The following is a 101,947-nucleotide window of genomic DNA, read 5'->3' as shown; positions in this document are numbered from 1 at the left end:
CTTCGCCCCGGACCCCTGGGGTGGTGCGTCGGCTGCGGGCCGGTGGGGGCTGGTCGCGCAGTTCCCCGCGCCCCTGACGGGGCGCCCCGCACTTCGCCGGGCCCGCCACGGCATATCCCTGGGACGTGCACGTACCATGCCCGCTGTGGATCTCAACGCCGTGCGCACCGTCGTCGCCGTAGCGGACGCAGGACAGTTCCGGGAGGCGGCCGCCGACCTGTCGATCACTCAGCAGGCCGTCTCCAAGCGCATCGCCGCGCTGGAGAAGGAACTCGGTGTGCAGCTGTTCACCCGCTCCGCGCGCGGAGCCCGGCTCACCATCGACGGGCAGGCGTTCCTGCCGCACGCCCGCGAGCTCCTGAAGGCCGAGGAACGGGCCACCGCCTCGGTGCGGCCCGGGCGCCGCGCGTTGCGTGTCGACGTCATCGGGCGGCGGCTCGCGCCGGCGGGACTGCTGCGTGCCTTCCACCGTGCGCATCCCAGGACCGAACTCGACGTGGTGACCCTGTTCGACGCCGATGCGGCCGTCGCCGCCGTCCTGTCCGGCACGATCGACGCGTCCTTCCGCGCGGTCACCATGCCCGGGCGGCAGCTTCCCGACGGCATCGTGGCCGCCCGGGTCTTCGACGAGCCCCTCCAGCTTCTCACCGGCCCGGCCCACGAGTTCGCCGCCGCCCGAGCGGTCACCCCCGAGCAGCTCGCCGGGCTCAGGATCTGGATGCCCGGCATCATCGCCGGTACCGAGTGGGCCGCCTACTACGCCGAACTCGCCGATGCATTCGGGCTCACCATCGACACGATCGGCCCCAACTTCGGCACCGAGCCGCTCCTCGACGCGGTCGCCGACTCCGCGACGCTGGCGACCATCGTCGGCGAGGACACCCGCCTCGCCTGGCCCGTCGGCCACGACCTGCGGCGCATCGCCCTGCACCACCCGACACCGGTCTACCCGCACTCGCTGATCTGGCGGGAGGACAACCCGCACCCCGCCCTCACCGAACTCCGCACCCATCTCGCCTCCGTACGGCCCGACCACCACGGCGTCGAGACCTGGGTGCCGAAGTGGGCGCAGTGATCACTACGACCCGATGGGAGCCTTGTGACCGACGACCTCTTCCTCGACCGCGTCGCCGACACACTCGCCGCCCTCCCCGCCGTGCACGCCGTCACCCTCGGCGGCTCGCGTGCCCAGTGGACCGAAACCCCTGACAGCGACTGGGACATGGCCGTGTACTACCGAGGCGGCTTCGACCCGGCCGACCTGCGCGCCGTCGGCTGGGACGGCGAGGTGTCCGAGATCGGCGGCTGGGGCGGAGGCGTCTTCAACGGGGGAGCCTGGCTCACGATCGACGGCCGGCAGGTCGACGTCCACTACCGCGACCTCGACGTCGTCGAACACGAACTCGGCGAGGCCCGGCAGGGCCGCTTCCACTGGGAGCCGCTGATGTTCCACCTCGCGGGCATCCCCAGCTACTTGGTGGTCGCCGAACTCGCCGTCAACCGGGTGCTGCGCGGCACGCTGCCCCGCCCCGGCTATCCGGATGCGCTGCGCGCAGCGGCCCCGCCGGTGTGGCGGGGCCGGGCGGCCGTGACGCTCCAGTACGCCGAGGCCGCATACGTCCGGCGCAGTCAGGTCACGGAGGTGGCGGGCGCGCTGGCCACTGCCGCCCTGCAGACGGCGCATGCGGTGCTGGCGGCGCGCGGCGAGTGGGTCACCAACGAGAAGCGGCTGCTGGACAGGGCGGATCTGCGCGGTGTCGACGCGATCGTGGCCGGCCTGCGGCCGGAGCCGGAGACTCTCGGGCAAGCTCTCGCCGCGGCACAGGAGTTGTTCCGATCCGCCGTCTGAGCCGGGCTCCGGCGCCGGTCAACGGGAGTCCGGCACCAGGCCGTCCGCCGCCAGCCCGGCGAACACCGCTTCGCCCAGCGCGTGGACGGCAGACTGCGGCCGGACCATCACCGTGAACTCCTTGATCCGGCCGTCGTCGGCGAAGTGCAGCAGGTCGACGCCGTGGATCTGCTTGCCGCCCACGGTGGCGCGGAAGAGCAGGACCGCCGACGGGGACGCCGTGCCGTCGGCGCAGGTCTCCGCAGTGCCGGCGTACTGCCCTGCGTAGCGGAAGTCCTCGAAGGTGCGCAGGAGGACCCGGAAGAGCCCCAGCACCATCGGCCTGCCCTCGAACGGCGTGAACTTCACGGGGCTGTAGAAGCGGATGTCCTCGGTGAACAGGCCCTCCAGGGCCGCGAGGTCGCGATGCTCGACGGCGGCGCGGAAGCGGTCTGCGGTGGTCATGGCGCACCCCTCTGCATAGTCATGGATGTGACTAGTCATGTTTATGAGTAGCATGAAGAGGGTGTCCGGCAACAGGGGACAACAGGGGAGCGGACCCGGAAGGGGAGGAGGCGATCCGATGGCACTGCGGCACGCCGTTCTGGCGGCGCTGCTCGACGGGGAGCTGAGCGGCTACGAGTTGGCCAAGGCGTTCGACCTCGGCGTGGCGAACTTCTGGTACGCCCAGCCGCAACAGCTCTATGCCGAGCTCACCCGGCTGGAGAAGGACGGGCTCGTCGCGGGCCGCGAGGTGGTCCAGGAGACCCGGCCCACCAAGCGCCTGTTCCACGTCACCGACGCCGGTCTGGCGGAACTGGAAGGCTTCGCGGCCGCGTCCGCCAAGCCGTCGTTCATCCGTGACGACCTGCTCGTCAAGGTCCGCGCCGTCGACCACGTCGACGCGGCCGCCCTGATCGCGCAGCTCGCCGAGCGGGCCGCCTTCGCCCAGGCCAGGATCGACCTGTTCGGAAAGCTGCTGCGCAGCATGCGGGGCGACTGCACCGAGGAGGCGTTCCTGCGCCACGGCGACCGCATCGGCCCGTACCTGACCTGCCTGCGCGGCCTCGCCTTCGAGCAGGGCAACCGCGACTGGTGCGAGCGCACGATCACGGTCCTGAGGGAGAGGCAGGCAGCACATGTCCGGCACTGAGCACCTCCGGTACGCGCGGTACGTCGCCCTGGGCGACAGTCAGACCGAAGGGCTGGGCGACGGCGACGACACCACGGGCCTGCGCGGCTTCGCCGACCGCCTCGCCGAGCACCTTGCGCGCCACAACCCCGGCCTCCGCTACGCCAACCTGGCCGTACGAGGCCGCATCGCCGAAGAGGTCCACGCCCAGCAGCTCGCCCCGGCCCTGGCCCTGCGCCCCGATCTGGCCACCGTCGTCGCCGGGTTCAACGACCTGCTCAGACCCCGGTTCGACGCCGACGAGCCGGCCGGTCACCTGGAGGCGATGTTCGCGGCACTCACCGCCCAGGGGGCCCGCGTCGCCACCCTCACCTTCCCCGACCCGGCACGCATCGCCCCGCTGGCCCGTCCCCTCGGCCCTCGCGTCACGGCCCTCAACCACCGCATCCGCGAGGCGGCGCGCCGTCACGGCGTCACCGTCGCGGAGGCCGCCCGCCACCCCGTCGTCACCGACGCCCGCCTGTGGAGCCCCGACCGGCTGCACGCCAGTCCGCTCGGCCACCAGCGGATCGCCGCCGCCCTCGCCCATGCCCTCGGGCTCCCCGGCACCGACGACTCGTGGACGCACCCGCTGCCCCCTCCGGCGCACCCCGTCCCCACCAGGTGGCACGCCGCCACGGCCGAACTGCGCTGGGCCGCCTCGTTCCTCGCCCCCTGGCTCGTCCGCCGGCTCCGCGGCCACTCGTCCGGTGACGGCCGTATCGCCAAACGACCGCAACTGCTCCCGGTTCTTGACGCGACGTGACAGACAAGCGGAAGCTGGAAGAAGGGAGAAACCTGGACAAGCAATTCACTTCGCCTCTATGGGGCATGTGCACCAGGACACGCGTATGACGGGTAAGCACGAAGTAGCGCAAGCGGTTCACGAGATCCTGACCGGCCCTTTGGAGATCACCCCTGAATCCGTCCGGCCCGGGACGCGGCTGCCGGACCTGGGGCTGGATTCGCTGGCCTATGTCGAACTCGCGGTACTGCTCTCGTCCGCCTTCGGCGTCGAGATCGCCGACGAGGAGCTGCGGGACGTCACCGTGGAGGAGCTGACCGAACTCGTCGAGCAGCGAAGAGCAACGGCATGACGCCGCTGCAGGACCAGCGGTCCGTGGCCCGCATCGAGGCACTCGGGTGCCACGTGCCGTCCACGGTCGTCACCACCCGGGACCTGCTGGCCGAACGCCCGCTGCTGGGCGCCCTGGTGGAGGGGGCGACCGGAGTGCGTGCCCGCCGGACGGGCGGGGACTCCTATGACATGGCGGTGCGTGCTGTCGCCGACTGCTTTTCCCGTTCCCGGTACACCGCAGCCGATCTGGACCTGGTCGTCTGCTGTTCCATCACCCGCACCAAGGAGAAGCGGCTGTATTTCGAGCCGAGCTTCGCGTCGATGATCGCCCACGAGTTCGGCGCCGGTGAGGCGTTGTGTTTCGACGTCTCCAATGCCTGTGCGGGGGTGATGACCGGGATCCTCCTCGTGGACCGGATGATCCGGCGGGGGCTTGCGCGCTGTGGCCTGGTCCTCGGTGCCGAACAGGCCACGCTGGTCAGCACCACGGCAGTGCGCGAGATCGTGAATGCCCGGGACCCGCAGACGGCTTCGCTGACGCTCGGGGATTCGGCCGTCGCGGTGCTCGTCGACCGGGCCGTCGACGAAAGGGACCGGATCCACGACGTCCGGCTGCTGACCGCTGCCCGCTTCGCCCTCGCGTGTCTGGTCATGCCCAGCGACAAGAGCCAGGGCCTGGCGATGTACACCGACACCCGGAGCCAGCAGAGCGAGCCGGCCATGGAGGTCTGGCCGACATTTCTTGCCGAGCACGTCCCGTCGTTCCAGGCGGAGCAATTCGACGTGATCATTCATCACCAGGTGTCGGCCCGCGTGGTCGAGCAGCTGAATGCGGTCGGTGCCCGCATACTCAGGACGCCGATGCCCCGCTCTCCCACCGTCCTGGAAACGTACGGCAACACCGCGACGACGTCGCATTTCCTCGTGCTGCACGAGCAGTTGGCCCGTCACCGCATCGCACCCGGCAGCAAGCTGCTGCTCGTGCCCAACGCCTCCGGGCTCGTCACGGGCTTCATGTCCGTCACCGTGACGTCCCCGAGCACGGCTCCGGTCCGGTGAGATGGGGGTCGTCATCGCGGCAACCGGCATCAGCCAGGACCGGCCCGGCGGAATCCTCGACCATGAGGTCCGGGCCGCACGCAATTGCCTCCGGACGGCAGGCCTCGCGGGAGATTCCGTCGACGTCATCGTCCATCTCGGGATCTACCGGGACCACAACCTCGTCGAACCGGCCGTCGCGGTGCTCGTCCAGAACCGGCTGGGCATTCATCTGGACCACCGGGCCGGTTCCCGGCCGGTGTTCGCCTTCGATCTCCTCAACGGCGCCTGCGGCTTTCTCACGGCCGTCCATCTCGCCCGAGGACTTCTCACCGGAGCCGAGGACCGCCTGCTCGTCGTGGCCGGTGACGGCCACCCCGCGCAGCGGCCGCACCGCGCATTTCCCTATCGCGCCGTCGGTACGGCAGCACTTCTCGGGCACGACGACGCCCCGGGGACCGGTTTCGGCCCGGTACGGTTCCGCGCCGAACACGGCCCGGCAGCCGTCGGTTTCCTCGACCTCACCACGATGGGAACCGGCGGCCGTTCGGACATCACCGTGCGGCGCACCGCCCCCGACATCCGGCTCGTCGATCGCGCCGCGGATTTCGTACGCGCCCACCTGGCCGCCGACGGACTCGCCCCTTCGGCAGCCGTGCTGGTGAGCAACGAGCCTTTCGACGGATTCGCCGGGCTCCTGGCCACGCGCGTCGGAATTCCGCACGGCGGACGTGCCGGCACCGGGGGAGAGGGAATGCTGCACAGCGGCGCTCTGCTGCGCGGCCATCACCGCATGGTGCACGACCGGCCGCCCGCCGTCCTGTTCGTGGCCGTCGATCCGGGCGCCTCTCTGGGATGCGCCACGTACCGGCAGGGAATCACGGCACGCGGATGATCTGTCCCGCGTAACTCATGCCCGCCCCGAATCCGATCAGCATGACCAGGTCGCCGGAGCGCGCCCGGCCCTGGGCCAGCAGCCGGTGCAGTGCCAGGGGCACCGAAGCCGACGACGCGTTTCCCGTGGTGCGCACGTCGTCGGCCACCGCGACATGGCCGGGAACCGCCAGCAGTTGGCCGACCGTCCGGATCAGCCGGAGATTCGCCTGATGCGGCACCAGGGCAGCAATGTCCGTCCACGTGAGGCCGCAGCGGGCCAGCAGCTGTTGCGCGGTCCCGGCGAGGGCCTCGATCGCCCACCGGGCGACCGCCGGACCGTCCATGGACACGACCGGTCTCGACCGTGCCGAAAAGGACGTCGGCCGCGTGCCGAGGATGCCGGCGCACGAGCCGTCCGAACCGAGTACGGCGGGCGAGACACCGGCCTCGCCGGAGACGGCCAGCACGGCGGCCCCGGCCCCGTCCGCGAAGAGCGGAGCGGTGGTCCGGTCCATGGCGTCGACGATGTCGTGGATCCGGTCGGATCCCACGACCAGGGCCGTGCGCACCGCCGCGGACGCGATCATCGCCCGGGCCGTCTCCACGCCGTAACACCATCCCGCACAGGCGGCGTTGACGTCGAATGCGGCGATCCGCCGCATGCCCAGATCGTGGGACACCGAAGGGGCGAGCGGCGGAACGAGATAAGGATTGGTGGACGTCGCCAGAATCAGCAGCTCCACGTCGTCCGGCGCAATCCGCGCCGCCGCCATGGCCGCGCGAGCAGCGTGCACCGCCATCATCCGTACGGTTTCGCCGTCGTCCGCCCAGCCGCGCTCGGTCACTCCCGTCCGTCCGACGATCCAGTCGGTGTCCACGCCCAGCCAGGCGGCCATGGCGGCCGAAGTGACCACCCCGCGCGGGCGGTAGACCCCCAGGCCGGTGACGCCGACCGGATGGCCGGGCCCGCACGGCAGACGGGTCACCCCTGCTCCATCGCGGCACGGCATTCCTCCAGCAGCCTGTGCAGTGTGGACAGCCGCTCCGCCGGGGAACCCTGCTGCCCGGCAGCGGACCATTCGGCGGTCAGGGCCTGCAGTTCCGCCAGGCACAGATGGACGTCGTGCCGGGAGAGAACGAGGGAGTCCTGCCGTGGCACCTCCGCAAGCTGCTGGAGCAGGACCGCCGCATTCCAGTAGTCGCGTTCCCGGCACACCCGGCCGTCGTCGGCGAATACGAAGACGGCGCTTCCCCGGACCGAGAACTGCCCTCCCACGGCGCCCGTCGGCAGCCCGGGCAGCGGATGCTCGACCGTGCCGCTCATCGTCCACTCCGCAGTGCCGAGCTGCTCGACCGCGTGGGCACTGTGCAGTTCGACGCAGAAGTCGGGGACGCTCTCCAGCCAGGCCTGTCCCCAGCGCAGAAACTCGGATTTGCCGTGGCAGACCGTCCCCGATCCGAAATCGGTGTACTCCAGGTCCTCGGTGTAACAGGACACAAGGCGTTCGAGGTCGTGGTCGTTGAGAGCCGCGCTGATGGTCTCGTGGACACGGAGACGGCCGGCATGTCCGAAGGTTGTGGTCACCGACATGGCTGCGGGTCCTTTCCCGAGGCGTGCCGAACGGGATCAAGAGGCGAAGTGCAGGTGCAGCGATTCGGGCCCGCAGATTCCCAGCCCTCTGCGCCACGGCGGCTCACCGGACACCGACGGCGGGCCGAGCCGGCTCGTCAACGCGACCAGGGCCTCCCTCAGTTCGGTGCGTGCGGTGGCGGCGCCGAGGCAGAAATGCGGTCCTGTGCCGAACACCAGGGGTGCCGCCCGGCGCGGGACCGTGATGTCGAATACCTCCGGGGCGTGGAAGGTGCGGCGGTCGCGGTGTGCCGACTTCACGCACATGGCGACGAAGGATCCGGCGGGAATGTGCATGCCCTTGTAGTCCACGTCCTGCCGTGCAGAGCGGTAGGCGGCCGTCACCGCGGGACACCACCGCAGGATCTCTTCGACGGCCTGCGGCGCCAGTTCGGGGTGTTCCCGGAGCACGCGCCACTGTCCGGGGTGCGCGGCGAAGGCGACCATGGACTGTCCGAGCTGGTGGCTGGTGGTGTCGTGCGCGGCGAAGATGATCGAGACGATGAGGTTGCGCAGTTCCTCCGGACCGATCGGCGTCTCGTGGTCCTGCGCACGGATCAGATGGGAGACGAGATCGTCGCCCGGATCCCGTTCCCGGGTGCGGACCAGTCCGTCGACGTACGCGAACAGGCCGCGGACGGCGGCCTCCAGTCGCGGCAGGTATTCCGGATACTGGACCAGCGCGTACACCAGACCGATGTCGGTGCTCCAGCGGTGGAACGCACCGTAGTCCTCGGCGGGAATGCCGAGAAGCCGGCTCATGACCCGGACCGGCAGCGGATCGGCGAACACCTCGATGAAATCCGGGAGTTCTGCCGATGCGAGTTCGCTGGTCAACGACGCAGTGGTCTCGCGGATGAAGGGCAGGAGACCATTGACGACGGCCGGTGTGAACGCCCGGTTCACCAGCCGCCGGAGCCGTGCGTGGTCCTGCCCGTGCTGGTGGAGGATGAGGGGCACGAACCAGTCGTGGACCGGGCCCGAGGTGATTCCCACCAGTTCCAGGTACGCCCTGCCGTCCTGGACCAGCCGCGGATCGCGCATCAGGTCCTGCATCTCGGCGTACCCGAGAACGGCGAGCCCCAACGGGGTCCGCATGCACCAGTTCCCGTCCATGACGGCGGTCACTTCGCCGGAGGCGAGGTCGAATCCGGGAACGGTGATGTCCACAAAGGGGAGATCGGCCATGCCTGACATGTTCCGGCCTTCCGCTGCGTACGGACGTCAGTCGGGAGCGGGAAGGAATTACTTCGAAACGCTAACGGGTCGGGCGGAGCGCCAGCAAGGGCGGGGGAAGGAAATTCTGTCCGACGGGATTTGGTGTTTTCGTATGCCCATCATTGTGCTCATCGTTGTGCCCGTCATTGTGCCCGTGCGGGCCGGTCGCCCCGGCCCGACCGGCCGAACAGATCGTGCCGGTCGGGCGTTGCATCATGCGGGACGGGGCTGCGCAGGATCCGCCGTCACACCGAGCGCTGGTACGCGCGGAAGGTCCGGGTGGACAGCCACACCGCGATCGTCGCGGCCAGCAGCAGCGCCCCGCCGCGGCCGAGCACCAGGCCCCAGTCCGGGTCGGCGGACATCGCCGAACGGCCCGCCACCAGGGTCCAGTCGAGCGGATTGAAGTCCGCTATGTGCCGCATCCAGGACGGCATCAGCGCGGGCTTCATGAACGCCGAGGAGAGGAAGGTCATCGGGAGCAGCAGGAAGGTGTTGATCCCGATGATCGACTCCCGCTGGCGCACCAGCATGCCCAGGGCGTTGGAGGCTGCGCCCACACAGGTGCCCAGCAGCACCGAGGCCACCACCAGGACCGCGAGACCGCCCACGCCACCGGGATACGTCGCCCCGCCCGCCTTGCCGAGCAGCACGATGAGCACCGACTGGACGGTGGTGCTCACCCCCTGCTGGACCACGTTGGCGTTCATCAGCGCACTGCGGCTGACCGGAGTGGTCAGAAAGCGGTTGAGCGTGCCGCGCTCGATCTCCTCCAGCGTGCCCATGCCCGCCCACATGGCGCCGGACAGGGCGCTCATCGCGACCACTCCGGGCACCAGGTAGTCGAGGTAGTTGCCGCCGCCGAAGCCGGGCAGCTCCACCACCTTGCGGAACAGCGCCCCGAAGAGGAACAGCCAGATCACCGGCTGGACGAGGGTGATGAGCAGGAAGGCGGGCTGCCGGAGCATCGGGGTCAGCTGGCGCCCGGTCATGTACCAGGTCTGGCGCAGGGTCTCGGTCACCGGGCACCTCCGGCGAGCGCCGGGGCGGCGTCCGCATCGGCGAACCGGCGGCCCGCGTGACGCAGGTAGACGTCGTCCAGGGACGGGCGGGCCACGGTGACCGTGGCGACGCGGGCGCCCTCGCGCTGGAGCACGGCCAGCACGGCGGGCACCGCGGCGCCCCCGTCGTCGGCCCGGGCGCTCAGCAGCCGGCCCTCCAGCGTCACCTCGCGCACTCCTGCGAACTCGCCGACGGCCGTGGCCAGCAGGCGTGCGTCCACCTCGCCCGGTGTCTCGCGCAGCTCCACCTGCACGGCGTCGCCGCGCAGTTCGGCCTTGAGCCGGTCCGGGTCTCCGGTGGCGACGACCCGGCCGCGGTCGACGATGGCAATGTGGTCGGCGAGGTGGTCGGCCTCCTCCAGGTAGTGCGTGGTGAGCACGACCGTCAGGCCTTCGTCACCGGCCAGCCGGCCGATCTCCTGCCACATGGCGGTGCGGGCCTCGGGGTCGAGGCCGGTGGTCGGCTCGTCGAGGAACAGCACCTCGGGGCGGTGCACCAGGCCGAGCGCCACGTCCAGGCGGCGCTGCATGCCGCCCGAGTAGCTCTTCGCCGGGCGGCCGGCGGCGTCGGCCAGCGCGAAGCGGGCCAGCAGGTCGTCCACGCGGGAGGCCAGTCCGGCCCCGCGCAGACCGTACAGCCGTCCCTGCAGCAGCAGGTTCTCCCGGCCGGTGGCCACCGGGTCGGCCCCGGAGCGCTGGGCCACCACCCCGATCGCGCGCCGCACCCGGTCCGGGTGGCGCAGCACGTCGTGACCGGCCACGGTGGCGGTGCCGGAGTCGGGCCGGGCCAGGGTGGTGAGGATCTTGACGGTGGTGGACTTGCCGGCGCCGTTGGGGCCCAGCAGCCCGAAGACGGTGCCGGGCCGCACCGTGAGGCCGAGCCCGGCGAGGGCGGTGACGCCGCCGGGGTAGGTCTTGGTCAGTTCGCGCGCCTCGACGGCGTGCGGGGATGTGCTCATGACTGAGCGTCCTCCGTGTGTCGGTGTTCGATGCGTACCGAACCGATCTACGGAAGGGGACCGGGCTATTCTGGGTGTGCCGCACCTCGGGCGCCCGGCCTGCCTCGCGCAGGTCCGTTCGGGGCTGAGGACCCCGGCGGGGCTGTTGGCGCAGCGCCGCCGGGGTTCGTTCGCCGGTTTGTCAGGTCCGGTCCTGGTCCAGGTGCTCCTCCAGTCGCTGCAACTCCTCGGGCACGCCGCCCGTCCTGCCCATCTCGCGCCACTGGGCGACGCCCTCGAACGAGCCCTGCTCCAGCTCCGCGTGGAACTCCCGCACCCAGGCCGTCTCGGCCCGGATCCTGTGGAGCTGGTACTCGGCCTCGATCAGCACCAGCCGGGGCAGCAGCCCCGACCACTTCTCCAACTCGCCCTGGATACCGGCCGCCTGCTCCTCCAGCGCGGCCAGCCGCTGCCCGAGCAGCGCGATCGCCTCGTCGGCGGGAAGCGCGGGGAGCAGGGAGAGCGCGGACTCGAAGAGCGGGAACTCCTTGGCCGGGACCGCCACCAGCTCGGCCAGCCAGTCGTGCAGCTCCTCCCGTCCGGCGGGGGTGAGCCGGTAGAGCGTGCGCTCGGGCCGGTTCCCCTGCCGCTCGACGTCCGAGGTCTCGACGAAGCCGTGCTTCTCCAGGTTCCGGACGACGGTGTACAGCGAGCCGTAGTTGATCTTGATGCTGTGGTGCTTGCCGCGGTGCCGGAGCACACGTCCGACGTCATACGGATGCCGGGGCCGCTCCTGCAGCGTGACCAGGACGGCCAGCGCCAGAGGATTGCTGAGCTTGCGCCGCTTCGGCATGGTCCCTGCCCCCGCTTCGATCCCCCGCTTCCGTATATCCGCGGCCGACTATATCGCGACTATCGCGACTGCGCCAGACCGCGATGTATCGCGTTCCGTGGGCTGTTGTGTGCGGCCCCTGTCCTCGGGACCCGTGACGGCGGCCGGTCCACGCTCCCGCTCGAGTGCCGCGGCCGTGTGCGCGGCGTCGATCCTCTGCGCATCGCTGTGCATCCAGCTCTCGGCCGCCCTCGCCAAAGGGCTGTTCGGCGCCGTCGGTACCATCGGGACGAGCGGACTGCGCATGGCGGTCGCCGCGCTGGTCCTGCTGGTGCTCACACGGCCGGCACTGCGCGGCCGGACGCGGCGGCAGTGGGCCGGGATCGTCCTGTACGGCGTGGCGATGGCGGCGATGAACGTGCTGTTCTACAACGCTGTCGCCCGTCTCCCGCTCGGGGTCGCGGTGACGCTGGAGTTCCTCGGGCCGTTCTCCGTGGCCCTCTTCGGTACGCGCACCCGGTGGGAGGCCGTCTTCCCGCTGGCGGCGCTGGCCGGGGTGGCGCTGATCGGCGCCCCGGCTGGCGGTGCGACCGGCGCGGGCCTGGTCTGGGGGCTCGGCGCGGCCGTCGCCTTCGGCAGCTACACGCTGCTCGTCGGACACGTGGGGCGCGCCTCGTCCGGCTTCTCCGGTCTGGCGCTGTCGGTCGCCGTCGGGGCGCTGCTGCTGGCGCCGTTCTCGGTGGCGGCCGCGCCACGGGTGCCGGGTCCCGGCGGCTGGCTCGCGGTCGCCGCGTCCGGGACCGTGGGCGTGGCAGTCGCGTTCGGCCTCACCTGTATCGCAACGCGGTTGGCCCCTCCCCGTGTGACGGGGACGCTGCTGGCCGCGGATCCGGCGATGGGCGCGCTGGTCGGTGCGCTGGTTCTGGGGGAGCGCCCAACAGCCCCGGCCGGGCTGGGAATTGCGCTGGTCATGGTGTCGGGAGCCGCGGTCGCATGGCGTGCGGGGGCGGCACGGTAGGCCGTCGGCCGACAGGCGTCACCGCTCATGCCGTTCACGGTGTTGGATCCCGCACCACGCCCGCGACGACCGTGGCCACGACCTTGCGGACGGCTTCGGCCTCCGGCGGGCCGCTCTTGCGGTCGGCGAACAGCAGGTGCCCGGCGCCGATCAGGGTGGGGGAGAGGGCGTCCACGTCGGCGTCGGCCGCGATACGGCCCAGTCGGCGCTCGGCGGTCAGGTACGCGGCGATCATGGCTGTGGCCTCGGTGAGGACCGGAATGCCCGCGGGTCTGCTCCGGCGCAGCCGGGCGCGCAGGTCGTCGCGGAAGGTGATCAGCGCGACGATCGCCACGGCGACCGACGAGCCGAACAGATCCGTCAGCGCGCCGGTGAGGTTGCCGGTGACGGTGCCGGTTCCGGCGGATGCGCACAGGACGGTGGCCCGGTCCTCGATCCGGGTGATGCGGTCCAGGACGAACTCGGTGAGAAAGGCGTCGAAGTCGGCGAAGTGCCGGTGCAGGACGCCCTTGGCGCAGCCCGCCTCCGTCGTGACCGCCCGGCTGGTCAGCGCGTTCGGACCGTCCCGGAACAGGATGCGCTCGGCGGCGGCGAACAACTGCTCCCGCGCGTCGCGCAGGGCCACTCCTGTCGGCATGTCGCCTGTCCCTCCCGCCCGTTGGGCTCCACCCGTTGACGAGTGGGCGCGCGCCCACCATAGTGGGCGCATGCCCACTGTACGGCCTCCAGGGAATGAACCCCATCAACACCGGGAGATGGCCGAGTCGTTCGGCACGGACGCCGAACGCTACGACCGCGCCCGGCCCCGCTACCCCGAAGCCCTGATCGAGCGGATCGCCTCTGCCGGCCCCGGCCCCGGCCCCGGCCCCGGGCCCGACGTCCTCGACGTCGGCTCCGGTACGGGCATCGTCACCCGGCAGTTCCAGGCGGCCGGGTGCAGGGTGCTCGGCATCGACCCCGACGCACGCATGGCCGGCCTGGCGCGGCAGTTCGGCGGAGAGGTCGAGGTGGCGAGGTTCGAGGAGTGGGACCCGGCCGGCCGGGACTTCGACGCGGTCGTCGCAGGCCAGGCCTGGCACTGGGTCGACCCGGTCGCAGGAGCGGCCAAGGCCGCCCGGGTGCTGCGCCCCGGCGGCCTGCTGGCCCCCTTCTGGAACGTGTTCCGATTCCCGCCCGACGTCGCGGAAGCCGTCGCCGAGGTCTGTCAACGGGCGCTCCCCGACGCGCCGTTCGACTTCCGGGCCATGATGAACGGATCCGCGGACGTGTACCGGACGGCCTTCGCCAAGGTGGCCGACGGGATGCGGGAGTCAGGAGAATTCCGTGAACCGGAACACTGGGAATTCGACTGGGAGTTCTTCTACACCCGGGACGCATGGCTGGACCTGATGCCCACCACGGGTGCCTTCACCCGGCTCCCGCCGGACCGCATGGGGAAAATGCTGGAGGGCGTCGGGACCGTCATCGACGCGATGGGCGGCGGCTTCACGATGCGCTACACGACGATGGCCGTCACCGCGGTACGGGCGGGTGCTGCGTGATCCGGTGCAGCGCGCGGCGATAGCGGACTTCGGGCACGGACACGCCGTCGTAGTCGTCGGATTGCACGGCACCGTCCGAGGCGTAACCGGCCCGCTCGTAGAAGGGACGTGCCATGACGTTGTCCCGGAGAACCCACAACAGCATGCTGTCCAGGCCCTGGTCGCCGGCGCGGGCGTGCACGGCGCCGAGCAGCGTACGGCCGATCCCGGATCCCGTGAGGGAGGGGCGAACGTACAGCGCGTAGAGCTCGCCCGCGGCCGGCCCCCGGCCCTCGGTGTCGCGGCCGGGACCGAGGCAGGCCCACCCCACGACGTCGCCGTGGCCGTCGACCGCCACGAGGTCGGTCATCCGCCCCCGGGAACCGGGGAATTGCCGTCGGCGCAGTGCGGCGTCTGCCTCGACGGTCATACCGTCCAGATAGGACTGCGGAATCATGCTGGCGTAGGCGGCTTTCCAGCCGGATACGCGTACGGCCGAGACGGCTGGAATGTCGGTCTCCGTCATCGTGCGCACGGACCACATTTGCCCACCTCCTAGGGTGTATCCGGCGGATCCTTGCGCCCCGTCAGGGGCGCGGGGAACTGCGCGACAAGCCACGACGCGCCCGCAGATGACGTGCCGTGCTTCCGCCCGGGCCCCGGGGCGGTGTGTCGACTGCGGGCCGTCGGTGGCTGATCGCGCAGTTCCCCGCGCCCCTGACGGGGCGCTGCATGATCCGCCGGACAGGCCCTAGCCTTCCGGATAGAAGACGAACAGCGTGCAGCCCGTCGTCGTCTGCGGGACGTGCGAGGAACCCGCGGGGGCGTGGATGAAGGAGCCGGCGGGGTAGTCCCGTACGCCGTCGTTGAAGACGCCCGAGACCACGAAGACCTCCTCGGGGCCCGGCTCGTGGACGTCGATTCCCTGCCAGCACGTCTGCGGGTCCATTTCCAGCACTTGGGCCTTCGCACCGTTGTCCCCGCTCCACAACGGGCGTACGCGGATGCCCGGGAAGATCTCGCGCACCGGAGCGTCCTGTGCGGCGAACCACACATAGCCGGGCATGTTCTGTTCTGCCGTCACGTCTGTCGTCATGGGGCCAGCCTGGCGGGTGATCGCCGGCCCGCCCAGTGTCAGGAATGACATCATGCGGTACTTTCCCGCCATGCATCGCGTCGTGGCCCTCGTCCGTTCTCCGCAGTCGACCTTCGAGCTCGCCTGCGCGGCCCAGGTGTTCGGGATCGAACGGCACGGACTGCCCGCGCGGTACACGTTCGGCGTGTGCACCGAGCACCCCGGCCCCGTCACGACGCTCGCCGGGTACGACATGCTCGTGACCGACGGCCTGGACGCGCTCGGCCGGGCCGACACGGTGGTCGTCCCGGGCTGGCTGCCCGTCCGGGAACCGCCCTCGCCCGCGGTCGTCCGGGCGTTGCGCCGCGCACACTCCCGTGGAGCGCGGGTGGTCAGCATCTGCTCCGGTGCCTTCGCGCTGGCACACGCCGGTCTGCTGGACGGGCGGCGGGCGACCGCCCACTGGGCGCAAGTCGGCGAACTGGCCGAGCGGTTCCCCGCCGTCCGGGTCGACCCGGACGTGCTGTACGTGGACCACGGCGACGTGGCCACCAGTGCGGGCGCCGGCGCCGGCATCGACCTGTGCCTGCACCTGGTCCGCTCCGACCAGGGCGCCGGGTACGCCGCGCACGTCGCACGGACCATGGTCATGCCGCCCCACCGCGAAGGCGGACAGCTGCAGTACGCGGCGCCGGCGCATCCCGTGCAGATCGACGGATCGCTCGCCCCGCTGCTGCAATGGGTCACCGGCAGACTCGACGAGCCGGTGACCGTCGAGGACCTGGCCGCGCGCACGGGCGTCTCGGCACGCACACTGACCCGGCGCTTCATCGACCAGCTCGGCACCAGCCCCGGACAGTGGCTGCTCGCGCAACGGGTCGTGGCGGCACGCGAGTTGCTGGAGTCGACCGACCTCCCCCTGGAGACCGTCGCCCGCCGCGTCGGCCTCTCCTCGGCCACCAACCTCCGCAGACGCTTCCTGGGTGCCCTGGGGACGACGCCGGGCGCGTACCGCCGGGCGTTCCGGGCCGGGCCGGGGCGAGGCGGGCGTTGAAGCGGTTCTCGTACGCTGTACGATAACAGCTCGTGCTTGGATGGAAGCAGAGGAAGGGAGGGGTCGCCGTGGCACGTGCAGGCTCACCCGGGCGCAAGGCCGGAGTGGACCCGGAGCTGCTCTGGGCGCAGGCCGAACGGCCGCGCCGGGGAAGGCCGCCGGCCCACAGCCGCGCGACGATCACCGCCGAAGCGGTCGCCATCGCCGACGCGGAAGGGCTCGCCGCGGTCACCATGCGCGCGGTCGCGGCCCGGCTCGGGGCCGGGACGATGTCCCTCTACAGCTACGTCCCCAACAAGGAGACGCTGCTGGAGCTCATGATCGACCAAGTGAGCGGCGAGCACCGGCTGCCGGCCGAGCCCTCCGGGGACTGGCGTGCCGACCTGCGGCAGGTCGCCCAGGAGCAGCGCGCCATGATGCGGCGCCACCCCTGGCTGCCCGCCGCGCTGACCGCTCGGCAGACCCTCGGCCCGAACACCCTCGCCGTCGTGGAGTACACGCTCGCGGCGCTCGCCCCGACCGGTGCGGACGCCAAGGCCCGGCTGGAGACCTTCAGTCTGGTCACCGGATTCGTCGTCAGCTGTGTGTCGTACGAGCTCGGCCAGGAGCAGGCGAGCGAAACCGCGGGCCGTACGTCCGGCGAACTGCGCGACGCGCAGGCCCGCTGGCTCCGGACCGTCACGGCCGACGGGAGCTATCCCCAGTTCGCCCAGGTGCTTGCCGCGCCCAGTGACCCGTCCCCGCAGGCGGTCTTCGACCGGCTCCTCGACCGGTTGATCAACGGGCTCACGGCGGAAGGGTGAGCGCCTGTCACGGCGCCCTGTAAGGGGCGCGGGGAACTGCGCGATCAGCCACCGACGGCTTGCAGCCGACGCACCATCCTGGGGGTCCGGGGCGCAGCCCCGGGACGTCGGCTGCGGGCCGTCTTGGGTTGCTCGCGCAGTTCCCCGCGCCCCTTACGGGGCGCACCCATACCCGGGGATCAGGCCAGCGGGGCCGGGTAGGTCGGGTACTCCACCCCGGAGATGTGCTGGACGACGCGGACGACCTGGCAGGAGTAGCCGAACTCGTTGTCGTACCAGAGATAGAGGATCGCGTTGTCGCCCTCGACCTTGGTGGCGCCGGCGTCGACGATCGAGGCGTGGCGCGAGCCGATGAAGTCGTTCGACACCGCGTCGGGGGCGGTGATGAAGTCGATCTGGCGCTTGAGCGGCGAGGTCAGCGACACGTTGCGGAGGTAGTCGAGGACCTCCTCGCGGGTGGTCTCGCGCGCCAGCTGCAGGTTGAGGATGGCGATCGAGACGTCCGGCACCGGGACGCGGATCGAGCTGCCGGTGATCTTCGCCTGGAGGTCGGGCAGCGCCTTGGCGACGGCGGAGGCGGCACCGGTCTCGGTGATGACCATGTTGAGCGGCGCCGAACGGCCGCGGCGGTCGGACTTGTGGTAGTTGTCCAGCAGGTTCTGGTCGTTGGTGAACGAGTGGACGGTCTCCACGTGACCGCGCAGGACACCGTACTCGTCGGCCATCGCCTTCAGCGGCGGGACGATCGCGTTGGTGGTGCAGGACGCGCAGGACAGGATCTGCTCGTCCGGCTTGATCATGTCGTGGTTGACGCCGTGGACGATGTTGGGGACGTCGCCCTTGCCCGGCGCGGTGAGGACCACCTTGTCGATGCCGGGGCGCAGGTGGTTCGACAGGCCCTCGCGGTCGCGCCACTTGCCGGTGTTGTCGATGAGGATGGCGTTCTTGATTCCGTACGCCGTGTAGTCGACCGACGACGGATCGTCGGCGTAGATCACCTTGATCTCGTTGCCGTTGGCGACGATCGTGCTGTTCGCCTCGTCGACGGTGATCGTGCCCTGGAACTGGCCGTGGATGGAGTCGCGCCGCAGCAGCGAGGCGCGCTTGACCAGATCCTCGGCGGCCCGGCCGCCGCCCCCGCGGACGACGATGGCGCGCAGCCGCAGGCCGTTGCCGGAGCCGGACTTCTCGATGAGCAGGCGGGCGACGAGGCGGCCGATGCGGCCGAACCCGTAGAGGACGACGTCGCGTCCCTCACGGCACTCGATCTTGTTGTCGCCCGTGGCCCCGGCGACGGCCCCGGCGGTGAACTCCTCTACCGACAGGCCGCGGTCGTCGGCCCGGTACGTCGCGGCGAGCATGCCGATGTCGATCTGCGAAGGACCGAGGTCGAGCGTGGTGAGAGCCTGCAGGAACGGCAGCGTCTCGGTGACCGAGAGTTCCTCGCCGGCGATCTGCCGGGCGAATCGGTGGGTCTTGAGGAGGCTGACCACCGACTTGTTCACCAGGGAGCGGCTGTGGAGGAGGACGGTGACGTCCCGCTCCCGGTGCAGCTTCCCGATGATCGGGATCATCGACTCCGCGATCTCCTCGCGGATCTTCCAGTTCGTGAACGAGTCGTCGTTGACAGTCACAGGCTTCTCTTTCGAGCTAGGTAGCGCTCACATGCTAACTCGCTCCTCTGTTCGTTCAAGGGGTGCACCCCTGGTCGGCGTTAGTTGTTGGTGTTTGTCCGTAAATGACCGGTTAGTCGCTATGGGCCCCGGACGCGGTGAGGAAGCGGCCCATCTCGCGTGCCACGGCCTCGGGCTCGTCCAGCATGGACAGCACGTAGGCACCCGGCACTTCGGCATAGCGCCCGGCAGGCAGCAACTCGGCCAGCCGGCGGCCGTGTTCGGCCGGCATCACGCGGTTGTCGGGCGACCACAGCACGAGCGCCTCTCCGGTGAACCGGCGCAGCGCCTCGGTGTTGCGGACGAGCTCCGGCTTGTCGAACGGATCGCGGCAGTAGGCGATCAGATCGCGCTGGATGCGGGGGTCGGCGATGATCGGCTCGGTCCAGCGGCGGACGAGATCGTCGGGCAGCGGGCGCCGCGCCATCAGGCCCAGCATGACCGGCAGCCGGCGCAGCCAGGCGATGCGCAATTGCCGGGCGGCGATCCGGAAGCCGCCCGGTATGCGCATGGCCAGACCCAGGGTCTTGCCGGGCAGGCCGGGCGGGAAATTGTCGAACGCCTCGCACGGCAGGATGATCGTGCGGGTGACACGCCGGTCCAGTCCGTGCGCGGTGAGGAACAGCGATCCGCCCCAGTCCGCGTGGACCAGGGTGACATCCGCCAGGTCGAGGGCGTCGAGGAAGTCGGAGACCAGACGGACCTGTCCGGGCAGGGTGAGGTCGACGCCGTCCTTCATCGGCCGGCGATGGGATCCCAGTGGCAGGACGGGACGCACATAGGTGAACTCCTTCGGCAGGAGCGGCAGTACGCGGTCCCACACCGTGTGGTCCATCAGCAGCCCGTGCAGCAGCACGACCGCGGGCCCCGATCCGGTCATGTCGTACTCGATGACTCCGGCGGGCAGTTCGACGTTCTGCACGACAGCCTCCCCTGGGAAAAGCCCTGGGGAAGGATTCTAGGGCCGAACATGCCGGGTGCGACTGTCCGTCAAGTCTCTTCCGACGCGGAGTTGCATCGTCCGATTGATGCACGGGGCTGTTGACGGGACCCCACCCGTGCTCCGAGGCTGTCCGCCGTCCCATCACAGGACTCGGAGAACCCCGAACTCGGGAGGACGCAATGCGAGCACGCATCACGGCAACAGTCATGGCTCTCGCGACCGGCGCCGCGCTCCTCGTCACGACACAGGCCAGCGCCCAGTCCGACAAGCCGGCCACGCCTGCGGGCTGGTGCCAGCGGCAGGGCGGCACACCCGGCGACTACCGCGCGTACTACGACAACCAGGCCCGGCTCACGGCACTGGGCACCGTCCGCGGACTGTGCCACTTCCGGGCGGAGGACGGCAGCCAGATCGTCATCCCGGCCGACACCCTGGACGCCGACAAGCCGACGCTCGCCGGCCTGGCCTACATCCGCAAACCCGCACTGCCCCACGTCACCGGAGGCGCCAACCCGGCCGCCGTGTACTGCGCCCACCTGGGCGGCACCTCGCAGTTCGGCATCGGCAAGCTCGAAGTGGGCGGCTGGATCAGGGAGGGCGACGCCGTCAGCCGCGACAACCTGCACAACATGTGCATGTTCGCGGACGGTTCGGCCATCGACGAATGGGGCCTCGCTTACCACACGATGGGGGTGGTCCGGGGCGCGGACCTGGAGCACAAGTTCCGGGCGCACATCCCGTCGGCCGAGGCCCAGGGGGCGTACAACCGGCTTTAGAAACAAGGCAGTCACCCACACCGGCGACATTCGCATTGGCCCGCCCACGCGCAGGGCAGGGAGAGAGGACGGTGACAACCGATCCGATCCGACACGACAGGCTTGCTGAGGTGGAGCAATGAAGACTGCCCGGTTGACGGTGGCGGCCCTGGCCGCGGTGCTGGCCCTGACCGCGACGCCCCTGGCGTCCGCGATGCCAGGGGGTGGGCACGCGAAGCCGAAGCACCTGGACCTCGGGAACAAGGACAACAGACAGTCCTTCACCGTGCACAAGGGCGAGGAGATCGACGTCCACCTCTCGGGGCAGCAGAACGAGAGCTCGACGTGGGCATGGAGCGCACCCACCGCCGCCGACGACAAGCTGCTCCACCGGGACGCAGCCAGGATGTTGCCGAACGGCGATGCCACCGCGGTCTTCCATGCCCGCGCCGACGGGACGACCACGCTCGACTCCCAGTTCCGCTGCAGGTCCCGCAATTCGGGTGAGGTCTGTTCCCATGCGGTCGTCCAGTGGCAGGTCACGGTGAAGGTCCGGAAGTAGCCGAAGGAGGGTCGAGTGTGCTCGCCGGCCGAACGGGGGGAAACCGGAAGCCGAGGCCGGGGGGCGGCCGGATGGCCGCCCCGGCCCGTGTCTTCGTACCGTCGACTCATGCCGATCACGCACCGCCGAGCCGTCCGCCGGGCCACAACCGCCTGCGCTGCCGCAGTTCTTGCCGTACTCGTCTCCGTTCCCGCAGAAGTCGGAGCGGCTGCCGGCGGACGGCCCGACGTACTGCAGCGGGACGCCGACGCCTTGCGCGCCACCGGCGTCACCGGAGTGTCCGCCAGACTCGCCACACCTCGCGGGGTCCGCACCGCCCGCAGCGGGGTCGCCGACCTCCGCACACGGCAGCCCGTACCGCAGAACGAGTACCTGAGGATCGGCAGCACCACCAAGACCTTCGTCGCGACCGTGATGCTCCAACTCGCCGGTGAGGGAAGGCTGTCCCTCGACGACTCCGTGGAGCGGTGGCTGCCGGGAGCGGTCCGCGGGCAGGGCAACGACGGCCGCCGCATCACCCTGCGCCAGCTCCTCCAGCACACCAGCGGGCTGCCCGACTACACCGGTGACGTCGTCCCCGACCTCAGCCCCGACGGCTACCGCAGGAACCGCGCGGCCACCTACACGCCCGAGCAGCGCGTCGCCTTCGCCATGAGGCACCGGCCCCTCTTCGCACCCGGGAAGGAGTGGAAGTACTCCAACACCAACTACATCCTCGCGGGCATGGTCATCAAGGCCGTCACCGGCCGTTCCTGGGAGGAGGAGGTACGGAGCCGGATCCTGCAGCCGCTGCGCCTCGACCGCACCGTCCTCCCGGGCAACGACCCGCTGCTGCGGGGCCCTCACGCCCGCAACTACCAGCAGTTCGCGCCGGCCGGGCCGATGACCGACACCACGATCGCGTACCGGCCCTTCGACGGGGACGCCGACGGCGCCGTGATCAGCACGGCGGCGGACGTCAACACCTTCTTCACCGCGCTCCTGCGCGGCAGGCTGCTCGCCCCCGCACAACTCGCCGACATGCAGCGGACCGTCGCCGTGCCCGACGGCCGTGACAACCCCCCGGGCAGCCGCTACGGCCTCGGACTCGAATGGACGCCCCTGTCCTGCGGCGGAGGCTACTGGGGACACAGCGGCAGCGGTTTCGGGTATCTCGTGTGGCCCGCGGCCACCGCGGGCGGACGGGCCGCGGTCACCGTCGCCGCACACAGCCGCCCCGCGGACGAGCGAACTGCCGAACGCCAACTCCGGGCCATGACCGGCATGGTCGACCACGCCCTGTGCACCGGCCGGCCGTGACGGGTACGCGTGCGGCCCTGCTCAGGCTGTCCCGAGCAGGGCCGCACGCGTACCCGTCGACCACGACTGCCTATGAGATCGCTACGACATCACCAGGTGTCGATGCCCATCGTCTTGGCCGCGCTGTGGATCGCGTCGTAGTGCGCAATCGACATGTCGGCCTTCTTGTCCTTCGCCGGGAGGTTCTTGTCGCCCGCGCGGAACTCGTCGCGCGCGGCGGCCAGCAGGCTCGTGCCGTAGCCCACCGGAACGTCGTCCTTGCCGTGGATGACGTGCGACTTGGCCGCCGTGTTGCTGCCCGCCTTGGTCAGAATGCTCCGGGCCTGGTTGTACGCGGCCGGCTTGATCGTCTTCGGGTTGGCCGCCACCGCGTGCGCACCGGCCACCGCGTGGGAGGTGCCGGCCGTGACCGCGGCGGAAGCGGGGGCGACGGCCGCGGCGACCGCTCCGGCCGCGAGCACTGCGACGAGACCGGTCCGGATGCTGGAATTCATGTGGTGCCCCTCAAGCTCGACTGCATTCCCTCGCCGCGAACGGGAGCGTGCCCGTTCGCGATCACCACCATGATGGGTGAGGACCAACTGCATCGGCCATAAGGTCCGTTGAATACCAGTTGTTCCCCTAGTCCTCGCGTTCTCGGAGGAACAGCCGGTCCAGGTGGTGATCGACGGCGGCGAGTGCCTCTCGGGGTTCGATCACGTTCAGTTCGAGCAGGGCGGTGAATCCCGTGAGGGCGAGGAGGAGGTGGGCCTCGGTCGCCGGGTCGCGGTCGGAGCCGATGCGCCCGTCGGCGATCGCCTGCCGGATCAACTGCTCGACGAGGAGCCGACCTTGGGCCATCCCGTCGCGCGCCCGCGCGTGGAAGTTCTCGTTGTGCAGCGCCTCCAGCACGAACGCGGCGCTCATCCGGCTGGTCGCGCGAGCGTCGGCATGCAGGGGGAGCATCTCCGTGAGCATCAGCCGGAGCACGTCGCGGGGGTGGGGCTCGTCGCCGAGTTCCCGGAGGCCCCGGCCGACGCGCAGCGAGGTCTGTTCGGACGCGAAGTCCATAGCGAAGGAGAGCATCGCCTCCCGCGAGGCGAAGTAGTGCTGCAACTGGCCGTGGGACATGCCCGCTTCCCGTGCAACCTCACGCACTGTCAGATGTGCGACGCCGCGCTGCTCCACGACCCGCCACAGCGCTCGGGCGATCGCTTCGCGGCGTTCGCGGTGGTCCACCTGTTTCGGCATCGTCGTCTCTCCGCCGTTTCTCCGTACCTCACGTTTTCATACGGTTGACATAATACATCTGGCCGATAACCCTGGAGGTCCTTGGGAGGTCCCTGCGGAGGAAGGAAGCCGACATGCCCGAACAGCCGACGGTGCGCACTGCCGAGGGAACGGTCGAAGGCCGATGGCGGCAGGGCCACGCCGTGTTCCGCGGCATTCCGTACGCCCAACCGCCGGTGGGAACACTCCGGTTCGCCGCCCCCGCCCCGCCCCGGCCCTGGGAAGGGACGCGGCAGGCGGTGGAGTTCGGACCCGCGGTCCCGCAGTCCGTGCCGCACTCCGGGCGGGCCCCCGCTACGTCGTCGCCCGGCACGGACTGGCTGACGCTCGACGTCTGCACCCCGGATCCGGGCGCGGCGGGGCTGCCGGTGCTGGTCTGGATCCACGGCGGCGCCTACGTCGCGGGCGGCTCCGCCGACCCGATGTACGATCCGGCCGCGCTTGCCGCGGCGGGGCTCGTCGTGGTGAGCATCAACTACCGCGTGGGCGCCGAGGGTTTCGCCCTCCTCGAAGGAGCCCCGGCCAACCGCGGATTCCTCGACCAGATCGCGGCGCTGCAGTGGGTGCAGCGGAACATAGCGGCCTTCGGGGGAGACCCCGGCCGGGTCACCGTGGCCGGACAGTCCGCCGGGGCGGGATCGATCGCCGCACTGCTGACAATGAAGGAGCAGCGCGGGCTGTTCCGACGGGCCATCACCCACTCGGTACCGGGCTGGCACTGCTCCCGCGCACTGGCCGGACAGGCCGCCGCCGCGCTGGCGGACCGGCTCGGCACCGTGCCCACCGCCGCAGCCCTCACCGACGTCGACCCCTGGCGCCTGGCCGAAGCGCTCACCTCGCTCAGCGCCGAACTCCCCGCCCACCGCGAGCGCTGGGGGCGGTTCTCCCAGGCCGGTATCGCCGTGTGCCCCGTCGTCGACGGCGACGTGCTCTCCGAGACACCGTGGTCCGCGCTGGACGGCGGCCGGGCGAGCGGAACCGAACTCCTCGTCGGCCACACCCGCGACGAGTTCCGGCTGTTCACCGTCATGACCGGGCGGCTGGGCCGGATCACCGACGAGGACGCCCGTACCGCCCTGGACCTGTTCGCCCCGTCCCCGTACGGCGCGCAGGCCTACCGCGCCGCCCACCCGCAGGCCACCCCGGAGGAGCTGTTCGAGTCGGTGTACGCCGATGCGTGCTTCCGGATGCCGTCACTGTTGCTGGCCGAGGCCAACGCCGCAGCCGGAGGCTCCTCGTTCCTGTTCGAGCTGCAACTGGCCTCCCCGGCCCTGGGAGGCATCCTGGGCGCCTGCCACAGCCTCGACGTCCCCCTGGTGTTCGGCACGCTGGACAGCCCCACCGGCAGGCAGCTGTGGGGTGACCGCCCCGCCCCCGAGGCGGTCGCGGTGTCGGACGAACTCCGGCAGGCGTGGGTGCGGTTCGCCACCATGGGCGACCCCGGCTGGGCCGTCTACGAGCCCGGCGGGCAGCTCACCCGCGTCCTGGACGCCGTGTCGCGGACCGCGCCTTACCCGGAACAGGCCTCCCGTCGGATCTGGGAGGGGCGTGCACCGGCGCCTTTCGATCTCGCCTAGCGCCCCGAAGGGGCGCGGGGAACTGCGCGATCAGCCACGACACGCCCGCAGATAGCGTGCTGTGCTCCGGGTGGCGCGTCGGCTGCAGGCCGTTGGTGGCTGGTCGCGCATTTCCCCGCGCCCCTTACGGGGCGCCCCGCCGCGCGGTGTCCAGTACGTGCGGCAGGCCGCGCCGCCACCGCTCGCGGTCCTCCGCCTTGGCCGCGGCGAACTCCGGGGCCTCGTACCCCTTGAACGTCCGTACCGCGGGCGCCTCCGAGGCTCCCGCCGCCACCAGCACCGCCGCGGCCGCCCGGCGCCCGGCCTCGTTCGCCGTCTCCATCGACGCGAAGTCGACGTTGCTGTACGTGCGGACGTAGTCCGCGGCGAGGAAGAGGTTCGGGACGGCCGTCGACGCGTCGGGGCGCAGCTCCCAGGAACCGGTGGTGTTGATCAGGTAGAGGTCGTCGTTGCGGGCCCCGCCCCCGGGGGCGTCGGTGATCGCCTCGTCCACGTACCAGGAGTGCAGCAGCGCGTCGTCCAGGCCACGTTGGCCTGTGCGTCCGAGATGCTCCTGCATCTGCGCCCACACCTCGCGGGCGATCTCGGCCCGGGAGCACTGCCGGGCGGGTCTGCCGTAGAGGATGCCCGGCGTCTCCCAGTCCGAGACGTCCACGGACAGCGACTCCCGCACCCGGCCGTCGCCCCAGGTGCGGGCGAACGGCGCGCGCCAGAGCTTGGACTGGCTGATCGACACCAGTTTCCACGGCGAGTCGACATGGACGATATGGCCCGCGATGACCGGTGCCGGGCGGCGGAGGAAGAACTGGACGCCGTTGCACCAGATCTGCTGGAGCCCGTCCATGGCCGCGAGCCGCGGATCCGCTGAGCGGAGCGCGCCGTTCCAGAGCCTGGTCGCGCGCTCGGAGGGGACCGCGGCGACGAACCAGTCCGCGTCGATGCGGTCCAACCCGCCCTGTGCGGTGCGGACATGGGCCGTTGCGATGCGGCCGTCGTGCAGTTCGAGGTGCTCGACGTGCTGCCCGAAGGCGAGGCGGACGCCGAGGCTGCGCAGATGGGCGACCCAGGGGTCGATCCAGGCCTCGCTGGTGGGGCCGTTGAAGATGCGGTCGGCCGGGCCGTCGCTGCCGCGCCCGGCGAGGTCGTCGACGATGGCCTCCAGGCCCTGGCCGGAGGTGCGGGCGCTGGCGGTCGGGGGTCTGAGGGCCTGCAGGAGCTGTACGCCGCCGCCGAGGAGGCGCTGGTAGTCCTGCGACATGCGGGCGGCCTCGATGTAGTCCCACCAGCCCACGTGTTCCCACTGGCCGAACCGGCGCTCGGTGCAGCTGGTGAACAGCATCACCGCCTGCTTGGCGAAGAAGGCCGCTTCCCACGGCGGCAGCCGCAGGCTCTCCGACAGGAGACCGGCGACCGAGGCGACCAGCAGGCCGGCGTTGGCGAGAGGAAGCCGGCCCGATCGGACGGGGACGGGGACGGCCGGGCGGTTTCCGCTGCGGGCGAGCTCGATCCAGGACACGGGCGTGAGGTTGTCGAAGACACTGCCGCCACCGGGCAGCGGGATGCGCCGCAGGGTGTCCGGAAGGTTGTGGTAGAAGCCGAAAACCCCCCGGTGGCCGTGCTCGCCGGGCAGGTCGCGCCGGCCGTCGGTGCCGCTGCGCGGGACGTACAGCGAACGCGCCTTGCCGCCGGCGACGGAACGGCGCTCGTGCACCGTCACCTCGAAGCCGCGCTCGGCGAGTTCGTGCGCGGCGGTCAGCCCGCCGACGCCGGCACCGAGCACGGCGACCCGGCGGCCGGGCCGGCTCCCGCCGGGGGCCCGCGCGGGCCCGGCGAGTCCCGTTGCGCCTGCTGCTGCCGCTCCGTACCGCAACACCGTGCGCCGCGGAAGACCTTCCGGATGCCTGGATTCGCTCATCTCCCCGCCCACCTCACCCTTCGCCTTGCGGCGGTCCGCGCAGAGCTGTCATGCGGAATGCATGCGCTCGCGCGGGGTGTCCGATGCGGGACGGCCGCCGAACTCCGTCGATCGGGTCGAGTGGACCGGAGGAGGGTTTGGAACCGGCGCCGTCGGCAGGCCGGGGCAATCGGCCTGCCGACGGCCTGGATCAGTGGTGCGTGCCGGAGGCCCAGACGGCCTGACTGCCGTCATAGATCACGACGTTGCCGTCGTCCTGGACGGCGAGCCGGGAGCCGGGGTGCCCGGCGGTGCCGGAGGCCCAGACCGCGTGGCCGGAGCGGGTGTAGACGACGAAGTTGCCGTCTGTCTGGAAGGCGGCGCGCCAGCCGCTGCCGACGGTGTTGGACGCCCAGCGGGCGTGGCCGAACTCGTCGTAGATGACCAGGTTTCCATCGGTCTGCATGACCAGCTGGGCGGTGTCGGACGTCCAGGACTGTCCCCGCTCCAGCGTGGCCGGCGCGGACAGGACCTGGTCGGCCTGGGTTCTTGCCGCGCTCGCCGTGCCTCTTGCCCCGGCTGGGGCGTGTGCGGGCGAGACGGCGCCGGCCTGGCCGGCGAGTGCCAGAGTGGCGAGCGCGGCGGTGGTGACAAGCGTGCTGATCCTGCTGATCCTCTTCCTCACGGAAGGGTCTCCTTTCGCCGGGTCGATCGTCCACCGGTCCCCGGCGGGGACGGCGGACAGAGTCTGGCATCGCACACCTGAACGGGGTTCCAACTTCCGACACTATGACGCGTTTTCGTCACTCTCTGGCCAAGTCTTCAACGGTGCCCAGGAGCCGCGCAGTGTCACCGCACCACGCCCCTGACGGGGCGCCTCCGCACCCCCTGGTGGGCGCCGTCGGGAGGTCTTGAGTAAGGTCCCTGGGCACGCACAACAGAACGGGGGTTTTCGGCCATGCGCGTCGCCACCGAGTGGCCGCATCACCGAAGGCGGCGCACCGCCGTGCGCCTCTGGCCGGCGCTGCTCTGCACGCTGTTCGCGGTGCTCGCCGCCCATCCTGCCGTCGCCGCGGACGGGACGGATGCGCCGGCCTCGCAGGCCGCCCTGCTCGCCGACCGGTTGCGGGCCGATCCCGTGTACGTGACGGACCAGATGCCCCGCACGGTCCCGCGCTCCACGGCACCGGCCTTCACAGCGCTCGCCGCACGCACCGGAGTCCCGACGTACGTCCTCGTCCTGCCCGGAAACGGTGCCAGGACGCTGCTCGGCGCCGTGCACGACCGGCTCGGGCGGGACGGCCTGTACGTCCTGGTCGACGCGATGGGGGTCGCCGACGCGCGGGCCTTCGGGGTGCGCGCCCCGGCCGCGGACGCCCAGACCGTCGCGCTCTACTCCCTTCCTTACGACGCGGGCCCGTTGCGCGCCTTCCGGACGTTCGTCGACGTCGTCGGCCAGGGCAGCGACCGGGCCGCCCACCTCGCCGACGACATGCGCCGACGCCACGGCGGGGGAGGCAAGGAGGTCAAGGCGCTCTACATCTCCAAGGAGGACCGCGCGGGGCAGTCGTTCCTGACGGGCGTCGTGCTGCTCGGGGCGCCACTGCTGGTGCTGTTGACCGGGCCGTACGTGCGGCGCCGGCGACGCGGACAGCAGTTGGACGGTCGCAGGGTGCGGCTGGTCGAACCGGCCGTCGCAGCCGCCCTCGCCGCGGTCGTCGCCGTCGGTGCCCCGCAGCTGTTCCACCAGACCACCGACAGTGCGGCACCCGCCCCCACGCACGCCGACCTGACCGCCCGCCTGGACCGCGTCGTCACCGGCCTGCAGCACGACCCGCTCTACACCGACCCGGAGAGCCCCCAGCTGCTGGACGGCCCGCGCCGACAGGAACTCCACCGGCGCATCGAGACGTTCACCCCCGGCCCCGTCTACATGGCCGTCGTACCGCTCCGCTCCGAGGACGAATCGGCAGGCGACGTCACCGCCTTCACCACCGCACTGCACCAGCACCTCCGCAAGGACGGCGTCTACGTCGTCGCCGACCCGCTGTCGGGCCGCATCGACCTCGCCAACTACGGCCTGCCGCTGGACGACCGCCGGCTCGTCTTCGAACTCCCCGGAACCCTGAGCCACGAGGACTACGACCACGCCTCCGAGGACCACGGGCTCGGGCAGCGGCTCGACGGTCTGATGACCTTCCTCGACGGCACCCCGCGCGCGGCCGCACAGCACAGCAGCAGGCCCGACGCAGCCCCGGCACCGCTGGAGGACCACGCGCTGCCGCCCCTGTACTCCGGCGACTTCTGGCCGGGGCTGCTGGTGGGCGCGCTCGCGGCCGGACTGCTCCTCGGGCTGACGGCCGGCGGCCTGGGCGTCGCACGCTTCGTCCTGCGCATCCGCCGCACCGCCGCGGCGCAGAGCCCCGCGGTACCGTCCGCCACCTGGCTCCGGCGCACGGCGGCGGCAGAACTGGACGTGCTCGCCACCGAGTTCGGCGCGGGAGAGCCGGACGACGGGGTGCGGAAGCAGGTCTGGGACTGCCTGGACGCCGCCATGCTGCTGACCGAACGCGACCCGGACGGCCGGATCGGCGCCGCGGTCACCCCCGCCGACCTGGCCGCCGCCGTCGTGCTCGCACGAGCGGGCCGCGCGGCCCTCCGGGGAGAGCGCATCGGCCACTGCTGCACCGTGAACCCGCTGCACGGACCCGGCGTCACCGAAGAGAAGGACGGCACGCGCCGCGCATGGGTGTGCGGAACCTGCCGCACACTCCTCCGGCGCGAGCCGCACCGCATCGGCCCCTTGCGCCTGCGCCTGCCGGGCAAGGGCAAGGGCGTGCCGTACGAAGAGGCTCCCGGGCCGCTTCCGGCCGTACGCCGGGGCCTGCCCCAACTCATCGGCAAGACAAGGGAATACGTCAGTGTCCAGTCGTCGTAGGCGCCCGCTCGCCGCGCTCGTGGCCGCCCTCGCGTCGGTCCTCCTCACGGTGCCGCCCGCAGCGGCGGCCCCGGCCGCCCCCGCCCCCGGCCCCGGTCCCGGGGAGAAGATCGCGGACGCGCTGCGCAACTCGCCCGTGTACGTGGACGCCGCGTACACCGGTGCCGTCCCGGCCGCGCGGCAGAAGGACCTTGTCGAGCACATCCGCCGGACACGACTGCCCATCGACGTGGCACTGGTGCCCCTGGTCAAGGGCGACGCCTTCGACGGCGACCCCCAGGTGCTCGCCGACGTCCTCCACGACCGGCTCGGCTCGCAGGAGATCGTCCTCATCACCCTGGACCGCTGGGCCGACGCGCTCTCCGGCCACGAGTGGCCGGACGACCGGCACCAGGCGCGGGACGCCGTGACCGCAGTGGGCTTCCTGGCCCCGATGAAGGACGCAGGCCTCGCCGACCGCCTCGACAAGGCCGTCGACCTCATCGCCCAGGGCGACGGCACCAAGGTCTACCACGACGCGACAGCCGGCCTGGACAAGGGCACGGGCGGTTCGTCGGGTGCGTCGGGGAAGCCGGCCGCCAAGGACAGGACCGCATCCGGCGGCGGAGCATGGCTGCCGATCACCGCGGCGATCGCCGTACCGGCGCTCTGCGCCCTGTGGCTGGTGCGCCGCCGGACACGCCGCCGCCGCCCCTCGCCCTTCACCTTCCCGCAAGAGGTCTTCGCCGCCCATCGGACGGCGGACGAGGACGAGCTGCGACACCGCGCGGAGCAGGAAGTCCTCGCACTGGGTGAGGCCGTGCAGGCACGGGACGCCGACACGGCCCCGGGACTCCCGCAGGCACTGGACGCCTACGCGGCAGCAGGCACCGTACTCGACGGCGCCCGCGGACTGCCGGACCTGGCAGGCGTACTCGCCCTGACAGCCCTGGGCCGCGACGCACTGCAGGGCAATCCCGGTGCCCTGCCCCTGTGCTTCTTCCACCCCGTGCACGGACGCGCCGAACGCCGCATCACCTGGCGCCCGTTGGGACAGCGTGACCAGCTGGACGTGGCCGCCTGCCGGAACTGCGCCCAGGCGGTACGCGCCCGGCGCGCCCCGGAAGTCCTCACCGACCGCACACCCGACGGCCGCCGGGTCCCGTACTTCGAGCTCCCCCCGGACGCGAGCGTGTGGGCCGCGACCGGGTACGGCTCACTCGTCGAACCGGGCGGCGCGCACGGCATGACGCAGCGGATCCTGAACGGCGACTTCACCCGCAGCCGGAACCGCCGTCACTGAGGCGCGCCTCGGACGGGGACCGTGACCACGCGTAGGCCTCGGGCGTGAAGGCGCGCAGGCGCTGGAGGAGCCGGCGGGTGGACCAGGGCCAGCAGAAGGTGTTCACGCCCGGGAGCCCGAAGTAGTAACTGGACCCACCGGTGGTGTTGTAGACGGTCGTGCGCAGAGCCCGGTGCAGGGCCTGATGGTGCGCTGCCTCGACCTCCGGTTTGACGTCCAGCGCGGTGTATCCGCTCGTGCGCAGGTGGGTGAGCGCGGCGGTGACGTAGCGGAGTTGGGCCTCCAGGACGGTGGGGACGGCAGTGGTGCCGGTGAGCAGGTTCGGGCCGACGAGAAGGAAGAGGTTGGGGTATCCGCTGACGCTGGTGCCCAGGTAGGCGCGGCGGCTGCCGGCCCAGGCGTCGGCCAGGGGAGTGCCGTGGGTACCGTGCAGGCCGTGGGCGAGGGCGAGTTCGCCGATGTGGTAGCCGGTGGCGAGGACGATGACGTCGGCCGGGGTGCGGCTGCCGTCGGCGCCGATGACGTGGAAGCCCTCCACGGCGGTCACCCGGGTGGGGTGGAGGCGGACGTTGGGCCGGGTGAGGGCGGGGTAGTAGGCGTCGGAGGCGATCAGACGGCGCCCGCCGAGCCGGTAGCGGGGGGTGAGGGCCCGGCGCAGGGCGCGGTCCGGCACCGAGGTGCGCAGGTGGAGACGGGCCGCGGTCTCGAGTGGACGGAGGAGGTGGGGGTGGCGCAGAGGGACGCCGATGGCTTCCTGGGTCCAGTGGTGGAGTCCGCGGAGCGCGCGCCGGGCCGCCGGGTGCCGTCCGAGGAAGCGGTGCAGGCCCGGGGGGAGCGGGTAGTCCGGGCGCGGGAGCACCCACTGCGGTGTGCTCTGGAAGACGTCGATGCGGGAGGCCAGCGGCTGGATCTCGGGCAGGAACTGGACGGTGGAGGCCCCGGTGCCCACCACGGCGATGCGGCGCCCGGTCAGGTCCGCGTCGTGGTCCCAGCGGGCGGAGTGGAAGACGGTGCCGGGGAAGCCGTCGAGGCCGGGGATGTCGGGGTAACGGGGCCGGTGCCAGGGGCCGGTGGCGACGACGACCACGCGGGCGGCGCAGGTGCCCGTGGTGGTCCGCAGGTTCCAGCGGTGGGTGCCCGGGTCCCAGCGGGCGGCCAGGACTTCGGTGTCGTAGCGGATCGCCTTGTCCACGCTGTGCGTTGCCGCGGTGGTCTCCAGGTACCGGAGGATCTCCGGCCGGCCGGCGTAGCACCGGGTCCAGGGATGGGGCGCGAAGGAGTACTCGTACAGCACGGACGGCACGTCGCACCCGCACCCGGGGTAGGCGTTGTCGCGCCATGTCCCGCCGAGGCGGCCGGACTTCTCCAGCACCACGACGTCGTCGAACCCGGCCCGGCGCAGCGCGATCACGGCGGCCACCCCGGACAGGCCGGCCCCGATGACGACGACGTCCGCCTCGTGGTGATTGCTGTCGGTGCTCTCCCCGTCCACCGGCGCCCCCATCCCTCAGGACGATGGAGCGTAGCGGCAGGGGTGTGTGCAGTGAGGGGATACGACGAGAACATGCCTCATACGAGTGACTTTTCCTGATAAGGGATAGTCGATGTTCTTTCGTGTGGTTGGCTCCTCGTCATGACGAACCGGGCCTCCGGCGAACGCGGGCCGGAACTCCCCTACCCGAGCGGCTGGTTCGGTCTGGCGCTCTCCCGCGAGCTCGCCCCCGGCGCCGTCCTGACCAGGCGGTTCGCGGGCGAGGACGTCGTGCTCTACCGCACCCGCGACGGGCAGCCGCACGCGGTACGGCCCTACTGTCCGCATCTCGGCGCCCACTTCGGCGCCGGCGGCACCGTCGAGGGCCGGAACCTGGTGTGCCCCTTCCACCGCTTCGCCTTCGCGCCCGACGGCGCCTGCGTCGCCACGCCGGACGGCCCGCCGCCGCGCGCCCGGCTCGAACACCACACCGTCCGTGAGCAGAACGGCTTCCTCTTCGTCTGGCGCGGACACGACGGATCACTGCCCGACTGGGACGTGCCCGACACCTCGCCGCCCGGTGTCGTCCCCACGGCGAGCTGGGCCACCGACGTTCACGCGCACGTACAGGAGCTCACCGAGAACACGACCGACCTCCGGCACGTGCCGGTCGTGCACCACGTGACCGTGTGGAAGGCCGACCCGCCGAAGGCCGAAGGCCCCTACCTGCGTACGTACTTGCGCCTCGGCCCGGACGGCCCTGCCCTGCTGCGGAAGATCCAGTGGGACCACACGTTCCTGCAGGCAGGAATGGGCTGTCTGCGCGTCGAGCTCCCCATGCCCGCGCTCGGATGCGTCATCTACATGTGGGTCATGCACGTCCCGGTCGGGCCCCGGCGCACCCGCCTCCTGCTCGCGTGCGCCTGCACGGACGGCCGGCAGGCACGGCCCACCGGAACGGCGCTCCTGAAGCGCCCCGTCCACCGTGCCATCGCCCGCAGTATGCAGTGGACCGCGGCCCGCAAGGTGCAGGACGACGTGCGGATCTGGAACGCCAAGCGCTACGAACCGCGTCCACGGCTCGCCACGGGCGACGAGGGCATCGGCCTGTACCGCCACTGGGTCCGGCAGTTCTACCCGCCCGGCTGAGGAATCGCGATGGTGCTGACGGTCCCCCTGATGCTGGCCCTGTTCATCGCGAACCTGGACCAGACGATCGTGGCCACCGCCCTGCCGGACATCGGCCGGGATCTGCACGCCGGCGCGGGCACCTCCTGGATCGCGACCTCCTATCTGCTCACCAGCGCCGTCGCCACCCTGGTCCTCGGCAAACTCGGCGACCTCCACGGCCGCAAGAAGGTGCTCCAGTTCTCCGTGGTGGTCTTCCTGGCGGGCTCGCTGCTCAGCGGCATCGCCGGGACGCTGCCCCTGCTGGCCTCCTCCCGGGCCCTGCAGGGCATCGGCGGCGGAGGCATCACCTCGCTGGTCATGGCCATCACCGGCGACCTGGCATCGCCGCGGCAACGCGCCAGACTCCAGGCCGCGTTGGGCATGGTCGCCGCGCTCGCCCTCATCGCCGGGCCGCTGCTCGGCGGCGCCTTCGCCGACGGCCTGTCCTGGCGGTGGATCTTCTACGTCAACCTGCCCGTCGGCGTGCTCGCCCTCGTCGCGATCGCCGCGAAGCTCCACCTGCCCCGGCCGGCGGCCCGCGGCCGGGTCGACGTGCTCGGAGCCCTGACCGCCACCGTGTTCACCACGTCGGTGGTCCTCGTCACCACCTGGGGCGGACACGAGTACCCCTGGGCCTCACCCGTCATCATCGGCCTGGCCGCCGTCGGCGTCGCTGCGCTGGCCCTCTACCTCGTCGTCGAGCACAGGGCGGCCGAGCCGATGACGCCGCTGCACCTGTTCCGCTCCGCCACCTTCAGCCTGGCCGCAGCACAGTTCCTGCTCGCGTCACTGGTCCTGTTCGCGGGCATGCTGTACGTGCCGATGTTCCTGCAGACCGTCCAGCACAAGTCGGCCTTCGCCGCAGGCCTGTTCATCGTGCCCCTGCTGCTCGGCCTGGTGGCGGCCGCCGTGCTGTCCGGTCTCCTCATCACCAGGACCGGCCGCTACAAGCTCTATCCCGTCATCGGCGCCGTCCTCGTCGGGAGCTCGATGGCGTTCCTCGGCCGGGCCGGCCAGAGCACGGGCGCACCAGCCCTGATCGTCCCGCTGGCCGTTGCGGGCGTCGGCATCGGATTCTTCGTCCAGGTCTGCCTGCTCGCCGGCCAGAACGCGCTGGACCACGAGCACATCGGCGTCGCCACCGGCGTGCTGAACTTCTTCAGAACACTGGGCGGAGCCTTCGGCGCCGCCCTCTTCGGCGCGGTCCTCGCCGCGGGCCTGCACTCCCGCCGGCCGTCCCCCGCCGAGAGCACCCAGGCGTTCCGGGCCGTCTTCCTGTGGGCCGTGCCCTTCATGACGCTGGCACTCGTCCTGGCCCTCGCGATGCGGGAGGAGCCGCTGCGGGACGGAACGGCGGACGGGCGGTAACCGACAGGGGCCCGGTGAAGAAACAGGTGACGGTGCAGCTGTTGCCCCGTCCGGATCGGCCCCGACCGATCCGGACGGGCGTCGGTCAGCGGACGAACTTCCAGGTGATTCCGTTGACCACGCCCCGGTCGAGCTGCGCCAGCTTCTGGAATGTCGGCTGGCTGAGGTCTATGTGGGTCGGGTCGCACGAGGGACACTTGTCCCTGACCGGCACCCTGATGGTCTTGCCGTTGTAGCTGACTTCCACCGAAACGCCCTTGCAGAGCGGGTCGTTGTTCGGGTTCGCGGACGTCCACCACGAGGCCGGAATCGCGACCAGGTCCTGCGAGGTCGCATCGATGGGCGTTCCGCAGGCGCCGTAGCCCTTGTCGGTGTAGTAGGTCATCTTGCCGTTCATCTGCCGGCCGATCGGGACGTCGGCGGATGCCGTTCCCGCGCCGAGGGCTATGCCGGTGACGGCGGCGACCAGGACAGTGGTTGCGTATCTCACGCGTCTCAATTCACGCACGATGTCTCCTTGTTCAGGGGGGAGCCTTACTCGCACATGAGTGCCATGTGTCGCATTGGCCCCGCAACCCCCTGAGGTGACAGTTGTCCTGAATCCGTTGATGCGTGAACCGAGTTAGGCCGGACATGATCCACGCCGTTGACAGCAATCACTCGGCGCTATTCACTGCGCGATGGCAACAGGCACTCAACCCCCCCTTGGAGTCGCCGTGAAAAGAATCCGCATAGCCACTCTGCTGTCGGCCGTACTGGCCCTGATCGGGACGGTTTTCATCGGCCCTTCCGCCACGGCGAGCGCCGCCGGGCCCTGTGACAGTGCGCCCAACTGGGCCGCGGGAACCTGGTATCCAACCGGAACCGTCGTCCGGTACAGCGACGGCCGGTACTACGTGGCCGAGCACGACAATCCCGGCTACGACCCGGTCATCAGCACCTGGTACTGGGACCCCTACACCTGTCAGGGAGGCGGAACACCGCAGCCGGGCGGTTTCCCGGTGAGCGAGGACCAGTTCCGGCAGATGTTCCCGAGCCGGAACTCCTTCTACAGCTACAGCGGTCTGGTCGCCGCTCTGGGTGCCTACCCGGGCTTCGCCAACACCGGCAGCGCGGAGACCAAGCGGCAGGAGGCCGCCGCCTTCCTCGCCAATGTCGGTCACGAGACCGGCGGGCTGGTCTACATCGTGGAGCAGAACACCGCCAACTACCCCCACTACTGCGACCGGAACCAGCCCTATGGCTGCCCGGCCGGCCAGGCCGCGTACTACGGCCGCGGGCCGATGCAGCTCAGCTGGAACTTCAACTACAAGGCGGCGGGCGACGCCCTCGGCATCGACCTGCTCAACAACCCGTCTCTTGTGCAGACCGACGCCGCAGTCTCCTGGAAGACCGCGCTGTGGTACTGGAACACCCAGCGGGGCCCCGGCAGTATGACGCCGCACGAGGCCATGGTGAACGGCCGTGGATTCGGGGAGACGATCCGCAGCATCAACGGAGCCGTGGAGTGCAACGGCGGCAATCCCGGCCAGGTCCAGAACCGGGTGGCGAACTACCAGCGCTTCACCCAGCTTCTCGGTGTGGCGCCGGGCGGCAACCTCTACTGCTGAATGGCCTGCTGACCGGTCGCTCGGCCGACGGCCTTCCACGGGCTGACGGCGAGTTTTCCGGTGGTGCCGAGGTCGAGTTCCGGAGTCACGGTCACGGGCCGTGCATCGGGCCCGGCCTTGATCCTGACGTACGGAACGTTCACGGCCGTACCCGCGCCGGTGGTGTTGCGCCACACCAGACCGGCGGACGCGGATTCACCCGGGGCCAGGTCCACCGGCCCGGGCGGATTGTCGAAGCCGGTCCCCGAGGCGATGTCCCCGGCATCGTGCAGGATGTCGATGCCGGAGACCGGCTTCCGCTCCTCGTCCAGGAGTTCGATGGGCGGGGGGCCGTCGAGGTGATAGGTGCCGGTCCCGCAGTTCGTCAGGTGAAGCCCTACGACACGGAGCCCCATGGCGGCATCACCGTCGTCGGCGGTGATGCGGACCCCGGAAGGAGGGCAGGGGCCCGTGGCGGACGGTGCCTCGTCCGCAGGGACGCGCCTGACCTTGCTGATCCGCACCTGCTTCCCGTCGTGCGTACCGCCATGTACGACGTCCACGCGGACGGTGCGCTGCACGGTCCGGCCGGCAGGCACCGACGGCACCGTCTGCTGCGAGGTCTCCAGCGCGGCTCCGGAGGCGGACGTGACCGTGAACGTGACGGTGTATGTGAACGGTACGGTCTCGCGATTGGTGACCGTGAACTCGGCCGAGGCGACGGACGGTTCACCGGGGGAGCGCTTGCCGGCGGCGGTGATTCTCACGCCGTCCTGCTCCACGCCGTCCTGCTCCAGGCCGGCGGGGTCGCCGGGAGCGTCCGCGGCGCGGGGCGCCTCGGGGCGCTCCGCGCCGCGGCCCGCCGGGCCGGTGCTCTGCGATCCGCACGCGGTCAGGAGCACGGCGGACGCGGCTATGGCGATGACGGGGAGAGCGCGGGTGGCGGTATGCATCCGAACATCCCATCATGCCCGGATCATGCCCGGATCACGGCAGGGGCATGAGCCGGCGGAAGACGGTGGCGACCAGGTCGCGGGCGTAGCCCGCGTCGAGCGGCCCCGGGCGGAAGAGGACCCGGTACATCATCGGGGCCACGACGTGGTCCATCACGGTCTCGGTCCCCGGCGCGTGCTCGCCGCGTTCCGCGGCCCGGGCGAGGATCGCCTCGACCTGCTCGTGCGCGTACGCGGAGCACTGCCCGGCGTTGGACCCGTCCGGGTCGCCCGCGAGGGCGTCCCGGACGTAGGAGCGGCCCGCCGGGGAGGACATCTCCTCCAGGAAGGCGGCCGCCCAGTGCTCCAGGTCGGCGCGCAGGCTCCCGCGGTCCGCCGGGGGCCCCTCGGGGCGCATCTGCTCGACGGCGACGTCCGAGAGCAGTTCCTGCAGATCGCCCCAGCGCCGGTAGACGGTCGACGGGGTCACCCCTGCCCGGGTGGCGATCAATGGCACGGTGAGAGCGGCCTGTTCGGCCTGCAGCTCGCGCACGGCGCGGTGCACCGACTCCTGGACCCGGGCACTGCGTCCCCCGGGACGGACTGCTGGTCTGGGGTTCATGCCCTTCACTCTAACGCAAAGTCATTGCGTTAGTGGCGGAAACGGGTTACGGTCTTCTAACGCAAAGAGTTTGCTTTTGGCTTCGTTGGAAGGAACCTCGATGGACCGGCCCGCCTCGCTCCAGCAGTCCACCGGCCGCACCTGGACCGTGGGCGGTCTCGTCGTGCACCGCGTCGACGAGATCGCCCTCCCGCCGCAGACCGGGGCCTGGCTGCTGCCCGCCGCCACCCCGGAGGCCGTGGCCGAACGGCCCTGGCTCCGGCCCGACTTCGCCGCGCCCGACGGCACCCTCCAACTGGCCAGCCACACCTTCGCCTTCGAGGTGGACGGCCTCCGCGTCCTCGTCGACACCGGCATCGGCAACGGCAAGACCCGCGCCAATCCCGCCTGGCACCACCTCGACACCGACTACCTCCGCCGGCTCACCGACGCGGGCTTCCCGCCCGAGAGCGTCGACCTGGTCGTCCTGACCCACCTGCACACCGACCACGTCGGCTGGAACACCGTCGCCACGGACGACGGCACGTGGACCCCCACCTTCCCCAACGCCCGCTACCTCGCCTCCCGCACCGAATGGGACCACTGGGCCGCCCGGGCCGGGGAGATGGAGGAGAGCCGCCTGCAGATGTTCCGCGACTCCGTCCACCCGGTCCGCGATGCCGGGCTCCTCGACCTGGCCGACGTGCACGACGGTCCCGTCGAGGTCGCGCCCGGCGTCCGGCTGCTCCCCGCGCCCGGACACACGCCCGGCCAGGTGGCCGTGGAACTCCGCAGCGCCGGGCAGGCTGCCGTGATCACCGGTGACTGCATCCACCACCCCGTGCAGCTGGCCGACCCGGACGTCACCAGTTGCGTGGACGACGACCCCGAACTCGCCGTCCGCACCCGCCGCGACCTCCTCGCCGCACTCGCCGGGACCGGCACGCTGCTGCTGGGCACCCACTTCCCGCCCCCGACCGGCGGGCTCGTCGTCACCGACGGCAGCGGCTACCGGCTCGTGCCCGCGCTCTGAGGGTGCTGCCCGCTGCCGGGCTCAACCGCCCTGTTCCTCGCTCATTTCCAGGGCCGGGCGCTGCTGGGCGGGGATGGGGCCGGCGGGGCCCGGTCGGCCGGGCTCCCCGGTCAGGTGCCGTACCAGGGGGTTCACCAGAACCGTGGCCGTCAGCGCGGTCAGCAGCAGTGCGGTGAAGAGCCGGTCGTCGATGAAGCCCGCGTCACGGCCGAGGGTGAGCATGATGATCTCGCTCAGGCCCTTGGTGTTGACCAGGACGCCCAGGGTCGCCGCGTCCCGCCAGGAGTGGCGGAGGGCAAGGGAGGTGAGGGCGGCTCCGGCGAACTTGCCGCCCCAGGCCACGACCAGGAACGCGGCGAGGGCGAGTACGCCGTGCCGGCCGAGCCGGGTGACGTCGACGGTCAGTCCGGTGAGGGCGAAGAAGACGGGAACGAGCAGGGCGCCGGTGTGGTGCAGCGGGTTCTCGACGGCGTGGCGCAGGTCGGAGTCGAGGTCGCGGGGCATGACCAGCCCGAAGACGAAGGCGCCGATGACGGCGTGGATGCCCGCCCAGGCGGTGCACCACGAGGAGAGGAAGACGCCGCTGCTGACGACCAGGATCAGCATCAGGGGCCGTCCGCCGTGCAGTCGTTCGTGCAGTCGTTGGCGGGTCAGGAAGGCGTGGAGGGCCGGGCGTACGGCGAGCAGCATGACCAGTGCGTAGGTGGTGAGCCGGGCCAGGGTCAGGGCCAGGCGGTCGGTGCCCAGCCCCTGCGCGACGGTGATCAGGGCGATCATGGCGCACCAGGCGAGGACTTCGGTGATCGCTCCGCTTGCGATGGCGACGGCTCCGATGGGAGAGGCATGGAGGCGGTTCTCGCCCACGATGCGGATCAGTACGGACAGGGCGCTCATCGACAGCACGATCCCCAGGAACAGTGCGAAGAGCAGCGGGGAGCCGGACGAGCCGGTGAGTTCCGGTCGCACTGCCAGGAGGACGTAGGCCAGCGCCGTCGCGAGGGCGAACGGCACGGCCAGGGACGCGCCGGTGACGGCGAGGACGGAGCGGCCCCGTCCGCGCAGGGCCTGGAAGTCGAGTTCCCAGCCGGCGGCGAACATGAACAGGGCGATGCCCACCTGCGCGATCACCGACAGGTGCGAGCGGACCTCCTCCGGGAAGAGCGCGTCGGGCAGGTCGCCCGGCAGGAGACCGAGCACGCTCGGGCCGAGCAGGACCCCGGCTGCGATCTCGGCGACGACGGCCGGTTGCCGCAGCCGGGCCCGTACGGGAGTGAGCGCGACCCCGATGAGCAGGACGAGGGCGATGTCGGCCAGGACCACCGCGTCCAGTGAGGAACCCTTCACGGCCCTGTGCCTTCCTGGGAGTCGGGGGAGGAGCGCGAGCCAGGAAGACTGTAGGGGGCATTTACTCCGTTGTGTTCGGTATGTCCGGTGTTCCACCTGATCGAGGGATAAAGGGGGATGTCTTCACTTCGGTTCGAGTCCGCGCAGCGCGGCGTGCGGGGTGAGCCATCCGACGAGGCGGTCGCAGCCGGGGTCCAGCACGGGCACGGGGTCGCCCCGCGAGGACACCAGGGTGGCCACGGCGGCGTGCAGTGGCATGTCCGGGCCGACGTGCGCGGTGAGCGCGGCGATCTGGCCGGTGGTGGGCGGGGGTTCGAGGTCGTTGACGGGTTCCTCGGCCAGGGCCCGGGCGATCCGGCCGGCGTCGACGGTGCCCAGGAAGCGGCCGGAGGAGCCGACGACGGGCAGCACGCCGCACCCGGGCATGCCCAGCCGCCGTGCCGCCTCGGAGAGTTCGGTGGCCGCGGGAAGCGGGTCGGGCGGCCGCTCCATGACGGTGGCGACGCTCCTGCCGTCGAAGCGCGGCCGTGGCGCGGAACCGGTGATGTCGATGCCGCGGCGGCGGAGCCCGAGCGTGTAGACGGTGTCGCGGCCCAGTAACCGGCTGGTGAGGGTCGCGACCACGACCGCGAGCATCAACGGCAGGACCACGGTGTACTCGGCGGTCAGCTCGAAGAGGACGACGGCTGCGGTGATGGGCGCGCGGGAGGCCCCGGCGAAGACCGCGCCCATGCCGACCAGTGCGTAGGCACCGGCGGTTCCTCCGGCGCCGGGGAGGAGCCGGTGGACGGCCGCACCGTAGCCGGCGCCGAGCATGGCACCGATGAACAGGCTGGGCGCGAAGACGCCGCCCGATCCGCCGATGCCGATGGTGAGGCTCGCGGCGAGCATCTTGCCGACGAGCAACAGCAGCAGGAACGCCGAGAGATAGCCGCCGTGAAGGGCCTTCTCCACCACGGGGCCGCCCATGCCGTACATCTCCGGCAGCGCCAGCAGCAGCGCTCCCAGCAGCAGTCCGCCGACGGCCGGGCGCAGCCACTGCGGCCCGCGCCAGAGGCGGTCGCAGGCGCCCTCCACCAGGCACAGCACGCGGGTGAAGCCCGCCCCGGCCGCTCCGGCCGCCACACCGAGGAGGGCGAAGAGCGGGAACTGCACGAGGTGGTCGACGTGGAAGAGCGGGAGGGCGAGGAAGGCGGTGGTGCCGAAGGCCGCGCGGCCGATCACGTCGGCGGTGACGCTCGCGAGGGTCACGGCGGCGAACGCTTCGAGGGTGAAGTCCCGCAGGACCAGTTCCATCGCGAAGAACACCCCGGCCAGGGGCGTGTTGAAGGTGGCGGCGATGCCGCCGGCCGCGCCGCAGGCCGTGAGCAGCCGCATCCGGTGCCCGTCCGCCCGGGTCACCCGCCCGACGGCGGAGCCGAGAGCGGAGGCGAGTTGGACAACGGGCCCTTCCCGGCCGAGGGAGCCGCCGGAGCCGATGCACAGCGCGGAGGCGAGAGCCCCGACCGCGCCGGCCCGGGGGTCGATCCGCCCGCCGCGCCGGGCGACGGCGAGCATGACCTCGGCGACGCCGTGGCCGCGGGCCTCCTTGGCACAGCGGCCGGCCAGGGGCCCGTAGAGCAGGCCGCCGACGACGGGTGCCAGGAGCGCGAAGTACGGGCCCAGCCACGGCACATGGCCGTTGGCGGTACCGCCTGCGGCGGTGTAATCGGCGTGGCCGGAGAACAGCCGGGTGAAGGCCGTGATCAGCAGGCGGAGGGCGATTGCGCCGAGCCCTGCTCCCGCGCCGACCGACAGGGCCAGGACGCCCAGCGTCCAGGGTGTCCCGCGGGATATGCCGCCGGGGTCGGTTGTCGGTGTGCCGTTCATGGGCAAGTCCCCTTTCCGCCGAGCATTTTGCGGCAGCCGAAGGGGGCAGGAGAGGGGTGGTGAAGAGGCGGGCAGAGGGGGCGTGGCCGGGTTCGTACGCCCCGCAGGGGAGACGGGAGCCCCCCGGCCGTGGCCGGCCGAGGGGCTCGCGCGCCGGCCGGGTCAGACCCGGTCGGCGGCGATGAGCAGGTACTGGAAGCTGCCGTCCTTGTACGCGCTGAGGAAGGCCTTCTCGATGCCTGTGGCCAGCGGCGACTGGGCGCGCAGCTCCCAGTACGGGATGGTGGCCTCGGTGAGGTCCACCACGGCGGCCGGGACGAGGCGGTTGCGCGCCATCTCCTTGAAGTAGCTGCTGCGCGGGTGGATGTCACAGATGTAGTGGGCGTTGATCTCGCTCACGGCCCGGGACGGCAGCCCGTAGGTGTCGTTGTAGCAACCGGTGATGGTCACGTACCGCCCGCCGTGCCGCAGCATGCGGGCGTACTCCGGGAACAGCTGGGAGAGGTCCACGTACATGGTGCTCTCGTTGTTCCAGATCGCCCGGAAGCGCCCCGACTCGAAGCCGGTGTCCAGCATGTTCTTCAGGTGGAAGCGCACTTTGTCCGCCACACCGCGCTTCTCCGCCTGCTCGTTGGCGAAGGCCACCTGGGTCTCGGAGATGGACACGCCGTCGACGTGGCAGCCGAACCGCTTGTTGGCGACGAGGCTGCCGCCGCCGCGGCCCGAGCCGGAGTCGAGCAGCCGGTCGTCGGAGGTGACGTTCCCCAGGTGGTTCAGCAACAGGTCCGCCTGGGCGCACTCCAGGCGGTGCAGCTCGGCGGTGACCCGCTCGTCCCGCGTCTCCTCCGGCCCCTCCAGCACGGACCAGTCGGCGTCGCCGATCCCGTAGTGGTGGTGGTAGATGCCGTCCACCTCGCCGAGGCGGAGGTTGACGGGGTTCTTCTCGCGGTTCCAGTACTCGGCGACGGACCGCTGATAGGCACTGGCGAGAACCGGGGCGTAGGTGTCCTGGACGGTCAACGTGTGTCCTCTTTCTGATCAGGATCGGGGATTCACTGGGTCGGTGTGCCGTGGTACCGGGAGCTGGTGGCGTGCCACTCCTTCGCTACGCCTGCGGTCGTCGCGAACGCTCAGGCCGGGCAGCAGCCTGGCGGACCCGGGGGCGTCGGCACAGCAAGAACGGCGCACGTTCATCCGTACGTAGGTGTGTGTGTTTATCGCTGCGTTCCGCGGTGCAGGTACGCCGGAAGCGCCGGAAGGCGCTCGCCCTGTGTGCGTGAGCCGCGTCTCACCGTGGCGGCACCCTCTTGCCTATGAAACGAGTTGCATAGAGGATCCGCGGTATGGCGCTCGAGCACGCGATCCTCGTCTCCCTGCTGGAAAAACCGGGTTCCGGCTATGAGCTGGCCCGGCGGTTCGACCGGTCGATCGGCTACTTCTGGACCGCCACCCACCAGCAGATCTACCGCGTCCTGAAGCGGATGGAGAGCGACGGCTGGGTCGAGGCCCGCGAGGTGGCGCAACAGGGCAGACCGGATAAAAAGCACTATGCGGTGGCCGCCGCCGGGCGGGCTGCCCTCTCCGCGTGGCTGCACGAGCCCATCGAGCCCGAGAGCGTCCGCCACGACCTCGCCGTGAAGATCCGCGGGGCGGCCTTCGGAGACCTGTCGGCCCTCCTGTACGAGGTCGAGCGGTACCGGCAGGTGCACTCCGAGCGGCTGGCGCACTACCTCGCCGGAGAAGTGCGCGACTTCACCGGACCCGACGCCCCCGCCGCGCCGGACACCATGCAGGAACTGCAGCACGTCGTGCTCCGCGGCGGCATCGCGTACGAGCGGATGACGCTCGCCTGGCTCGACGACGTGCTCGCCACCCTCCACCGGATCCGTGAACGCACGGGCTCCTGAGCCCTACCCACCCCCGACCCCGAGCCGGAAAGGCGAACAGACAGCCATGGCCGACCCGCTTCTCTTCAACCCGCGCACCTACGACCCGGCGCACTTCGACCCGGAGACCCGCAGGCTGCTGCGCGCCACCGTCGACTGGTTCGAGACCCGCGGCAAGCGAAAGCTGATCGAGGACTACCGCTCCCGCGCCTGGCTGGCGGACTTCCTCGCCTTCTCGGCCAAGGAAGGCCTGTTCGCGACGTTCCTCACCCCCGCCGCGGCCGCCCCCGGCCACGCGGACAAGCGCTGGGACACCGCCCGTATCGCCGCCCTCAACGAGATATTCGGCTTCTACGGCCTCGACTACTGGTACGCGTGGCAGGTCACCATCCTCGGCCTCGGCCCGGTCTGGCAGAGCGACAACGCAGCCGCCCGCGCCCGCGCCGCCGAACTGCTCGACCAGGGCGAGGTGTTCGCCTTCGGCCTGTCGGAGAAGACCCACGGCGCCGACATCTACTCCACCGACATGCTGCTCGAACCCGACGGCGAGGGCGGTTTCACGGCCACCGGGTCCAAGTACTACATCGGCAACGGCAACGCCGCCGGCCTCGTCTCCGTCTTCGGCCGCCGCACCGACGTCGAGGGCCCCGACGGCTACGTCTTCTTCGCCGCCGACAGCCGCCACGAGGCGTACCACCTGGTGAAGAACGTGGTCGACTCCTCGAAGTACGTCAGCGAATTCCGCCTCGAGAACTACCCCGTCGCCCCCGGCGACGTCCTGCACACCGGGCGCGCCGCGTTCGACGCCGCCCTGAACACCGTCAACGTCGGCAAGTTCAACCTGTGCACCGCCTCCGTCGGCATCTGCGAGCACGCGATGTACGAGGCCGTCACCCACGCGCACAACCGCATCCTCTACGGCCGTCCCGTCACCGCCTTCCCGCACGTGCGCCGTGAGCTGACCGACGCGTACGTCCGCCTCGTCGGCATGAAGCTGTTCAGCGACCGCGCCGTCGACTACTTCCGCACCGCCGGCCCCGACGACCGCCGTTACCTGCTCTTCAACCCCATGACGAAGATGAAGGTGACCACCGAGGGCGAGAAGGTCATCGACCTCATGTGGGACGTCATCGCGGCCAAGGGCTTCGAGAAGGACACCTACTTCGCCCAGGCCGCCGGCGAGATCCGCGGCCTGCCGAAGCTGGAGGGCACGGTCCACGTCAACCTCGCGCTCATCCTGAAGTTCATGGGCAACCACCTGCTGGCCCCCGTCGCGTACCCGTCCGTGCCGACGCGGCTCGACGCGGCCGACGACGCCTTCCTCTTCCGGCAGGGACCGGCCCGCGGCCTGGGCTCGGTGCGCTTCCACGACTGGCGCCCCGCCTACGACGGCTACGCCCACCTGCCCAACGTCGCCCGCTTCCGCGAACAGGCCGACGCCCTGTGCACGTTCGTCACCACGGCCGCGCCCGACGAGCAGCAAAGCCGCGACCTCGACCTGCTCCTGGCCGTCGGCCAGCTCTTCGCCCTGGTCGTGCACGGCCAGCTGATCCTGGAGCAGGCCGCCCTGACCGGGGCCGAGGAGGACGTCCTCGACGAGCTGTTCGCCGTCCTCGTCCGCGACTTCTCCTCCTACGCCGTCGAGCTGCACGGCAAGGACTCCGCCACACAGGAGCAGCAGGCCTGGGCCCTCGGCGCGGTCCGCCGCCCGGTCGTCGACGCCGCCCGCTCGGCACGCGTGTGGGAGCGCGTCGAGGCGCTGTCCGGCGCGTACGAGATGGCGCCGTAAGCGCGCTGCTCCACGAATGATGGGGCCCGCGACCGCGACGAGCGGTCGCGGGCCTTTGTGCATCTGCTGTGCATCCGCGCGTGCGCGGAGGGTGAGTCAAAGGGCGCAGGGGCGTGCCATGGGTGGCGTAAAACCGTTGGTTCTGGCCTGACTTCGACCGTACCGAACCCCGTCGGGGCCGCTACCTGCTGTAAACCGAACCTTTGATGCGGAGCCGCAGTCTTAAGTGCCCACGAGGGGGCGGTCGTTGACCGCCCGAGCGGTAGTTAACTAGCCTTCCAAACAGTTTCACCCTCCACAGTAAATTCATGAAGGGGAACTCCCTCTTGTCGAATGCAGCGCTCATTGCCCTTGATCCGGTGCGCCCCGCGGCTCGCGACAACTCTTTCGATCAGGCGGGCCTGTGCATGGCGAGTCTCGATTCGGGTCTGACCATTCAGCAGGCGAATCAGGAATTCTTCCGGCAGTTCAACGGCTCGTCCGAGGAACTGTGCGGCCGCAGTTTCCGCGATGTGGTGCACCCGAGTGTCCGGCAGCCGCTGATGCGGCAGTTCTCGCATCTGCTGGAAGGAAAGCACCAGCGTTTCGTCAGTCCTGTCATCGCCGTCGGGCCCGGTGAGGAATCGGCCTTCACCGTCCCCCTCACCGCGGTCGCCGTGCGCGGCGGCCTGCCCGGCACGACCGCGATCCTGGTCATGATGCCCACGTCCCGCGAGGCGGAGGAGCCGCGCGTGGTCACCAACCGGAAGAAGATTCTTTCCGAGATGGACGCCCGCATCCTCGAAGGGATCGCCGCCGGCGTCTCCACCATTCCCCTGGCCTCGCGCCTCTACCTGAGCCGGCAGGGCGTCGAGTACCACGTGACCTGCCTGATGCGGAAGTTGAAGGTGCCCAACCGCGCCGCGCTGGTCTCCCGCGCCTACTCCATGGGCGTGCTCAAGGTCGGCATCTGGCCGCCCGAGGTCGTGGAGGACTTCGTGAAGTGACGGAGGCCCGTGTGCATACCCCCGCAAACCGATCCACTAAGGTAAGGCTTACCTTTGTAAGTGATCGGAGCTGTTGTGCGCACGTTGGGGTTGAGGGCCGTACTGGCCGTGTCCGTCGTCGGCGGTCTGCTGGCCGGCTGTTCGTCCGGTTCGGGGGCGAGCAGTGGTGCACCGAAGAGCGAGCGCCCCGCCGCCGGCACCAGGAACCACGTGGCCGGCGCCTCGCAAGGGCCGTCCGCCGCCCCGAGCGCCCTGGCCGACGGGATGGGCTCGGACGCCGCGAAGGACGGACAGTTCCCGCGCACCGTCAGCCACTACCGGGGCAAGACCCGGCTCGACGCCGCACCCACGCGCATCGCCGTCATCAGTACGGGACAACTGGACGACCTGCTCTCCCTGGGCGTCGTCCCCGCCGCCTCCACCCGCGCCCAGAACGCCGGACTCGTCCCCGGCTACCTCCGGGACGCCTTCCCACAGTACGGGGAGGAGCTCGCCGGGATGGCCGACGCCGGGACGCGGACCGCCCCCAACCTGGAGTCCCTGGCCGCCGTCAAGCCGGACCTGATCCTGGTCAACGACACGCTCGGCGACCTCTACCCGAAGCTGTCGAAGATCGCGCCCACCGTCGTGACCAAGGGCCAGGGCATCAACTGGAAGCGTGACCTGCTCCTGGTCGGCGCCGCCGTCGGCAAGGGCGAACAGGCGCAGAAGCTCCTGGCGGACATCACCGAGGACGCCGCGACGCGCGGCAGGAAGCTCGGCGGCGCGGGGACGACGGTCTCCATGGTGCGCTTCACACCCGACCGCACACGCATGTTCGGCGTGTCGTCCTTCACCGGCTCCATCGCCGCCGACATGGGACTCGGACGCCCCAAGTCACAGCGGTTCACGGCGATTTCGCAGGACATCGGCGCCGAGAGCATCGACGTGGCCGACGGGGACTGGATCTTCTACTCGGTGCAGGGGAAGGAGGCGAAGACCGAGGCCGGGAGCGTGCTCGCCGGGCCGCTGTGGCAGTCGCTGAAGGCTGTCAAGGCCGGGCACGCCGTCCGCGTCGACGACGACCCCTGGTACCTCAACGCCGGTCCCGCCGCCGCGCGCCTGGTCGTCAGCGAACTCGCCGGGAAGCTCGGCGCGTGACCGCACGGACCGCGACGCCTCGCGCCGTCGGCTGGACCGCCGTCGCCCTCGTCCTCGTCGCCGCGGCCGCCGCCCTCAGCCTCGCCGTCGGCACCCGGCCCGTCCCGCTGCCGTCCGTCCTCGACGCCCTGCTGTCCGGCGGGAGTTCCGCGGACCCCGACGCGCTGGTGGTGCGGTCGCTGCGGCTGCCGCGCACGGAGACCGGGCTCGCGGCCGGGGCCGCGCTCGGGATCGCCGGCACCGCGCTGCAGGCCGTCAGCCGCAACCCGCTCGCCGACCCGGGCATCCTCGGGCTCAGCCAGGGCGCGGCGGCCGGGGTGGTGCTGGCCATCGCCCTGGGACTGGTCAACGGCTTCGGCGGCTACGTCTGGTACGCCTTCGCCGGTGCCTGCGCCGCCGCATGCGTCGTGTACGCGATCGCCTCCCGCGGCCGCGGCGGGGCCACCCCCGTCAAGCTGGCGCTGGCCGGGACGGCCTGCGCGGCGATGACGACCGGGGCCACCACCGTGGTACTGACGTCGAGTTCGGCGGCCCTCGACCAGTTCCGGTTCTGGCAGGTGGGCTCGCTGAGCGGGCGCGACGCGCAGACCGTCCTCCGCATGCTGCCGTTCCTCGTCGGGGGCGCCCTGCTGGTGCTGGCCTGCGCACGCAGCCTCGACGCGCTGGCCCTCGGCGACGACACCGCCCGCGCCCTCGGCCACCGCGTCCGGCTCGTCCGGGCCTGCGCGGCACTCGGCGCGACCGTGCTCACCGCCGCCGCGGTCGCCGCCGCGGGCCCGATCGCGTTCGTGGGCCTCGCCGTCCCGCACCTGGCCCGCCGCCTCGTCGGAGGCACCCACAGCCGGCTGCTCCCGCTCTCGGCCCTCCTCGGCGCGGCGCTGCTGCTCGCGGCGGACGTGGCCGGCCGGGTGGTACGGGCGCCGGGGGAGGTCCCGGCCGGGGTGATGACGGCGCTGGTCGGAGCGCCCGTGCTGATCGTTCTCGTACGCCGCAAGGGGATACCGACGTGACCACCACGACCACGGCGAGGTCGTACCCCCGCTCGGCCGGACTGTCCGTCCTGCGCCTGCCCGGCGGCCGGCGACGACCCGTCTCCCTTCTCGTGCACCGCCGTTCGGCGGCCGTGGCGGGCGTGCTGCTGGCCGTGCTCGCCGCCGTCATGCTCGCCTCGGCCTGCCTGGGGCAGACCGTGGTGACGCCGTACGACGTCTGGCACGTCGTCCGCGGCGGCGCCGGCCCGTACACGCTCGTGGTCGGCGAACTGCGGGTGCCGCGCATCGTGCTCGGGGCGCTCGTCGGCGCCGCGCTCGGGACCGCCGGGGCGCTCGTGCAGAGCGTGACGCGCAATCCGCTCGCCAGCCCCGACGTCATCGGCGTCGGACACGGTGCGGCGGCCGCGACCGTACTCGCCCTGGCCACCGGGACCGTGGCCTCGCCCGGTGCCCTGCCCGCCGTGTCCGTGGCGGGCGGCCTGGCCGCCGCAGGCCTGGTCTACGCCCTGGCCTGGCGGCGCGGGATGCAGCCGAGCCGGTTCGTGCTCGCCGGTGTCGGCATCGGCGTGGCGCTCTCCGCCGTCGTCCACCTCTACCTCACCGAATCCGAACTGGACGCCGCCGAGCAGGTCAAGCTGTGGCTCACCGGCAGCCTCAACGGGCGCGGCTGGGCCCAGGCCGGCCCGCTCGGGTGCGTCCTGCTGCTGTGCCTGCCCGGCCTGCTGTGGGCGGGCCGCGTGCTGCGGCCGCTCGCCCTGGACCCGGACACCGCGGCCGCGCTCGGCGTCCGGGTCCGGCGGGCCCAGCTGGGCCTGACCGTCCTCGGCGTCGTCCTCGCGGCGAGCGCCACGGGCGCGGCCGGCCCGCTCGGCTTCGTCGCCCTCACCAGCCCCCAACTGGCCAGGCGCGTCGCCCGCACCCCCCAACTGCCCCTGCTGTGCTCCGCGTTGACGGGCGCGGTCGTCGTGGTCGCCGCCGACCTTGCGGCCCGTACGCTGCTCACCCCGCTGGAGATCCCGGTGGGAGCGCTCACGGCGCTGGTCGGCGGGCCCTATCTGCTGTGGCTGCTGGGACGGTCGGGGCGGCCCCGCCGGGCGTGACCCGACCCGGGGCCCGCGGGCTCACGACCATGCGGATGTCCTCGGCCGCCCACAGCACGAACCGTTCGACCGGGGTCACCTCGTGCCCGGGGACCGGCCGGAACCGGAAGCGCTTGAGGAGGACGGCCAGGACCAGCTCCGCCCCGACCATCGCCAGGCCGGCGCCCTCGCAGCTGCGCGGTCCGAGGCCGAAGGGGACGTAGGCCAGCCGAGGCCGCCCGGCCACCGCTTCCGGCGTGAACCGCTCGGGCACGAACTCCCCGGGCTCGGGCCAGTACCGAGGGTTCATGTGGACGGCCCAGAAGGGGTAGAAGACCGTCGCCCCGGCCGGGATCTCGTAGTCGCCCACGACGAGGGCCTCGGTCGTCTCCCGCGCCCCGTACGGGCCGGGCGGGAAGAGCCGCATCGACTCCTTGAGGGCCATGTCGAGCCGGGTGAGGCGGCGCAGGTCCGCGTAGGCGGGCGCGGCGCGGTCGCCGAGCACGCGGTCCAGCTCGTCGCCGATGCGTTCGGCCTCCTCCGCATGCCGGGCCAGCAGATGCAGGGTCCACGAGACGGCGACCCCGGTCGTGTGATGGGCGGCCAGCATCGCCATCATCACGGTGTCGCGGATCCGCGCCGGCCGTTCACCGGCCTCGACGAGCGCCCCGATCAGACCGCTCCGGTCCGTGCGGCCGCCGGAGCGGTGCGCCGCGACCACCCGGTCGACCATGGCGCGCAGGTGGGCGAGGGCCTTCTCGGCCCGCTCGGCGCGTTCCTCCTGCTGCGGGCCCGGGACCGGCACCTGGTAGAGCCGCCCCAGGTGTTCGGTCAGCACCTCCTCGAACGCGGTGACGGCGCCGTCCGGGTCCGCGGTCTCGCCTCCCAGCGCGTACGCACAGATCATCCGCAGCGACAGCGCGGTGAGGTCCTTCTGCAGCTCGACGGGCTCACCGCCCGCCGCCCGCTCGGCCCAGCGGTCCGCGAGCTCCGTCGCCAGCTCGGTGAACCGTCCGAAGTGCCGCTCGTGGGAAGGGCGTCCGGCCAGCACCGACAGCAACAGGCGCCGCAGCGGGGTGTGTTCGTCGGCCGGCAACACCTGGATGTTGCCCACCTCGAACAGCGGGTCCAGGAAGGCGAAGAGCCGCTCCGGCCGCTTGTCGAGGTGCGCCGTGGCCTCCAGCAGCACGGGATCGGCGACCGAGACGGCCGTCTCCGCGCCCGGGAGCTGGAACCGCACGACGGGCCCGTACTCGGCATGCAGCTGCAACTGGTAGGTGTGCAGTCCGCCCGCTGCCGCGACGGCACCGACTCCGCCGTCCGCACAGGGCTCGGGACCAGGGATGTCCACGACCGTTCCTCCTCACCGAGCCTCACCACAGCGTCACCACACTCCGGGGACGAGCCGCCGCCTGCGGGCCGCAAACGCGTGGTACTCCTCGCCCAGCGCATCGGCCGCCGCCCACGCCCCGGCCGTGGCGATCAAGGCCATGCTCACGGGGCGGTGCATCGTGCTCGCCTCCGGCCCTCGGTCCGTGATTCAAGCATCGCACCGGGCGGACGCAGCGGGGCACCGGCACGTCGGGACCGGGCTGCCGCTGGCCGAAAATGCGGCCTGGCAGCAGGCATGGTGCGCGATGAGGATGCTGCACGGCCGGATGTGGCCCATCGGAAGGGCGGGGAACGGATGCAGATACGGCGAAGAGGGTTGCGCACGGGGCGGGTTGGGGTGGTCGTACGCGGCGCGGTCGCGATGGCGCTCGCCTGCACCGGGGCCGCGGCGGTCCCTGCGACGGCATCGGCCGCACCTGCCGGGGCCGGGTCCGGGTCCGTCGCGGCCGCGTGCGGTGCGGACACCGGTGCCCAGGGCCTGGCGAGCACCGCCGTCCCCGGCAGCCTGGTGTCCGTGGACCGCGCGGACGGCCGGATCGCGCAGTTCCAGCTCTTCTACGACACCACGGCGACCGGGCAACTGCCCTTCGTCTGGCACCGCGAACAGGACGAGCCCGGTGGCGCGTACGGGTCCTGGCAGCGGGTGAGCGCCGCGACCGTGGGTCCCAAGAGCTACGCCGTCACGGCGGTCGAGAACTCGGCGGGCAACCTGGAGCTGCTGTTCTCCACCTACGGTTCGTTCTGCCACGCGGTGGAGGACGACAGCGAGGGCGGCTGGAGCACACCGGATGCCTTCGGCCTCTCGCCGGCGCCGTACCACGGCGGAGCCGTGCTGTTCAAGGAGCGGGACGGCAGCATCGACGCCTTCGCCTCGGGGGCGCGGACCGGCGTCGCGATGCAGCTGCGGCACCAGCAGAGCGCGGACGCCGGCTGGGGTCCGGTCCAGGACATGGGCAAGGTCCCGGACCCGAACGTGGGCCTGGGCCAGCCGACCACGGTGGAGCAACTACCCGACGGCAGGATCCACTTGACGGCACGCGAGTGGAACAGGGACCGCACGTGGGAGGTCCAGCAGTCGGCACCGGGCGGCGACTGGGGCGCGTGGCAGCTGGTCTCCCCGGGAACGGCCCGGGGAACGGCGAAGTCCCCGAGGGCCGTTGGTGTCCCCGGCCCACAGCTGCAGGTGAACCGCACCACCGCCCTCCTGGACGGCGACATCCTCAACTTCACGATCGCGGGCGGCCCGCCCAAGGACCGCGTCTGGGTCAAGCAGTGCGGCCCCTCGGCATCCGTGACCACCTGTGACGACGCCACCGGCCGCCAGTTCCGCGTGTACCCGGACGGCACTTACAGGGCGACGCCGAAGAAGACGTACGCCCAACTGACCACCAAGACGGGGAACGTCGACTGCCGCACGGCACCGGCCGACAACCCGTGCACCCTGGCCCTCACCGACAACTCCGGGGCGCTGCTCACGACCGTCCCGCTGCGCTACCGACCGAACGGCCGCCTGGAGGCACCGCCCACCCTGGATGCGGACCCGGACGACGGCCTGGTGGACGGCCAGTCGGTGCACGCGACGGGCAGCGGCTACGAACCGCAGTTCCACGCGCTGGTCATGGAGTGCGCAGCCGGCTCCGCCGACACCCTGGGCTGCCGCCCCCGCAGCAGGCCGCCGGCGACGACCGACGAGGGCCGGATCGACGAGACGGTCACCCTGTCGGCGACGTTCACCAGCATCGACAACCGCACCGTCGACTGCCGCACCGAAGGCGCCTGCGAGCTGGTGGTCTTCGGCACCCGGGTCCACGGACCGGAGTCCGTCCGCCACCCGCTGAGCTTCGAACCGGCGGACATCAGCTGACCGACGCCTGCTCCGGTGCCGGTATGTCGCGGAGCCGGCGCAGCGGGGAGAACACCACGAACAGCGAGGCGCTCCACATGCCGAGCGCACACACCCACAGCGTCGGCCTCAGCCCTGCCGTCGCGCCGAGCACGCCGCCGAACAGCGAACCGAGCGGGATGACCCCGTAGGAGATCCACAGGTAGACGGCGCTCACCCGGCTCTGCAGCACAGGCGGACAGACCGTCTGCCGGTAGGAGATCGCCGCCGTGTTGAACAGGACGGCATTGGCCGACAGGGCGGTCAGGCCGATCCCGTACAGGGCAAGTCCCCAGCCGGGCTGCGCCAAGGGCATCAGGAAGTACAGCGGGCCGGGCACCAGCATGGAGACCCAGACGATCCGTGCGGTGCCCACCCGGGCGGCGATGCGAGGGGCGAGTGCGCCGGTGAGCAGGCCGCCCACGGAGCCCAGGCTGAACACCAGCCCCACGGCCGCCGCGGGCGCACGCAGTTCGCGCAGTATGAAGGTGACCGCGATCGACGAGGTGGCGATCACGAAGAAGTTGGAGACGCTGGTGCAGAGGAGGAGCCGGCGCAGGATGGTGCGTCGGCGGACGAAGGCCAGCCCCTCGCCCATGGCCGCTTTGAAGGATGCGAAGGAGACGCGTTGCGCGGCGCCTGGCTCGTCGGCCGCGGAGGCGGGGACGCGGATCAGGCCGAGCGTCAGCGCGCTGAGGGCGTAGGTCAGGACGTTCGCGAACAGGGCGCGCGAGGAGCCGGCCAGACCGACCAGCGTGCCGCCCACGGCGGGCCCGGCCAGCTCCGCGAGCGACTCGCACATGCCCAGCTTGCCGTTGCCCTCGATCAGTTGGGAGCCGTGCACCAGTTTCGGCAGCTGGCTGCGGTAGGCGACCGTGAACAGCACGGTCAGTGTGCCGGAGAGGCCGACGACCGTGTACAGGTACGGCAGGCTCAGCCGGCCCGTCAGGCCTGCGAGGGGGGCCGACGCGATCAGCAGCATGCGGGCCACGTCGCAGCCGATCATGATCCTGCGCTGGTCGTACCAGTCGGCGATGACGCCCGCCGGCAGCGAGAAGACCAGGTAGGGGAGCCAGCCGACGAAGCTCAGCAGCGAGACCTCGAAGGTGCCGGCGTGCAGCACCTTGAGGGCGAGGAGCGGCAGGGTGACCATGGCCACCTGCGGTCCGAGCGTTCCCGCTCCCTGGCCGCACCACAGCAGCATGAAGTTCCTGTTGCGCCACAGCGATTCCCCGGATCCCGCCGTGACATCCCGCTGCTGCGGTGGCGCCTCCTGCCTCACGGCTCTTTCCCCTCCCCGTGTTCCGGTGATCGTCGTGATCATCCGCAGGAAGGTAGCGCCGCCGCCCGGCCGCGGTCGAAGGGATTTCGCCGGTCACCCGCGAGGTTGATGTTAGGTTAGCCTCACCTTCATGAATTTCGTGCACCTCGCCGCGTCCACGGCCTACGCCACCCCGCCTCTCTGGCGGATCCTGACCAAATCCGGCTATTTCGTGGGACTGTGCGGTGCCGTCGGCTTCACCGTGACGTACGCGGCGGCGATACGCCCGGCGCTGCGCGCGCCGGACAGCGAACGCGGTGACGTCGAGGCCCTGCGCCGGCGCGCGGCGGTGTCCCTGGCCTGGGCCGGAGTGGTGCTGCTGGTCGCGGGCTACTTCCAGCTCGCGGCCCGGGTGGCCCGCGCCGGCAAGGGCATACCGTTCGGCGACGCGCTCGCGCCGGGACGGATCTGGGACTTCCTGCGCGCACCGGCGGCGCACGGCGCGTGGGTGCCGCAGGGCACGATCTACCTGGTCCAGAACGTCGTGCTCGTCCTGGCCTCCGCCGCCCTCGTCGCGCTGTTCAGCCCAGGTGCACGCCGCCATCTGAACACCCTTGCGCTGACCGCCCTGCCGCTCTCGGCCGCGGTGACGCTCGTCGCCGCCGTACCGGCCACCGCTCCCGCGAACGCGGACCGTGTGCTCGACCTCGTCTTCGACCAGGTCCACATCGTCAGCGGCACGGTGTGGACCGGGGGCCTGGTCCTGCTCGTCGCCCTCGCCGGCGTCCGCCGCCGACTGGGCGGGAACGCCGGGCTGCTGTGGGCGGACATCTGGCGGCGCTTCAGCCTCGTCGCCCTGGTCTGCGTCGGTGCGGTGCTGACGTCCGGCCTGTGGATCTCGTGGAAGCACGTGGGCGGCATCGGGCAGCTGTGGACGACGACCTACGGCCTCTTCCTGCTCGTCAAGACCCTGCTGGTGCTCGGCATGGTCGCGGCCGGCGGCGTCAACCAGTTCTGGCTGATGCCGCGCATCGCCCGGGCCCGCCGGGCCGATGCGACGGCCCCGCTCCTGCACCTGACACTGCGGCACTTCCCGAAGGTCGTCTGGGCCGAGGTCGCCCTCGGGGCCGGCGTCCTGGCCGTCGTCCCCTTCCTGAGCGGTTCGGCGCGCCAGCCCGGCAGCCCGGCGCCCGTCGCGACCGGCAGCGTCTTCGCCGTCGGTGCCCTGCTCGTGCTCACCCTTGTTGCTTCGCTCTGCATGACCGCCAAGGCCTCCGACGTCCTCTCCCGGCGTGAGGTCGCGGCCGCGGCCTGACCCGACGCCGGGCCGGGCCGCCGCGTCACGGCGCGGGCGCGTACGGCAGGGTGCGGACGTGCTCGTGGGCGAGGCCGGCGAAGGCGCGGGTGCTCGCCGGCCGAGGTCGTATTTCGAACTGGGCACCTTCTACGAGGAGTTCGCCATGAGCTGGGACGAGCGCCGGATGCCCATGCACTACGGACGGCGAACGCCGCGTCGTCGGCCCCCCGCCACCGCCTGAGCATCCCGTTGGGCCGTCCGGTCGAGGCACGCGCGCGGCGGCCGGGCGGTGCGGGGAAGCTTGCCGCAGGGGCAGCAGTCACGCGGTGGGAGGTCGACGATGCGGCCGGTGCGACGGGGGGCCAGGGCCGCGGCGCTCGGGGAGTACCTGCGCGGTGCGCTGTGGGTCCTGCCGGGGGCGGCTGCGGCGCTGGCCCTGGTGGCGGGCAGCCTGCTCTCGCGCGTGCGGATCCCGCCGGGCTCGGTGTTCCGGCCGCTGGCGTTCGCCGGTACCGCGGACGACGCCCGCCAGGTGCTGATCACGATCGCCTCGACCATCGTGACCGTGATCGCGCTGGTCCTCGGCCTGACGATCGTCACCCTCCAGCTGGCCTCGACGCAGTTCTCCCCCCGGCTGCTGCGCAACTTCCTGCGCGACCGTCCCAACCAGGTGGTGCTCGCCACCTTCGTCGCCACGTTCGCCTACAGCACCGCCGGGCTCTACACCGTCCGTGCCGTCGGCGGCGCGGACTTCCCCCGGCTCGCCGTCTCCGGGGCGATCGCGCTGATCTTCCTCAGCCTCGGGATGCTGGTGTTCTTCGTGCACCACATCGTGCACTCGATCAAGATCGACACGATCATGACCTCGGTCGCCGAGGCCGCCGGCCGCGCGGTGCGGGCCTACACCCCCGAGGGTCCCGGCACCGACCGCGCGGGGCCGGTCCCGCCTCCGGGAGCGCTCGCGCTGGCCGCCACGCGCTCCGGCTACGTGCAGACCGTCCAGCCCGCCCTGCTGCTGGAGGCGGCGGCGGGGCAGGACGCCGTGGTGGCGATCGTCCCGCGGGTGGGCGACCACATCGTGGCCGGGACGGCGCCCCTGGCCCTGGTCTGGTCGCGTCGGGGCGGGCCGCCGGCCGACGCTCCTGCGCTGGCCCGCGCGGTGCACCATGCCGTGCAGATCGGCACCGAGCGCACACTGCAGCAGGACGTCATGTTCGGCCTCCGCCAACTCGTCGACATCGCACTGCGCGCCCTGTCACCCGCGGTCAACGACCCGTACACCGGCGTCCAGACGCTCGACCGGCTCTCGGTGCTCGTCGACGCACTGGGCAGGCGCACCCTCGGCGACGACATCAGGACGGACGGGGCGGGCGTGGTCAGGGCGGCCGTCGCCGGTCCCGCCTTCGCCGACTACCTCGACCTCGCGTGCGGCCAGATCCGCCGGTACGGCGCCGGCGAACCCGCCGTGTGCCTGGCGCTGTTGCGTCTGCTGACGACGGCCGCCGCCTCCGTCACCGACGCCCGCCGCCGGGCCGCCGTCACGGATCAGGCCCGGCTCGTCCTGGCCGCCGCCGAGTCCCGCATCGCCCAGCCCGACGACCGGTCGGCGGTCCGCGAACTCGGCGCCCGGCTCATGTCGCTGCAGGCATCCGCCCCGTGAGGGGCGCCCTTCCTGCTGTCGCCGACCATGCCGGCGAAGGCCCGGGCCAGCGGAGGGAGTGCGTCCCAGCGGCGCACCGCCCAGCCGACGGAGAGCGGCGGCAGCGCGGGGACGGGCACGAGGCGCAGCGGAGTGTCGCCGCCGGAGGCGGGCAGGCCCGGCAGGGCGGGCACCACCGCGTGCCCCAGGCCCAGTTCGGCGAGCAACAGGGCGGTGTCCCAGTCGGCGACACTGGTGTCCGAACCGGCCCGGACGCCGAGTTCGGCGAAGGCCGCGTCCAGGTGGGCGCCGGAGACGGAGTGCGGCGGCAGCCGCACGAGCGGGACGCCGTTGAGGTGCGCGGGATCGATGTGCGGGCGGTCCGCGAGTGGGTCACCGCTCCGTACCGCGAGCACCCAGGGCAGGTCGAGGACGGGCCGCTGCTCGATCCCGCGCACCGGTTCGCCGATGGTGATCCAGGCCAGGTCGAGGTCCCCGGAGAGCAGGGCGTCGAAGCAGCGGCGGCCGGAGCTCTCGATCCGGAACTCCAGGCTCACCCCGGGGTACTGCCGGCGGAAGGCGACGACGGCATCGGCCATGAAGTGCCGTACGGTCGTGCCGCCGGTGGCGATGCGCACCGCGCCGCTCTCCCCGTTCACCAGGTCCCCGATGCGGCGCAGCGCGACGTCGAGCCCTGCGAGCCCGTCGGCGGCGGCCTCGCACAGGATGCGTCCCGCCGCCGTGGGCACGACGCCGCGCGGCCGGCGCTCCAGCAGGCTCACGCCGGTCTCCCGTTCCAGGCGCTTGACGTGCTGGCTCACCGCCGACTGCGTACAGGTCAGTTCACGGGCCACGGCACTGAGGCTGCCGGCCCGGCACACGGCGACGAACACCCGAAGATCATCCAGAGTCACGAAACCCAAGCTACGCCTTGGGTCCCGGCCAGCAATTCCCAGGATTGACTGGACACTCGGGCGGCACGAGGATCGTCGCAGGGCCCAGGCGGCAACCCGCTCGGCGCCTTCGCACGAATCCGGATCGGGCGAAGGCGGCGGGCGGGTGCCGACCGCTCCTTGCCGCTCCTTGCAATCCTTGCCACTTCTTGCCGCTCCTTGCCGCTCCTTGCCGAAAGGACATGGCGCGTGTCCGCTCCTCCTGCCTCAACCGACCAGGCCGTCACCCTCCTTCGCCGGCTCGGGGCCGACAGCGTCGCCCACCCCGGCGGCACCCTCCTGGCCCACCTCCGGCGCGTGCAGGCCCGGCTGGCCGCGTGGAACGCCCGCCCCGCCCTGCAACTGGCAGGCCTGTGCCATGCGGTGTACGGCACCGACGGCTTCCCCACGCCCCTGCTCCCGCCGGCGCGGCGTGCGGACCTTGCGGCGGTGATCGGCGTCGAGGCCGAAGGCGTCGTGTACGTGTACGCCGCGTGCGACCGGAAGCTCACCTACCCGGCCCTCGGCCAGGACACCGCCTTCCATGACCGGTTCAGCGGCCGTGCCCGCGTCCTGGAACCCCAGGCGCAACGGGACTTCGCCGAGCTGTCCGCCGCCAACGAACTCGACATCGCCCAGGCCGACCCGGCCTTCCGCGACACATGGGGTCCCGAACTGCTGGTGCTGTTCGCCCGGTTGAAGGATCTGTTGAGCGCCGACGCCTGGCGCGATTGCCGTGCTCTGCTCGCGGGGTCGTGAGATTCGTCGTCGGTCGCCGTCCATCAGAGGTTTCGAGCCCGCCTCGTCACTTGGACGGGTGAAGCTGTCCCGATTGTCATCTGATGGTCGTGGCGCGCCGCTTTCATGGATATGTCGATGAGGCTGCGCGTATCAGGGGGGCCGCTTGGATCGCCGTATGTTTCAGAGCCGACTGCTCGCACTGGGCGGTCTGACCGCGGCCGGGGCGCTGCTCGGGGTGCCGGAAGGGGAAGCCGCCGGTCCGGGGCCTCATGGGGTGCCGTGCCGGCGGTCGTTGACGGAGTACGGGCTGCCGTCCGCCGAGGAGACGCACGAGATCGTCAAAGTGCCGGGCAGGCCGATGGCGTTGGTGTCCCAGATGTCCAACAGCCGCCTGGTCAAGCTGCGTCTGGACCCGCGCACCGAGCAGGTGACGGGCATCAGGGCGTTCGCGCTGGGGCCCTCGCATGCGATGCTGCACGGGCTGGCGGTCTCGTCGCGCCACCCCGGGAGGATCTGGGCCACGCACGAGGGCGGGAACCGGCTGCTCCTGGTGGACCCACGGCCGGACGCACTCGACGACGCGCCGCGCATCGAGAGGGAGATCGCCGTTCCCGGCGGCGGCCACGGACCGCACTACATCAGCGAGTACGGCGACATGCTGTGGGTGACGCTGAAGGAGAGCAATCAGGTGCTCGCCCTGGACCACACCCGTCCGGGCCGCCACCGGCTCTTCGAGGCGCGGCCCCAGCCCATCTTCGCCGCGCAGCATCCGGTCAGCGGGGACTTCTACGTCAGCCAGGACGGCGCGAGCACGGTGCTGCGGATCGACCCGCGCAGCGGACGCACGGTACAGATTCCCGTCCCGGCGGATCAGGGCAGCACGCCGGTCGGCCTGGTCGGCGGACCCGGCGGCGTGTGGGTGGTGCTGCTCGGCACGGCGCAGGCGGGGACGGGCACCTTCGGCCGCATCGGTGCGGACGGCCGGATCGCCTGGCACCGGCTGCGCGATCCGCGGGGACATGCGGCGGGGTTGCTGCATCTGGCGTTCGACCCGCCGGGCTCGCGGCGTGAACGGGAGCCCGGCGTCTGGCTGCTGGGGTCGTCCATCGTCTCCGACACCGCACAGGACATTGTCGTCCGGGTGCGGTTCGACCCGTCGTGGACGCGGATCGTCGGGGAGGAGTACGCGGCGCTGCCGACGCAGCGGTGCAAGGCGCACCGTCTGCTGCCGCTGGAGAACAGCGTGTTCGTCACCGAGCTGACCACGGCCACGGTGGCGCAGTTGATTGGTTCCGGGGTCTCCGGCGTGTGCCGCTGAGGTTCCGCGGGTGCGCATGGCGACCGCCGGGGCCCGCGGCTGCGGGCCCCGGTGCGGGCGTTCACTTGCCGGTGGTGAGGACCATGCGGAAGCGGGCGTCGCCGTTGAGCATCCGCTCGAACGCGGCGCCGGTCTCCTCCAGCGGCATCGTCTCGATCATGGGACGCACGCCGCTGAGGGCGGTGAAGGCCATGGTCTCCTCCACGTCCTGGGCGGTGCCGGAGGGGTGGCCGTGGACGGTGCGGCTGCCCATGATCAGTTGGAGCGGGCTGATGGCCAGCGGCTCGGGGGTGGCGCCGATGACGACCAGTTCGCCGCGGTGGGCGAGGCCGTCGACGGTCGCGGACATCGCGGCGGAGCTGGCCGCCGTGGCCAGCACCACCTTCGCGCCGCCCAGGGCCTGGAGGGCCTCGGCCACGTCGGTCGCGGTGCTGTCGATGTAGTGGCGGGCGCCGAGCTTGTGGGCGAGGTCCTTCTTGTCGGCGCCGCGGGCGATGGCGACGGTGTCGTGGCCGAGCGCGGTCGCGTACTGGACGCCGAGGTGGCCCAGCCCGCCCAGGCCGAGCACGGCGACGAGGTCGCCGGGGCGGGCGGCGGAGTGCCGCAGGGCGTTGAAGGTGGTCACTCCCGCGCAGCCCAGGGGAGCGGCCTCGACCGCGGAGAGCTCGTCGGGGATGCGTGCGAGCGCGCTCACGGGGGCGACCATGGCCTCGGCGTAGCCGCCGGGGTAGGCCCAGCCGGGCACCTGCAGGTTGGCGCAGTCGATGAAGTCGCCTTCCCGGCACGGGCGGCAGTGGCCGCAGTGGCCGCCGAACCAGCCGACCGCCACCCGGTCGCCGGCCTGCCAGCCGGTCACGCCCTCGCCCAGGGCGTCGATGCGCCCGGCCACCTCGTGGCCGGTGACCAGGGGGAACCCGACGCCGGGGAAGGCGTTGTGGACGAAGGCGGCATCGGTGTGGCACACGCCGCACGCCTCGACGGTGATGCGGACATGGCCGGGGCCGGGCTGGGGCAGCTCGCGCTCGACGATCTCGAACTTTCCGCCCGGGGAGCTCACCTGGGCAACACGCATGGACGTCATGGCAGAGGTCTCTTTCCTCGATGAAGCACTCGATGGAGCACTCGATGAAGCGCTGGGAGAAGGCCGGGCCGCTGTGGGCCGGGCGGGGACAGGGGCGAGCGGCGCCCGCTGTGCCATCAACGGTACACCCATTTGTGTAGCGTCGCTATATCGCGGGACGGGTTTCTTTACCGGTCCACCCCGGCCCCCTATATCGTTGCTATATGACCGCCAGTCCCCGAGAACGCATCCTCCAGGCCGCCGCCCGGCTGCTCGCCGCCTCCGGCGGGGCCCCCGTGTCCACCCGCGCGGTCTGCGAGGCCGCCGGTGTCGGGGCCCCGACGCTCTACCACCACTTCGGCGACAAGCAGGGCCTCTTCGACGCCGTCGTCGCCCACGGCTTCGAGCAGTACCTGGCCGGGAAGAAGGCCGCCGGATCCACCGGGGACCCGGTCGAGGACCTGCGGCGCGGCTGGGACGCCCACGTCGGGTTCGGCCGCACCCATCCCGCCTTCTACGCGCTCATGTACGGCACCCCGCGCCCCGGCCCGCCCCCGGCCGCCGCCCGGGAGGCCCACGGCGCCCTGCTCGAACTGTGCCGCCGCATCGCCCTCGCCGGACGGCTGCGGACCGCCCCGGAACTGGCCGCGCAGATGGTGCTCGCCGCCAACACGGGCGTCACCCTGTCCCTGATCGCCGGCCCCGACCCCGCCCCCGACGCCGAACGGCTCTCCCACCGCACCCGCGACGCGATCATCGACGCCGTCACGACCGCGGAGACCGGCACCGCGGCCACCGGCACGGGCCCGCCCGACGCCGGACCGCACAGCGCCGCCGCCACCCTCGCCGCCGCGCTCGCCCACCGCGACGCGCCGGGACTGACCGCGAACGAGACGCTGCTGCTGCGCGACTGGCTGCGCCGCATCACCGACAACGGGGCTCCGGCCGGGTGAGGTCCGGCCGTGAGCCGACCGGGCAAGCTCCCGGTGGCGGGGCGGCACCGCGTGCGGTGTGCTGGTGCGGGAGCGAGCACCCCGTACCCCCTGGAGGCACCGTGAGCATCGCCCTCGACAAGCTGACCGAACCGGCTGTACGAGCCTTCGTCGCCGCCGTCAACGCAGGCGACCGCGAGGCCTTCGCGGCGGCCCTCACGCCCGGGGCCACCATGTCCGACGACGGCAGCGATCGCGACGTCGACGACTGGACCGAGAAGGAGATCTTCTCCTCCGCCGGACACATGGACATCGTGTCGCAGACCGGTGACGGGCTCGGGTTGGTCGTCAACTACCGCAATGACACGTGGGGGGAGATGCGCACCGCCTGGCACTTCACGGTGGACGGCGGGAAGGTCGGCCGGTTCGAGACCGGGCAGGCGTGAGTGCCGCGGGCCGAGCGCTCCGCGGGAAGTGCGGTGTGTCAACTGCGGGCTCGTTGTGGCTTGTCGCGCAGTTCCCCGCGCCCCTTTGGGGCGCGATCACGCACCGGACTTCGCCAAGCCCGCTCAGACGATCACCAGTGTCGTCGGGGAGCGTCGTCTGCGCCCCGGGTGAACTCACCGACCGCCCCTCGTACTTCCCCTTGATCACGGTGCCGTCGGCCGGCGAGACGACCCTAAGCCGGGTCGGACGGCAGCACGTACCGACCGCACGGCGCGCGGTACGGCACGCGCGCCTCGGCAAGTGGGCCTCGGAAGGGGCCGGTTCAGTCGAGCCGAGCACTGTAAAGCTCGCTTGACACCGAGCAAGGGTGTCAAGCACCCTTTACATGTGCGGAACAGGGTCAGAGAACTGCGGTCGTTGCGTGGACTTTCCCAGGGCGGGCTGGGTGAGGCCCTGGGGGTCTCGCGGCAGACGATCAACGCCATCGAGACCGAGCGGTACACGCCTTCCCTGCCGCTCGCCTTGTCCATGGCCAAGTACTTCGACGTCAGCGTGGAGGAGATGTTCTATGTCGACGAGGGTCCAGCAGATGAATGACATATCGATGAGGCGGGCCGTGCCGGCCTTCTTCCTCGGTGTCGGGGCCGTCTGCCTGGTCGCGGCGACGGTCGGTGGCCACCTCGGCATCGGCCTGGTGATGATCGGGGTCATGGCGCTCTGCAGCCTCGCCGTGATCCTGCTGGGGCGCCGGAGCGAGACCTACCGGGGCATCACCGAGGAGCCCGACGAACGGTTCGCCCTGATCGGGCAGCGCGCCTGGGCCGGCACGGGCGTGATCCTGACCCTGGGGAACCTCGGCGCCTTCGTCGGCGACCTGGCAAGTGGAGGGAGCGGCGGCCCCTACGCCTGGATGGTCGGGGTCGGTGCCGTCGCGTACATCGCGTTCGTCGCCCTCGGGCGCCGGTACTCCTGAGGATCCGCCCCCCCGCGTGTCGTCGAACCGGCCTCAGAGCGGGGGCAGTTCGTCGAGTGCGGGCCGGATGGCCCGCTCGGCCTTCTCCGGGTACGGGAAGCCGTGGGCCCCGGCCACTTCCGCGGCCAGCTCGGCGAAGAGGTCGGCGGTGGCGCGTGCGCTGCGGAGGATGTCCTCGGCGGTGAATCCGCCGAAGGTCTCCGGCAGGCGCTCCCACACTCCCGGTGCCGCCCACCGGCGCATGCGCGTGCCGCCGTACCAGACGTCGTGGCCGGCGCCGTGCCGCGTCAGGGCGTGCCACTCGATCATGGTCTGCAGCAGCTCCTTTGCGGTCCAGTCCCGGGACTTGGCCACCCACAGCTCACCACGGGCCAGGCAGCGCGGCAGGTGCGCCGTCTCGAACCAGAACTCCGCGCAGAGTTCGTGGAATTCCCGGGCATCGGGCAGCGCGGCGGCCGGAGGCGTGCCCGGGGCCGTGGGCAGCCGGGCGGCGGTCCCGTCGCGGTCGAAGAGTACTTCGTAGCCGCGCACGTGCACGTCGTCCAGCCCTGCCGTTGCCAACTCGGCCAGCCGGGACACCGGCAGGATCTGGAAGTCGGCCTTCACGCCGTCCTCGAAGAACACCAGCCGCGCCGGGTTGTCCCACGGCCCGTCCAGCCCGACCGAGACCAGCACCGGGCCGATGGCGCCGACCCATTCCTCCGATTCCGCGTACTGCTCCGGGTCGGTCGTGTACAGCTCGATGTCGTGGTCGGAGACGGCGTCGGCCGTGCCGTCGCGCCGGGCCCGCGAGCCCGTACGCAGCACGGCACGGATGTCGGGCCGGGGCCGTGCCCACTCCAGCACCCGTATGACGAACTCTTCTTCGGCCTCTTCACCGGCTGCGGAACGCATCACCCCACGACCCTACGTGACCCGCCACCGACGTCGGCGCGGTGATGCGGGCGAGCAGGCCGCCGCCGTGGCGGTCCGGAGGGAACTCCGGCACGCCACGGCCCTGTGTCCCCGTATAGGGATCAGGTGTTGGTGCCGGTGGCCCAGACCGGCCGGCCGTCCCGGTTGTAGATCACCAGGTTGTGGTCGTCCTGCAGGGCCAGGACGGAGCCGCGGTTGTCCTCCGACCCGGTCCCCGACTCCCAGACGACGTTCTGGTCCTCGTCGAAGACGATGAGGTTGCCGTCGTACGCGAAGAGGGCCTCACGCCCGTTCGGGTAGACGTTCTCGGCCTGCCACGTCGGTTTGTCCTCCTGGTAGAGGACGAAGTTCCCGTCCTCCTGCAGGCGCAGGGACGAGTCGCCCCTTCCGTTGGTCAGCGCCTGGTTCTGCACGATCCTGGTACCGGCCGGGAACTTGGCATCAGCCATACTCGTGCCCTCCTCGGTGTGGATGCGGGGCTCCTTTCCCCCGGAGCGCCCCACACGCTACCGACGTGCCCGCAGTGGCATCAGGGCGTAAAGCGCGTGTCCGGAATGCCACGGGTGGCGCGGCCTGCGCCCCGTTTGCGCGCTCCAGTGCCACCCTTCATATCCGGTCAGAGGTACGGCTGTTGTGCCTGGCGCACCTTGTGGGTGACCTCCCGTACGTACGCCCCGGCCAATCCGGGGCGGGCCGGGGCGGTGGACGTGGCGCGGTGTGGACCCTGGCCGGTGTTCCGCTACCCTCGCGCTCAGAACAGATGTTCGACTGAAGGGTTGTCAAATGTTCCTCGGTTTGCGGACAGTGATCTATCCGGCTCCGGACCTCGATGCCGCCAAGGCCTGGTGGACCTCCGTGCTCGGTGTCGAGCCCTATTTCGACGAGCCGTTCTACGTCGGCTTCACCGTCGGCGGATACGAGCTGGCGCTCGACCCGAACGCCGACCCCTCGGCAGGGCCGGTGACGTACTGGGGTGTCCCGGATGCCGACAAGGCGCTGGAGAGGCTCGTCGCCGCCGGTGCGACGGTGCGTCAGGAGGTCCGCGAGGTCGGCGGCGCGATCCGCGTCGCGACCGTGGCCGACCCCTCCGGTTCCGTCGTCGGGCTGATCGAGAACCCCCACTTCGCGCTCCCCGGCACGCCGCCCGCGGTCGGCGAAGGGCCGGGCCGGTAGCCGGGCGCGCGCCCGGACCGGGGAGGGGCGTACGGGCCGCCCCGCCCCGGCCGTCGGGCTCAGCGGAGGACGACGTTGTGGGCGGGCGAGACGTCCGGCTGGAGGTCCGCGTAGCCCAGGTCGGCGATGATGGGTCCGAGGATCTTGGCGAAGGCCTCGAACGACTCGGGGGACTCCCACACGTCGGTGACCCGCCAACAGCCCCCGACGGAACCGGCGATGTGGGCGATCAGTCCGGGCACGGGCAGGTCGGCCGGCGAGGCGAAGCCCCGGCCTTCGGTGACGCGGTCGATGCAGGTGTCGTACAACTCCCGGGCGGCAGGCGTGTCTTCCATGTCGAAGGTGACGATGATGGCCATGGTCGGGTGCTCCTGTCCGTTCTCCACCGGGTTCGGCGGACGCCGCCTCACGGTCTCCCCGGCCCGACTGCGGCGGCAATGGCGTGCGGGGAGGCTCGTCGGAGCGCCGGGAGCTGAAGCGCGTGCAAGTGCTCGCCGTGCAGGCCCCTCACGCCCCTCGGGCCGGAGCCTGCCGGATATTGTTTTGGTCCATGCGTTCCATAACGTGCTACGGTGACGATCATGGGTCGACCGCGACAGTTCGATGAGCAGCAGGCGGTGGCGGCGGCGTGCGGCGCCTTCTGGGCGAAGGGGTACGAGGCCACTTCCACGCAGGACCTCTGCGAGGCCACCGGCCTCGGCCGGAGCAGCATCTACAACACCTTCACCTCGAAGGACCACCTCTTCCGGCGCGCCCTGGCGCACTACGCCGACACCATGACGGCACGTCAGCTCGCCCTGCTCGGCGAGGAGGGGCGCAGTGCCGTGGAGCGGATCCGCGCCCTGTTCGAGGTGGTCGTCGACGGGGAGATGGAGAACCGCCGCCTGGGCCACGGCTCCGGCTGCTTCACCGTGAACACCGTCACCGGTCCGGCCGCGGACGATCCCGGCGTCGCGGAGATCCTGACCAAGGATCTGGAGCGGCGTCTCGGTGCGTTCCGTGCCGTGATCGAGGAGGGGAAGCGGGACGGATCCGTCCGTTCGCCGCGCGACCCCGCCGGACTGGCCTGGTACCTGAGCTCGGTGATCGCCGGGATGAGGGTCGCCGCCCAGTCCGGTGCCGACCGCGCCGCGCTGGAGCAGATCGCCGCTGCCGGGATCGACGTACTCGGTCGCTGACGTTCGCCCGCCGTCTGCCCGTACTCGCTGCGGGCCGGCTTTTTCACATCCGTTTTTTGGTCTGATCAGTACAGAATCAAGGGGGGTCTTTCGCATGCCCAAGTCCGTCCATCTCATGGCGCTCGGCATCTTCGCCATGGTCACCAGCGAGTTCCTGGTCGGCGGCCTCATGCCGCAGATCGCCGACGACCTTCACGTCGGCATCGCCCAAGTCGGCTACCTCATCACGGCGTTCGCCCTCGCCATGGCCCTCGGCGGGCCCTTCGCCACGGTCGCCGTCCTCAGACTCCGGCCCAAGACCGCGCTGATGACGCTCTTCGCCGTCTTCCTCGCCGGCAACGTCCTGGCTGCCGCCGCCACCGGTTACGGCGTCATGCTCGCCGCCCGCGTCGTCACCGGCACGGCCTCCGCGGCGTTCTTCGGCGTCTCGCTCTCCGTCGTCGCCCAGATCACCTCGCCGGAGGTGCGCGGCCGCGCCATCGGCGTCGCCATGCAGGGCCTCATGGTCGGCACCCTCCTCGGGCTGCCCCTCTCCACGCTCGTCGGCCAGCAGTGGGGCTGGCGCGCGGGGTTCGTCGCCGTCGGCGCCATCACCGTCGTCGCCGCCGTCGCCACGGCCGTCGCCGTGCCGTCCCTCGAACACGCCGACGGGGCAGGCGACTTCCGCGACGAGCTCGCCGTCTTCCGCAACGGCAGGCTCTGGCTCGTCCTGTGCACCTCGATGCTGGTCATCGGCGCCACCTTCGCCGCGTTCTCCTACTTCACGCCGATCCTGACCGAGGTCACCGGCTTCTCCCGCGGCACCGTCCCGCTGCTCCTCCTCGGCTACGGCGCTGCAACGGTCGTCGGCAACACGGTCGTTGCCCGTTTCGCGGACTCCCACACCATCCGGGTGCTCGTGACGGGACTCGCCCTCAACGCGGTGTTCCTGACGGCGTTCGCACTGCTCGCGGACCTCAAGGCGCCCGCCGTCGCCGCCATGACGGGCATCGGGCTCGTCGGGGTCACCCTCAACCCGGCGATGATCAGCCGGGTGCAGCGCACGGCGAATGCGCGCCCGCTGGTCAACACCGTCCACTCGTCCTTCATCACGCTCGGCGTGGTGATCGGCTCAGGACTCGGCGGTGCCGCCACCGACAGCTACGGGCTCCGGGCACCGCTGTGGCTGGGCGCGGGCACAGCGGTGCTCGGGTTGCTCACGCTGATACCGGACGTGGTGCGGGTGGCGCGGGTGCGGGTGCCGAAGGCCGCTTGAGCAGGGGCACCCCGGCGGGTCAGGGCGGTGGAGCGGGTCCGCCGGGGGACTTGAGCACGGAGAGGCGGCGCCGGTACTCCTCGTCGTCGATCTCGCCACGGGCGAAGCGCTCGGCGAGGATCTGCTCGGGCGTGGGAGTGGGCGTGGGTGCCGTGGACGCGGTCGGCCGGGTGTGCTCGCGGGGGCGGCCGAAGGCGCGGAAGAGCAGCACGAGGGCAGCGATGACCACTGCCCAGAAGAGGATCATGCTGATCGACATGGCGGCCAGCCCCCAGCCGCCGACGTGGTGGCCGTACCAGGACATCATTGCGCGTCACCTCCATACCTCCATGCGGAGCGTTTCGACGTCCTGTTGCCACTGTGCCTCGGGAACGGCCGCACTGCAGGGGCCACCGGGCCGGTCCGGCCCGGTGGCCTTCGGGGCGAGGGCGTCAGCCGTTCAGCGCGGCGACGCCGGCCTGGGCGAACTTCTCGTCGAGGTCGCCGCTGGGTGCGCCGGCCACGCCGACGGCCGCGACCGGGGCGCCCTTGGCCTGGACCGGGGCGCCGCCCGGCAGGAAGAGGGTGCCGGGGATGTCCTTGAGGTTCGGGGTCTGGGAGAGGCGGCCCATCAGAGCCGAGGTCGGTGCGTTCCAGGAGACGGCGGTGAAGGCCTTCTTCTCGGCGGACTCGTACGACTGCGGGCCCGCACCGTCGCCGCGCAGGGTGACGAGGGTGTTGCCGTTGCGGTCGACGACGGCCACGGAGACCTTCTGGCCCTCCTTCGCCGCGGCGTCGAGGGCGGCCTGCGCGGCCTTGGTGGCGGCGGCGATCGTGAGGTGGGTGGACTGGGCGAGGTTCCGGTCGGACGCGTCGGCCTTGACCGTCGACTTGGCCGCGGCCGCCGGGGCGGCGGCGCTCGCGGCGGCGGCGCCGACGGCTCCGGCCGCGAGGACGGCGGCGGCGGTGGTGGCGATCTTCGCGGTGCTGAACTTCTTGGTGTCGGTCATGATCCGATCCTCCGGCCGGTTCCCCTCGCGGGGCCTCGGCCTGCGGGCTGCTCGTGCCGTGCCCGACGGCCGACACCTCTGTCAACCGATCGGTTGATGCGAGGATGGCCGCACCGACCGAGGATGGGTGCGTATGCGCAGGTGAGGAGAGTGCGATGCGGCAGGCAACGCCGTCGGCGGAGGAGGCCGCGGATCCGGTGCGGGCGGCGTCCGACGACCCCGACGGCACGGGCAGTCCCGGTCCCGAGCAGGCCGCGGGGTCCGGGGAGCGCCCCCTCGCGCTCGTCATGCACGCCGCGTTCTTCCTCCTGCTCGCCGCTTCGCTGGCCCGGTTCCTCGTCCGGCACCCCGGCAACCCCCACACCTCGTGGATCATCGGGCTCTCCGCCGTCCTGGCCCTGCTGTACCTGCTCGGTCCGGCGCCGCTCGCGCGGCCCGCACCGCGCCGGCTCGCTCGGCTGGGAGCCGTCGTCGCCGTCTGGATGGTGCTGGTCGTGCTCGCGCCGAGCTTCGCCTGGTGCGCGGTGCCGCTGTTCTTCACGGGCCTGCGCACCCTGCCCTCGCGCGCAGCGCTCGCCCTCGTCGCCATGCTCACCGCCTTCGTGGTCGCCGCCCAACTGAAGCTGTCGACGGGCGGTTTCGACCCGAACCTGGTCCTCGCCCCGCCCGCCGTCGCCGCCATCGCCACCGCCGTCTTCGTCCACATGCAGCGCCAGGCCGACCGGCAGCGGCAGTTGATCGACGACCTCATCCGCACCCGGCGCCACCTGGCCGCCACCGAGCGCCGCGAGGGCACGCTCGCCGAGCGGCAGCGCCTGTCCATGGAGATCCACGACACCCTCGCGCAGGGCCTGTCCAGTCAGCAGATGCTGCTCCAGGCGGCCGACCGGGTCTGGACGGCGGAGCCCGACACCGCCCACCAGCACGTCCGCACCGCCGCCTCGATCGCCGGCCGGAACCTCGCCGAGGCGCGCCGCCTCGTCCACGACCTCGCCCCCGCCGACCTCGCCGACGGCGGCAGCCTGGAGCAGGCCCTGCGCGCGCTGGCGGCCCGCGCCGCGCAGGAGTCCGGCGGGCTCGCCGTCCGCTGCATCGTCGAGGGCTCCCCGGCCTTCCCCCTGCCCGGCCGGACGGCCTCCGCGCTGCTGCGCATCGCCCAGGGCGCACTCGCCAACGTCCGCGAGCACGCCGGCGCCGGCACGGCCACGCTCACCCTCACCTTCCTCGGCGACCAGCTGGTCCTGGACATCGCCGACGACGGCCGGGGCTTCGACGTCCCGGCCGCCACCGCACCCGCCCGCGGCCCGCGGGGGCACGGGCTGCCCGCCATGCAGGCCCGTGTCCGGCAGCTCGGCGGCACCCTGACCGTCGAGTCCGCGCCCGGCGAGGGCACCGTCGTATCCGCCGCGATCCCCCTGGAACCCCCCTCATGACCAAGACCCCCGTCCGCATCCTGCTCTGCGACGACCACGCCGTCGTACGGGCCGGGCTGCTCGCCCTCCTCGGCAGCGAACCCGACATCGAGGTGGTGGGCGAGGCCGGCAGCGGTGAGGAAGCGGTGGCCGCGGCCGCGAAGCTCCGGCCCGACGTGGTGCTCATGGACCTCCAGCTCGGCCCCGGGATCGACGGGGTCGAGGCCACGCGGCGCATCGCGGCCACCGGCGTGCACGTCCTGGTCCTCACCACCTACGACACCGACGCCGACATCACGCGTGCGATCGCCGCGGGCGCCACCGGCTACCTGCTGAAGGCCGAGCGTCCCGAGGAGCTCTTCGCCGCGATCCACTCCGCCGCCCAGGGCCGCACCACCCTCTCGCCGCCCGTCGCCAGCCGCGTCATGAGCCACATGCGGGGCGCGGCCCGCCCCGCCCTGACCGCCCGCGAACTCGACATCCTCGCCCAGCTCGCCCAGGGGCTCGGCAACCGCGACATCGCCCGCGCGCTGTTCATCAGCCAGGCCACCGTGAAGACCCACCTGGGCCGGATCTACGACAAGCTCGGCGTCGACACCAGGGCGGGGGCCGTGGCGGTGGCCAAGGAGCAACGCCTGCTGCCGTGACCCGTGTTCACTGACCCGCGTTCACTCCGCGAAAGCGACGCCGGTCTTCCTGCGGGCGCGGTACGCGGCGGCCTTGAGTCTGTTGCCGCAGGACTCCATGCCGCACCACTGGCGCCGGTTGCCGCGTGAACGGTCGAGGTAGACACGGGTGCAGTCGGAGCTGCCGCATTCCCTCAGCAGGGGGACGTCCGGGCCGCTCAGCAGTTCCACCGCGTGCCGGGCGACGGTGGACAGCGCTTCCCGCTGCGTGGCCGTCGTCCAGCGGCCGGAGTGGGTCAACTGCGGTGCCGCGGGCGCCCTGCGGGCCGTGTCGTTGACCACGGCCAGCGCCTCGTCGTCGAAGTCCGCGCCGAGACGCCGGGCCGTGATCAGCTGGTAGACGGCCTCCCGTACGGTCGTCGCCCGCCCCACGTCGGCCTGCCGGGCGGGCGAGACGGAGTCGACGATTCCGGATTCCACGTACCACGCGTCCAGGCGGTCCGGTGCCACGAACATCTCGTATCGCGTCGTGCGGCGTGCCCGGAGCGTGGCCGCGAAGTCCAGGGCCGGATCGCCGCACACAAAGACGTGATCAAGGTTCACCAGGCGACTGTGGCACAGCGTGCGTCACCAGTCAAACAGGTGACGCACGCCAACTCTTCGCACGCCAGGGGTGCTTGACCGCGACCCCGTTCCGCTGTGCATGATGAAGCGTCAGCGGTACCCCTCTCGACGAAAGAGACCTCCCGGCATGGCCGTCGTGCACAGGACCACCCTCACGCCCACCAAGGACGAACTGCTCGCCTCCTGGCTGCCCACCCGGCCCTGGTACCGCCCCGGCGCCGGCGCACCGCAGCTGGAAAGGGCCGGCGGCTTCCGGCTGGACGACCCGAAGGGCGAGGTCGGCATCGAGTTCATGGCGGTGACCGACACCGCGGGCGCGGAGCCGGTCACCTACCTGGTGCCGCTCTCCTACCGCGGTGCCCCGCTGGACGGTGCCGAGGACGCCCTCGTCGGGACGATGGACCACGGCGTGCTGGGCAAGCGCTGGGCCTACGACGGCTGTCACGACCCGGTGCTCGTCGCCGAGTTGCTCGCCCTCATGGAGGGTCGTACCCAGCCGCAGGACCAGAGCATCAGCGACACCCCCGACCACGAGGTCGCCTTCGCGTACACGGGCGAGGCCCCGGTCCCGGCGGACTTCGCCACCGTCACCGAAGTCCGGGAGAGTCGGGATGCCACCGAACTCGCCTCCGCCGCGCACGGCGTGACGCTCCGGCTGAACCGCGTCCTGCGCCCCGGCCCGGGCACCCTCCCGCAGGGCGCCACCGGGCACGTCACGTCCTGGTGGCGGCTTCCCGACGGCACCACCCGGGCCCGCGGCCTGTTCGCCGTCCTGAGCGCGCCCACGGAGTGATGCACGTCACCGGCGACGGTGTCACAGTCCCGGGTCACGTGACGTCTCCACTGTGAGCCGGGCCGTCTCGGGGGCGGCGGGCACGCGAAGGGACGAGGCATGGAAACCGTGACGGTACGACGTGTCATTGCAGCACCGATCGCCGACGTGTTCGACTGGTGCGCCGTCAGCACCCACTACACCCGCACCCCGTACGTCCTCAGGGCGCGCCTGGCCCGGCCGGGCGCGGGTGCGCCCTACGGGGTGGGCGCCGTCCGGCTGCACACGTGGCTGATCGGCTGGTTCCGCGAGCGGATCACCGCCTACAACCCGCCGTACGCCTTCGATTACGTCGTCGAACGCTGCTTCCCGCCCGCCCGGCACGAGCTCGGCCGCATGACCTTCACCGCAGTCGCCGAGGGCACGCTCGTCGTCTGGACGACCACCACCGAGGTCCGTCTGCCCTTCGGCGCGGCCATCACGCGCGTGCTCGCCGGACCCGTCGTCTCCCACGTCTTCGGCAAGATCCTCGACGCCGCCGACACGGCACTCACGGGGAAGTCGGCCGGCCGTCGGCCCGTCAGCCGGCCAGGGCGGTGAGGGTGGCGTCGAGGCCGGCGGCCCGGGGCCGGTTCCAGGGGAGCCGGGCGAGGACGTGGGCCATGCCGCACGTGTCGGTGAGGGCCGAGAAGACCAGGCCGCCCGCGATCGCCGTGGACAGGAGGCGGGCCCTCGGCCGACGGCGCCCGGCGAGCAGCCCGCACAGGACGAGGGAACCGGCGGCGAGGCGGACCTGGCGCTCCATGGCCCAGACGGCGCGGGCGCCCTCGGGCCGGTCGACGTCGTAACCGCGCCCGGCCCAGGCGGCCGTGCCGCCGGTGAGGGTTGCGGCACCGACGCCGCGCGCGGCGAGGCGACTGCAGGCCCGGGCGGAACGGTCGCCGGCGGCGCAGACGACGAGGAGGCTGCCGCGCAGGGCGGCGCTCCTCAAGGCGTGCACGGCCCGGTCGAGTTGGTCGAGGGGGATGTTGTGGGCGCCCGGCAGATGGCCGGAGGCGTACTCGCCGGGGGTGCGCACGTCGATGACGGTCAGCTCATGCAGGCGGGCGCGGGCCTGCTCGGGGGTGAGGGCGGCGGTGGTGGTCACGGGTGTCCCCTTTCCTTCCCTTTTTCTTCCCTGGACGGCCCCGGGGGCAGGGTATCGGCAAGGGCTCTGCCGGAGTGGAACGGTCCTGTGGAACTGTCGCTGGTGGCCGGGGGATTGAGAGCCGAGGTCGTGCTGCCGGGGCCGGCTGCTGTCATCACGGCAATGCCCCCTCCATACCGCCGGGGCTGGACATCGGGTATCGCGGGCGGGGACCATCGGGCGGTCGTGCACGGATACAGGGACGCCGATCAGGGCAAAGTTGTCATGTAGCGTTCACGTCACGTTCACCCCGTCCGTCGGAGAGTTCGGAGCACTCACATGTCAGCTTCCCCACGCCGCCGTTGGCCGGCAGCCGGGGCGTTCAGAGCGGCTGCGGCAGCCGCCGCGGCCGCCGCGCTGGCGTTCGCCGGTCCCGCAGCGTCGCCCGCGTCCGCACACGGCTCGCACGGGAACGGTCCGAAACGGCCGGGCCATGTGTGGACGATCATCCTGGAGAACAAGTCCTACGAGGCCACGTTCACCGGCCTGAACCAGAACAGCTACCTGTGGAAGACCCTGCCCGGTTACGGGGAGTTGCTGCGGCAGTACTACGGCACCGGCCACTACAGCCTCGACAACTACATCAGCGCGGTCTCCGGCCAGTCCCCGGCCCCGGACAACATGGACGACTGCCCGCAGTACAAGGACATCACCCCGGGTACGGCGGCCGCGGACGGGCAGACCCTCGCCCCGCACGGATGCGTCTATCCGAAGCGGGTGAAGACCCTGTTCAACCAGCTCGACGACCGCCACGTCCCGTGGAAGGTCTACGCCCAGGACATGGGCAACGACGACAAGCGCGAACTGCCCTACCAGTGCGGCATTCCCGGGAACCCGGCCGGATCCGGCGTCCCCGACCCCGGCGGAGCCACGCAGAAGGACCAGTACGTGGCCAAGCACAACCCGGCCGTCTGGTTCCACTCGGTGATCGACAACCCGAAGGACTGCGCCCGCGTCGTCCCGCTGAACGGCAGGCCCGCACAGGCCGGGCACTCCGCCCTGACCGGGCTGGCACAGGACCTGAAGAAGGAGTCCACCACCCCGCGCTTCAACTGGATCACGCCCAACAACTGCTCCGACGCCCATGACGCCACGTGCAAGGGCGACAACCTCTCCGGCGACCCGAAGAACCACCAGGGCGGCCTGTACGCCGCGGACAAGTTCCTGGAGAAGGTCGTCCCGCAGATCATGTCCTCGCCGGCCTTCCAGCACGACGGCATGATCCAGATCATCTTCGACGAGGCGGTCCCGCCCTACAAGATGTACGGCGACTCCATCGGCGACTACACCGGCAACGCCGACCCCAAGCTCAACGTGCCCACCGACACCGCCCAGTCGATCGTGGCCTGCTGCAACGAACTGCCCGGGCCCAACACCGCCCAGCCGGGACACCAGCTGTACGGCCAGGACACCACGCCCGGCGGCGGCATCACGGGCTCCGTGGTCATCTCCCGCTTCGTCAAGCCCGGTTCGATCAGCGACCAGCCCTACAACCACTACAGCTGGCTGCGCAGCATGGAGGACCTCTTCGACATCCGCCACGGCGGCACCGACGGGCACGGACACCTCGGCTACGCCGCCGCCGACGGACTGCGGCCCTTCGGCGCCGACGTCTACAACAACCCCTCCGGCCGCGCCCTGCCGCCCGCACCCTCGGGCAGCATCGTCTACCCGGCCGTCGCGCGGGCCGGTGAACCGGAGCACCCGATCGTGAACCCGTCCCCGTCCCCGTCCTCATCCCAGGACCGGACCGGGAGCGCGCCGAAGCGATGAACACCCCGCGCTGCACGGCGCCGAGCCGGGCGGGCTTCGGCCTGCCCGGCCTCCGCCGCCTCACCCGCACGGCCTGCCGCCTCGCCCTGGCGGCGGCCGTCCTCACCGCCGCGGCCGGCTGCGGCGGCGGTCACGCCGCGTCCTCCCGGTCCGCCGACGACGGTTCCCGCACCGTTCAGGACCTGGGCGCCGTGCCGATCCCGCCGCCCCCGTCGGCCCAGGCCACCCCCACCGCCGACGAGAAGCACCTGCAGCTGGTCGCCGTGGGATCACCGGTCCGTGCCCAACTCCCCGAATCCACCGCGGTGGTCCGCGCGTCCGGACCCACGGAGGACCTCCCCGACCCCACCCCCGGCGGCAAGCCTCCCGAGCACGTCACCGGCACCCTCACCATCACGCTCGACCAGGCCACGGCGCCCCTCACCGTGCAGGCCGGGGACTTCACCTCCCGCGACGAGGACGGCAAGGACATCACCCTGACCCCGTCCGGGGCAACGGCCGCCACCGCGACCCCCGGCCACCCGGCCACCCTCGCGCTCAACGGCACCTTCGCGGCGGGCGCCGCCCAGTTGACCTGGCGCCACGACGGGAAGACCGTGGCCGTCTGGGACTTCAGCATCGAACTCGACTGAGGACGCGACTTACGAGTCACGTGGCCGGGGCGCCGCCCCGGTCGGGTTCGGCCTTCCCGGCGGGCGGGGCGACCAGGACCGGGCACGTGCAGTGGCGCAGGCAGTAGCGGCTCACCGAGCCCTTCAGGAGCCGGTGCAGGGCGCCGTGCGAGCCGCTGCCCACGACGAGGAGGTCGCCGTCGTCGGAGGACGCCTGCACCAGCAGGTGTGCGGGCTCGCCGAACGCGGTGACCGGGGCGCACCGGACGTCGGCGGGGAGACCGCCGAGGGCACGCTCGCAGGCGCCGATGAGCTGCCGGTATGCGGCACGGTCCAGCTCCCGGGCCGTCCGTTCGTCCGGCGGCCAGATCATGTCGACGTAGTCGCCCATGGGGGACGAGTAGGCGAGGACCGGCTGGAGCGTGGCGTGGTGGCGCAGGGCCTCTTCCGCGGCCTTCCGCAGGGCGACGAGGCTGTTGGCCGATCCGTCGACACCGACGACGACGCGGTGCACTGTGCGGTTCATCTCTCCTCCGTTTCCGCCCGCCGGCCGTATCGCGGGATGTGGATTCCTTGAATGCCACGTCCTTCGTGCGGACGGCGCGGGCCGAATTCCTTGCCTTCATCCTGCGGAATGCGCCGGACGTGGGGAATCGGCCGATCGGTCCGCCGGGTGGAGGACACGGCCGTCCACCGGCCGGTGGACGGAGCCATAGGACGCGCCTATTCCGCTGTCGATGAATTCTTCTTGACCCGGCCTGTGGATCGGGATTGTCTTTCGGTGCCGGAACGGCGAGGTCGCCGATTCCGCAATCCGTCCGTCTCGCACTCCGAAAGGTCATGGGTGATCGATGTGTGGAAATTCCGGAAGACGCAGGGCAGGAGAATCCTTCTCGTGGGGGCGGCCCTGGCCGTCTCGGCCGGTGCCACTGCGCTGCCCGCCGCAGCGGCCGACGAGCCGACCGAAAAGCAGCTCATGGCGGACTGCGCCGGCGGCGTGGGCAAATGCACCTTCAACGACCCCGAGGTGAAGAAGGCATACCTCGGCGGCTACCACCAGGTCTCCGACACCCTCTACAACTGCAGCACCTCGGATGCCACACAGGGCCTGAACTGGTCGGACTCCGTGGGGTCGACGGACTCGGCCGAGTTCTCCATCACCAGCGGCGGGAAGATCGCGGGAATCGTCGACCTGAGCGTCACCGCGAAGTACGGGCACACCTGGCAGACCGAGCACACCGACGGCGGCAGCATGGGGATGACCGTCAAACCCGGTGAAGTCGGCTGGATATCCCGGGCCCAGGTCATGCACCAGGTCTCCGGCATGTGGCAGACCCACTACGACAACCCGCACTGGGGTCACTACTACTGGTACTGGAACGACACCATCAGCAGCCCCGCGCCGAACGACACCGACGGGGTCAAGAGCGCCGTGGTCGTCAAGTCGCGTCCCATGACCGCGGACGAGAAGGCGTCCTGCGCCGCCCGCAATGCGCGCGTCTTCACCTCGACCCAGAAGGTGGAGGTTCCCCCGCCGGCGCAGCACGCCCCCGCGGCGGGCACCGGCGGATCCGTTCCGCGACCGGGCGATGACGGGACGGCACCGCCCGCGGTCGAGGACAAGAAGAGCAGGGAGGGCGGCGCGCAACCGGGCGCGTAACCGCCCGTGGAACGCCGTGGACGTCCTCCGATCGGCGCCGGGGGCAGCCGGCCGGAGGAACGCTGCCGGGACCGCACCGTCGTACCCGTGGCCGAAGCCGGCAACCGCGGGGCCCGGCCAGGCTGACATGACGCACTCTGTCGTCTCGTCTCCTCGTCTCCAAGGAGCTGCTCATGAACAGGACATGGCGTGCAGCCCGGCCGCACCACGCGCGGGCACGGCGTTCGACGGATGCGGCCCTGGCCCTGCCCTGGCTGCTGATGACCGCCATCGTGGTCGTCGACGTCCTGCTGCCGGTCTGGATGATCCTCGCCCCCGCCCTGGCGGCGGTGCCCGCCCTGGCGGCAGCCGTGGGGCGCCGCCCCGGATACCCGCTGCAGGTCGGCGCCGTCACCCTGGCCGCCAGCTTTATCAACGCCTGCCGCAACCACGACGTCCTGGCCGACACCCACTTGGCCACCCTGATCGGCATCACTTTGACCAGCTTCATCGGCTGGGCCATCGCACTCTCCCGGGCGCGCCGGCAGGCCGAACTGGCGCAGGTCCGCACAACTGCCGACGTGGCCCAAGGTGTTCTGCTGCGCCCGGTCCCCGCGCACCTCGGTCCCGTGAGCATCGCCGTCGACTACACGGCGGCGACCGCGAACGCGTGCATCGGCGGTGATCTCTACGACGTGCGCATGACCCGGTGGGGGCTGCGCGCGCTGATCGGGGACGTACGGGGCAAGGGGCTGCCGGCGGTGGCCACCGCGGCCGCCGTGCTCGGGGCCTTCCGCGAGGCGGCCCATGACGAGCGGCAGTTGACCGGCGTCGTCCACCGCATCGCGGTCGCGCTCGACCGTGATCTGCCCGCCGGGACCGAGGAGTTCGTCACGCTGGCCGTGATCGGCTTCACCGGTACGGTACGGGTCGGCGTCTCCTGCGTCGAGGTGGTCAACTGCGGACACCCCGCACCGCTCCTGCTGCGGCCCGGCCGCGCCCCGCTGGCCCTCGTGCCACCCGAGACGGTCCCGCCGCTGGGCGTGCTCCGGCCCGCGGACGTCCGTCCTCCGCTGCTGCGGCACCTCGTGCAGGAGGGAGACAGTCTGCTGCTCTACACGGACGGCATCACCGAAGCGCGTGACGCCGAGGGGGAGTTCTACCCCTTGGCCCGGCGCCTGACGGCACTGGACGCCGGTGCGGGCGAGCCCGCGGACGTTCTGCAGCGCCTGCACACCGACGTGCGGGCCTATGCCGGTCACGCCCCGGACGACGACGCGGCCGCGCTGTGTCTGCGCTACGAGGGCGGGGCCTTGTCGAGCTGAGCGGTCCTCGTACGGCACGGCCGATCCCCACGCGCCCGGTGGGGCTGGTAGCTTGAAGTCCGACCGGCCGGGCGCCCCCGACCGCGCAGAGAGGCCCCCGCCACGGCGGCGCGAACCACCGAGGCGAGGGCCCGACCGAAGACGGCCTACCCGTCGGTCCCTACCTGGTACAGGGATCGGCGGGTCACCGGCCGCTCAACCACCTCCCGAGCTCGCGGATCGCCGCAAGACAACGCTCGAGAAACGGCTTCCTCCGGTGACGCCCCATCGGCGCCTCCCTCCAGACCTGCCGCCGAAGGTCCCGGTCGGCGGCTGCTCCTTGGATTCGGGCCGGGCCCCGAAGGCGCGGGGTCCGGAGACGAAGGTCCGTGGAGGGAGGCGCACCAGGTGCGCCGCTGATCACAATAGCGCCTCGGCCAGGGCGAGTTGGGGCTCTGTGAAGACACTCGCAGGTCGGCAACCCATTCGATGGGTGTCGGTGGCCGGACAAGGTGGCGTCCGGACCTACCCACCCTCCTCCGCAGGCCACAGCCAGCGGCTGGCCAGTACGGCGAGGGTGCCCCCGGCCAGGACCATCGCCGCCCTGACCGCGGCCGCCCACCAGGGCAGGGGGCGGCCGTAGTCGCTGAGCAGGAGGAGCAGGACGGGCGAAGCCAGCGACCAGTAGGCGTAGTTGGCCGGGCGGAAGGTGTAGGCCACTGCGCCGGACACCCCGACGATGGCGACGAGGCCCGCCGGGCTCGGGCGGCAGAGCAGCAGCAAGGCCGCCACCACGCCGCCCAGCGCGTTGCCGACCAGCCGTTTGACGGCCTTCGTGCGGGTCTCCCCGCGTGTGGGCCGAAGGCTGAGCAGGAGCGAGGTGACCAGCCAGTGGCCCTGGCCCCACAGGGAGCCCTCCCAGCCGGTGACCGCCGTGGCCGCACCGGTCAGGAGGCCGGTGCGGCCCGCGTGCCGGACCGTGGCGCCGGAGGGGCGTGGCCGGGCCGTGCGCGGGCGGTCCTGCGCCGGCCTCCCCGGGCGCGGCAGCAGCAGGAGGGCCGTCCAGGCACAGCCCGCCGCCTCGGTGACTCCCGGCCAGGGAAGGGGACTTCGGCCGCCGCCGCTGATGCCGAGGAGCAGGACGGCCAGTGCCGCCGTCGTCCCCACCCGGGGCAGCAGCGCCCCGGCGAAGGCGGCCGCGGCCACTCCCGGAGCGAGTGCCGCCACGGACCGGCCCGCAAGGGCGACGTAGATCCCGGCGGCCGTCGTCCAGAGGCCACGGGCGGCCAGGTGCCGTGCCCGCTCGGCGGTCCCGGCCCCGGGGGGCAGGGGCATGGCCATGAGCACGGCGCACAGCGCGGCCGTGGTACCGATGCCGGGCCGGCCGGTGCGGATACCCAACACCAGGGGACCGGCCAGCGCCACGCCCGCAGCGATGCCGTCGGCGTATGCGGGCTTCCCCTGGGGGCGCAGGAGCGCGGCGAACGCGCTCGCCCAACGGCCGGCAACCCGCCGCAGGCGGCGCCCGCGCGGAGTCACGGCCACGGTGCGACAGTACCCGCGGTCCTCCCGCAGGGCCGTGCGGACGGGCCGGGCACGGCCGGGGCGAGCCGGGCCGCGGTCTCACGGGCGGACCTCTCCGCGCGCCCGCTCGTGACGAGGACGCCCGCCAGCGCCACTGCGACACCGCACCCGGTGACGATCCACCACACGGGGTGCGCCGCGGCCGTGAACCCCGCCGCACCGGCGGCGGCCGCGGGGCCGTGCAGGCCGGACGAGAGCACCGCGCCGAGCACCGCCACCCCCAGCGCCACGCCCACCCGGCACGTCGCCATGGTGATCCCCGAAGCCACCCCGGCCCGGGAACGCGGCATGCCGGACACCGCGAGGGCGGTCGCGGGGACGTCCACCAGTCCGATCCCGGCACCGAACAGCCCGTACGCCACGAGCAGCAGGACGGCGGAGCCCTCCGCATGGAAGGCGGCGCACATCAGCCCGCTCAGCGCCATGGCCGAGCCCGCGAGGACCAGCGGCAGCCGGGCCCCGCGGCCGCCCGTCAGCCGTCCCGCGAGCGGGGCGAGGAGCATGGTCATGACCGGCATCGGCAGCATCCGCAGCCCGGCGGACAGGGCGGACAGGCCGCGCACGTCCTGGAGGTAGAGGGTGCTGACGAACAGGACGCCGCCCAGCGCCGCGAAGGAGACCAGGGAGACGGCCACCGAGCCGCTGAAGGGGATGCTGCGGAAGAACCGCGGATCGACCAGAGGATCGCGGCGACGGCGCTCGTAGGGGACCAGACAGAGCAGCGCCAGCGCGGCAGCCGTCAGGCAGCTGCTCACCGCCGGGGCACTCCAGCCCAGGCGGGGCGCCCGGATCACGGCGAACGTCAGACAGCCCAGCAGGACGACGACCAGGGCCTGGCCCAGCGGATCGGCCCTGCGGGGCGTCGCCGTACGCGACTCCGGCAGGCAGCACGCGGTGAGCACCAGGGCGGCGAGCCCGATCGGCACGTTGACCCAGAAGACGGACCGCCAGCCGTCGCCCGCCACCAGCGCACCGCCGAGCAGCGGACCGGCGGCCAGGCCGATCCCGAACGAACTGCTCCAGGCGCCGATCGCCCGGTCGCGCTGCGCCTTGTCGGTGAAGGTGTGCGTCAGGACCGAGAGCGAGACGGGGCCGATCAGCGCACCGCCGAGCGCCTGCAGCACCCTGAAGCCGACGAGACCGTCCAGGCCGGAGGCGAGGCCGCACAGCGCCGAGCCGAGGACGAAGACGGCGAACCCGGCCAGGAACGTACGGCGGCGGCCGAAGCGGTCGCCCAGCGAGCCCGCGAGCAGCATCAGCGAGGCCACGGACAGGTTGTAGGCGTCGATCACCCACTGCATGCCGCACACGGAGGCGTGCAGGTTCCTCTCCAGGGCGGGCAGCGCCACGCCGACCGCGGTGCTGTCGATCCCCACCATGAGCGTCGCCAGGCAGCTGACCGTCAGCACCAGCCTGCCCCGGGCGGAATTCAGCGCGATCACGTGCGGACCTCCCGTCCGGCTGCGGAATCGGCGGACGAGACCCGGATCCGGGCCTCGTCCTCGACCGTAGGCAGCCGCACCGCCCCTCCTCCGTCCCCCGAGCGGTGGACGGACCGGGGGAGAGGGGCCCAGGGCCTGCCCGGCGGATCTTCGCTCGTGAGTTCGGTACGCCCCGAAGGGGCGCGGGGAACTGCGCGATCAGCCACGACGGCCCGCAGCCGAGGTACCCGGGGCTTCGCCCCGGACCCCAGGGGCAGTGCGTCGGCTGCAGGCCGTCGGTGGTTGGTCGCGCAGTTCCCCGCGCCCCTTCGGGGCACGAAGGTCCGCCGGACACGGCCTACGGCGGGCCGGCGTCCTCGCAGGGCAGTCGGACCTCGACGGCCGTGGGCCGCCCCGGAGCGCTGTCCACCGTGAACCGGCCGCCGGCGCTCTCGATCCGCACGTAGTGGCTGGCCAGTCCGATGTGGCCGGACGCCATCCGCTGCCGGACGATGCCCGTGTCGAATCCGTGGCCGTCGTCACGCACGGTCAGGACGGTGTCGCCTCCGTCCCGCACCAGGGACACCCACACCTGGTCGGCGCCGGCGTGTTTGACGACATTGGCGAGGAGTTCCCTGGCCGTCGAGTACAGCAATGCCTGGCCGGGCACCGGGCCGTCCAGCCGCAGGTCGTAGTGGACGGTGAAACCGCCGCGCCGCGCGGCGTGCTCCCCGGCCGACTCCAGGGCGGCCGCCAGCCCCGCCGAGGTGAGGACCTGCGGGTGCAGGTCGAAGATGGCCTCGCGCAATTCGCGGACCGTGCCGCGGATTTCGGCCGCGGCACGCGCAAGGGTGTCCGACGGGGCCCGTTCCGCCTCCTCCTCCACGTCCTGCAGGGCCGCGAGCAGGTTCTGCACGGCACTGTCGTGCAGCGCATCCGCCAGGTCCGCGCGCTCCCGCTCCTCGGCGTCGAGTGAATTCCGCAGCAACACCTCACGGTTGTCCAGGAGTTCGGACACCCGGCTGCTCCGGCGCTCGAGCAGCGCGGCGATCAGCACAGCGGCACCGACGTCCCACAGCAGGTACGTCTCGTCGACGACGACCGGCCACACGGACGGGGTGGCGTCGGAGAACAGGTGGGGGAGGGCCATGACGGCGTAGGCGTACATGCAGGCCGCGCCGAGCCAGGCGGTGACCGCCGGCCACTGCCACAGCACACTGGCCATGGGCAGGACGAAGTAGGCGTAGCGCACTGCCGATTGGGGACCGCCGGACAGGGCGGCGAGGACGCCGACGGCCACCACGTCGACGGCCGCCGCACGGACCGCGCCGTGCACCCCGGCCAGCGGATGCCGGTGCACACCGACCAGCCGCGCGACCGACCAGCCGGCGTACGCCGCAAGAGCGACGTAGAACCAGGGGACCGTCACGGGCTCCGACGGTTCCAGGGCCGAGAGCAGGATCGGGACCAGCAGGGGCAGCCGCAGCCACGCCACGTAGCGCGTCGACAACTCCACCACGTTGCCGATCTGCTGCTCTCGCCACCGAGTCGTCATCGCACCATCCGGAACGGCGCGCAGGGCACCACCCATGCGGCACCGGCGCATTACCCGGGTGACGCTACCCGTCCGGGGCCCCCTGTGCCGCGCAGCGGCACAGGGCGACCGCGTGCGCGAGCGTTCCGGCCGGGGCACCCGGGGCCGCGAAGAGGACGATGTCCGTGGTGGCCTGCGGGACGAGGGTCACGGTCTGCGAGCGCAGCCGGGCCGGCAGGGAGCCGAGCGGAACGGCGGTGAGACCGGCACCGGACGCGGCGAGGGCGACCGCGGCGTCCGCGGTGGGCACGCAGAGCGCCGCCGGGCGGGGAACCGGGTCACCCGTACCGGCCTCGCCGAGGAGCGACAGCGGTGCCCGTCCGTCACCCGGGTAGTGGATCCAGCGGCGGTCGAGCAGATCGCGCAACGGCAGCGCCCCACCGCGCAGAGGGTCGTCCTCGCCGCACACGACGACGAGTTCCTCCGTGCGCCAGGGCCACACCGGCCCGTGCCACCGCGTGGGCCGGGGGCCGACGGCCAGGTCGGCGGCGCCCGAGGCGACGGACTCCTGCAGCAGCCGCCGGTTCTCGTGCACACCGACGACGAGGCGGGTGCCCGGGCGCGCGAGTGCCCAGGCGCGCAGGGCGGGGAGCAGACCGGTGAGAAGCGGGGGCAGCGTGGCGACCCGCACGGTCTCCTCGTGACCGCCGGCCGCGGCCAGGGCCGCCGCACGTCCCTGCCCGGCGCTGCGCAGTGCCGTCCGGGCGTGCGGCAGGAGCGCCTCGCCCGCGGGCGTCGGCCGGACACCGTCGGGGCCGCGTACGAGCAGGGGGGTGCCCACGGCGCCTTCCAGGGCCTTGAGCTGCTGCGACACCGTCGGTTCGGTCACGTGGAGGCGTTGCGCGGCACGCGTCAGACGGCCCTCGCCGACGGTGACGACCAGGTATTCGAGCTGGCGCAGCGAGAGGCTGCCGGCGCCGTTGACGCCCTCGGGTTCGCGCACCGCCGTTCACCTCCTCCGCGCACGGGCACCCGACCAGCCTGCCGCCGCCCGCCGGGCACGGATGTCCGCCGATCGGCGGAGGGGCCGTAGGGCCTGCTCCTCCCTCGTGCGGCGCAGCGGGAATCTGCCTATCGTCGAACCGGGCCCGGTCCGCGAGGCCCCCCGCGGCGCGGTGAGCAGGGAAGGCGGTGTCGGCGTGCCCCGTTCCGATGCGCGCGTGACGGTGGTCGTGGCCGACGACCACCCCGTCTTCCGCGAGGGCATGACGCGGGGGCTGGAGCAGAGCGGACAGGTGGAGGTCGTGGCCGAGGTCGCCGACGGCGAGGCCGCGCTGGAAGCGATCCGTGAACACGAGCCGGACGTCGCGCTCATCGACTACCGGATCCCCAAACTGGACGGCATCGCCGTCGTCCACGCGGTGGTCCGCGACCGACTGCGCACCCGCACCCTTCTGTTGTCCGCCACCACGGACAGCGCCGTCGTCTACAAGGCGATCGAGGAAGGGGCCTGCGGCTACCTCGCGAAGGACGCCAAGCGCTCCGAGATCGTCGACGCCGTCCTCAAAGTGGCGCGCGGCAAGCGGGTGGTGGCGGAGGACCTGACGGACGGTCTGGCGGACGAGATCCGTCTCCGCGCCGACCACGGCGCCGTGGTGCTGTCCGAGCGCGAACGCCAGGTGCTGCGCGGTTTCGCGAAGGGGCAGAGCATTCCCGAGCTGGCTGCGGAGCTGTATCTGGGGGTGAGCACGGTGAAGACGCACGCGCAGCGGCTCTACGAGAAGCTGGGGGTGTCGGACCGTGCCGCCGCCGTGGCGGAGGCGATGCGGCACGGCCTGCTGGAGTAACGGGCCTGTAGCGTCAGGCCGTTGCGAGGAAGGCGCGGACCGCGGCGGCGAAGGCCTCCGGGGCCGTGACGGGGAGCAGGTGATCGGCGTCCAGCTCGGCCGTGGCGGTGCCGGGGCGGCGGCCGGCCATGGCACGGACCTGCTCGGGCGGGATGACGCCCGTGGTGCCGTGGACCAGCAGCGCGGGGCAGGTGCTCGCGGTCCAGTCGGCCCAGTGGTCGCCGTGGACCTGATCCTCGGAGCGGTGCATGTCCTGCGGGTGGAAGGGCAGTCGCCAGCTGCCGTCGGGGTTCTGGCGCAGTCTGTCGGCGAAGTACGGTGCGGCCTGGCCGAGGCCGGCGACGAGTTCGTCGCGGGTGGGGGCGTCGTAGGGCAGGGCGAGCAGGAAGCCGAGCGGGTTGGTGCCGTCGAGGCCCAGTGCGACGGGGCCTTCGACGTTGACGAGAGCGGTGACGCGCTCGGGGTGGCGGGCCGCGAACTGGTAGGCGTTGATCGCGCCGAGGGAGTGGCCGAGCAGGGCGACGCGGTCCAGTCCCAGGTGGTCCAGCAACGCCCGGAGGTCGGCGAGGTAGCCGTCGCGCGAGTAGTCGTCTGCGCGATCGGACTCGCCGTGGCCGCGCTGGTCGGGGGCGATCACCCGCCACTCGGGACCGAGAGCCCGGGCGAGGTGGGTGAAGGTGGCGCCTTCGTAGAGGTGTCCGTGGAGCGCGACCAGCGGGCGGCCGGTGCCGCCGAAGTCGAGGTAGGACATCTTGCGTCCGTCGACGGTCAGTTCGCCACGGGTGGCGGTGGCGGTCATGGTCGCGTCGTTCATCTCGGTTCCCCCTTGGTGCGGTTGACGGCATGACCGTACCAAGGGGGTGAACGCTTGTACAAGACGGACGTCTAAGACGGTTGTATAGGAGGGTGTCCGTGCGTTGGTGTCGTGCACGAGCCGCGGTCCTCAGCTGGCGGTGCCGACGAGGCCGCCGTTGACGTAGACGGTCTGGGCGGTGATCCACTTCGCCGCGGGGGAGGCGAGGAAGCGGACGAGGGGGACGACGTCGTCGGGGTCGCCGATGTCGCCGTTGACGCTCATGCTCTTGAGCCAGGCGATGTTCTCGTCCGTCTCGGCCGGATAGAAGAAGCTGGTCTTCAGCGGCCCCGGGGCGACGCAGTTGACGGTGATGCCCCGGCCGCCGATCTCCTTGGCCAGTGCCTTGGTGTAGTGCTCCAGCGGGCTCTTGCTCCCGGCGTAACCGCCATAGGTGGGAGCGGTGACGGCCACGATCGTGGTGATGAGGTTGAGGACGCGGCCGTGGTCGGCCATCTTCGTGGCGGCCTCGCGCATGAGGAAGAAGGGGATCTTCGCGTTGATCGCGAACATGCGGTCCCACTCGTCCTCGGTGAACTCCGCGATCGGCTTACGGACGATCATTCCGGCGGTGTTGACCAGGATGTCCCACTGCCCGAACTCCTCCAGGGTCGCGTCCACCAGCGCGGTGACGCGGCCGACCTCGGTCAGGTCCCCCTGCCATGTCGCGGTCCTCACGCCGTGGGCGGTGAGGTCCTTGGCAACCTGTGCGGCCTGGTCGCGTTTGTGGTCGCTGTTGAAGTGCACCATCACGTCGGCGCCGTCCTGCGCGAGGGCGGTGGCGAACTTCTGGCCCAGATTGGCGGACGCACCCGTCACGATGGCGGTCTTGCCGTCGAGCACACCGGTCACGGCTGCCTCCTCCGGCATCGGCAACACCTGCGGGAGGGGCGGATTGGCCACGTCGGACGTGTGCGCCCCACCGTCACCAGGCTGGGCCGCTGCCGCGAAGGTCGCAAGCGCACGACGTGCCGCTGCGCACCGCGCGGGCCGCTCAGCCCCCCGCCGGAGCGTCCTCGATGTCGGAGATGAGCTTGGTGCTCAGGTCGCTCTGCACGGCCAGTCGGGTGTGCCCGGCGTCCGGTCCGGTGCCCCAGGTGAGTGTGACCGTGGTGAACAGGTGCCCGGCGCCGGAGTCGTGGTAGCGGACCTCCCAGCGGGTGGGTACGTCCTGGGCGCGCAGGACGCCGTCGGCGTGGTTGGCCTCTTCCCAGGCGGCCAGCCGCTGCCGGAAGTCCTCGGTCAGGTAGTGGGCGCGCAGTTCGTCGGACAGGTCGTCGGTGCCGTCGGAGACGGCGTCGATGTACGCCCCGTAGAAGTCGGCCACCCGGTCCACTGCGGAGTCCGGGCTTCCGCTTCGGACGGCGTCGCCCGGGGCCGTGGTCGTCTGGTCGTCCGGCATGAAATCCCCCCTGGAGCAATGCTGTTCAGATCCTGCCCTTGGCGACATTCTTCCCTGTTCCGGAGGAACTAGTCCTGTGTGTCAGCTCTCCTGACCATCCGGGACAAGGTGACCGGACCTCTCCCGTCCCACCCTCAAACTCGCCCACGATTGCTTCACTTGGTCCTCACCACTACCGAACCACGACCGATCGGAGCACCCCGTGGCCCCCACTCCTCTCGACCTGAGCGGACGCACCGCCCTCGTCACCGGCGCCGCCGGCGGCATCGGCCGCGCCATCGCCCTGCGGCTCGCCGAGGCCGGAGCGCACGTCCGCGCGCTCGACCTCGACGCCGACGCGGTGCGCGAGGTCGCCGCGCTCACCGGCGGCGAGGCGCTCGTCGCGGACCTGTCCGACCTCGGCCGCCTCGACACGCTGGACCTGCGTGCCGACATCGTGGTCAACAACGCCGGACTCCAATACGTCTGCCCCGTGGAGGAGTTCGACCCCGAGCGCTTCTCGCTCATGCTGCGCGTCATGCTCGAAGCACCGTTCCGGATCATCCGCGCCGCACTGCCGGGCATGTACGCGCAGGGCTGGGGCCGGATCGTCAACATCTCCTCCGTGCACGGCCTGCGCGCCTCCGCGTACAAGAGCGCCTACGTCGCGGCCAAGCACGGCCTGGAGGGCCTGTCCAAGGTCGTCGCCCTGGAGGGCGGCCCGCGCGGGGTGACCTCCAACTGCGTCAACCCCGGCTACGTGCGGACCCCGCTCGTCGACGGCCAGATCGCCGCGCAGGCCCGGGTGCACGGCATCGGCGAGGGCGAGGTCCTCGCCACCGTGATGCTGGAGGGCGCGGCGGTCAAACGGCTCGTGGAGCCCGAAGAGGTCGCCGAGGCGGTCCTGTTCCTGTGCGGCCCGCACTCCGCCGCCATGACCGGCTCTTCCCTTGTCATCGACGGTGGCCACACAGCGCGTTGACCTACAGTCAGGACATGTCGGACAGCAACTGGCGCCTCTTAAAACCCTCTTAGAAGCACTCCGTATCACTGTGCCATGCACTCCGCCACCCGGAACTCGCCCACCGCAGGACCGTCCCGCCGGTACGGCCGGCGCACCGTCCTGGCCCTCGCCATCGCCACCGCCCTGGCGGCCACCACCGTGGAGGCCGCCATCGGCCTGGTGCCCGCCTCCCACTCCTCCGCCGACACCGAGGTGCGCATCCACGACGGCCAGGTCGCCGTTCCGATGGCCGGCGGCATCGCCACCGTCGATCCGGCCACCCTGCGGGCCGAGGCCCGTACCCGGGACGGCCGCACCGTCCTGCTGTCCGCCCCGGCGCCCCGGGCCCCCGGCAAGCCGGCAGGCCTGGCCAGGACGGAGCACGGTGCCGCCTGGTCGTATCCGGGCAAGGGGCTGAAGGCGGAAGCCCGCGCGGACCACGGCCGGCTGCTGGTCACCTTCACCGCCACCGGCGGCGACACCTCCCTGCAGTGGCCGGTGACCGCCACCGACCCGGCCGCCGAAAGTATCCAGTTCCCGCGCGGCGAGGGGCTGTCCCTTCCCGTCTCCGACGCGTTCTGGAACTCCGCCGACGGCGGCCTCGTCGGCGAGGAGCAGGACATCAGCGCGCAGCTCTCCATGCCCATGTGGGGCCATTCGCTCCGCTCCGGTCACGGCGGCGTCAGCTACATCACCCCGACCGACATCGGCAGTTCGCTGACCTTCACCTCCCGGGAGGGACGACTGCGAGCCACGGCCAAGCACGAGTTCTCCGCGCGCAGCGGCACCCGCGACTACACCGTGGCCCTTTCCCTCACCGACGGCTCCCCGGTGGCCCCGGCCGTGGACTACCGCAACTGGCTCTCCGAACACGGGCAGCTGGGCAGCCTGAGCGAGAAGATCAAGAAGAATCCCGGGGCGGGGAAGCTGCTGGGTGCGTTCCACGCCTACGCCTGGGGCGGCGCCCGGCGGCCCGACTACGTGAAGCGGCTCAAGGAACTGGGGGTTTCGCGCCTCTGGCTCGGCTACGACTCGGACGACGCGCCGATGACGAAGGCGGACGTCGACGCCGCCAGGTCCGCCGGGTACCTGGCGAGCCCGTACGACTCCTACGCCGACGGCCAGCAGAAGACCCCCGACTCCTCGCCCAACACCGTCTGGCCCGACGACGTCTACCCCACCTTCTGCGTGCAGAAGGCCGATGGGAAGCCGCAGCCCGGCTTCCGCAAGAAGGGCTGCTACCTCAGCTCGCAGGCTTTCGAGCAGGCCGAGCGGAAGAAGCACTACCTGGCCGACCGTACCCGCCCGCTGGTCGCCAACGGGGCCGACAGCTACTTCCTCGACGTGGACGCGGCAGGCGAGCTCTTCCAGGACTTCGACGCCAAGCACCCCATGACCAAGGCAGAGGACCGCACCAACCGGCTCGCCCGCATGAAGCGCCTGGCGGACGGCACTTACGACCCGCCCGCGAAGAAGCCCCGTCCGCTGGTCCTGGGTTCCGAGTCCGCCGTCTCCTGGGCCAACGAGGTACTGGCCTTCAGTCACGGCTCGGCCACACCGGTGGACGGCCGGCTGTGGGGCATGGAGACGGGCCACTTCGACTCCAGGCAGGAGGACCCCAAGGACGACGACGCCTGGGGCGGCTACATGCCGGAAGGGGCCGCCGCCACCTTCTTCAAGCCGGTGCGCACCGGCGACTTCAAGCCGGAGCACCGGGCCCGGGTGACCGCGACGCTGAAGGCCATGTACGACCCGCAGTACCGCGTGCCGCTGTACGAAACGGCGCTGCACGGCTCGCTGGTCAACGCGGAGCGCTGGGAACTGCCGTTCAGCAAGCTCCCCGACCAGAAGCAGCCCCGGGCCCTGCTGGCGATGCTCTACAACACCCCGCTGAACTTCGTGCTCAGCGACAAGGATCAGCGCAACGACCAGAACCTGCGCGAACTGGCCGCACTGCAGAAGTACTTCGCCCCGCTGCACCAGGCCGCAGGCACCCAGCAGCTGACCTCCTTCCGGTGGCTGACCGATGACCACATGGTCCAGCGGACCGTCTTCGGCGACGGCACCCTGACCGTCACCGCGAACTTCGGTTCCAAGGCCCACGACGGGCTGCCGGGCGGCTGCGTGGACGCCGAGCTGCAGGGGAAGCCGGCCCAACGGCTGTGCCCCGGCAAGGTCGTCTCGTAGCGGCCGGCCGACCCGGTGGAGCCGACCGTCCTCCCGCACACCCTCCGGTCGGCCGACCTCCTCGTGCCGGTCCTCCTCCCCAGCATGGAAGGAGGACCCGGACCGGAGGAGTGAGGGCGATGTCGCAGACGGTCAAGCGCGTCGTGGTCGGAGTGGACGGATCGGCCGGCAGCGTCGAGGCGCTCCGGCAGGGCGCGCAGGAAGCGGAACGCCATGGCGCGGTGCTGTGCCCGACGCACGCCTGGGCACCCCCGGGCGGGGAGGCGGCGGACGCCCGCTGCCCGGCCCCGCCGGACGTGTGCGCCGCCTGGGCGAGGGAGGCCGACGGCATTCTGGCGGACGCGTGCCGGAAGGCGTTCGGCACGGCCTCGTACAGGGCGCGTGTCGTGCCCAGGGCCCTCCGGGCCCCGGCCGGGGCGGCCCTGGTGGCCTGCGCCGGCCACGACACGGACCTGCTCGTCCTGGGGACCGGCGGCCACAGGGCCCTGCACCGCTTCTTCCACGGGTCGGTGAGCCGTTACTGCCTGCGGCACGCGCGCTGCCCCGTCCTCGTCGTACGCCCCGGTGACGACGTCCCCCGCCGTCGGCTGTCCCGCGGATGCGGTCGGTGCCGGCTGCCCGGACCCTGGAGGAACGGGCCCCGGAACCGTCCTCGCAACGCAACCCACCGGTAGGCCGCCATGTCGGAACCCGCTCTCGGACAACGGCAACGACGCCTGGTGCTCGTGGTGTGCTGCGGTGCACTGCTGCCGCTCGGCATCGACATCACCGCGCTCAATGTCGCCCTGCCGGCGATGGAACGGGAGCTGGGCGCGACGATCTCGGGCATGCAGTGGGTCCTGGACGCCTACAGTCTGGCGATGGCGGCGCTCATGCTCCTGGCCGGCTCGGTCGGCGACCGGGTGGGGCGGCGGCTGGTGATGCAGGCGGGCTTCGCGGTGTTCACGACGGGATCGGTGCTGTGCGCGCTCGCCCCGACCCTGGAGTCGCTCGTGGCGTCCCGGGTGCTCCAGGGCGTCGGCGCGGCCAGCCTCAGTCCCGTGTCGATGTCGATCGTCGCCCAGGTGTTTCCGGGCAGGACGGAGCGGACCCGCGCCATGGGCGTGTGGATGTGCGCCTACGGGCTGGGCCTGGCCGTGGGGCCGCTGCTGGGCGGGGTGCTGGTGGACACCGTCGGATGGCGTCCGCTGTTCTGGCTGAACCTGCCGCTGGGCCTGGTGGGGATGGTGCTCACGGCCCGCTCCGTGCCCGAGTCGCGGGCGGCGCGGCCCCGGCGCCTGGACGTCACCGGGCAACTGCTGGTGATCGTCTTCCTCGGGGCGCTGACGTACACCGTCATCGAGGCGCCCCACAGGGGCTGGACGGCCCCTGCCGTCCTCGCCGGCGCGGCAACCGCCGTCGCCGCGCTCGCCGCCCTCCTGGCCTGGGAACGCCGCTGTCCCGAGCCGCTGATCGAACTGGACCTCTTCCGCGACCTGCGATTCAGCGGCGCCATCGTCGCGGGGATGTGCGTCTTCGGGACGTTCGGCGGGTTCTTCTTCCTCACGTCGCTCTACCTCCAGCACCCGCTGGGGCTGTCCGCCCTGCAGGCGGGGCTGTGGATGCTGCCGCCGTCCGTCGTCCTGGGCATCTGCTCGCCGCTCGCGGGACGTCTGGCCGAGCGGTACGGCACCCGGCTGCTGCTGGTACCGGCCGGGCTGGCCCTGACGGCGAGCGCGGTCATGCTGGCCGTCCTGAGCACCGACGCGTCCAGGATCCCGATCTTCATCGAGTACGTGCTCTTCGGCCTGGGCGTCGGTCTGGCCGCCCCTCTGCTCGTCAGCACGGCGGTCTCCGGCATGCCGGACGACCGGGCGGGCTTCGCCGCCGGGCTGTTCACCACGGCGGGCCGCGCCGGCTTCGCCCTCGGCGTCGCCCTGCTCGGCGCGGTCCTCGCCGCCGGGCTGGACAACCGGCCGCTGAGAGACGCCGCCGCCTTCGCGGAGGCGGTGCGCCCGGCCTGGTGCCTGGTCGCGGCGGGCGGTCTGGCCGTGGCCCTGCTCGGCCTGCTGATCACCGCCCGGCGGCCGGGCTTCCCCGACGACCTGTCCGGCGGATCTTCGCTCGTGGGTGCGGTGCGCCCCGTCAGGGGCGCGGGGAACTGCGCGATCAGCCACAGACGACCCGCAGTTGACGCACCACCCCAGGGGTCCGGGGCGAAGCCCCGAGAACGTCGACTGCGGGTGCGTCGTGGCTGGTCGCGCAGTTCCCCGCGCCCCTGACGGGACGCTGCGGTGCTGCGCGACGAAGATCCGCCGGACACGGCCCAGCCCCCCGTCCGCGGAACACGTTCGGCAGCTGACGGATCCACGCACAACGGCCGTGTGCGGAAACGCGATTGCCCGGGGTCGACGTCCCGGGCAATCGGCATTTGCGGAGGTGCGCGCAGTGGATCAGGCCTTCTTGACCACGCTGGACTTGAGGTGCATCTGGCCGAATCCGTCGACCTTGCAGTCGATGTCATGGCCGTCGGGACCGTCCACGAGGCGGATGTTGCGCACCTTGGTGCCCGCCTTGATGCCGGTCGGGTGGCCCTTGACCTTCAGGCTTTTGACCACCGTGACGGTGTCGCCATCGGCAAGGACATTGCCGACCGCATCCCGGATCACCTTCTCGCCGGTCTCTTCCGCGGCCTCGGTGGGCGCAGGCGTCCACTCGTGGCCGCACTCGGGGCACACCAGAAGCGTGCCCATCTCGTAGGTGTACACGCCGGCACATTGGGGGCACGGCGGAAGGTTCTCGTTCACAGTGACAGCCTAGATCTCAGGGTCGGGATGGGTGGTTGCGGGCCGGTCGGGCCCGTCGCAAAGGGTGTAATGCCGTCAGCCCGCCGGGGCTTCGACCTGCGTCGGCGTGTCCGCGGGCCAGGCGCCGGAACGCCATTGCCGGCCCGCCTTGCCCGGGTTGACGCGGTGGGCGGCCAGGCCGGAGAGCAGGTCGGGGTGGACGGGGATGTCCGGCTGCCTGGCCTCGGGGACGAGGGAGCCGTCGGCGGGGATGGCGGCGAGCTCCAGCGGGCGCCCGAGGGCTGCGAGGCGTGCGGCGGCCTCGGAGATGGCCCTCTGGCCTTCGGCCGACCAGCCGTGCAGTGCGCTCAGGTCGACGATCACCGGGCCGGTGCCGCGCGCCTCGACCCAGCCGACGGCCCCGCCGAAGCGGGCTACGGCCTGCCCGCCGAGGTAGCCGGAGACCGACAGGACGCTCAGCTCGTCGTGGGTGGTACAGCGCCATTCGATGGTCAATGCTCTTCCTCGCGCTCAGTTTCGGGGACGGGCTGCTTCAGACGCGACGGGCCTGCTCGTCCCGTTGGCGCCTGTCGGTGCGTCATCGGGGGCGTGGGCGAAGCGGAACGCGGTGACGCTCTGCGGGTGGATGCGCAGGAGCGCGTCATGGGGGCCGTGGGCCCAGCCGGGCAGGGTGCGCCGGTAGTGGGCGGCCTCGTCGGGGTCGGTGATCGGCTCGGCGAGACCGGTGGCGGTCACGGCCCAGCCGGTTCCGGTGCCGGGGTGGATGCAGTCGCAGTGGTAGGTGACGCTCACCCGGCCCGTGAGCGCTGCGTTCGCAGCCGGTGTGCGCACGATCAGGCGCCCGTACTCCAGGACATGGGAGGCGGGCCGGACCGCGATGGCCTCGCGCTGCTCGTACAGCATCCGCCCCTGTGAGGCGCCGCCGAGCAGGTACCAGGCTTCCTCGCCGGAGACGTCGAGCATGCGGCGGGGCGATGGGGACGGGTGGGTCATCGGGCGGGTTTCTCCTCGGTGACGGCGGCGGGCTTCTGCGCAGGCACGGGCAGCACCCCGGCGCCCTGGAGGCGGGCGCGGGCAGCGGCGATGGCTTCGGGGGTGGTGGCGAACTCACGGCCTTCGTACCGGAGAAGGTCCAGCGCGCCGACGGACTCGAGGACCTGTCGCTGTCCGGGCCGTATACCGGAGGCCAGCACCGTGACACCGCGACGGTCGAGCTTCGTCACGGCGTCCTTGAGGACCAGGGCACCGGTGGCGTCGATGGTGGACACGCGGGACATGCGCAGGACGACCACGCGCACGTCGGCGACCTCGGAGAGTTCCAGCAGGAAGCGGTGGGCGGCGGCGAAGAACAGCGGCCCGTCGATCCGGTACGCCACGATGTGCTCGGCCAGCAGCGCGTGTTCCTCGGCGCTGTGGTCGCCGGGCAGGTCGGCCTTTATGGGGACCTGGTCCAGGCGGGCCTGCTTGGCCACTGCCCGCAGTGCCAGGATGCCGGCGACGCCCAGGCCGATCAGGACGGCGTAGACCAGGTCCAGGGCGAGGGTGGCGGCAGCGGTGAGGATCAGGACGAGGGCGTCGGAACGGGTGGCGCGGGCCATCGCCCGCAGGCTGCCGACCTCCACCATCCGGATCGCCGTGGCGATCAGTACGCCGGCCACTGCGGCGAGCGGGATGCGCGAGACCAGTGGTGCCGCGGCGAAGACGATGACCGCGAGCACGGCGGCATGCGTGAGGGACGCCAGGCGGGAGCCCGCGCCGGTGCGGACGTTGACGGCGGTCCGCGCTATGGCGCCCGTGGCGGGGACGCCGCCGAAGAGCGGTGCGGCGATGTTGGCCAGGCCCTGGCCGAACAGCTCCCGGTCCGGGTCGTGCTTCTGTCCGACGGTCATCGCGTCGGCGGCGGACGCGGACAGCAGCGATTCCAGCGCGGCCAGCGCAGCGACCGCGAGGGCGGGGGCGAGCAGAGAACCCAGCGCGCCCGGGTCGAGGAAGGACAGCGAGGGGGCGGGCAGTCCGGAGGGAAGGTCTCCGATCGGCCTGGCCGCGTCCAGGCGGAACACCTGGGCCACGACGGTCGCGGTGATCACGGCGATGATCGAGAACGGGACCGTCGGCCGCCACCGCGCGCCCAGCAGCATGACCGCGGCCACCGCTGCGGCGAGCGCGACGGCCGTCCAGTTCGGCGCGCGCACGAATGCCTCGATCGCGCGCCAGGTCACCACGAGGACCTTGTCGCCCTCGGGCTTGGGCACTCCCAGCGCATTGGGCATCTGCTGCAGCCCGATCACCCCGGCGATGCCGAGCGTGAACCCCTCCACGACGGAGGCCGGGACGTACTGCATGTAGCGCCCGGCGCGGGCGAGCGCGAGGGCGATGAGCATCAGGCCCGCGATGAGACCCACCGTGAGGACGCCGCCGGGGCCGTACCGGGCCACGATCGGCACCAGCACCACCGTCATGGCACCCGTCGGCCCAGACACCTGCAGGTTCGAGCCGCCGAAGACGGCTGCGAGTGCACCGGCGACCACGGCGGTGGCAAGCCCGGATTCCGCGCCGAGGCCGGAGGAGACACCGAAACCCAGCGCCAGCGGCAGCGCCACGATCGCCACGGTCAGGCCCGCCAGCAGATCCCGCTTCGGATCACGGCGTGCCGCGGTGAGGTCGTCACGCCCGGGCAGGAGGGAACGGACCCTGGACCAGGACCGGGCAGCCATCGTGCTCACTGGGCGCCCTCGGATTCCCGCAGCTCCTCCAGAAGCGCGTTCTGCCCGTCGAGCATGTGCGTCAGGATCCGCCGCGCGGCACGCATCAGCTCGGCCACATCCCCGCCCGCAAGTTGGTAGACGACCGTGGAACCGGTACGGGCGGAGGTGACGATGCCCGAGCGGCGCAGCACGGCCAGCTGCTGGGAGAGCGCGGACGGCTCGATCTCCATCGCGGCCAGCAGCTTCCGCACCGGCATCGGCCCGTCCTGGAGGAGCTCCAGCACCCGGATCCGTACCGGATGCCCCAGCATCCGGAAGAACTCGGCCTTCGCCTGGTACAGCGGAACCGACACCACGACCTCGATCTCTGCGTCCGAAAGCCCCGAGCAGGGCGACACACCGGGTGTCGTGCCCGCGGCTACCTGCGGACACGACCGATACATCATGTAGCGAATTGAAGAATTGTGCAATTTGCAAGCCGTGGTCAGGGTGAGGCGAAGCCTGCGCTGCCCGCCCGCCCCACTCCCCGGAGTCGGCCCGGGCGCGCTCCCGGCGAGGTCCCCGTCCGGCACCGCGGCCGGTGGCAGGATGGGCGGACGCGGGCACTTGGCGAGCACCCCCGGCGGTCCGGCAGCGGTCCACCCACGGCTGCCGGGCCGAGAAGGAGACGTGATGCGGCCCGGCCGGGAACGTGACGGAAGCTCCGCGCAGCGCATGCGCCTCGCGGTGGTCGTGCTGGTGGCCGCCTCCGGGGCGGTGGAAGCACTGTCCTTCACCGCGCTCGACCATGTCTTCGCCGGCGTGATGACCAGCAACCTCGCCCTGCTGGGCATGGCGGCCGGCCAGGCGCGCGGCGCCGGGGTGACCGCGGCCCTGCTGGCCCTGGGAGGCTTCGGTGCCGGTACGGCGGCGGGCGCCTGGGTCACCCGGGGCGGGGAGGAGGGCGAAGAGCGCTGGTCCGCACCGGTGTTGTACTGCCTCGTCGGTGAGGCGGTGCTGCTCGCGGTGGGTGCAGGTGTGTGGGCCGCCTCGGGCGGCGCGCCCGGCGGCGTGACCCGGGACGTGCTGCAGTGCGGGGCGGCAGCGGCCATGGGCGGCCAGTGCGCGGCGATGGTCGCGGCGGGCCGGGCGGCGGCACCCACGACCTACCTCACCGGCACGCTCGCCACGTACATCGTGCGCGCACCGGGCGGCACTTCGGCACGCTCCGGCCCGTGGGTGCCCGTCCGCCTCGCCGCACTGATCGCGGGGGCGGCAGCGGCCGTGGCCCTGCACCGGGCCGTCCCGGCCTGGGCGGGTGCGCTGCCTCCCGTGCTCGTCACGGCAGCCGTACTCACCGCGGCCGTACCGTGAGGGGCGCCTGGCCCCGCCCGGCTGCGGCCATCGGGTGAACCGCGTCGGTCACGGCTCCGGGGGCCGGGCTCGCCGCGGCGTCTGACCGATGATGTGGCCGTATGACACAGCCATTCATCGACTACGCCACCACGGTCCTCGACGTGCTCTCGCACACCCCCGGCCGGACCGTGCTGACGGGCCCCGACGGGCGGCACGTCACTGCGGGGGAGTTCCGCGACACCGCGTACCGCATGGCAGGGGAGCTGGCCGACCGGGGTATCGGCCGCGGCGCGACCGTCTCCCTGCTCACCGGCAACACCCCCGGAGCGCTCGGTGCCCGGTACGCGGCGAACCTGGCCGGGGCGCGCGTGGTGTTCCTCTACGACGGCATGGCTCCCGAAGCACTGGCCCGCATCGTCGAGAGCACGGAGACCACGGCGCTGGTCGTCGACTGCCTCCGGCATGCCGATGCCGACGGGCTCCTGCCCCTGGTCACCGTCCCCTCCGTCCTCACCCTCGGCCCCGCCCCGTTCGGTGAGGACCTCCTGGCCCGGTCGGCGCGGCGCGCACCGCGACGGCCGGAGCCGACGGCCGGCCCCGACGACGACTACGCCATCCGCTACACCGGCGGAACCACCGGAATCCCCAAGGGAATCCGCCTGGCTCACGGCTCCTACCGGAGATCCATGGACGCGCCGCGGTCCGCGATGGGCGATCCGCCCCGGCATCTCGCCTGCACCCCGCTCGGCCACCTCGCGGGCATGTTCTCCGACTGGTGCCTGGTCAACGGCGGTTCCGTCGTGCTGCTCCCCGGCTTCGACGCCGGCGAGGTGCTCGCCGCGATCGAGCGCGAACGGATCACCCATGTATGGCTGGTGCCGCCGCTCCTGTACCGGTTGCTCGACCACCCGGACCGGGCCGCCACCGACCTGTCGAGCCTGAGCAGGATCACCTACGGCGGTGCCGCCGCCTCCGCGACCCGCCTGCGCGAGGCCCTCGACGCGTTCGGGCCCGTCCTCTACGGCGTCTACGGGCAGTCGGAGACGCTCGCGATCGCCGAAGTCGCCCCGCAGGAGCACACGGTGACCGGCCGCGACGGGCAGATCACGGTCGGCCGTCCGCTGCCCGGCGTGGAGGTCACCATCCGCGACGGGAACGGTGCCCTCCTGCCCGCGGGGCAGAGGGGCGAGATCACCGTGCGCTCCGACGGCGTCATGCGCGGGTACTGGAAACAGCCCGGACTCACCGCCGAGGTGGTGCAGGACGGCCGGGTCCGTACCGGCGATGTCGGGTATCTCGACGAGAACGGCTACCTGTTCGTGGTCGACCGGATCAAGGACATGGTCATCGTCGTGGGCGGCCACGTCTACCCGGCCGAACTCGAAGAGCTCCTGCTCACCCACCCCGACGTCGCCGCCTGTGTGGCCTTCGGCGTCCGTGGCGCCGATGAGATGGAGCAGGTCCACGTGGCGGTCGTACCCGTCGCGGGGCACCGGGTCGACCCCGATGCCCTCGGTGCGTTCGTCGCCACCCACAAGGGGCCGATGTACGTGCCCGGTGCGGTGCACGTGGTCGAGGCCGTCCCGCTGACCACGGTGGGCAAGCCGGACCGGAAGGCGGCGCGCGAACAACTCGGCCTGTGACGGTGTTCCGGCAGCCGCCACGGCTGCCGGAACACCGTCGCGTGCGGTCAACTGACGCTCGGAGCAGCCTCGGTGCGGTGGACGTGACCGGCGATCAGGGAGGTGAGCCGGGACCACGCCCCGCGGGGGAAGCCGTGGCCGAGGCCGTCGACGACGACCAGTTCGGCACCGGGGACGGCGGCCGCCGTGGCCCGCCCGCCGCTGACGTCGCACATGATGTCGTCGCTGCCGTGGACGACCAGCGTGGGGACGTCCAGCGACCGCAGCCGTTCGGTGCGGTCCCCGGTGGCCAGGGTGGCGACGGCCTGACGGGCCATGGCCAGGCGGTCGTGACCCCGGTCGTAGGCGAGTGCCGCCCGCTCGGCCACGGCGGCCTCGTCGAAGGGGAACCCGGGGGACCCGATCGCCCGGATGGCCCTCACCTGCCACTCGATGAAGCCCTGGCGGTCCTCCGGCTCCGGCCCCAGCCCTCCCAGCGCGCCGAAGTCCGCCCGGCCCACGGCGGGGTCCCCGGTGGAGGACATCATCGACGTCAGCGACCTGACCCGGCCGGGATGTTCGATCGCGACCATCTGCGCGACCATTCCGCCCAGGGACGCGCCGACGAAGTGCGCACTGCCGATCCCGAGGACGTCGAGCAGGCCGACGGTGTCGGCGGCCATGTCCGACAGCGTGTAGGACGCCGACGAGAAATCGCCCGCCAGCGCCGCCCGGACATCGGGCACCGGCGCGTCGTGGAAATGCGTCGACCGCCCGGCGTCGCGATTGTCGAACCGGGTCACGTGCACACCACGGCCGGCCAGTTCGGCGCAGAAGCCGTCCGGCCAATTGATCATCTGGGCTCCGCCGCCCATCACCAGCAGCACCGGCGGTGCCCCCGGGTCACCGAAACTCTCGTAGGCCATCTCGATCCCCGCCGGGCCGACGCCGAAGGCCTGCTTTTCGTCCACTGCCACACCATCTCCTCACCGAAGCGGAGAAAGAAAATATAGCGGGAATTGATATCGGAATGCCTATGGGGTGGTGAATTTTTTGGAATTGGACAACAGGAAGGGAAAGTCATAAACTGAAATTGCGGGGGGAGTTGGCGGGCTTTCGGCCGGCGGGGGAGACTCGGGTCGACGAGCAACGACGGCGAGAGGAGCCCGCCCATGACCACGACGAGCGCGAAGCTGCTGATCGACGGCTTCGGCCGGGTCCGGGAGGGGGTGCACGGCGTGCTGGACGGGCTCGCGCCCGAGGAGCTGACGTGGCGCGGCGAGGACGGTGGGGCGAATTCCATCGGCTGGCTCGTCTGGCACCTCGCACGGGTCCAGGACTGCCAGATCGCCGACGTCGCCGGGCTGCCGGAGGTGTGGCACGCGCAAGGCTGGCAGAAGGACTTCGCCCTGCCCTACCCCGCCGACGCCAACGGCTACGGCGCCTCCAGCACCGAGGTGGGCGCCTTCTCCGCCCCGGCCGGCAAGCTGGCCGGCTACTACGACGCCGTGCACGAGCAGACCGTCGGCTACCTCAGGACCCTGCACGAGAAGGACTACGGCCGCATCGTCGACGACGCCTGGGACCCGCCCGTCACCCTCGGCGTCCGCCTGGTCAGCATCCTGGACGACGATCTCCAGCACGTCGGCCAGGCCGCCTTCGTCCAGGGCGCGCTGACGCGCCGCTGACGCGCGGCGCCGCAGCGCCCCGTAAGGGGCGCGGGGCTGTATCGATTTGCGGCTCCGCCGCGTGGGCGCGCTCAGCCACGGCGCGCCCG

Annotated in this window: 103 protein-coding genes; 55 read left to right on the top strand and 48 right to left on the bottom strand. The window is 71.9% G+C overall.

Annotated elements, in window-relative coordinates; translation table 11 throughout:
* Nucleotides 1–145 precede the first annotated feature (145 nt).
* Both ACWD4B_RS06830 and ACWD4B_RS06825 read left to right on the top strand, forming a co-directional pair.
* Complete coding sequence (locus tag ACWD4B_RS06830) at nucleotides 146–1,075, top strand: LysR family transcriptional regulator (protein WP_451419778.1); 930 nt, start codon at nucleotides 146–148, stop codon at nucleotides 1,073–1,075.
* Nucleotides 1,076–1,099: 24 nt separating this feature from the next.
* A complete protein-coding gene (locus ACWD4B_RS06825; protein WP_451419777.1) occupies nucleotides 1,100–1,849 on the top strand; it encodes a nucleotidyltransferase domain-containing protein in 750 nt (249 codons plus the stop codon).
* A gap of 18 nt (nucleotides 1,850–1,867) precedes the next feature.
* On the opposite strand, the gene ACWD4B_RS06820 is transcribed toward ACWD4B_RS06825, so the two are convergent.
* Nucleotides 1,868–2,293 (bottom strand): nuclear transport factor 2 family protein, encoded by a 426-nt coding sequence (locus ACWD4B_RS06820; RefSeq protein WP_451419776.1) that lies wholly within the window; start codon nucleotides 2,291–2,293, stop codon nucleotides 1,868–1,870.
* Between the two features lie 118 nt (nucleotides 2,294–2,411).
* Between ACWD4B_RS06820 and ACWD4B_RS06815 the strand changes: the two genes are divergently transcribed.
* The 5 genes from ACWD4B_RS06815 to ACWD4B_RS06795 all read left to right on the top strand — a co-directional run bounded on the left by ACWD4B_RS06815 (nucleotide 2,412) and on the right by ACWD4B_RS06795 (nucleotide 6,010).
* Nucleotides 2,412–2,981 (top strand): PadR family transcriptional regulator, encoded by a 570-nt coding sequence (locus ACWD4B_RS06815; RefSeq protein ID WP_451419775.1) that lies wholly within the window; start codon nucleotides 2,412–2,414, stop codon nucleotides 2,979–2,981.
* Entirely contained in the window at nucleotides 2,968–3,765 is a 798-nt protein-coding gene (locus ACWD4B_RS06810; RefSeq protein WP_451419774.1) for an SGNH/GDSL hydrolase family protein, read from the top strand. Before ACWD4B_RS06815 ends, ACWD4B_RS06810 begins: the two co-directional genes overlap by 14 nt.
* A gap of 85 nt (nucleotides 3,766–3,850) precedes the next feature.
* The gene (locus ACWD4B_RS06805; RefSeq protein ID WP_451419773.1) at nucleotides 3,851–4,096 is read left to right on the top strand and encodes an acyl carrier protein; all 246 of its coding nucleotides are present in this window, start codon (nucleotides 3,851–3,853) and stop codon (nucleotides 4,094–4,096) included.
* Nucleotides 4,093–5,136: a 3-oxoacyl-ACP synthase III family protein gene (locus tag ACWD4B_RS06800; RefSeq protein WP_451419772.1), complete on the top strand. Its 1,044-nt coding sequence runs from the start codon at nucleotides 4,093–4,095 to the stop codon at nucleotides 5,134–5,136. The genes ACWD4B_RS06805 and ACWD4B_RS06800 overlap by 4 nt, the downstream gene beginning before the upstream one ends.
* Before the next feature lies 1 nt (nucleotide 5,137).
* Complete coding sequence (locus ACWD4B_RS06795) at nucleotides 5,138–6,010, top strand: hypothetical protein (RefSeq protein ID WP_451419771.1); 873 nt, start codon at nucleotides 5,138–5,140, stop codon at nucleotides 6,008–6,010.
* On the opposite strand, the gene ACWD4B_RS06790 is transcribed toward ACWD4B_RS06795, so the two are convergent.
* The 6 genes from ACWD4B_RS06790 to ACWD4B_RS06765 all read right to left on the bottom strand — a co-directional run bounded on the left by ACWD4B_RS06790 (nucleotide 5,994) and on the right by ACWD4B_RS06765 (nucleotide 11,691).
* Nucleotides 5,994–6,977, bottom strand: a complete 984-nt coding sequence (locus ACWD4B_RS06790) for a 3-oxoacyl-ACP synthase III family protein (RefSeq protein WP_451419770.1) — start codon at nucleotides 6,975–6,977, stop codon at nucleotides 5,994–5,996. The genes ACWD4B_RS06795 and ACWD4B_RS06790 overlap by 17 nt on opposite strands.
* Complete coding sequence (locus ACWD4B_RS06785) at nucleotides 6,974–7,582, bottom strand: nuclear transport factor 2 family protein (RefSeq protein WP_451419769.1); 609 nt, start codon at nucleotides 7,580–7,582, stop codon at nucleotides 6,974–6,976. The genes ACWD4B_RS06790 and ACWD4B_RS06785 overlap by 4 nt, the downstream gene beginning before the upstream one ends.
* A gap of 36 nt (nucleotides 7,583–7,618) precedes the next feature.
* Nucleotides 7,619–8,809 (bottom strand): cytochrome P450, encoded by a 1,191-nt coding sequence (locus tag ACWD4B_RS06780; protein WP_451419768.1) that lies wholly within the window; start codon nucleotides 8,807–8,809, stop codon nucleotides 7,619–7,621.
* A 275-nt stretch (nucleotides 8,810–9,084) separates the two neighbouring features.
* The gene (locus ACWD4B_RS06775; protein WP_451419767.1) at nucleotides 9,085–9,861 is read right to left on the bottom strand and encodes an ABC transporter permease; all 777 of its coding nucleotides are present in this window, start codon (nucleotides 9,859–9,861) and stop codon (nucleotides 9,085–9,087) included.
* The gene (locus ACWD4B_RS06770; protein ID WP_451419766.1) at nucleotides 9,858–10,859 is read right to left on the bottom strand and encodes an ABC transporter ATP-binding protein; all 1,002 of its coding nucleotides are present in this window, start codon (nucleotides 10,857–10,859) and stop codon (nucleotides 9,858–9,860) included. The genes ACWD4B_RS06775 and ACWD4B_RS06770 overlap by 4 nt, the downstream gene beginning before the upstream one ends.
* A 181-nt stretch (nucleotides 10,860–11,040) precedes the next feature.
* A complete protein-coding gene (locus tag ACWD4B_RS06765; protein WP_451419765.1) occupies nucleotides 11,041–11,691 on the bottom strand; it encodes a helix-turn-helix transcriptional regulator in 651 nt (216 codons plus the stop codon).
* Nucleotides 11,692–11,824: 133 nt separating this feature from the next.
* Here ACWD4B_RS06765 and ACWD4B_RS06760 point away from each other — a divergent pair, with 133 nt between their 5' ends.
* Nucleotides 11,825–12,688, top strand: coding sequence for an EamA family transporter (locus ACWD4B_RS06760; RefSeq protein WP_451419764.1), 864 nt, complete (start codon nucleotides 11,825–11,827; stop codon nucleotides 12,686–12,688).
* 34 nt (nucleotides 12,689–12,722) lie between these two features.
* Here the strand turns inward: ACWD4B_RS06760 and ACWD4B_RS06755 are convergent, their stop codons facing one another.
* On the bottom strand, nucleotides 12,723–13,325 hold the full coding sequence (locus ACWD4B_RS06755) for a TetR/AcrR family transcriptional regulator (protein WP_451419763.1): 603 nt from the start codon (nucleotides 13,323–13,325) through the stop codon (nucleotides 12,723–12,725).
* A 118-nt stretch (nucleotides 13,326–13,443) separates the two neighbouring features.
* Between ACWD4B_RS06755 and ACWD4B_RS06750 the strand changes: the two genes are divergently transcribed.
* A complete protein-coding gene (locus ACWD4B_RS06750; protein ID WP_451419762.1) occupies nucleotides 13,444–14,229 on the top strand; it encodes a class I SAM-dependent methyltransferase in 786 nt (261 codons plus the stop codon).
* Here ACWD4B_RS06750 and ACWD4B_RS06745 read toward each other — a convergent pair.
* On the bottom strand, nucleotides 14,201–14,752 hold the full coding sequence (locus ACWD4B_RS06745) for an N-acetyltransferase family protein (RefSeq protein WP_451419761.1): 552 nt from the start codon (nucleotides 14,750–14,752) through the stop codon (nucleotides 14,201–14,203). The two genes, ACWD4B_RS06750 and ACWD4B_RS06745, sit on opposite strands and share 29 nt — an antisense overlap.
* Nucleotides 14,753–14,959: 207 nt before the next feature.
* On the bottom strand, nucleotides 14,960–15,274 hold the full coding sequence (locus tag ACWD4B_RS06740) for a cupin domain-containing protein (protein WP_451419782.1): 315 nt from the start codon (nucleotides 15,272–15,274) through the stop codon (nucleotides 14,960–14,962).
* A 100-nt stretch (nucleotides 15,275–15,374) separates the two neighbouring features.
* Here ACWD4B_RS06740 and ACWD4B_RS06735 point away from each other — a divergent pair, with 100 nt between their 5' ends.
* Both ACWD4B_RS06735 and ACWD4B_RS06730 read left to right on the top strand, forming a co-directional pair.
* Nucleotides 15,375–16,337 carry a GlxA family transcriptional regulator gene (locus ACWD4B_RS06735; RefSeq protein ID WP_451419760.1) on the top strand — a complete coding sequence of 321 codons (963 nt, stop codon included), beginning with the start codon at nucleotides 15,375–15,377 and terminating at the stop codon, nucleotides 16,335–16,337.
* 104 nt (nucleotides 16,338–16,441) lie between these two features.
* On the top strand, nucleotides 16,442–17,140 hold the full coding sequence (locus tag ACWD4B_RS06730) for a TetR/AcrR family transcriptional regulator (protein ID WP_451419781.1): 699 nt from the start codon (nucleotides 16,442–16,444) through the stop codon (nucleotides 17,138–17,140).
* Between the two features lie 179 nt (nucleotides 17,141–17,319).
* On the opposite strand, the gene ACWD4B_RS06725 is transcribed toward ACWD4B_RS06730, so the two are convergent.
* Both ACWD4B_RS06725 and ACWD4B_RS06720 read right to left on the bottom strand, forming a co-directional pair.
* Entirely contained in the window at nucleotides 17,320–18,774 is a 1,455-nt protein-coding gene (locus ACWD4B_RS06725) for a glyceraldehyde-3-phosphate dehydrogenase (protein WP_451419759.1), read from the bottom strand.
* Between the two features lie 112 nt (nucleotides 18,775–18,886).
* Entirely contained in the window at nucleotides 18,887–19,735 is an 849-nt protein-coding gene (locus tag ACWD4B_RS06720; RefSeq protein WP_451419758.1) for an alpha/beta fold hydrolase, read from the bottom strand.
* Nucleotides 19,736–19,962: 227 nt separating this feature from the next.
* On the opposite strand from ACWD4B_RS06720, the gene ACWD4B_RS06715 reads away from it, so the two are divergent.
* The 3 genes from ACWD4B_RS06715 (at nucleotide 19,963) to ACWD4B_RS06705 (ending at nucleotide 22,372) form a co-directional block, all read left to right on the top strand.
* Nucleotides 19,963–20,532: a hypothetical protein gene (locus tag ACWD4B_RS06715; protein WP_451419757.1), complete on the top strand. Its 570-nt coding sequence runs from the start codon at nucleotides 19,963–19,965 to the stop codon at nucleotides 20,530–20,532.
* A gap of 118 nt (nucleotides 20,533–20,650) precedes the next feature.
* Complete coding sequence (locus ACWD4B_RS06710) at nucleotides 20,651–21,073, top strand: hypothetical protein (RefSeq protein WP_451419756.1); 423 nt, start codon at nucleotides 20,651–20,653, stop codon at nucleotides 21,071–21,073.
* Nucleotides 21,074–21,181: 108 nt separating this feature from the next.
* Nucleotides 21,182–22,372, top strand: a complete 1,191-nt coding sequence (locus ACWD4B_RS06705) for a serine hydrolase domain-containing protein (RefSeq protein ID WP_451419755.1) — start codon at nucleotides 21,182–21,184, stop codon at nucleotides 22,370–22,372.
* 89 nt (nucleotides 22,373–22,461) lie between these two features.
* Here ACWD4B_RS06705 and ACWD4B_RS06700 read toward each other — a convergent pair whose 3' ends face one another.
* Together ACWD4B_RS06700 and ACWD4B_RS06695 are read right to left on the bottom strand one after the other, a co-directional pair.
* Complete coding sequence (locus ACWD4B_RS06700; RefSeq protein ID WP_451419754.1) at nucleotides 22,462–22,866, bottom strand: hypothetical protein; 405 nt, start codon at nucleotides 22,864–22,866, stop codon at nucleotides 22,462–22,464.
* Between the two features lie 127 nt (nucleotides 22,867–22,993).
* A complete protein-coding gene (locus tag ACWD4B_RS06695) occupies nucleotides 22,994–23,602 on the bottom strand; it encodes a TetR/AcrR family transcriptional regulator (RefSeq protein ID WP_451419753.1) in 609 nt (202 codons plus the stop codon).
* 113 nt (nucleotides 23,603–23,715) lie between these two features.
* Here ACWD4B_RS06695 and ACWD4B_RS06690 point away from each other — a divergent pair, with 113 nt between their 5' ends.
* Nucleotides 23,716–25,218, top strand: coding sequence for a carboxylesterase/lipase family protein (locus ACWD4B_RS06690; protein WP_451419752.1), 1,503 nt, complete (start codon nucleotides 23,716–23,718; stop codon nucleotides 25,216–25,218).
* A gap of 124 nt (nucleotides 25,219–25,342) precedes the next feature.
* Here ACWD4B_RS06690 and ACWD4B_RS06685 read toward each other — a convergent pair whose 3' ends face one another.
* Nucleotides 25,343–27,133, bottom strand: coding sequence for a hydroxysqualene dehydroxylase (locus ACWD4B_RS06685; RefSeq protein ID WP_451419751.1), 1,791 nt, complete (start codon nucleotides 27,131–27,133; stop codon nucleotides 25,343–25,345).
* A gap of 190 nt (nucleotides 27,134–27,323) precedes the next feature.
* Nucleotides 27,324–27,797 (bottom strand): hypothetical protein, encoded by a 474-nt coding sequence (locus ACWD4B_RS06680; RefSeq protein WP_451419750.1) that lies wholly within the window; start codon nucleotides 27,795–27,797, stop codon nucleotides 27,324–27,326.
* Nucleotides 27,798–28,070: 273 nt separating this feature from the next.
* On the opposite strand from ACWD4B_RS06680, the gene ACWD4B_RS06675 reads away from it, so the two are divergent.
* Both ACWD4B_RS06675 and ACWD4B_RS06670 read left to right on the top strand, forming a co-directional pair.
* Nucleotides 28,071–30,050: a hypothetical protein gene (locus ACWD4B_RS06675; protein ID WP_451419749.1), complete on the top strand. Its 1,980-nt coding sequence runs from the start codon at nucleotides 28,071–28,073 to the stop codon at nucleotides 30,048–30,050.
* Complete coding sequence (locus ACWD4B_RS06670; protein WP_451419748.1) at nucleotides 30,034–31,332, top strand: hypothetical protein; 1,299 nt, start codon at nucleotides 30,034–30,036, stop codon at nucleotides 31,330–31,332. Before ACWD4B_RS06675 ends, ACWD4B_RS06670 begins: the two co-directional genes overlap by 17 nt.
* Here the strand turns inward: ACWD4B_RS06670 and ACWD4B_RS06665 are convergent.
* Nucleotides 31,304–32,824 (bottom strand): flavin-containing monooxygenase, encoded by a 1,521-nt coding sequence (locus ACWD4B_RS06665; RefSeq protein ID WP_451419747.1) that lies wholly within the window; start codon nucleotides 32,822–32,824, stop codon nucleotides 31,304–31,306. The two genes, ACWD4B_RS06670 and ACWD4B_RS06665, sit on opposite strands and share 29 nt — an antisense overlap.
* Before the next feature lie 141 nt (nucleotides 32,825–32,965).
* On the opposite strand from ACWD4B_RS06665, the gene ACWD4B_RS06660 reads away from it, so the two are divergent.
* Together ACWD4B_RS06660 and ACWD4B_RS06655 are read left to right on the top strand one after the other, a co-directional pair.
* Nucleotides 32,966–33,952, top strand: coding sequence for a Rieske 2Fe-2S domain-containing protein (locus tag ACWD4B_RS06660; RefSeq protein WP_451419746.1), 987 nt, complete (start codon nucleotides 32,966–32,968; stop codon nucleotides 33,950–33,952).
* Nucleotides 33,953–33,961: 9 nt separating this feature from the next.
* Entirely contained in the window at nucleotides 33,962–35,341 is a 1,380-nt protein-coding gene (locus ACWD4B_RS06655; RefSeq protein ID WP_451419745.1) for an MDR family MFS transporter, read from the top strand.
* A gap of 85 nt (nucleotides 35,342–35,426) precedes the next feature.
* Here the strand turns inward: ACWD4B_RS06655 and ACWD4B_RS06650 are convergent, their stop codons facing one another.
* Nucleotides 35,427–35,831, bottom strand: coding sequence for a cysteine/serine endopeptidase inhibitor (locus tag ACWD4B_RS06650; RefSeq protein WP_451419744.1), 405 nt, complete (start codon nucleotides 35,829–35,831; stop codon nucleotides 35,427–35,429).
* A gap of 226 nt (nucleotides 35,832–36,057) precedes the next feature.
* On the opposite strand from ACWD4B_RS06650, the gene ACWD4B_RS06645 reads away from it, so the two are divergent.
* Nucleotides 36,058–36,951: a glycoside hydrolase family 19 protein gene (locus tag ACWD4B_RS06645; RefSeq protein WP_451419743.1), complete on the top strand. Its 894-nt coding sequence runs from the start codon at nucleotides 36,058–36,060 to the stop codon at nucleotides 36,949–36,951.
* Here ACWD4B_RS06645 and ACWD4B_RS06640 read toward each other — a convergent pair.
* Together ACWD4B_RS06640 and ACWD4B_RS06635 are read right to left on the bottom strand one after the other, a co-directional pair.
* Complete coding sequence (locus tag ACWD4B_RS06640; protein WP_451419742.1) at nucleotides 36,942–37,883, bottom strand: DUF4232 domain-containing protein; 942 nt, start codon at nucleotides 37,881–37,883, stop codon at nucleotides 36,942–36,944. The genes ACWD4B_RS06645 and ACWD4B_RS06640 overlap by 10 nt on opposite strands.
* A gap of 34 nt (nucleotides 37,884–37,917) precedes the next feature.
* Nucleotides 37,918–38,484: a TetR/AcrR family transcriptional regulator gene (locus tag ACWD4B_RS06635; protein ID WP_451419741.1), complete on the bottom strand. Its 567-nt coding sequence runs from the start codon at nucleotides 38,482–38,484 to the stop codon at nucleotides 37,918–37,920.
* A gap of 100 nt (nucleotides 38,485–38,584) precedes the next feature.
* On the opposite strand from ACWD4B_RS06635, the gene ACWD4B_RS06630 reads away from it, so the two are divergent.
* A complete protein-coding gene (locus tag ACWD4B_RS06630) occupies nucleotides 38,585–39,496 on the top strand; it encodes an MBL fold metallo-hydrolase (RefSeq protein WP_451419740.1) in 912 nt (303 codons plus the stop codon).
* 21 nt (nucleotides 39,497–39,517) lie between these two features.
* Here ACWD4B_RS06630 and ACWD4B_RS06625 read toward each other — a convergent pair whose 3' ends face one another.
* The 3 genes from ACWD4B_RS06625 to ACWD4B_RS06615 all read right to left on the bottom strand — a co-directional run bounded on the left by ACWD4B_RS06625 (nucleotide 39,518) and on the right by ACWD4B_RS06615 (nucleotide 43,729).
* Complete coding sequence (locus ACWD4B_RS06625; RefSeq protein ID WP_451419739.1) at nucleotides 39,518–40,840, bottom strand: cation:proton antiporter; 1,323 nt, start codon at nucleotides 40,838–40,840, stop codon at nucleotides 39,518–39,520.
* Nucleotides 40,841–40,963: 123 nt separating this feature from the next.
* On the bottom strand, nucleotides 40,964–42,709 hold the full coding sequence (locus ACWD4B_RS06620; protein WP_451419738.1) for a chloride channel protein: 1,746 nt from the start codon (nucleotides 42,707–42,709) through the stop codon (nucleotides 40,964–40,966).
* 162 nt (nucleotides 42,710–42,871) lie between these two features.
* The gene (locus ACWD4B_RS06615) at nucleotides 42,872–43,729 is read right to left on the bottom strand and encodes a geranyl diphosphate 2-C-methyltransferase (protein ID WP_336415588.1); all 858 of its coding nucleotides are present in this window, start codon (nucleotides 43,727–43,729) and stop codon (nucleotides 42,872–42,874) included.
* A gap of 323 nt (nucleotides 43,730–44,052) precedes the next feature.
* Between ACWD4B_RS06615 and ACWD4B_RS06610 the strand changes: the two genes are divergently transcribed.
* The 6 genes from ACWD4B_RS06610 (at nucleotide 44,053) to ACWD4B_RS06585 (ending at nucleotide 50,602) form a co-directional block, all read left to right on the top strand.
* Complete coding sequence (locus ACWD4B_RS06610) at nucleotides 44,053–44,616, top strand: PadR family transcriptional regulator (RefSeq protein WP_451419737.1); 564 nt, start codon at nucleotides 44,053–44,055, stop codon at nucleotides 44,614–44,616.
* Nucleotides 44,617–44,662: 46 nt separating this feature from the next.
* Nucleotides 44,663–46,384 (top strand): acyl-CoA dehydrogenase family protein, encoded by a 1,722-nt coding sequence (locus ACWD4B_RS06605; protein WP_451419736.1) that lies wholly within the window; start codon nucleotides 44,663–44,665, stop codon nucleotides 46,382–46,384.
* A gap of 308 nt (nucleotides 46,385–46,692) precedes the next feature.
* Nucleotides 46,693–47,370 carry a LuxR C-terminal-related transcriptional regulator gene (locus tag ACWD4B_RS06600; RefSeq protein WP_451419735.1) on the top strand — a complete coding sequence of 226 codons (678 nt, stop codon included), beginning with the start codon at nucleotides 46,693–46,695 and terminating at the stop codon, nucleotides 47,368–47,370.
* 60 nt (nucleotides 47,371–47,430) lie between these two features.
* Nucleotides 47,431–48,510 carry an iron-siderophore ABC transporter substrate-binding protein gene (locus tag ACWD4B_RS06595; RefSeq protein ID WP_451419734.1) on the top strand — a complete coding sequence of 360 codons (1,080 nt, stop codon included), beginning with the start codon at nucleotides 47,431–47,433 and terminating at the stop codon, nucleotides 48,508–48,510.
* On the top strand, nucleotides 48,507–49,520 hold the full coding sequence (locus ACWD4B_RS06590; protein WP_451419733.1) for a FecCD family ABC transporter permease: 1,014 nt from the start codon (nucleotides 48,507–48,509) through the stop codon (nucleotides 49,518–49,520). The genes ACWD4B_RS06595 and ACWD4B_RS06590 overlap by 4 nt, the downstream gene beginning before the upstream one ends.
* A complete protein-coding gene (locus tag ACWD4B_RS06585) occupies nucleotides 49,517–50,602 on the top strand; it encodes a FecCD family ABC transporter permease (protein WP_451419732.1) in 1,086 nt (361 codons plus the stop codon). Before ACWD4B_RS06590 ends, ACWD4B_RS06585 begins: the two co-directional genes overlap by 4 nt.
* On the opposite strand, the gene ACWD4B_RS06580 is transcribed toward ACWD4B_RS06585, so the two are convergent.
* Nucleotides 50,532–51,932 carry a cytochrome P450 gene (locus tag ACWD4B_RS06580; protein ID WP_451419731.1) on the bottom strand — a complete coding sequence of 467 codons (1,401 nt, stop codon included), beginning with the start codon at nucleotides 51,930–51,932 and terminating at the stop codon, nucleotides 50,532–50,534. The two genes, ACWD4B_RS06585 and ACWD4B_RS06580, sit on opposite strands and share 71 nt — an antisense overlap.
* Nucleotides 51,933–52,310: 378 nt before the next feature.
* Between ACWD4B_RS06580 and ACWD4B_RS06575 the strand changes: the two genes are divergently transcribed.
* Entirely contained in the window at nucleotides 52,311–53,837 is a 1,527-nt protein-coding gene (locus ACWD4B_RS06575; protein WP_451419730.1) for a neocarzinostatin apoprotein domain-containing protein, read from the top strand.
* Here ACWD4B_RS06575 and ACWD4B_RS06570 read toward each other — a convergent pair.
* Entirely contained in the window at nucleotides 53,830–55,137 is a 1,308-nt protein-coding gene (locus ACWD4B_RS06570; protein ID WP_451419729.1) for an MFS transporter, read from the bottom strand. The genes ACWD4B_RS06575 and ACWD4B_RS06570 overlap by 8 nt on opposite strands.
* A 130-nt stretch (nucleotides 55,138–55,267) precedes the next feature.
* Here ACWD4B_RS06570 and ACWD4B_RS06565 point away from each other — a divergent pair, with 130 nt between their 5' ends.
* On the top strand, nucleotides 55,268–56,431 hold the full coding sequence (locus ACWD4B_RS06565) for a copper resistance D family protein (RefSeq protein WP_451419728.1): 1,164 nt from the start codon (nucleotides 55,268–55,270) through the stop codon (nucleotides 56,429–56,431).
* A 331-nt stretch (nucleotides 56,432–56,762) separates the two neighbouring features.
* Nucleotides 56,763–58,073, top strand: coding sequence for a DUF2254 domain-containing protein (locus ACWD4B_RS06560; RefSeq protein ID WP_451419727.1), 1,311 nt, complete (start codon nucleotides 56,763–56,765; stop codon nucleotides 58,071–58,073).
* Here ACWD4B_RS06560 and ACWD4B_RS06555 read toward each other — a convergent pair.
* A complete protein-coding gene (locus ACWD4B_RS06555; RefSeq protein WP_451419726.1) occupies nucleotides 57,959–58,966 on the bottom strand; it encodes a LysR family transcriptional regulator in 1,008 nt (335 codons plus the stop codon). The genes ACWD4B_RS06560 and ACWD4B_RS06555 overlap by 115 nt on opposite strands.
* 228 nt (nucleotides 58,967–59,194) lie before the next feature.
* On the opposite strand from ACWD4B_RS06555, the gene ACWD4B_RS06550 reads away from it, so the two are divergent.
* Entirely contained in the window at nucleotides 59,195–59,743 is a 549-nt protein-coding gene (locus ACWD4B_RS06550; RefSeq protein WP_451419725.1) for a DUF6817 domain-containing protein, read from the top strand.
* Between the two features lie 157 nt (nucleotides 59,744–59,900).
* The gene (locus tag ACWD4B_RS06545) at nucleotides 59,901–61,043 is read left to right on the top strand and encodes a hypothetical protein (RefSeq protein WP_451419724.1); all 1,143 of its coding nucleotides are present in this window, start codon (nucleotides 59,901–59,903) and stop codon (nucleotides 61,041–61,043) included.
* Between the two features lie 61 nt (nucleotides 61,044–61,104).
* Here ACWD4B_RS06545 and ACWD4B_RS06540 read toward each other — a convergent pair whose 3' ends face one another.
* The gene (locus ACWD4B_RS06540) at nucleotides 61,105–62,124 is read right to left on the bottom strand and encodes an alcohol dehydrogenase (RefSeq protein WP_451419723.1); all 1,020 of its coding nucleotides are present in this window, start codon (nucleotides 62,122–62,124) and stop codon (nucleotides 61,105–61,107) included.
* A 203-nt stretch (nucleotides 62,125–62,327) separates the two neighbouring features.
* Between ACWD4B_RS06540 and ACWD4B_RS06535 the strand changes: the two genes are divergently transcribed.
* From ACWD4B_RS06535 to ACWD4B_RS06520, 4 genes are all read left to right on the top strand, one after another.
* On the top strand, nucleotides 62,328–63,056 hold the full coding sequence (locus ACWD4B_RS06535; protein WP_451419722.1) for a TetR/AcrR family transcriptional regulator: 729 nt from the start codon (nucleotides 62,328–62,330) through the stop codon (nucleotides 63,054–63,056).
* A gap of 101 nt (nucleotides 63,057–63,157) precedes the next feature.
* Nucleotides 63,158–63,481 carry a nuclear transport factor 2 family protein gene (locus tag ACWD4B_RS06530; RefSeq protein WP_451419721.1) on the top strand — a complete coding sequence of 108 codons (324 nt, stop codon included), beginning with the start codon at nucleotides 63,158–63,160 and terminating at the stop codon, nucleotides 63,479–63,481.
* A gap of 388 nt (nucleotides 63,482–63,869) precedes the next feature.
* Nucleotides 63,870–64,079, top strand: a complete 210-nt coding sequence (locus ACWD4B_RS06525) for a helix-turn-helix transcriptional regulator (protein WP_451419720.1) — start codon at nucleotides 63,870–63,872, stop codon at nucleotides 64,077–64,079.
* Nucleotides 64,072–64,455, top strand: coding sequence for a hypothetical protein (locus ACWD4B_RS06520; RefSeq protein ID WP_451419719.1), 384 nt, complete (start codon nucleotides 64,072–64,074; stop codon nucleotides 64,453–64,455). The genes ACWD4B_RS06525 and ACWD4B_RS06520 overlap by 8 nt, the downstream gene beginning before the upstream one ends.
* Nucleotides 64,456–64,488: 33 nt before the next feature.
* Here the strand turns inward: ACWD4B_RS06520 and ACWD4B_RS06515 are convergent, their stop codons facing one another.
* Nucleotides 64,489–65,349, bottom strand: a complete 861-nt coding sequence (locus ACWD4B_RS06515) for an aminoglycoside 6-adenylyltransferase (RefSeq protein WP_451419780.1) — start codon at nucleotides 65,347–65,349, stop codon at nucleotides 64,489–64,491.
* 122 nt (nucleotides 65,350–65,471) lie between these two features.
* Nucleotides 65,472–65,819 carry a hypothetical protein gene (locus ACWD4B_RS06510; RefSeq protein WP_451419718.1) on the bottom strand — a complete coding sequence of 116 codons (348 nt, stop codon included), beginning with the start codon at nucleotides 65,817–65,819 and terminating at the stop codon, nucleotides 65,472–65,474.
* A 334-nt stretch (nucleotides 65,820–66,153) separates the two neighbouring features.
* On the opposite strand from ACWD4B_RS06510, the gene ACWD4B_RS06505 reads away from it, so the two are divergent.
* Nucleotides 66,154–66,543 carry a VOC family protein gene (locus ACWD4B_RS06505; protein ID WP_451419717.1) on the top strand — a complete coding sequence of 130 codons (390 nt, stop codon included), beginning with the start codon at nucleotides 66,154–66,156 and terminating at the stop codon, nucleotides 66,541–66,543.
* A 59-nt stretch (nucleotides 66,544–66,602) separates the two neighbouring features.
* Here the strand turns inward: ACWD4B_RS06505 and ACWD4B_RS06500 are convergent, their stop codons facing one another.
* Nucleotides 66,603–66,902, bottom strand: coding sequence for a hypothetical protein (locus tag ACWD4B_RS06500; RefSeq protein ID WP_451419716.1), 300 nt, complete (start codon nucleotides 66,900–66,902; stop codon nucleotides 66,603–66,605).
* Nucleotides 66,903–67,124: 222 nt separating this feature from the next.
* On the opposite strand from ACWD4B_RS06500, the gene ACWD4B_RS06495 reads away from it, so the two are divergent.
* Together ACWD4B_RS06495 and ACWD4B_RS06490 are read left to right on the top strand one after the other, a co-directional pair.
* On the top strand, nucleotides 67,125–67,721 hold the full coding sequence (locus ACWD4B_RS06495; protein ID WP_451419715.1) for a TetR/AcrR family transcriptional regulator: 597 nt from the start codon (nucleotides 67,125–67,127) through the stop codon (nucleotides 67,719–67,721).
* A gap of 94 nt (nucleotides 67,722–67,815) precedes the next feature.
* Nucleotides 67,816–68,976: an MFS transporter gene (locus ACWD4B_RS06490; RefSeq protein WP_451419714.1), complete on the top strand. Its 1,161-nt coding sequence runs from the start codon at nucleotides 67,816–67,818 to the stop codon at nucleotides 68,974–68,976.
* Between the two features lie 19 nt (nucleotides 68,977–68,995).
* On the opposite strand, the gene ACWD4B_RS06485 is transcribed toward ACWD4B_RS06490, so the two are convergent.
* Both ACWD4B_RS06485 and ACWD4B_RS06480 read right to left on the bottom strand, forming a co-directional pair.
* The gene (locus tag ACWD4B_RS06485) at nucleotides 68,996–69,283 is read right to left on the bottom strand and encodes an SHOCT domain-containing protein (RefSeq protein ID WP_451419713.1); all 288 of its coding nucleotides are present in this window, start codon (nucleotides 69,281–69,283) and stop codon (nucleotides 68,996–68,998) included.
* Nucleotides 69,284–69,407: 124 nt separating this feature from the next.
* Nucleotides 69,408–69,965 (bottom strand): GlcG/HbpS family heme-binding protein, encoded by a 558-nt coding sequence (locus ACWD4B_RS06480; protein WP_451419712.1) that lies wholly within the window; start codon nucleotides 69,963–69,965, stop codon nucleotides 69,408–69,410.
* A gap of 155 nt (nucleotides 69,966–70,120) precedes the next feature.
* Between ACWD4B_RS06480 and ACWD4B_RS06475 the strand changes: the two genes are divergently transcribed.
* Nucleotides 70,121–71,398: a sensor histidine kinase gene (locus ACWD4B_RS06475; RefSeq protein WP_451419711.1), complete on the top strand. Its 1,278-nt coding sequence runs from the start codon at nucleotides 70,121–70,123 to the stop codon at nucleotides 71,396–71,398.
* Nucleotides 71,395–72,024: a response regulator gene (locus tag ACWD4B_RS06470; protein WP_451419710.1), complete on the top strand. Its 630-nt coding sequence runs from the start codon at nucleotides 71,395–71,397 to the stop codon at nucleotides 72,022–72,024. Before ACWD4B_RS06475 ends, ACWD4B_RS06470 begins: the two co-directional genes overlap by 4 nt.
* Before the next feature lie 21 nt (nucleotides 72,025–72,045).
* On the opposite strand, the gene ACWD4B_RS06465 is transcribed toward ACWD4B_RS06470, so the two are convergent.
* Nucleotides 72,046–72,606 (bottom strand): CGNR zinc finger domain-containing protein, encoded by a 561-nt coding sequence (locus tag ACWD4B_RS06465; RefSeq protein WP_451419709.1) that lies wholly within the window; start codon nucleotides 72,604–72,606, stop codon nucleotides 72,046–72,048.
* Between the two features lie 148 nt (nucleotides 72,607–72,754).
* Between ACWD4B_RS06465 and ACWD4B_RS06460 the strand changes: the two genes are divergently transcribed.
* Together ACWD4B_RS06460 and ACWD4B_RS06455 are read left to right on the top strand one after the other, a co-directional pair.
* The gene (locus ACWD4B_RS06460; RefSeq protein ID WP_451419708.1) at nucleotides 72,755–73,420 is read left to right on the top strand and encodes a maltokinase N-terminal cap-like domain-containing protein; all 666 of its coding nucleotides are present in this window, start codon (nucleotides 72,755–72,757) and stop codon (nucleotides 73,418–73,420) included.
* A gap of 99 nt (nucleotides 73,421–73,519) precedes the next feature.
* On the top strand, nucleotides 73,520–73,999 hold the full coding sequence (locus tag ACWD4B_RS06455) for an SRPBCC family protein (protein WP_451419707.1): 480 nt from the start codon (nucleotides 73,520–73,522) through the stop codon (nucleotides 73,997–73,999).
* Here ACWD4B_RS06455 and ACWD4B_RS06450 read toward each other — a convergent pair.
* Nucleotides 73,980–74,546 (bottom strand): rhodanese-like domain-containing protein, encoded by a 567-nt coding sequence (locus ACWD4B_RS06450; protein ID WP_451419706.1) that lies wholly within the window; start codon nucleotides 74,544–74,546, stop codon nucleotides 73,980–73,982. The genes ACWD4B_RS06455 and ACWD4B_RS06450 overlap by 20 nt on opposite strands.
* Nucleotides 74,547–74,864: 318 nt before the next feature.
* Between ACWD4B_RS06450 and ACWD4B_RS06445 the strand changes: the two genes are divergently transcribed.
* Both ACWD4B_RS06445 and ACWD4B_RS06440 read left to right on the top strand, forming a co-directional pair.
* Nucleotides 74,865–76,358, top strand: a complete 1,494-nt coding sequence (locus ACWD4B_RS06445) for an alkaline phosphatase family protein (RefSeq protein ID WP_451419705.1) — start codon at nucleotides 74,865–74,867, stop codon at nucleotides 76,356–76,358.
* Nucleotides 76,355–76,990, top strand: a complete 636-nt coding sequence (locus ACWD4B_RS06440; RefSeq protein WP_451419704.1) for a hypothetical protein — start codon at nucleotides 76,355–76,357, stop codon at nucleotides 76,988–76,990. Before ACWD4B_RS06445 ends, ACWD4B_RS06440 begins: the two co-directional genes overlap by 4 nt.
* A gap of 16 nt (nucleotides 76,991–77,006) precedes the next feature.
* Here ACWD4B_RS06440 and ACWD4B_RS06435 read toward each other — a convergent pair whose 3' ends face one another.
* Nucleotides 77,007–77,495, bottom strand: a complete 489-nt coding sequence (locus ACWD4B_RS06435) for a universal stress protein (RefSeq protein ID WP_451419703.1) — start codon at nucleotides 77,493–77,495, stop codon at nucleotides 77,007–77,009.
* Nucleotides 77,496–77,864: 369 nt separating this feature from the next.
* Here ACWD4B_RS06435 and ACWD4B_RS06430 point away from each other — a divergent pair, with 369 nt between their 5' ends.
* Together ACWD4B_RS06430 and ACWD4B_RS06425 are read left to right on the top strand one after the other, a co-directional pair.
* Nucleotides 77,865–78,629 carry a hypothetical protein gene (locus ACWD4B_RS06430; RefSeq protein WP_451419702.1) on the top strand — a complete coding sequence of 255 codons (765 nt, stop codon included), beginning with the start codon at nucleotides 77,865–77,867 and terminating at the stop codon, nucleotides 78,627–78,629.
* A 173-nt stretch (nucleotides 78,630–78,802) separates the two neighbouring features.
* Nucleotides 78,803–79,933: a PP2C family protein-serine/threonine phosphatase gene (locus ACWD4B_RS06425; RefSeq protein ID WP_451419701.1), complete on the top strand. Its 1,131-nt coding sequence runs from the start codon at nucleotides 78,803–78,805 to the stop codon at nucleotides 79,931–79,933.
* Nucleotides 79,934–80,437: 504 nt separating this feature from the next.
* On the opposite strand, the gene ACWD4B_RS06420 is transcribed toward ACWD4B_RS06425, so the two are convergent.
* The 4 genes from ACWD4B_RS06420 to ACWD4B_RS06405 all read right to left on the bottom strand — a co-directional run bounded on the left by ACWD4B_RS06420 (nucleotide 80,438) and on the right by ACWD4B_RS06405 (nucleotide 85,454).
* A complete protein-coding gene (locus tag ACWD4B_RS06420) occupies nucleotides 80,438–81,457 on the bottom strand; it encodes an FUSC family protein (protein WP_451419700.1) in 1,020 nt (339 codons plus the stop codon).
* Nucleotides 81,448–82,938, bottom strand: a complete 1,491-nt coding sequence (locus ACWD4B_RS06415) for an MFS transporter (protein WP_451419699.1) — start codon at nucleotides 82,936–82,938, stop codon at nucleotides 81,448–81,450. The genes ACWD4B_RS06420 and ACWD4B_RS06415 overlap by 10 nt, the downstream gene beginning before the upstream one ends.
* A gap of 337 nt (nucleotides 82,939–83,275) precedes the next feature.
* A complete protein-coding gene (locus tag ACWD4B_RS06410; RefSeq protein WP_451419698.1) occupies nucleotides 83,276–84,472 on the bottom strand; it encodes a sensor histidine kinase in 1,197 nt (398 codons plus the stop codon).
* Nucleotides 84,473–84,536: 64 nt separating this feature from the next.
* Entirely contained in the window at nucleotides 84,537–85,454 is a 918-nt protein-coding gene (locus tag ACWD4B_RS06405; RefSeq protein WP_451419697.1) for a LysR family transcriptional regulator, read from the bottom strand.
* A 196-nt stretch (nucleotides 85,455–85,650) separates the two neighbouring features.
* On the opposite strand from ACWD4B_RS06405, the gene ACWD4B_RS06400 reads away from it, so the two are divergent.
* Nucleotides 85,651–86,298: a response regulator transcription factor gene (locus tag ACWD4B_RS06400; protein WP_336415541.1), complete on the top strand. Its 648-nt coding sequence runs from the start codon at nucleotides 85,651–85,653 to the stop codon at nucleotides 86,296–86,298.
* 13 nt (nucleotides 86,299–86,311) lie between these two features.
* Here the strand turns inward: ACWD4B_RS06400 and ACWD4B_RS06395 are convergent, their stop codons facing one another.
* The 3 genes from ACWD4B_RS06395 to ACWD4B_RS06385 form a co-directional block, all read right to left on the bottom strand.
* Nucleotides 86,312–87,112 (bottom strand): alpha/beta fold hydrolase, encoded by an 801-nt coding sequence (locus tag ACWD4B_RS06395; protein WP_451419696.1) that lies wholly within the window; start codon nucleotides 87,110–87,112, stop codon nucleotides 86,312–86,314.
* Between the two features lie 129 nt (nucleotides 87,113–87,241).
* Entirely contained in the window at nucleotides 87,242–88,054 is an 813-nt protein-coding gene (locus ACWD4B_RS06390; RefSeq protein WP_451419695.1) for an SDR family oxidoreductase, read from the bottom strand.
* 91 nt (nucleotides 88,055–88,145) lie between these two features.
* On the bottom strand, nucleotides 88,146–88,553 hold the full coding sequence (locus tag ACWD4B_RS06385) for a hypothetical protein (RefSeq protein ID WP_451419694.1): 408 nt from the start codon (nucleotides 88,551–88,553) through the stop codon (nucleotides 88,146–88,148).
* A 202-nt stretch (nucleotides 88,554–88,755) separates the two neighbouring features.
* Between ACWD4B_RS06385 and ACWD4B_RS06380 the strand changes: the two genes are divergently transcribed.
* From ACWD4B_RS06380 to ACWD4B_RS06365, 4 genes are all read left to right on the top strand, one after another.
* Complete coding sequence (locus ACWD4B_RS06380) at nucleotides 88,756–89,514, top strand: 3-hydroxybutyrate dehydrogenase (RefSeq protein WP_451419693.1); 759 nt, start codon at nucleotides 88,756–88,758, stop codon at nucleotides 89,512–89,514.
* Between the two features lie 75 nt (nucleotides 89,515–89,589).
* Nucleotides 89,590–91,722 (top strand): glycoside hydrolase, encoded by a 2,133-nt coding sequence (locus tag ACWD4B_RS06375; RefSeq protein WP_451419692.1) that lies wholly within the window; start codon nucleotides 89,590–89,592, stop codon nucleotides 91,720–91,722.
* Nucleotides 91,723–91,841: 119 nt separating this feature from the next.
* Nucleotides 91,842–92,396 (top strand): universal stress protein, encoded by a 555-nt coding sequence (locus ACWD4B_RS06370; RefSeq protein ID WP_451419691.1) that lies wholly within the window; start codon nucleotides 91,842–91,844, stop codon nucleotides 92,394–92,396.
* A 6-nt stretch (nucleotides 92,397–92,402) separates the two neighbouring features.
* On the top strand, nucleotides 92,403–93,983 hold the full coding sequence (locus ACWD4B_RS06365; RefSeq protein ID WP_451419690.1) for an MFS transporter: 1,581 nt from the start codon (nucleotides 92,403–92,405) through the stop codon (nucleotides 93,981–93,983).
* Between the two features lie 171 nt (nucleotides 93,984–94,154).
* On the opposite strand, the gene ACWD4B_RS06360 is transcribed toward ACWD4B_RS06365, so the two are convergent.
* From ACWD4B_RS06360 to ACWD4B_RS06340, 5 genes are all read right to left on the bottom strand, one after another.
* On the bottom strand, nucleotides 94,155–94,508 hold the full coding sequence (locus ACWD4B_RS06360; protein ID WP_451419689.1) for a zinc ribbon domain-containing protein YjdM: 354 nt from the start codon (nucleotides 94,506–94,508) through the stop codon (nucleotides 94,155–94,157).
* A gap of 75 nt (nucleotides 94,509–94,583) precedes the next feature.
* A complete protein-coding gene (locus tag ACWD4B_RS06355; protein WP_451419688.1) occupies nucleotides 94,584–95,003 on the bottom strand; it encodes an anti-sigma factor antagonist in 420 nt (139 codons plus the stop codon).
* Nucleotides 95,004–95,018: 15 nt separating this feature from the next.
* Nucleotides 95,019–95,501: a pyridoxamine 5'-phosphate oxidase family protein gene (locus tag ACWD4B_RS06350; RefSeq protein ID WP_451419687.1), complete on the bottom strand. Its 483-nt coding sequence runs from the start codon at nucleotides 95,499–95,501 to the stop codon at nucleotides 95,019–95,021.
* On the bottom strand, nucleotides 95,498–97,222 hold the full coding sequence (locus ACWD4B_RS06345; protein ID WP_451419686.1) for a SulP family inorganic anion transporter: 1,725 nt from the start codon (nucleotides 97,220–97,222) through the stop codon (nucleotides 95,498–95,500). Before ACWD4B_RS06345 ends, ACWD4B_RS06350 begins: the two co-directional genes overlap by 4 nt.
* A 5-nt stretch (nucleotides 97,223–97,227) precedes the next feature.
* Complete coding sequence (locus ACWD4B_RS06340; protein WP_451419779.1) at nucleotides 97,228–97,566, bottom strand: ArsR/SmtB family transcription factor; 339 nt, start codon at nucleotides 97,564–97,566, stop codon at nucleotides 97,228–97,230.
* Nucleotides 97,567–97,885: 319 nt separating this feature from the next.
* Between ACWD4B_RS06340 and ACWD4B_RS06335 the strand changes: the two genes are divergently transcribed.
* Together ACWD4B_RS06335 and ACWD4B_RS06330 are read left to right on the top strand one after the other, a co-directional pair.
* The gene (locus tag ACWD4B_RS06335; RefSeq protein WP_451419685.1) at nucleotides 97,886–98,566 is read left to right on the top strand and encodes a DUF1275 family protein; all 681 of its coding nucleotides are present in this window, start codon (nucleotides 97,886–97,888) and stop codon (nucleotides 98,564–98,566) included.
* Nucleotides 98,567–98,667: 101 nt separating this feature from the next.
* Nucleotides 98,668–100,191 (top strand): AMP-binding protein, encoded by a 1,524-nt coding sequence (locus tag ACWD4B_RS06330; RefSeq protein ID WP_451419684.1) that lies wholly within the window; start codon nucleotides 98,668–98,670, stop codon nucleotides 100,189–100,191.
* 47 nt (nucleotides 100,192–100,238) lie between these two features.
* On the opposite strand, the gene ACWD4B_RS06325 is transcribed toward ACWD4B_RS06330, so the two are convergent.
* Nucleotides 100,239–101,147 (bottom strand): alpha/beta fold hydrolase, encoded by a 909-nt coding sequence (locus tag ACWD4B_RS06325; protein WP_451419683.1) that lies wholly within the window; start codon nucleotides 101,145–101,147, stop codon nucleotides 100,239–100,241.
* 195 nt (nucleotides 101,148–101,342) lie between these two features.
* Here ACWD4B_RS06325 and ACWD4B_RS06320 point away from each other — a divergent pair, with 195 nt between their 5' ends.
* Nucleotides 101,343–101,858, top strand: a complete 516-nt coding sequence (locus tag ACWD4B_RS06320; RefSeq protein ID WP_451419682.1) for a mycothiol transferase — start codon at nucleotides 101,343–101,345, stop codon at nucleotides 101,856–101,858.
* Nucleotides 101,859–101,947: the final 89 nt, after the last annotated feature.

The organism is Streptomyces sp. NPDC002536 (assembly GCF_053594995.1).
This window is presented reverse-complemented; position numbering and strand designations above follow the sequence as displayed.

What these genes read in the sequence shown, in the direction of transcription:
- ACWD4B_RS06820 (WP_451419776.1), bottom strand. Translation starts at nt 2,293, where the DNA reads ATGACCACCGCAGACCGCTTCCGCGCCGCCGTCGAGCATCGCGACCTC.
- ACWD4B_RS06815 (WP_451419775.1), top strand. Translation starts at nt 2,412, where the DNA reads ATGGCACTGCGGCACGCCGTTCTGGCGGCGCTGCTCGACGGGGAGCTG.
- ACWD4B_RS06810 (WP_451419774.1), top strand. Translation starts at nt 2,968, where the DNA reads ATGTCCGGCACTGAGCACCTCCGGTACGCGCGGTACGTCGCCCTGGGC.
- ACWD4B_RS06805 (WP_451419773.1), top strand. Translation starts at nt 3,851, where the DNA reads ATGACGGGTAAGCACGAAGTAGCGCAAGCGGTTCACGAGATCCTGACC.
- ACWD4B_RS06800 (WP_451419772.1), top strand. Translation starts at nt 4,093, where the DNA reads ATGACGCCGCTGCAGGACCAGCGGTCCGTGGCCCGCATCGAGGCACTC.
- ACWD4B_RS06795 (WP_451419771.1), top strand. Translation starts at nt 5,138, where the DNA reads ATGGGGGTCGTCATCGCGGCAACCGGCATCAGCCAGGACCGGCCCGGC.
- ACWD4B_RS06785 (WP_451419769.1), bottom strand. Translation starts at nt 7,582, where the DNA reads ATGTCGGTGACCACAACCTTCGGACATGCCGGCCGTCTCCGTGTCCAC.
- ACWD4B_RS06780 (WP_451419768.1), bottom strand. Translation starts at nt 8,809, where the DNA reads ATGGCCGATCTCCCCTTTGTGGACATCACCGTTCCCGGATTCGACCTC.
- ACWD4B_RS06770 (WP_451419766.1), bottom strand. Translation starts at nt 10,859, where the DNA reads ATGAGCACATCCCCGCACGCCGTCGAGGCGCGCGAACTGACCAAGACC.
- ACWD4B_RS06765 (WP_451419765.1), bottom strand. Translation starts at nt 11,691, where the DNA reads ATGCCGAAGCGGCGCAAGCTCAGCAATCCTCTGGCGCTGGCCGTCCTG.
- ACWD4B_RS06755 (WP_451419763.1), bottom strand. Translation starts at nt 13,325, where the DNA reads ATGCCGACAGGAGTGGCCCTGCGCGACGCGCGGGAGCAGTTGTTCGCC.
- ACWD4B_RS06750 (WP_451419762.1), top strand. Translation starts at nt 13,444, where the DNA reads ATGGCCGAGTCGTTCGGCACGGACGCCGAACGCTACGACCGCGCCCGG.
- ACWD4B_RS06745 (WP_451419761.1), bottom strand. Translation starts at nt 14,752, where the DNA reads ATGTGGTCCGTGCGCACGATGACGGAGACCGACATTCCAGCCGTCTCG.
- ACWD4B_RS06740 (WP_451419782.1), bottom strand. Translation starts at nt 15,274, where the DNA reads ATGCCCGGCTATGTGTGGTTCGCCGCACAGGACGCTCCGGTGCGCGAG.
- ACWD4B_RS06735 (WP_451419760.1), top strand. Translation starts at nt 15,375, where the DNA reads ATGCATCGCGTCGTGGCCCTCGTCCGTTCTCCGCAGTCGACCTTCGAG.
- ACWD4B_RS06715 (WP_451419757.1), top strand. Translation starts at nt 19,963, where the DNA reads ATGGCTCTCGCGACCGGCGCCGCGCTCCTCGTCACGACACAGGCCAGC.
- ACWD4B_RS06710 (WP_451419756.1), top strand. Translation starts at nt 20,651, where the DNA reads ATGAAGACTGCCCGGTTGACGGTGGCGGCCCTGGCCGCGGTGCTGGCC.
- ACWD4B_RS06705 (WP_451419755.1), top strand. Translation starts at nt 21,182, where the DNA reads ATGCCGATCACGCACCGCCGAGCCGTCCGCCGGGCCACAACCGCCTGC.
- ACWD4B_RS06700 (WP_451419754.1), bottom strand. Translation starts at nt 22,866, where the DNA reads ATGAATTCCAGCATCCGGACCGGTCTCGTCGCAGTGCTCGCGGCCGGA.
- ACWD4B_RS06695 (WP_451419753.1), bottom strand. Translation starts at nt 23,602, where the DNA reads ATGCCGAAACAGGTGGACCACCGCGAACGCCGCGAAGCGATCGCCCGA.
- ACWD4B_RS06690 (WP_451419752.1), top strand. Translation starts at nt 23,716, where the DNA reads ATGCCCGAACAGCCGACGGTGCGCACTGCCGAGGGAACGGTCGAAGGC.
- ACWD4B_RS06685 (WP_451419751.1), bottom strand. Translation starts at nt 27,133, where the DNA reads ATGAGCGAATCCAGGCATCCGGAAGGTCTTCCGCGGCGCACGGTGTTG.
- ACWD4B_RS06675 (WP_451419749.1), top strand. Translation starts at nt 28,071, where the DNA reads ATGCGCGTCGCCACCGAGTGGCCGCATCACCGAAGGCGGCGCACCGCC.
- ACWD4B_RS06660 (WP_451419746.1), top strand. Translation starts at nt 32,966, where the DNA reads ATGACGAACCGGGCCTCCGGCGAACGCGGGCCGGAACTCCCCTACCCG.
- ACWD4B_RS06655 (WP_451419745.1), top strand. Translation starts at nt 33,962, where the DNA reads ATGGTGCTGACGGTCCCCCTGATGCTGGCCCTGTTCATCGCGAACCTG.
- ACWD4B_RS06640 (WP_451419742.1), bottom strand. Translation starts at nt 37,883, where the DNA reads ATGCATACCGCCACCCGCGCTCTCCCCGTCATCGCCATAGCCGCGTCC.
- ACWD4B_RS06635 (WP_451419741.1), bottom strand. Translation starts at nt 38,484, where the DNA reads ATGAACCCCAGACCAGCAGTCCGTCCCGGGGGACGCAGTGCCCGGGTC.
- ACWD4B_RS06630 (WP_451419740.1), top strand. Translation starts at nt 38,585, where the DNA reads ATGGACCGGCCCGCCTCGCTCCAGCAGTCCACCGGCCGCACCTGGACC.
- ACWD4B_RS06620 (WP_451419738.1), bottom strand. Translation starts at nt 42,709, where the DNA reads ATGAACGGCACACCGACAACCGACCCCGGCGGCATATCCCGCGGGACA.
- ACWD4B_RS06610 (WP_451419737.1), top strand. Translation starts at nt 44,053, where the DNA reads ATGGCGCTCGAGCACGCGATCCTCGTCTCCCTGCTGGAAAAACCGGGT.
- ACWD4B_RS06605 (WP_451419736.1), top strand. Translation starts at nt 44,663, where the DNA reads ATGGCCGACCCGCTTCTCTTCAACCCGCGCACCTACGACCCGGCGCAC.
- ACWD4B_RS06600 (WP_451419735.1), top strand. Translation starts at nt 46,693, where the DNA reads ATGAAGGGGAACTCCCTCTTGTCGAATGCAGCGCTCATTGCCCTTGAT.
- ACWD4B_RS06565 (WP_451419728.1), top strand. Translation starts at nt 55,268, where the DNA reads ATGAATTTCGTGCACCTCGCCGCGTCCACGGCCTACGCCACCCCGCCT.
- ACWD4B_RS06545 (WP_451419724.1), top strand. Translation starts at nt 59,901, where the DNA reads ATGTTTCAGAGCCGACTGCTCGCACTGGGCGGTCTGACCGCGGCCGGG.
- ACWD4B_RS06540 (WP_451419723.1), bottom strand. Translation starts at nt 62,124, where the DNA reads ATGACGTCCATGCGTGTTGCCCAGGTGAGCTCCCCGGGCGGAAAGTTC.
- ACWD4B_RS06535 (WP_451419722.1), top strand. Translation starts at nt 62,328, where the DNA reads ATGACCGCCAGTCCCCGAGAACGCATCCTCCAGGCCGCCGCCCGGCTG.
- ACWD4B_RS06520 (WP_451419719.1), top strand. Translation starts at nt 64,072, where the DNA reads ATGAATGACATATCGATGAGGCGGGCCGTGCCGGCCTTCTTCCTCGGT.
- ACWD4B_RS06515 (WP_451419780.1), bottom strand. Translation starts at nt 65,349, where the DNA reads ATGCGTTCCGCAGCCGGTGAAGAGGCCGAAGAAGAGTTCGTCATACGG.
- ACWD4B_RS06510 (WP_451419718.1), bottom strand. Translation starts at nt 65,819, where the DNA reads ATGGCTGATGCCAAGTTCCCGGCCGGTACCAGGATCGTGCAGAACCAG.
- ACWD4B_RS06505 (WP_451419717.1), top strand. Translation starts at nt 66,154, where the DNA reads ATGTTCCTCGGTTTGCGGACAGTGATCTATCCGGCTCCGGACCTCGAT.
- ACWD4B_RS06500 (WP_451419716.1), bottom strand. Translation starts at nt 66,902, where the DNA reads ATGGCCATCATCGTCACCTTCGACATGGAAGACACGCCTGCCGCCCGG.
- ACWD4B_RS06495 (WP_451419715.1), top strand. Translation starts at nt 67,125, where the DNA reads ATGGGTCGACCGCGACAGTTCGATGAGCAGCAGGCGGTGGCGGCGGCG.
- ACWD4B_RS06490 (WP_451419714.1), top strand. Translation starts at nt 67,816, where the DNA reads ATGCCCAAGTCCGTCCATCTCATGGCGCTCGGCATCTTCGCCATGGTC.
- ACWD4B_RS06485 (WP_451419713.1), bottom strand. Translation starts at nt 69,283, where the DNA reads ATGATGTCCTGGTACGGCCACCACGTCGGCGGCTGGGGGCTGGCCGCC.
- ACWD4B_RS06480 (WP_451419712.1), bottom strand. Translation starts at nt 69,965, where the DNA reads ATGACCGACACCAAGAAGTTCAGCACCGCGAAGATCGCCACCACCGCC.
- ACWD4B_RS06475 (WP_451419711.1), top strand. Translation starts at nt 70,121, where the DNA reads ATGCGGCAGGCAACGCCGTCGGCGGAGGAGGCCGCGGATCCGGTGCGG.
- ACWD4B_RS06470 (WP_451419710.1), top strand. Translation starts at nt 71,395, where the DNA reads ATGACCAAGACCCCCGTCCGCATCCTGCTCTGCGACGACCACGCCGTC.
- ACWD4B_RS06460 (WP_451419708.1), top strand. Translation starts at nt 72,755, where the DNA reads ATGGCCGTCGTGCACAGGACCACCCTCACGCCCACCAAGGACGAACTG.
- ACWD4B_RS06455 (WP_451419707.1), top strand. Translation starts at nt 73,520, where the DNA reads ATGGAAACCGTGACGGTACGACGTGTCATTGCAGCACCGATCGCCGAC.
- ACWD4B_RS06445 (WP_451419705.1), top strand. Translation starts at nt 74,865, where the DNA reads ATGTCAGCTTCCCCACGCCGCCGTTGGCCGGCAGCCGGGGCGTTCAGA.
- ACWD4B_RS06440 (WP_451419704.1), top strand. Translation starts at nt 76,355, where the DNA reads ATGAACACCCCGCGCTGCACGGCGCCGAGCCGGGCGGGCTTCGGCCTG.
- ACWD4B_RS06435 (WP_451419703.1), bottom strand. Translation starts at nt 77,495, where the DNA reads ATGAACCGCACAGTGCACCGCGTCGTCGTCGGTGTCGACGGATCGGCC.
- ACWD4B_RS06425 (WP_451419701.1), top strand. Translation starts at nt 78,803, where the DNA reads ATGAACAGGACATGGCGTGCAGCCCGGCCGCACCACGCGCGGGCACGG.
- ACWD4B_RS06410 (WP_451419698.1), bottom strand. Translation starts at nt 84,472, where the DNA reads ATGACGACTCGGTGGCGAGAGCAGCAGATCGGCAACGTGGTGGAGTTG.
- ACWD4B_RS06395 (WP_451419696.1), bottom strand. Translation starts at nt 87,112, where the DNA reads ATGAACGACGCGACCATGACCGCCACCGCCACCCGTGGCGAACTGACC.
- ACWD4B_RS06385 (WP_451419694.1), bottom strand. Translation starts at nt 88,553, where the DNA reads ATGCCGGACGACCAGACGACCACGGCCCCGGGCGACGCCGTCCGAAGC.
- ACWD4B_RS06375 (WP_451419692.1), top strand. Translation starts at nt 89,590, where the DNA reads ATGCACTCCGCCACCCGGAACTCGCCCACCGCAGGACCGTCCCGCCGG.
- ACWD4B_RS06370 (WP_451419691.1), top strand. Translation starts at nt 91,842, where the DNA reads ATGTCGCAGACGGTCAAGCGCGTCGTGGTCGGAGTGGACGGATCGGCC.
- ACWD4B_RS06365 (WP_451419690.1), top strand. Translation starts at nt 92,403, where the DNA reads ATGTCGGAACCCGCTCTCGGACAACGGCAACGACGCCTGGTGCTCGTG.
- ACWD4B_RS06350 (WP_451419687.1), bottom strand. Translation starts at nt 95,501, where the DNA reads ATGACCCACCCGTCCCCATCGCCCCGCCGCATGCTCGACGTCTCCGGC.
- ACWD4B_RS06345 (WP_451419686.1), bottom strand. Translation starts at nt 97,222, where the DNA reads ATGGCTGCCCGGTCCTGGTCCAGGGTCCGTTCCCTCCTGCCCGGGCGT.
- ACWD4B_RS06335 (WP_451419685.1), top strand. Translation starts at nt 97,886, where the DNA reads ATGCGGCCCGGCCGGGAACGTGACGGAAGCTCCGCGCAGCGCATGCGC.
- ACWD4B_RS06330 (WP_451419684.1), top strand. Translation starts at nt 98,668, where the DNA reads ATGACACAGCCATTCATCGACTACGCCACCACGGTCCTCGACGTGCTC.
- ACWD4B_RS06320 (WP_451419682.1), top strand. Translation starts at nt 101,343, where the DNA reads ATGACCACGACGAGCGCGAAGCTGCTGATCGACGGCTTCGGCCGGGTC.